General features: G+C 55.6%; 99 protein-coding genes and 1 pseudogene (1 of these 100 running past the window's edge). 39 read left to right on the forward strand and 61 right to left on the reverse strand.

All coding sequences use genetic code 11. The features are described 5' to 3' along the window. Window positions 1–192: 192 nt before the first annotated feature. The 4 genes from RSK20926_RS11690 to RSK20926_RS11705 form a co-directional block, all read right to left on the reverse strand. A complete protein-coding gene (locus RSK20926_RS11690) occupies window positions 193–1,101 on the reverse strand; it encodes a DMT family transporter (protein ID WP_198136576.1) in 909 nt (302 codons plus the stop codon). Beyond that, window positions 1,094–1,747 (reverse strand): SDR family oxidoreductase, encoded by a 654-nt coding sequence (locus RSK20926_RS11695; RefSeq protein ID WP_232281885.1) that lies wholly within the window; start codon window positions 1,745–1,747, stop codon window positions 1,094–1,096. Before RSK20926_RS11695 ends, RSK20926_RS11690 begins: the two co-directional genes overlap by 8 nt. Window positions 1,748–1,766: 19 nt before the next feature. After that, a complete protein-coding gene (locus RSK20926_RS11700; protein WP_008206939.1) occupies window positions 1,767–2,156 on the reverse strand; it encodes a glyoxalase in 390 nt (129 codons plus the stop codon). 139 nt (window positions 2,157–2,295) lie between these two features. Beyond that, complete coding sequence (locus tag RSK20926_RS11705) at window positions 2,296–2,670, reverse strand: cupin domain-containing protein (protein WP_008206940.1); 375 nt, start codon at window positions 2,668–2,670, stop codon at window positions 2,296–2,298. A 138-nt stretch (window positions 2,671–2,808) separates the two neighbouring features. Between RSK20926_RS11705 and RSK20926_RS11710 the strand changes: the two genes are divergently transcribed. The 4 genes from RSK20926_RS11710 to RSK20926_RS11725 all read left to right on the forward strand — a co-directional run bounded on the left by RSK20926_RS11710 (window position 2,809) and on the right by RSK20926_RS11725 (window position 6,875). Further along, window positions 2,809–3,891 carry a TRAP transporter substrate-binding protein gene (locus RSK20926_RS11710; RefSeq protein ID WP_008206942.1) on the forward strand — a complete coding sequence of 361 codons (1,083 nt, stop codon included), beginning with the start codon at window positions 2,809–2,811 and terminating at the stop codon, window positions 3,889–3,891. A 150-nt stretch (window positions 3,892–4,041) separates the two neighbouring features. Continuing rightward, window positions 4,042–4,563 (forward strand): TRAP transporter small permease subunit, encoded by a 522-nt coding sequence (locus tag RSK20926_RS11715; RefSeq protein ID WP_050773076.1) that lies wholly within the window; start codon window positions 4,042–4,044, stop codon window positions 4,561–4,563. Further along, the gene (locus tag RSK20926_RS11720; protein WP_008206946.1) at window positions 4,556–6,106 is read left to right on the forward strand and encodes a TRAP transporter large permease; all 1,551 of its coding nucleotides are present in this window, start codon (window positions 4,556–4,558) and stop codon (window positions 6,104–6,106) included. The genes RSK20926_RS11715 and RSK20926_RS11720 overlap by 8 nt, the downstream gene beginning before the upstream one ends. 70 nt (window positions 6,107–6,176) lie before the next feature. Then, on the forward strand, window positions 6,177–6,875 hold the full coding sequence (locus RSK20926_RS11725) for a TetR/AcrR family transcriptional regulator (protein ID WP_008206948.1): 699 nt from the start codon (window positions 6,177–6,179) through the stop codon (window positions 6,873–6,875). 477 nt (window positions 6,876–7,352) lie between these two features. On the opposite strand, the gene RSK20926_RS11730 is transcribed toward RSK20926_RS11725, so the two are convergent. The 3 genes and pseudogenes from RSK20926_RS11730 to RSK20926_RS11745 all read right to left on the reverse strand — a co-directional run bounded on the left by RSK20926_RS11730 (window position 7,353) and on the right by RSK20926_RS11745 (window position 10,462). Then, window positions 7,353–8,075 (reverse strand): GGDEF domain-containing protein, encoded by a 723-nt coding sequence (locus RSK20926_RS11730; RefSeq protein WP_008206953.1) that lies wholly within the window; start codon window positions 8,073–8,075, stop codon window positions 7,353–7,355. 490 nt (window positions 8,076–8,565) lie between these two features. Continuing rightward, a pseudogene (locus RSK20926_RS11735) lies at window positions 8,566–9,744 on the reverse strand (integrase core domain-containing protein). Between the two features lie 58 nt (window positions 9,745–9,802). Continuing rightward, a complete protein-coding gene (locus RSK20926_RS11745; protein ID WP_008206955.1) occupies window positions 9,803–10,462 on the reverse strand; it encodes a GntR family transcriptional regulator in 660 nt (219 codons plus the stop codon). A gap of 194 nt (window positions 10,463–10,656) precedes the next feature. Between RSK20926_RS11745 and RSK20926_RS11750 the strand changes: the two genes are divergently transcribed. From RSK20926_RS11750 to RSK20926_RS11770, 5 genes are read left to right on the forward strand one after another with little or no spacing between them, the layout of a single operon-like run. Beyond that, window positions 10,657–11,805: a Gfo/Idh/MocA family protein gene (locus RSK20926_RS11750; protein WP_232281886.1), complete on the forward strand. Its 1,149-nt coding sequence runs from the start codon at window positions 10,657–10,659 to the stop codon at window positions 11,803–11,805. Between the two features lie 35 nt (window positions 11,806–11,840). Continuing rightward, window positions 11,841–12,848 carry a TRAP transporter substrate-binding protein DctP gene (gene dctP, locus RSK20926_RS11755; RefSeq protein ID WP_008206958.1) on the forward strand — a complete coding sequence of 336 codons (1,008 nt, stop codon included), beginning with the start codon at window positions 11,841–11,843 and terminating at the stop codon, window positions 12,846–12,848. A 26-nt stretch (window positions 12,849–12,874) separates the two neighbouring features. Next, window positions 12,875–13,480, forward strand: coding sequence for a TRAP transporter small permease (locus RSK20926_RS11760; RefSeq protein ID WP_008206959.1), 606 nt, complete (start codon window positions 12,875–12,877; stop codon window positions 13,478–13,480). Next, window positions 13,477–14,772: a TRAP transporter large permease gene (locus RSK20926_RS11765; RefSeq protein ID WP_008206960.1), complete on the forward strand. Its 1,296-nt coding sequence runs from the start codon at window positions 13,477–13,479 to the stop codon at window positions 14,770–14,772. Before RSK20926_RS11760 ends, RSK20926_RS11765 begins: the two co-directional genes overlap by 4 nt. An 8-nt stretch (window positions 14,773–14,780) precedes the next feature. Continuing rightward, complete coding sequence (locus RSK20926_RS11770; protein WP_008206961.1) at window positions 14,781–16,664, forward strand: bifunctional sugar phosphate isomerase/epimerase/4-hydroxyphenylpyruvate dioxygenase family protein; 1,884 nt, start codon at window positions 14,781–14,783, stop codon at window positions 16,662–16,664. A 1,040-nt stretch (window positions 16,665–17,704) separates the two neighbouring features. On the opposite strand, the gene RSK20926_RS11780 is transcribed toward RSK20926_RS11770, so the two are convergent. Then, a protein-coding gene (locus tag RSK20926_RS11780; protein ID WP_085979699.1) for an IS3-like element ISRosp5 family transposase occupies window positions 17,705–18,831 on the reverse strand; the annotation gives its coding sequence in 2 pieces (ribosomal slippage) (window positions 17,705–18,567 and window positions 18,567–18,831; 1,128 coding nt in all). Window positions 18,832–18,870: 39 nt separating this feature from the next. Beyond that, the gene (locus RSK20926_RS11790) at window positions 18,871–19,506 is read right to left on the reverse strand and encodes a LysR family transcriptional regulator (protein WP_157133103.1); all 636 of its coding nucleotides are present in this window, start codon (window positions 19,504–19,506) and stop codon (window positions 18,871–18,873) included. A 711-nt stretch (window positions 19,507–20,217) separates the two neighbouring features. Here RSK20926_RS11790 and RSK20926_RS22860 point away from each other — a divergent pair. Beyond that, complete coding sequence (locus RSK20926_RS22860; RefSeq protein ID WP_157133104.1) at window positions 20,218–20,442, forward strand: hypothetical protein; 225 nt, start codon at window positions 20,218–20,220, stop codon at window positions 20,440–20,442. On the opposite strand, the gene RSK20926_RS11800 is transcribed toward RSK20926_RS22860, so the two are convergent. Further along, window positions 20,424–21,401: an NAD-dependent epimerase/dehydratase family protein gene (locus RSK20926_RS11800; RefSeq protein ID WP_157133105.1), complete on the reverse strand. Its 978-nt coding sequence runs from the start codon at window positions 21,399–21,401 to the stop codon at window positions 20,424–20,426. The two genes, RSK20926_RS22860 and RSK20926_RS11800, sit on opposite strands and share 19 nt — an antisense overlap. A gap of 142 nt (window positions 21,402–21,543) precedes the next feature. On the opposite strand from RSK20926_RS11800, the gene RSK20926_RS11805 reads away from it, so the two are divergent. From RSK20926_RS11805 to RSK20926_RS11820, 3 genes are all read left to right on the forward strand, one after another. Continuing rightward, a complete protein-coding gene (locus RSK20926_RS11805) occupies window positions 21,544–22,500 on the forward strand; it encodes a radical SAM/SPASM domain-containing protein (protein ID WP_008206966.1) in 957 nt (318 codons plus the stop codon). After that, window positions 22,497–23,495 (forward strand): phosphopantetheine-binding protein, encoded by a 999-nt coding sequence (locus RSK20926_RS22865; protein ID WP_008206967.1) that lies wholly within the window; start codon window positions 22,497–22,499, stop codon window positions 23,493–23,495. Before RSK20926_RS11805 ends, RSK20926_RS22865 begins: the two co-directional genes overlap by 4 nt. Window positions 23,496–23,701: 206 nt before the next feature. Then, window positions 23,702–24,828, forward strand: a protein-coding gene (locus RSK20926_RS11820) for an IS3-like element ISRosp5 family transposase (RefSeq protein ID WP_085979709.1) whose coding sequence is annotated in 2 segments (ribosomal slippage) — window positions 23,702–23,966 and window positions 23,966–24,828 — 1,128 coding nt in all. Because the reading frame shifts where the segments join, the coding sequence is not laid out codon by codon here. Between the two features lie 803 nt (window positions 24,829–25,631). On the opposite strand, the gene RSK20926_RS11825 is transcribed toward RSK20926_RS11820, so the two are convergent. The 3 genes from RSK20926_RS11825 to RSK20926_RS11835 all read right to left on the reverse strand — a co-directional run bounded on the left by RSK20926_RS11825 (window position 25,632) and on the right by RSK20926_RS11835 (window position 33,540). Next, entirely contained in the window at window positions 25,632–26,603 is a 972-nt protein-coding gene (locus RSK20926_RS11825; protein WP_008206972.1) for a calcium-binding protein, read from the reverse strand. 965 nt (window positions 26,604–27,568) lie between these two features. Beyond that, a complete protein-coding gene (locus tag RSK20926_RS11830; RefSeq protein WP_232281887.1) occupies window positions 27,569–30,103 on the reverse strand; it encodes a DUF3131 domain-containing protein in 2,535 nt (844 codons plus the stop codon). 14 nt (window positions 30,104–30,117) lie between these two features. Continuing rightward, window positions 30,118–33,540, reverse strand: a complete 3,423-nt coding sequence (locus RSK20926_RS11835) for a glycosyltransferase (protein ID WP_037254924.1) — start codon at window positions 33,538–33,540, stop codon at window positions 30,118–30,120. A 493-nt stretch (window positions 33,541–34,033) separates the two neighbouring features. Between RSK20926_RS11835 and RSK20926_RS22500 the strand changes: the two genes are divergently transcribed. From RSK20926_RS22500 to RSK20926_RS11870, 6 genes are all read left to right on the forward strand, one after another. Further along, a complete protein-coding gene (locus tag RSK20926_RS22500) occupies window positions 34,034–34,519 on the forward strand; it encodes a DUF995 domain-containing protein (protein ID WP_198136578.1) in 486 nt (161 codons plus the stop codon). Window positions 34,520–34,668: 149 nt separating this feature from the next. Beyond that, window positions 34,669–35,795, forward strand: a protein-coding gene (locus RSK20926_RS11845; RefSeq protein WP_085979705.1) for an IS3-like element ISRosp5 family transposase whose coding sequence is annotated in 2 segments (ribosomal slippage) — window positions 34,669–34,933 and window positions 34,933–35,795 — 1,128 coding nt in all. Because the reading frame shifts where the segments join, the coding sequence is not laid out codon by codon here. A gap of 925 nt (window positions 35,796–36,720) precedes the next feature. Next, a complete protein-coding gene (locus RSK20926_RS11855; protein WP_008206976.1) occupies window positions 36,721–37,866 on the forward strand; it encodes an acyl-CoA dehydrogenase family protein in 1,146 nt (381 codons plus the stop codon). 41 nt (window positions 37,867–37,907) lie between these two features. Next, a complete protein-coding gene (locus RSK20926_RS11860; RefSeq protein ID WP_008206977.1) occupies window positions 37,908–38,948 on the forward strand; it encodes an enoyl-CoA hydratase/isomerase family protein in 1,041 nt (346 codons plus the stop codon). A 3-nt stretch (window positions 38,949–38,951) separates the two neighbouring features. After that, a complete protein-coding gene (gene mmsB / locus RSK20926_RS11865) occupies window positions 38,952–39,824 on the forward strand; it encodes a 3-hydroxyisobutyrate dehydrogenase (RefSeq protein WP_008206978.1) in 873 nt (290 codons plus the stop codon). 240 nt (window positions 39,825–40,064) lie between these two features. Then, the gene (locus RSK20926_RS11870; RefSeq protein ID WP_008206979.1) at window positions 40,065–41,648 is read left to right on the forward strand and encodes a choice-of-anchor L domain-containing protein; all 1,584 of its coding nucleotides are present in this window, start codon (window positions 40,065–40,067) and stop codon (window positions 41,646–41,648) included. 15 nt (window positions 41,649–41,663) lie between these two features. Here the strand turns inward: RSK20926_RS11870 and RSK20926_RS11875 are convergent, their stop codons facing one another. Next, window positions 41,664–42,446, reverse strand: a complete 783-nt coding sequence (locus RSK20926_RS11875) for an MmyB family transcriptional regulator (protein WP_008206981.1) — start codon at window positions 42,444–42,446, stop codon at window positions 41,664–41,666. Window positions 42,447–42,572: 126 nt separating this feature from the next. Here RSK20926_RS11875 and RSK20926_RS11880 point away from each other — a divergent pair, with 126 nt between their 5' ends. Continuing rightward, window positions 42,573–43,010, forward strand: a complete 438-nt coding sequence (locus tag RSK20926_RS11880) for a hypothetical protein (RefSeq protein ID WP_008206983.1) — start codon at window positions 42,573–42,575, stop codon at window positions 43,008–43,010. Window positions 43,011–43,042: 32 nt separating this feature from the next. Here RSK20926_RS11880 and uvrA read toward each other — a convergent pair whose 3' ends face one another. The 7 genes from uvrA to RSK20926_RS11915 form a co-directional block, all read right to left on the reverse strand. Next, window positions 43,043–45,901: an excinuclease ABC subunit UvrA gene (uvrA, locus tag RSK20926_RS11885; RefSeq protein WP_008206985.1), complete on the reverse strand. Its 2,859-nt coding sequence runs from the start codon at window positions 45,899–45,901 to the stop codon at window positions 43,043–43,045. A gap of 183 nt (window positions 45,902–46,084) precedes the next feature. Then, window positions 46,085–47,206 carry an MFS transporter gene (locus RSK20926_RS11890; RefSeq protein ID WP_332306547.1) on the reverse strand — a complete coding sequence of 374 codons (1,122 nt, stop codon included), beginning with the start codon at window positions 47,204–47,206 and terminating at the stop codon, window positions 46,085–46,087. A gap of 584 nt (window positions 47,207–47,790) precedes the next feature. Further along, the gene (gene lpdA / locus RSK20926_RS11895; RefSeq protein ID WP_008206988.1) at window positions 47,791–49,185 is read right to left on the reverse strand and encodes a dihydrolipoyl dehydrogenase; all 1,395 of its coding nucleotides are present in this window, start codon (window positions 49,183–49,185) and stop codon (window positions 47,791–47,793) included. A 378-nt stretch (window positions 49,186–49,563) separates the two neighbouring features. After that, the gene (locus tag RSK20926_RS11900; protein ID WP_008206990.1) at window positions 49,564–50,142 is read right to left on the reverse strand and encodes a DUF924 family protein; all 579 of its coding nucleotides are present in this window, start codon (window positions 50,140–50,142) and stop codon (window positions 49,564–49,566) included. Between the two features lie 142 nt (window positions 50,143–50,284). Next, window positions 50,285–51,556, reverse strand: coding sequence for an MFS transporter (locus RSK20926_RS11905; protein WP_037254929.1), 1,272 nt, complete (start codon window positions 51,554–51,556; stop codon window positions 50,285–50,287). Window positions 51,557–51,750: 194 nt separating this feature from the next. After that, window positions 51,751–52,821 (reverse strand): tRNA preQ1(34) S-adenosylmethionine ribosyltransferase-isomerase QueA, encoded by a 1,071-nt coding sequence (gene queA, locus RSK20926_RS11910; protein ID WP_008206994.1) that lies wholly within the window; start codon window positions 52,819–52,821, stop codon window positions 51,751–51,753. A 60-nt stretch (window positions 52,822–52,881) separates the two neighbouring features. After that, window positions 52,882–56,217 carry a YhdP family protein gene (locus tag RSK20926_RS11915; RefSeq protein ID WP_232281888.1) on the reverse strand — a complete coding sequence of 1,112 codons (3,336 nt, stop codon included), beginning with the start codon at window positions 56,215–56,217 and terminating at the stop codon, window positions 52,882–52,884. A gap of 136 nt (window positions 56,218–56,353) precedes the next feature. Here RSK20926_RS11915 and RSK20926_RS11920 point away from each other — a divergent pair, with 136 nt between their 5' ends. From RSK20926_RS11920 to RSK20926_RS11940, 5 genes are all read left to right on the forward strand, one after another. Beyond that, window positions 56,354–56,815: a peroxiredoxin gene (locus RSK20926_RS11920; protein WP_008206996.1), complete on the forward strand. Its 462-nt coding sequence runs from the start codon at window positions 56,354–56,356 to the stop codon at window positions 56,813–56,815. Window positions 56,816–56,969: 154 nt separating this feature from the next. Then, on the forward strand, window positions 56,970–57,818 hold the full coding sequence (locus RSK20926_RS11925; RefSeq protein ID WP_008206997.1) for a ferritin-like domain-containing protein: 849 nt from the start codon (window positions 56,970–56,972) through the stop codon (window positions 57,816–57,818). A 186-nt stretch (window positions 57,819–58,004) separates the two neighbouring features. Next, complete coding sequence (locus RSK20926_RS11930) at window positions 58,005–59,336, forward strand: M23 family metallopeptidase (protein ID WP_037255010.1); 1,332 nt, start codon at window positions 58,005–58,007, stop codon at window positions 59,334–59,336. Further along, window positions 59,326–59,877: a bactofilin family protein gene (locus RSK20926_RS11935; RefSeq protein WP_008206999.1), complete on the forward strand. Its 552-nt coding sequence runs from the start codon at window positions 59,326–59,328 to the stop codon at window positions 59,875–59,877. Before RSK20926_RS11930 ends, RSK20926_RS11935 begins: the two co-directional genes overlap by 11 nt. A 281-nt stretch (window positions 59,878–60,158) precedes the next feature. Further along, complete coding sequence (locus RSK20926_RS11940; RefSeq protein ID WP_037254932.1) at window positions 60,159–60,689, forward strand: hypothetical protein; 531 nt, start codon at window positions 60,159–60,161, stop codon at window positions 60,687–60,689. A gap of 51 nt (window positions 60,690–60,740) precedes the next feature. Here the strand turns inward: RSK20926_RS11940 and RSK20926_RS11945 are convergent, their stop codons facing one another. Next, window positions 60,741–61,286 carry a peptidylprolyl isomerase gene (locus tag RSK20926_RS11945; RefSeq protein WP_008207002.1) on the reverse strand — a complete coding sequence of 182 codons (546 nt, stop codon included), beginning with the start codon at window positions 61,284–61,286 and terminating at the stop codon, window positions 60,741–60,743. Then, window positions 61,279–61,785: a peptidylprolyl isomerase gene (locus tag RSK20926_RS11950; protein WP_037254934.1), complete on the reverse strand. Its 507-nt coding sequence runs from the start codon at window positions 61,783–61,785 to the stop codon at window positions 61,279–61,281. The genes RSK20926_RS11945 and RSK20926_RS11950 overlap by 8 nt, the downstream gene beginning before the upstream one ends. Window positions 61,786–61,922: 137 nt before the next feature. Here RSK20926_RS11950 and RSK20926_RS11955 point away from each other — a divergent pair, with 137 nt between their 5' ends. From RSK20926_RS11955 to RSK20926_RS11975, 5 genes are all read left to right on the forward strand, one after another. Continuing rightward, entirely contained in the window at window positions 61,923–63,116 is a 1,194-nt protein-coding gene (locus RSK20926_RS11955) for a phosphoglycerate kinase (protein ID WP_008207006.1), read from the forward strand. 303 nt (window positions 63,117–63,419) lie between these two features. Continuing rightward, window positions 63,420–63,719 carry an FtsB family cell division protein gene (locus tag RSK20926_RS11960; RefSeq protein WP_037254936.1) on the forward strand — a complete coding sequence of 100 codons (300 nt, stop codon included), beginning with the start codon at window positions 63,420–63,422 and terminating at the stop codon, window positions 63,717–63,719. A 219-nt stretch (window positions 63,720–63,938) separates the two neighbouring features. After that, window positions 63,939–64,928, forward strand: a complete 990-nt coding sequence (gene pdhA / locus RSK20926_RS11965) for a pyruvate dehydrogenase (acetyl-transferring) E1 component subunit alpha (RefSeq protein ID WP_008207010.1) — start codon at window positions 63,939–63,941, stop codon at window positions 64,926–64,928. A gap of 16 nt (window positions 64,929–64,944) precedes the next feature. After that, window positions 64,945–66,324, forward strand: coding sequence for a pyruvate dehydrogenase complex E1 component subunit beta (locus tag RSK20926_RS11970; protein ID WP_008207012.1), 1,380 nt, complete (start codon window positions 64,945–64,947; stop codon window positions 66,322–66,324). Window positions 66,325–66,336: 12 nt separating this feature from the next. Further along, window positions 66,337–67,653, forward strand: a complete 1,317-nt coding sequence (locus RSK20926_RS11975) for a pyruvate dehydrogenase complex dihydrolipoamide acetyltransferase (protein ID WP_037254938.1) — start codon at window positions 66,337–66,339, stop codon at window positions 67,651–67,653. A gap of 197 nt (window positions 67,654–67,850) precedes the next feature. Here the strand turns inward: RSK20926_RS11975 and RSK20926_RS11980 are convergent, their stop codons facing one another. From RSK20926_RS11980 to fabD, 27 genes are all read right to left on the reverse strand, one after another. Beyond that, window positions 67,851–68,222, reverse strand: coding sequence for a hypothetical protein (locus tag RSK20926_RS11980; protein WP_008207016.1), 372 nt, complete (start codon window positions 68,220–68,222; stop codon window positions 67,851–67,853). A gap of 452 nt (window positions 68,223–68,674) precedes the next feature. Next, entirely contained in the window at window positions 68,675–69,739 is a 1,065-nt protein-coding gene (gene cysK / locus RSK20926_RS11985; RefSeq protein WP_037254940.1) for a cysteine synthase A, read from the reverse strand. Window positions 69,740–70,038: 299 nt separating this feature from the next. Then, a complete protein-coding gene (gene cysE, locus RSK20926_RS11990) occupies window positions 70,039–70,857 on the reverse strand; it encodes a serine O-acetyltransferase (protein ID WP_008207020.1) in 819 nt (272 codons plus the stop codon). Window positions 70,858–71,272: 415 nt separating this feature from the next. After that, window positions 71,273–71,614 (reverse strand): DUF7742 family protein, encoded by a 342-nt coding sequence (locus RSK20926_RS22105; RefSeq protein WP_008207023.1) that lies wholly within the window; start codon window positions 71,612–71,614, stop codon window positions 71,273–71,275. A gap of 5 nt (window positions 71,615–71,619) precedes the next feature. Next, window positions 71,620–75,555: a baseplate multidomain protein megatron gene (locus RSK20926_RS12005; RefSeq protein ID WP_008207025.1), complete on the reverse strand. Its 3,936-nt coding sequence runs from the start codon at window positions 75,553–75,555 to the stop codon at window positions 71,620–71,622. Next, window positions 75,555–76,019, reverse strand: a complete 465-nt coding sequence (locus RSK20926_RS12010; protein WP_008207027.1) for an NlpC/P60 family protein — start codon at window positions 76,017–76,019, stop codon at window positions 75,555–75,557. Before RSK20926_RS12010 ends, RSK20926_RS12005 begins: the two co-directional genes overlap by 1 nt. Continuing rightward, complete coding sequence (locus RSK20926_RS12015) at window positions 76,016–76,903, reverse strand: DUF2163 domain-containing protein (protein WP_008207028.1); 888 nt, start codon at window positions 76,901–76,903, stop codon at window positions 76,016–76,018. The genes RSK20926_RS12010 and RSK20926_RS12015 overlap by 4 nt, the downstream gene beginning before the upstream one ends. Then, a complete protein-coding gene (locus RSK20926_RS12020) occupies window positions 76,903–77,535 on the reverse strand; it encodes a DUF2460 domain-containing protein (protein ID WP_008207029.1) in 633 nt (210 codons plus the stop codon). Before RSK20926_RS12020 ends, RSK20926_RS12015 begins: the two co-directional genes overlap by 1 nt. A gap of 26 nt (window positions 77,536–77,561) precedes the next feature. Continuing rightward, window positions 77,562–78,224 carry a phage tail tape measure protein gene (locus tag RSK20926_RS12025; protein WP_008207030.1) on the reverse strand — a complete coding sequence of 221 codons (663 nt, stop codon included), beginning with the start codon at window positions 78,222–78,224 and terminating at the stop codon, window positions 77,562–77,564. Next, window positions 78,214–78,474 (reverse strand): rcc01693 family protein, encoded by a 261-nt coding sequence (locus RSK20926_RS12030; protein WP_008207031.1) that lies wholly within the window; start codon window positions 78,472–78,474, stop codon window positions 78,214–78,216. Before RSK20926_RS12030 ends, RSK20926_RS12025 begins: the two co-directional genes overlap by 11 nt. Beyond that, window positions 78,471–78,839 (reverse strand): gene transfer agent family protein, encoded by a 369-nt coding sequence (locus tag RSK20926_RS12035; RefSeq protein WP_008207032.1) that lies wholly within the window; start codon window positions 78,837–78,839, stop codon window positions 78,471–78,473. Before RSK20926_RS12035 ends, RSK20926_RS12030 begins: the two co-directional genes overlap by 4 nt. 3 nt (window positions 78,840–78,842) lie before the next feature. Next, a complete protein-coding gene (locus tag RSK20926_RS12040) occupies window positions 78,843–79,256 on the reverse strand; it encodes a phage major tail protein, TP901-1 family (protein WP_008207033.1) in 414 nt (137 codons plus the stop codon). Between the two features lie 36 nt (window positions 79,257–79,292). Next, a complete protein-coding gene (locus tag RSK20926_RS12045) occupies window positions 79,293–79,700 on the reverse strand; it encodes a DUF3168 domain-containing protein (protein WP_008207035.1) in 408 nt (135 codons plus the stop codon). Further along, on the reverse strand, window positions 79,697–80,041 hold the full coding sequence (locus RSK20926_RS12050) for a head-tail adaptor protein (RefSeq protein ID WP_008207036.1): 345 nt from the start codon (window positions 80,039–80,041) through the stop codon (window positions 79,697–79,699). The genes RSK20926_RS12045 and RSK20926_RS12050 overlap by 4 nt, the downstream gene beginning before the upstream one ends. Continuing rightward, window positions 80,038–80,637, reverse strand: a complete 600-nt coding sequence (locus RSK20926_RS12055; protein WP_037255018.1) for a head-tail connector protein — start codon at window positions 80,635–80,637, stop codon at window positions 80,038–80,040. The genes RSK20926_RS12050 and RSK20926_RS12055 overlap by 4 nt, the downstream gene beginning before the upstream one ends. Window positions 80,638–80,797: 160 nt before the next feature. Beyond that, entirely contained in the window at window positions 80,798–81,979 is a 1,182-nt protein-coding gene (locus RSK20926_RS12060; protein WP_008207041.1) for a phage major capsid protein, read from the reverse strand. Then, window positions 81,969–82,571: an HK97 family phage prohead protease gene (locus tag RSK20926_RS12065; protein ID WP_008207043.1), complete on the reverse strand. Its 603-nt coding sequence runs from the start codon at window positions 82,569–82,571 to the stop codon at window positions 81,969–81,971. Before RSK20926_RS12065 ends, RSK20926_RS12060 begins: the two co-directional genes overlap by 11 nt. Window positions 82,572–82,601: 30 nt before the next feature. Continuing rightward, window positions 82,602–82,820 carry a GTA head formation protein, RCAP_rcc01685 family gene (locus RSK20926_RS12070; protein WP_008207044.1) on the reverse strand — a complete coding sequence of 73 codons (219 nt, stop codon included), beginning with the start codon at window positions 82,818–82,820 and terminating at the stop codon, window positions 82,602–82,604. Continuing rightward, the gene (locus RSK20926_RS12075; RefSeq protein ID WP_008207046.1) at window positions 82,813–84,003 is read right to left on the reverse strand and encodes a phage portal protein; all 1,191 of its coding nucleotides are present in this window, start codon (window positions 84,001–84,003) and stop codon (window positions 82,813–82,815) included. The genes RSK20926_RS12070 and RSK20926_RS12075 overlap by 8 nt, the downstream gene beginning before the upstream one ends. A gap of 141 nt (window positions 84,004–84,144) precedes the next feature. Continuing rightward, window positions 84,145–85,446 (reverse strand): DNA-packaging protein, encoded by a 1,302-nt coding sequence (locus tag RSK20926_RS12080; protein WP_008207048.1) that lies wholly within the window; start codon window positions 85,444–85,446, stop codon window positions 84,145–84,147. Continuing rightward, a complete protein-coding gene (locus tag RSK20926_RS12085; RefSeq protein WP_008207049.1) occupies window positions 85,424–85,759 on the reverse strand; it encodes a hypothetical protein in 336 nt (111 codons plus the stop codon). Before RSK20926_RS12085 ends, RSK20926_RS12080 begins: the two co-directional genes overlap by 23 nt. 268 nt (window positions 85,760–86,027) lie before the next feature. Then, complete coding sequence (gene mltG, locus RSK20926_RS12090; protein ID WP_008207050.1) at window positions 86,028–87,182, reverse strand: endolytic transglycosylase MltG; 1,155 nt, start codon at window positions 87,180–87,182, stop codon at window positions 86,028–86,030. After that, window positions 87,183–88,448 carry a beta-ketoacyl-ACP synthase II gene (fabF, locus tag RSK20926_RS12095; protein ID WP_008207051.1) on the reverse strand — a complete coding sequence of 422 codons (1,266 nt, stop codon included), beginning with the start codon at window positions 88,446–88,448 and terminating at the stop codon, window positions 87,183–87,185. A 254-nt stretch (window positions 88,449–88,702) separates the two neighbouring features. Next, window positions 88,703–89,446 (reverse strand): HisA/HisF-related TIM barrel protein, encoded by a 744-nt coding sequence (locus tag RSK20926_RS12100; protein ID WP_037254943.1) that lies wholly within the window; start codon window positions 89,444–89,446, stop codon window positions 88,703–88,705. A 157-nt stretch (window positions 89,447–89,603) separates the two neighbouring features. After that, window positions 89,604–89,837: an acyl carrier protein gene (locus RSK20926_RS12105; protein ID WP_008207053.1), complete on the reverse strand. Its 234-nt coding sequence runs from the start codon at window positions 89,835–89,837 to the stop codon at window positions 89,604–89,606. A gap of 418 nt (window positions 89,838–90,255) precedes the next feature. Next, complete coding sequence (gene fabG / locus RSK20926_RS12110; RefSeq protein ID WP_008207055.1) at window positions 90,256–90,993, reverse strand: 3-oxoacyl-ACP reductase FabG; 738 nt, start codon at window positions 90,991–90,993, stop codon at window positions 90,256–90,258. Between the two features lie 16 nt (window positions 90,994–91,009). Further along, complete coding sequence (gene fabD / locus RSK20926_RS12115; RefSeq protein WP_037255022.1) at window positions 91,010–91,945, reverse strand: ACP S-malonyltransferase; 936 nt, start codon at window positions 91,943–91,945, stop codon at window positions 91,010–91,012. A 236-nt stretch (window positions 91,946–92,181) separates the two neighbouring features. On the opposite strand from fabD, the gene RSK20926_RS12120 reads away from it, so the two are divergent. Further along, on the forward strand, window positions 92,182–93,489 hold the full coding sequence (locus RSK20926_RS12120) for a cytochrome b/b6 domain-containing protein (RefSeq protein ID WP_037254945.1): 1,308 nt from the start codon (window positions 92,182–92,184) through the stop codon (window positions 93,487–93,489). A 561-nt stretch (window positions 93,490–94,050) separates the two neighbouring features. Here RSK20926_RS12120 and RSK20926_RS12125 read toward each other — a convergent pair. Together RSK20926_RS12125 and RSK20926_RS12130 are read right to left on the reverse strand one after the other, a co-directional pair. After that, complete coding sequence (locus RSK20926_RS12125; RefSeq protein ID WP_008207060.1) at window positions 94,051–94,626, reverse strand: YceI family protein; 576 nt, start codon at window positions 94,624–94,626, stop codon at window positions 94,051–94,053. A 243-nt stretch (window positions 94,627–94,869) separates the two neighbouring features. Continuing rightward, complete coding sequence (locus RSK20926_RS12130) at window positions 94,870–95,400, reverse strand: hypothetical protein (RefSeq protein ID WP_008207065.1); 531 nt, start codon at window positions 95,398–95,400, stop codon at window positions 94,870–94,872. A 291-nt stretch (window positions 95,401–95,691) separates the two neighbouring features. On the opposite strand from RSK20926_RS12130, the gene rpsF reads away from it, so the two are divergent. The 6 genes from rpsF to RSK20926_RS12160 all read left to right on the forward strand — a co-directional run bounded on the left by rpsF (window position 95,692) and on the right by RSK20926_RS12160 (window position 100,118). Then, window positions 95,692–96,045 (forward strand): 30S ribosomal protein S6, encoded by a 354-nt coding sequence (gene rpsF, locus RSK20926_RS12135; RefSeq protein ID WP_008207067.1) that lies wholly within the window; start codon window positions 95,692–95,694, stop codon window positions 96,043–96,045. A 28-nt stretch (window positions 96,046–96,073) separates the two neighbouring features. Further along, a complete protein-coding gene (gene rpsR, locus RSK20926_RS12140; protein ID WP_005982441.1) occupies window positions 96,074–96,301 on the forward strand; it encodes a 30S ribosomal protein S18 in 228 nt (75 codons plus the stop codon). A gap of 12 nt (window positions 96,302–96,313) precedes the next feature. After that, window positions 96,314–96,931 carry a 50S ribosomal protein L9 gene (gene rplI, locus RSK20926_RS12145; protein WP_008207082.1) on the forward strand — a complete coding sequence of 206 codons (618 nt, stop codon included), beginning with the start codon at window positions 96,314–96,316 and terminating at the stop codon, window positions 96,929–96,931. Window positions 96,932–97,054: 123 nt separating this feature from the next. Continuing rightward, the gene (locus RSK20926_RS12150; RefSeq protein WP_008207085.1) at window positions 97,055–97,423 is read left to right on the forward strand and encodes a hypothetical protein; all 369 of its coding nucleotides are present in this window, start codon (window positions 97,055–97,057) and stop codon (window positions 97,421–97,423) included. A gap of 172 nt (window positions 97,424–97,595) precedes the next feature. Further along, window positions 97,596–98,069, forward strand: a complete 474-nt coding sequence (locus RSK20926_RS12155; protein WP_008207087.1) for a lytic transglycosylase domain-containing protein — start codon at window positions 97,596–97,598, stop codon at window positions 98,067–98,069. A gap of 90 nt (window positions 98,070–98,159) precedes the next feature. Next, a complete protein-coding gene (locus RSK20926_RS12160; RefSeq protein WP_037254948.1) occupies window positions 98,160–100,118 on the forward strand; it encodes a bifunctional 2',3'-cyclic-nucleotide 2'-phosphodiesterase/3'-nucleotidase in 1,959 nt (652 codons plus the stop codon). Between the two features lie 93 nt (window positions 100,119–100,211). Here the strand turns inward: RSK20926_RS12160 and RSK20926_RS12165 are convergent, their stop codons facing one another. The 5 genes from RSK20926_RS12165 to RSK20926_RS12185 all read right to left on the reverse strand — a co-directional run bounded on the left by RSK20926_RS12165 (window position 100,212) and on the right by RSK20926_RS12185 (window position 109,396). After that, a complete protein-coding gene (locus tag RSK20926_RS12165; protein ID WP_232281889.1) occupies window positions 100,212–102,617 on the reverse strand; it encodes a CHASE3 domain-containing protein in 2,406 nt (801 codons plus the stop codon). Window positions 102,618–102,836: 219 nt separating this feature from the next. Next, the gene (gene tig, locus RSK20926_RS12170; RefSeq protein WP_008207092.1) at window positions 102,837–104,168 is read right to left on the reverse strand and encodes a trigger factor; all 1,332 of its coding nucleotides are present in this window, start codon (window positions 104,166–104,168) and stop codon (window positions 102,837–102,839) included. A 275-nt stretch (window positions 104,169–104,443) separates the two neighbouring features. Then, window positions 104,444–105,562, reverse strand: a complete 1,119-nt coding sequence (locus tag RSK20926_RS12175) for a porin (RefSeq protein WP_008207094.1) — start codon at window positions 105,560–105,562, stop codon at window positions 104,444–104,446. A 682-nt stretch (window positions 105,563–106,244) separates the two neighbouring features. Beyond that, a complete protein-coding gene (locus RSK20926_RS12180) occupies window positions 106,245–108,725 on the reverse strand; it encodes a hybrid sensor histidine kinase/response regulator (RefSeq protein ID WP_232281890.1) in 2,481 nt (826 codons plus the stop codon). A gap of 131 nt (window positions 108,726–108,856) precedes the next feature. Beyond that, a complete protein-coding gene (locus RSK20926_RS12185) occupies window positions 108,857–109,396 on the reverse strand; it encodes a molybdopterin-dependent oxidoreductase (RefSeq protein WP_008207097.1) in 540 nt (179 codons plus the stop codon). Between the two features lie 378 nt (window positions 109,397–109,774). Here RSK20926_RS12185 and RSK20926_RS12190 point away from each other — a divergent pair, with 378 nt between their 5' ends. Continuing rightward, window positions 109,775–110,386 (forward strand): response regulator, encoded by a 612-nt coding sequence (locus RSK20926_RS12190; RefSeq protein WP_008207098.1) that lies wholly within the window; start codon window positions 109,775–109,777, stop codon window positions 110,384–110,386. A gap of 33 nt (window positions 110,387–110,419) precedes the next feature. On the opposite strand, the gene RSK20926_RS12195 is transcribed toward RSK20926_RS12190, so the two are convergent. Both RSK20926_RS12195 and RSK20926_RS12200 read right to left on the reverse strand, forming a co-directional pair. Further along, window positions 110,420–111,934 (reverse strand): glycosyltransferase, encoded by a 1,515-nt coding sequence (locus tag RSK20926_RS12195; protein ID WP_008207099.1) that lies wholly within the window; start codon window positions 111,932–111,934, stop codon window positions 110,420–110,422. A 284-nt stretch (window positions 111,935–112,218) separates the two neighbouring features. Continuing rightward, a complete protein-coding gene (locus RSK20926_RS12200) occupies window positions 112,219–113,469 on the reverse strand; it encodes a cytochrome P450 (RefSeq protein ID WP_008207101.1) in 1,251 nt (416 codons plus the stop codon). 129 nt (window positions 113,470–113,598) lie between these two features. On the opposite strand from RSK20926_RS12200, the gene RSK20926_RS12205 reads away from it, so the two are divergent. Then, window positions 113,599–113,937, forward strand: a complete 339-nt coding sequence (locus RSK20926_RS12205) for a TfoX/Sxy family protein (protein ID WP_037255030.1) — start codon at window positions 113,599–113,601, stop codon at window positions 113,935–113,937. A 108-nt stretch (window positions 113,938–114,045) separates the two neighbouring features. Here the strand turns inward: RSK20926_RS12205 and ndk are convergent, their stop codons facing one another. Beyond that, window positions 114,046–114,468, reverse strand: a complete 423-nt coding sequence (ndk, locus tag RSK20926_RS12210) for a nucleoside-diphosphate kinase (RefSeq protein ID WP_008207105.1) — start codon at window positions 114,466–114,468, stop codon at window positions 114,046–114,048. Window positions 114,469–114,678: 210 nt separating this feature from the next. Then, window positions 114,679–115,343: the 3' portion of a multidrug effflux MFS transporter gene (locus tag RSK20926_RS12215; RefSeq protein ID WP_037254950.1), read on the reverse strand. 538 nt of this gene lie beyond the right edge of the window; only the last 665 of its 1,203 coding nucleotides appear in the window; the start codon falls outside the window, past its right edge; the stop codon is at window positions 114,679–114,681.

Raw genomic sequence — 115,343 nt, forward strand, 5'->3', positions numbered from 1 at the left:
GACCCGGCAACGCTATTTGGTGGAACAGAAGCGGGCTATTCCGATTACCCGGCCACGGACCCTGCCTCGGAAACCGCGTAGCTACAGGACCTGCAAATGGGGTGGCGGCTGGCTGGCGGCCAACCCAGGCCTGGACAGAGCCTGATCTCCGGCTCTGTCCTTTGGTTGCCCGAATGAGGATCCTGGATTGGGCTATTTGCCTGACACCGCCCCCCAGACAAGCGCCAAGAGCATTGTTGCTGCACCCGACACGAGCATGAGGCTAAGGGGTTCCCCCAGGAAGACGGCGGAACTCAGGAATCCAATTACGGGCGACAGGGTGCTGATCAATGCGATTTGCGCAACCGGGAGCAACCGGCCCACGACCACCATCAGGCCAAAACCAATCCCGGTCGCCACCGGGCCAACAAAGACAAGAAGCGCCAACCCCTTTGCTGAGAAAGAGCCAAGCTCCAACCCTCCCTCCGCAACAAAAGCGATCGGGAGAGAAACCAGCCCGGCGATCAAAAACTGCCAAAACAACGCATCCAGGACCCCTCCCGACCAAACATGCGATGCAATAAGCCGCATCGAGCAGGACCAGCACAGGGCAGCCGCCAGTATCAACAATAGCGGCGCCGCAACACCAATGTGACCCGCGCCCAACAGGACCAGAAGACAGCCCGTTGCGGACAGCAGCGTTGGCCACAATCGGCTGGCGGAAATTTGTTGTCCGAAGATGACCCAATCAAGCAGAACCAGCCAGACCGGTGTGGTGTAGATCAGGATGCTTGCGGTGCCCGCCGCAACCCATTGCAGCGCAAATGTCACCAAGCCCATCTGGATCACAAATTGCAGGAAGGCCACGCCCAGAATGACGCGCAAGTCCCGCCGTTCGAACCGGGGCAGCCGATGTCTCAGAACCAGAATGAGGGCAGCGACAACCGGCACGCTGAAACAATAACGCAGGGCCACCATCCAAAAGGGCGCCACATGCTGCAATGCCAGTTTCATCACCGGCCAGTTGAGCCCAAGAATGATAACCGAAAGCCACAATAGCAAATAGGGCCCGCGCAAAAGCGCCCAAGCGCCTGCGCGCGGGGTTCGATCTGACCTAGGCAACCAATGCTCCGCCATCGATATCAATCACCGTTCCTGTGACAGATGGCGTATCAATGGCAAAGAGATACCCAGCGGCCAGGTCCTGGGCCTGCGCAACCCGGCCTGCGGGCAGATTCTCCGCTGCACCCTGGTACATCTGCGCCCGTGCCTCGGGCGTCATTCCCGTATAGGCTTCGGTCTTGGTCAAACCGGGACTGACCGCATTGACCCGCAGCGGCGCGAGTTCGCGGGCGAGGATTTTGACCGTGGCTTCAAGTGCCGCATTCATTGCCGTTTTCACAAAAGTTCCCGGCACAGTCCGGCGGGCCAGAAAACCCGTCGTCAGCGTTATCGTCCCGCCGGGGCGGATATGGGGCACCGCCGCCTGTACCGTCGTCACCGACCCCCAGAACTTTGTCTCGAATGCCGCTTTGGCTGCTGTCAGATCCAGTTCCGATAGCTCGCCTCCCGGAGCCTGCGACCCGGCGGTTATGACAAGATGATCAAAGCTCCCCTGTTGCTCAAAAAACGCCTTGGCCTGTGCCGGATCCGAGATGTCGAATCCGGTCGCCCGGCTCGCAGCGACAATTTCGCCTGGCCGTGCCTGCAGTGCCTCCACGACGGCATGGCCAATGCCGGAAGTACCGCCCACCACAAAGGTTCTCACTCTATCGTCAAATCCCATTTCACATTTCTTCCTTGTTGTGTGTTTCTCGAAAAACCGCCTCGATCAGCGGGCCGCCCGGAGTTCGGAAAAACAGTCTGCGCTCATCCAGTTCCGGAATGTCCATCGGCGCATAGGGGATCTGGAGCCGCTCGAGCCTGTCGCGAAAACCGGCATAATCATCCAGCCTGAAGCCGATGTGATCCCAGGCCTCACCCCCCTGGTCGAGTCGCCCGCCAAAGGAGCTGATCAGATGCACAATCGGTTCCTCTCCGGCATAGAGCCAATGACCTGGGACCCTTTCGATCGCTTTGGGACGCGGGCGCTCTTTTAGATCTGGAAAGACCTCCAGAAAGAAGGCCCGTGCTTTGGGCAAGTTGGATGTGCGGATGGTGATGTGATCAAGCTGCATGTCAGCTCCCTGTCTTTCCGGCCTGCAAGATGCAGCCAAATGAGACAAAGAAGTAGGGCACCAAAGCGGAAATGAGAGTTTGACCAGGTTAAACAATCACGCGCCTTGGCACCCGCACCAAGGACCCTGAGGCCAGGTTTTAACGTTTGAATTCGACGGTCACAAACACCAGCGTCGTACTGCCGATATTCTCCAGATCATGGACAAAGAAATCACCCTCGCGAATATCATAATGCCGCGTATCACCGGGCTGATAATTCGTGTCCCGAATGGCCCCATCATGATAGTGTGAGCGCGACTTCCCCTCCCCGATCACGGTCCAGAAATAGCTTTCTTGGTGGCGATGAAAGGGCGCGCGTTCCCCCGGTTGAAGCTCCAGATGCCAGATCCGCAGGTTATCCGTTTCTGACACAACACGTGACCCAACCTGACGGTTGCTCCAGTTCTCAACGATCTCCTGCCTCCTCTCGGTCGACCAGTCAGAAAAGTTCTCCAGACAGGGTTCGTTGGGCATGATTTCCTCCTTTAATGTTCGATTGATTATTTTGGAAAGAGCATTTTTTCCAGCAAACCGTCAAGAAAGTTTTTATTGACGAGTCTGAATTGTATTTTTATTGATCAATTGATTATTTGATCCATGGGAGGAATCGCTATGAGTACAAATCTGACCCGCCGCAAGTTCTTTAAAGCCGCATCTTTGGCCGCCGGCACCACCGCGCTTGCCGCCCCTGCCCTTGCTCAGGGTGGGACAGAACTCAAGATGCTGACCTGCTGGCCCAAGAATTTCCCAGGGCTTGGCACCAGCGCAGAACGGTTTGCGCAGCGCGTTGCCGCCGCCAGCGAAGGCAAGCTTCGCATCAAGGTCTTTGGCGCCGGTGAGGTAGTGGCCCCATTTGAGGTCCTGGATGCCGTCGCCGCCGGCGCTGGCGATCTGACCCATGACACCCCCTACTACTGGTTCGGCAAGGATCCGGCCTTTGTCTATTTTGCGGTGGTGCCATTCGGGTTGACGGCAGACGAGCATTTCACCTGGCTGAAATTTGGTGGTGGGCAGGCGTTGTGGGATAAGCTGGGCGCTGCTCATGGCGTAAAGCCTCTCGCCAATCTGAACACCGGTGCGCAGATGGGAGGCTGGTTCAAGGACCCGATCAATAGTGCTGCGGATCTTCAGGGCCTACGGGTCCGCTATCCAGGGCTCGGCGGACAGATGCTGGCCCGTCTTGGCGCGACACCGGTGAACATTCCGGGCGGTGAATTGTTCACCGCCCTGCAATCCGGCACCATTGATGGGCTGGAGTGGATCGCGCCGTGGAACGATCTCGCATTTGGCTTTCACCGGGCCGCAAAACACTACTACTACCCCGGGTTCCACGAGATGGGGCACACGCTCTCCTCCCATGTAAACGCAGATGTCTGGGCCGGCCTCAGCGACAGCGAGCAGGCCATCATGCAGAGCGCCGCAGATGCGGAATATGTGACCTCGCTTGCCGAATACAATGCGCGCAATCTGGATGCCTTGAACACGCTGGTGAACAAGCATCAGGTGCAGCTGCACGAATGGCCCGCAGAAATTGTCGAGGAGATGCAACGCATCGCCCCCGAGGTGCTGGCGGAAAGCGCTGCCAGAAGCGAAATGGCGACAAAGGTTCACCAAAGCTGGAGCGCCTTTCGCGACAACCAGCGTCAATGGGGCGAGATTGGGGACTATGCCAACGCCCGCCTGAAACAGGGCTGACACAGCTTCGCCATAGCTGGCCCCTGTCCACCCTTGTGGCCGGCTGATCCGATCCGGGAACTTAACCTCTTTCACCCGGATCGGATCACCTTTTCGCCCGACACCCCGGCCACGGATCACCAGCACTGCGCCGAAGACCAGGAAAAGCACATGGAACAAAGAGAAACACATATGTCCCACTCCGGAGCCTTGGGACAGCTTGTCGCCTGGACCGGCATCCTCAGCAGATGGCTGGCGATTGCCATGGTCCTGCTCCAGTTTTCAGTGGTTGTCGCACGATACCTTTTTGATGCGGGGTCTGTGATGGCCCAAGAAGCCATTCTCTATCTCTTTGGTGCCATGTTCATGCTTGCAATGGCTGACGCCCTGGCCTCGGACCGGCATGTGCGCGTCGACATGCTGTACCACAGCTATTGCGAGCGGCGACGGCGTCTTGTCGATGCCATTGGCATAGTGGTTTTCCTCTTGCCACTCTGCGGCTTTATGCTTTGGACATCAAAGGACTATGTTCTCAACAGCTGGGCCGCGCTAGAAGGCTCACGAGAGGCCGCAGGCCTGCCTGGCGTCTTTCTGTTCAAGACGGTCATTCCCGTCGCACTGCTGCTGCTCATCCTGCAGGCCCTGTCGATTCTGAAGCGCTGCGTTGTGGCGAAGGGGGCCGACAATGGGTGATATTCATACCATCTATCTGGTTGCCCTCTTTGCGGGTCTGCTATTCTGTCTGATGTCCGGCTTCCCGGTGGCCTTCGTTCTGGGCGGTGTGTCGCTGCTCCTGGCTGGCGTTGGAATTCTCTTCCAGCACTTTGACGCCTCATTTCTGGCCGCAATGCCGCAGCGCATTTACGCCGCCATGACCAACGATGTTCTGTTGGCGGTGCCGCTTTTTGTCTTCATGGGGGCAATGCTCGAGCGCAGCGGCATCGCATCCGAACTCTTGGATGGGATTGGCCGGTTGTTTGGCAAGCGGCGCGGCGGGCTTGGCTTTGCCATCACGCTGGTTGGTGCCTTGCTTGCGGCCTCGACTGGGATTGTCGGCGCCACCGTAACAACCATGGCGCTCTTGTCCCTGCCGGTGATGTTGAAATGGGGCTATTCCCCGCGCCTGGCGGCCGGATCAATCTGCGCGGCTGGAACTCTGGGGCAGATCATCCCGCCCTCGCTGGTGCTGGTGCTCCTGGCCGACACGATTTCCTCAGCCTACCAAAAAGCGCAATTGGCCCAGGGAAATTTCTCTCCCGACACCGTGTCAATCTCGGATCTCTTTGCTGGCGCAATCGTTCCCGGGATACTGATGGTGATCGTGTTCCTGGTCTACCAGGTCATGCTAACCTTTCTCAGGCCAGAGAGCTGCCCGCCGCCGCCGACAGAAGAGGCCGCAGAAATGACCATCCCATTGCCGGTCCTTTTGACCAGGCTGGTTCCCCCATTGGCGTTGATCCTTGGTGTTCTCGGCTCAATACTTGGCGGGGTCGCAACTCCGACGGAATCCGCGTCAATCGGAGCCGCTGGCGCCATTTTGCTTGCCGGGTTTGGCTCAGAGCAGCGAAAGTACGCCAACATTGCGCTGTCGTTCCTAGCCCTGGCCGTCTTCACCAAGCAGTTCATCTTTGGCACCATTGACCTTCCAATCCTGGCAGAGCGCGCTATCCTTTCCATCCCGGTTCTGGTCTTCTTTGGGTATTTTGCCATCGCTCTGCTGCGCTGTTTCAAGATCAGGGCAGTATCCAGCACCACCACCGAAACCGTGCGATTGAGTGCAATGGTCTTCATGATCCTCATCGGTGCGGCCACGCTGTCGCTGGTCTTTCGCGGTTTTGGCGGCGATGAGGCTGTACAGAAGCTGATCTCAAGCGTCCCCGGCGGCCCCTATGCAGCGCTGGCGGCAGTTCTTGCGGTCATGTTTCTTCTGGGCTTCATTCTCGACTTTATCGAAATCATCTTTGTCATCGTGCCGACAATTGCCCCGGTTTTGCTGATGTCCGGAATTGATCCGATCTGGCTTGCTATCCTGATCTCTCTCAATCTGCAGACCTCCTTTCTCACCCCACCTTTTGGGTTTGCGCTGTTCTATTTCCGCTCCGCTGCGCCGCCCGAGATTTCTACACGATCGATCTATCTTGGGGTCATGCCCTTTATCGGGCTGCAGCTCCTGGTCCTGGTCCTTGTGGCCTTGATACCGGGCATTTCCATATGGCTCCCCTATGCACTAAGGTAAGCAAAGCGCCCGGCCCCAGATCCCGGCGGGGCGCTTTGGTACAATGGCAGAACGAGCGGATAGAAAACTCATGCAAGAGCCAGAAACGCAAACGCCAGCCAAGAAAAAGCGGGTGCGCCTATCTCCGCAGGACAGGGAACATCTGATACTGACAGGGGCAATCGAATTTGTGGCGGATCGCGGCTTTGCCTTCTCCACCCGCGAGCTGGCCCGGCATCTCAATGTCAGTCAAAGCCTGCTGTATCGGTATTTTGCCACCAAAGAAGAAATCATCGAGAAGATCTATGACAGGGTCTATGTCGGGCGCTGGAACCCGGAATGGGATGAAATCTTGCGAGACCGCAAGCTGAGCGTTCAGCAGCGACTGGAACGCTACCTTTTGGACTATGCCAAGGTGGTGCTGCAGAAGGACTGGGTGCGCATTTTCCTGCTCTCCGCCTTTGAAGACCCGCTGATTTCTCAGCGGTATGTTTCAATGCTGCGGCGGCGAATTTTTGAACCCCTTCTGGAAGAGCAGCTCGCCAGTATGGGGCTCGAAGCGCTTTCAAACCCTGAAGACTGCGAATTGGCGCTGGAGCTGATCTGGGGATTTCACTCCAGCATCTTTTACCTCGGCGTGCGCCAGTGGATCTACAGAACGCCAACCAAGGTGAATATAGAAACGCTTATCCGCAGCCGCACGCGTAGCTTCCTGGTAGGGTTTGAGGCATTTTTGAGTGACCTCCCCTCCCCTGAAACCGAGGATGCGTCACACGCGTCAAAACAGTGAGCAAAGATTTTAAGTGATTTCGAGTTTTTAGGGGCTGGCTTCAACTAGCAAAGGTGACTGCCGCCCGGTTTGCTCGGAGAAGCCAGAGTTCTAATGAACAACGGCACCAAAATGGACATGGCCATGGTGGTGATCATGATCATCCCCTCTCCTTTCCTAGCGCAAACAAGAGGCAGACATTCTCCCAGAGAGTGTCTGCCTTCGCTCCCTCCCCCATCAAGAAGAGTATTACCGACATTGCAAAGTAGGAGGTTAAACATATTGCGAGCGAATATCAGGGTATCGATAAAGACACCTTTCAGGCTCTAGATCAGATATTTTGGTCTAAATCGCCCAGATTGGGAGCTCTCTTCATTGCCAAGAGTTCCTCCTCCTATCCAACTTTGCATCCTACTACTGCTCTCCCCTAACATCAGCATCGCCTGACTGAGCCTTATTGTCCGTGGTCAGAGGTTTTGGTCCAGTTGGCGACCTGAGCTAAGAGAGGGTCTGGCGCTTCGCCTTGGAAGAATAAAGACGCCGGTCGCTCAAACTCAGCAGACTGTCAACACTCTCGACCTCGTCGAAGCGAGCAAATCCACTGGATATAGTCACCCTAGGCAAATCTTCTCTCATACGACCTTCTAGCTTGGCTCCCGATACGAGTTTATCGGAAAACCCCCGATAGGTGTCCAGGTCGAAGCGGTCTAGAATTGCGAGGAACTCGTCTCCTCCCCAGCGACCGACCAGTCCTCCTGCGGGCAGAGTACTTTGAACAAACTCCGCAACCTGCCTCAGGCAGAGATCCCCGGCAGCGTGTCCATACCGATCGTTTATGGATTTGAACTTGTCTATGTCCATCAGAATAATAGCTCCGGAACTACCGGAGAATTTTCGGTCGATATGCTCCTGGAGGGCCCTTCTGTTCCAAAGGCCGGTCAACACATCTTGCCTAGCAAGTTTGAAATTCTCTTCTGTGAAGAACCGCAACTTGCGCAGTGAATAGAGACCAAGAAGCACCGTAGGGGAACCGATGAACAAGATTGTTCGAAGCGGTTGTACAATTCCATACTCCAGCGAACCGTCAAACATGAACTTTTGAAACAAGTACAACATGATGATCGCAGCCATCCAGGCCAAGTAGTACTTCCAAATTCTATCTGATGGCTGGGGGGTGATGTATTCAAAAATCCTGTCACCGGTAGAGCTTTTACCCTTCAAAGCCTCCGGTCTTAGGTCATCGCTAACCTTTCGCAAAACATGCGTCCTCGTCTAATTTACTGGTCGAGGGCATCGCATCAGGTATTCTTCTTGGTATTCCGAAAAGCGACACAACCGAATTTGAAGGCGACTTAGCAGACAGGATAACGCCACGGCAGGATGCCGCAAAGGAAAGCTGCTTTCCAAACGGGCAATTCTCGCCGGAAGGTTTCTCAAACAGAATGACCAAGCTGGCTATAAAAGAAGTGAACCAAGTCCAACACAAAACGTCCTAGCCCAGCGTCGTCTTAGCCCAGCGTGGTTAGCTCGTGCGCGCAATAATAACCTGTCCCTTTGGATGCCTGGTCCAAGTTGGATATCAATGCGGCAGCAGTCGGACTGACGCTCTCTTTCTTTGGTAGTAACCCTGGCCCGGAACCGCACACAGCAAAGGGTCTACAATGTCTTCTCCAAATCCGCCCCTTCCAAAACCAACCGCCTAAGTCGAACCCTACTTCAACATCCTGAGCCTGGATGATACTCTGAGATTTCTCGAAGCTTTCGGTGGCACCGATGGCATGCCCCCATCGGGTGGTCCGGTTCGATTGTTAGTCATCGTCGGCCTCTGGTCCATCGGAACGATGCTTTCTGGCGCGGGCGGACGATATCCCAAAGCACTGTGTGGCCTGACCGTGTTGGAGTGAACTCGCCACTGCTCGATGATGATCTGGGCCTCACGCAGGCTATAGAACAGCTCACCGTTTAACAATTCATCACGGAAGCGGGCGTTGAAGCTTTCACAGTAACCGTTCTCCCATGCACTGCCCGGCAGGGCATCGCATGGCGATGTCCCGAGAGGGGTGACCCTGGTTCGATATAAGCGGTTTTTGCGCCGACGGCGGCGATCCAGTCCCGCTCCTTCTGGGCAATGAACTCCGGGCCATTGAAGGCGCCATTGGTTCGAGCCCAATGGCGAGCGGGCCATTGTCTGATCTGATATATTGCGGCGGCCCACGCAGGATGAACAGGTCGGTCAGCGTGTCCAGCACATCGGTTGAGTTAAGTTTAAGATCGACGCGGATCATCCGTTGCCCGGCAGGCGATTTGGCCAAGCCAAATCTGCCGAGAGGGGGCCAGCCTGCGTTGTTCAGCAGGCCAGTGACCATGCGGTAGCCATAGCGCCCGTATTGGTCGGCCAGTTCTATGATGTCGTCGGTCAGACGCTCTTCATCGGCCCGGCCTTGGGACACCTTGCGCTGCGTCGATCGATGCTGACCCAGAGTGCGGCAGGCCCGGCGCTCAGACACACCCAGCTCCTTCCGCACATGGTCGATGCATTTACGACGACGCGAAGGGCTCAGGGGCTCCGCCCGTTCAGGCCTGAATTGATCCGCAGGATCAATTCCTAGACGGCTATCACTCCCTTTGCCGCTTCCGTCAGAATGAGCTGGTCCAGCGTCAGGTCAGATACCGCGCGCCGAAGCCGCAAGTTCTCTTTCTCAAGCTCCTTCAGCCGTGCGAGCTGAGATCGCTGCATCCCACCGTAGAGCTTGCGCCATCGGCAAAAGGTCTGCTGCGTCACGCCGATCTAGCGCACCGCCTCGGCAATCGTCGCACCTTGTCCCTGCAGAACTTCAACCTGACGAAGCTTCGATACAATCTCTTCGGGTTTCTCTCGTTTCCCAGCCATCGCTGATCCTCCAATTTGTGGGACAATCTATCCCAGTTGGTGGACCACTTTCAGGGGGCTACTCCAACATCGCCTCCAACGTGTGATGTAGGCCGTTGTTGATATGGTCTTCGAGGAACTTGATCGCGGTATCGGGGTCGCGCGCCAGGGCTGCATCCAGCATGCCGCGGTGTTCAACTGCAGCGGCTTCGCCCCGGAAAGTTAGCACCAGCATCTGATAGCGCAGGTATTTGTCGTAGATTGTCGAATGTAGCGACAGCAGGTTCTGCGAGTTGCAGGCGCGGATCAGCGCCTGATGGAACTCCCAGTCATAACGCTTCCAGGTCTCCTTTTCGGTTTCATCGCCCGCCTGCATCCGCACTTCCATGCGGTGCAGTTTGTGGTGGGCGGCGACCAGGTCGCCCTCCCATTCGGTGTCTCCATTGGCGATGGATTGACGCAAGGCGTGGCTTTCAAGCAGGATCCGAAGGCTCGCAATTTCGCGCAGATCCTCTTGCGATACAGGCGTCACAAAGAAGCCGCGCTGTTCTTCGGCGGCGACGAAACCATCGCTGGCGAGCCGGTTGAGCGTTTCGCGCAAGGTTGAGACGCTGGCGGAATAGCGCTCTTTCAAACCATCCAGTTTCAGCTTCGATCCCGGCGCCAGCGTGCCAAAAATGATGTCACGCTTGATCCGTTCAAAGGTTGAAGAGCCAACGGTGGGTGGCTGCTTGGCCATGGTGAAAACCCGTTCTGATTGGGGATTTCACATGAGATAGCACCTCTTTGACGGTCATACAATTCGATATAATACCCCGTCAAAGCAAAAATATATGATATTATTGATTTCATCGATTATCGTCGCTAGGCTCTCTCGAACGCGGAACTGATTCCGCGACTGACACCAATGATCCGACCCTGGGGGAGAGGCGTTTGACGCCGACAGAACATAGTGCAAGTGCAGCTGGCGCATGGCCAGCTCTGAGGTTGGCCATCGCCGGCATCGGCCTTGTTGGGCAGCGTCACGCGGATGCGATCAGCCAGGTGCCGGGCCTGACGCTGTGTGCGATCGTGGACCCAAGCGATGCAGGCAAGGAGGAGGCGCAGGCGCGCAATGTTGCGTGTTATGGCGACCTGCAGCAGATGATCGAAGCAGAGGCACCTGATGGGATCATTCTGTCCACGCCGACAAAACTGCATGTGGCGCAAGGGAGGCAGTGCCTGGATGCAGGTATTCCGGTCCTGATAGAAAAGCCGCTGGCGGATGACCTGGCGGCGGCGGCCAGCTTGGTTGAGCGGTCCGAGCAGGTGGATGTCGCGCTATTGGTCGGGCATCATCGGCGTCACAACCCGCTGATCCGCAAGGCGCATGAATACATCACCCAAGGCAGGATCGGCGACGTGCGGGCGATGCAGGCGACCTGCTGGTTCTACAAACCCGACGCCTATTTCGATGTGGCGCCCTGGCGCAAGCAGGGCGGGGCCGGGCCCATCTCGGTCAACCTGGTCCATGACATAGATCTGATGCGGCATCTGTGTGGTGAGATCACCAGCGTTCAGGCGCAGGCCGCGCCCTCGGCGCGCGGCCATGAGAACGAAGATGTGGCGGCGGCCTTGCTGACCTTTGACAATGGCGCGATTGGCACGATCACCGTGTCAGACAGCATCGTTGCCCCCTGGAGCTGGGAAATGACCGCACATGAATACCCGGTCTACCCGACCACATCGCAAAGCGCCTACCAGATCGGCGGAAGCCACGGGGCGCTGTCGGTTCCGGATCTGACCCTGTGGACCCATGAAGAGGTGCGGGATTGGTGGACGCCGATTTCGGCGACCTCGGTCCTGCGGGACACGTCGGATCCCCTGATCAATCAGATGGTGCATTTCGCCGCCGTGATCCGCGGGGATGAAACACCCCTGGTCTCGGGGCGCGAAGGGCTGCGCAGTCTGGCCGTCGTGGACGCAATCCAGCGGTCCGCGAAGTCCAACGAACTGATCCGCCTGGAGGAGGGCGGAGCCAACGTTGCGTTAGCTTCGATGAGGGAAAAGAAAGAAACGAAAATGACAAACCAGGCGCACTAACTGCGCCCTATAATCGTCTTGGGAGGAAACAAGAAATGATCACCAGAATTACACGACGGGCCGCGCTCGCGTCTTTTGCCGCCCTGGGGCTGGCCGCCGGTGTTGCAACCACAGCCGCCGCGCAGGACATGACCTTCACTATGGCCACCTCTGGTTCGGAAACCGACCAGCGGTCGGTCGCCCTGGCCGAAGTGTTCGCGCCGATGGTTGCGGGTTTTGCCGAATATAAACCCGGTTACAATGGCACGATGTTCGCCCAAGGGGCCGAGCTGGAGGCCATCGCGCGCGGCAACCTGACCATGTCGATCACCTCGGCGCAAGAGCTGGCGCAGTTCTTCCCGGAATTCTCGATCTTTGCGACCGGATATGTGCATCAGGATGCGGCCCATCAGGTGCGCGTCTTCAACGATCCGCTGATGGACCCGTTCAAGGCCAAGGTTGAAGACGAGCTAGGCGTCAAACTGCTTTCGGTGATGTATCTGGGCAAACGCCATGTGAACCTGCGCTTCCCGCGTTCGGAAAAGGACGTGCAGACCCCTGCCGATCTGGCGGGCGTGAACCTGCGTATGCCGGGCACCGACGCCTGGCAATTCCTAGGCAAGGCACTCGGTGCCTCTCCGACACCGCTGGCCTTTACCGAGGTTTACACCGCGCTTTCCACCGGCGCGGTCGATGGGCAGGACAACCCGCTGCCCACCGTGGTCGACAAGAAGTTTTATGAGGTGACCAAACAGATCGCACTGACCTCTCACCTCGTCGATCTTAACTATATCGCCTTCTCGAAAGAGACCTGGGATGGCCTGTCGCCGGATCAGAAGCTGGCCGTGCAGCGGGCCGCTGACGCCGCCGCATCTTATGGACGTTTGAAACAGCTGGATCAGGAAAACAGCCTGGCCGAGTTCGTCCGCAGCCAGGGTGTTGAAATCTACACGCCGGATCTGGCGGCGTTCCGCAACCACGTGCAGGCCCAGTATGTCGGGTCCGAAGCGGCCGAAAGCTGGCCCGAAGGCGTTCTTGACCGCATCAACGCACTTGGCAACTGAGCAAGCTTTGCGGGAGGGTCAGAGGTATGAAGGTATTTCTTAACAAACTCTCCCGCGTTGCCGACTTCATCGCCGCCATGACCTTGGCGGCGGTGTTTGTGACCTTTCTGATCCAGATCTTTTCGCGCTATGCGGCCAAGATCGCCTGGCTCATGCCGATCCCACCCATTTCGAACTGGATGGTGTCATTGGAGCCGATCGGCTGGACCGTGAACCTGATTTCGCTGCTCTGGGTCTGGATCGTGTTCTTTGGTTGCGCCTTCATCGTGAAGGAGCGCGACCACGTTACCTTTGATGTGCTGTACCTCGCCACGCCACGCCGGACGCAACGCATTTTGGCGCTTGTCTCAGCCTTGGGGCTGATCGCGGCAATGCTGTATTCCTTTCCCGCCACATGGGACGCGATATTCGGCAACCGGCTGATGGAGCTGAAGAAAATCCAGACGCTGAGGATGCCGATCACCGGTGACAAGATTGCCATCAAATGGCTGTTCGCTGCCTACATCCTGCTCATGGTCACAACCATCCTCCGTTATCTGTGGAGGCTCTATTCCGTTGCCCGCCATGGCCTCCCCGAAACCGAGCTAGAGGAACTGCTGTCAGACAAATCGGACAGGGAGGACGCATCATGAGCATCGAGCTTTTGCTGGGCCTCATCGCCCTGTTTGGCATGGCGGCGATTGGCACGCCGGTGGCTTTCTCAATCCTTGTCGGGGTCATCGTCTATCTGGGTGTAGCCGGACAGGATCTGGCCATCGCCGGGCAGACCATGGTGCAACGCCTGTTTGACGGCTTTCTTCTGCTGGCGGTGCCGCTATTCATCGTGTCGGCCAACATCATGAACGCCGGGTCGATAACGGACCGGTTGCTGAACTTCTGCATCGCCGTCGTGGGGCGGTTCCGGGGCGGCATGGGACACGTCAACGTGGTTGCTTCCCTGATCTTTTCCGGCATGTCCGGCTCGGCGGTCGCAGATGCGGCGGGGATCGGCAAGATCATCATCGAGATGATGATCAAAAGCGGCAAATACACCCGTGGCTATGCAGCCGCGATCACCGCCGCCACGGCCACCATTGGCCCGATCATCCCACCGTCGATCCCGATGGTAATCTATGCGCTGGTGTCGGGCGCGTCGATCAAGGACCTGTTTCTCGGCGGTATCATTCCCGGCCTGTTCATGGGGATGGTGCTGATGGCGCTGAATGTCTTCATGTCCCACCGCCGCGGGTTCGGACGCGAAGAGCCAGTGCCCCTGCGTGACCTGCCGCGGCTGACCATGCAGGCGACGCCGGCCCTGCTGATGCCGATCATTCTGCTGTTCTGCCTCTACAGCGGCATTACCACCCCGACCGAGGCAGCGGCCATCGCCGCGCTTTATGCGCTCGCCATCGCGGCGGGACTTTACCAGGCTATCAAGCTGAAAACGCTGTATCAGGTCTTTGTCGACAGCGCCCGCGCCGCTGCGTCCGTTGGTCTGGTAATCGGGGCGTCGATGATCCTGACCTACATCGTGGTGCAGGAAAATGTGCCCCAGGCGCTTTCTGCGTTGTTGGACGGGGCGAACATCCATCCGCTTGTCTTCCTGATCCTGATCAACGTACTGGTGCTGTTGCTGGGCTGCATCCTGGATGCGACGGTGATCATCCTGGTGATCGTGCCGCTGTTCATTCCGACCTGTCAGGCGCTTGGCATTGATCTGGTGCATTTCGGGGTTCTGATCGTGGTCAATTCGATGATCGGCTTGATCACGCCGCCCTATGGCATCTTGCTGTTTGTCATCAACGCGGTCACCGGCATCCCACTGAAAGAAATCATTGGAGAGATCTGGGCCTTTCTCGCGGTGCTACTGCTCGCCCTTTGCGCAATGATCCTGGTCCCCGATATCGTGCTCTGGCTGCCGCGCCTGTTTGGCTATCAGGGGTGAGTGCGCCAATGAAGACCTCCATCGCTACAGTCTCGATTTCCGGCAACCTGAGGGAAAAGCTTACCGCCATTGCGGCTTCCGGGTTTGACGGGATCGAGATATTCGAGGCCGATTTCATCGCAGATCACGGAAGCCCCCGCGATGTTGGAAACATGATCCGCGACCATGGGCTGGACATCATGCTGTTCCAACCGTTCCGCGATTTCGAAACCCTGCCGGAACCGGCCCGTTCCAAAGCCTTTGACCGGGCCGAACGCAAGTTTGACGTGATGCAGGAACTGGGCGCGGATCTGGTGCTTGTCTGCTCCTCCGTGCATCCGGCGTCGCTGGGCGGCATCGAACGGGCGGCCGGGGATTTTCACGAACTGGGCGAACGCGCCGCCAAACGCGGGCTGCGCGTGGGCTATGAGGCGCTGGCCTGGGGCCGTCACATCAATGATCACCGCGATGCGTGGGAGGTCGTGCGCCGCGCCGATCACCCCAATGTCGGGCTGATTGTCGACAGCTTTCACACCCTGGGGCGCAAGCTGGACCCCGATAGCATTCGGTCGGTTCCGGGGGACAAGATCTTTTTCGTTCAACTGGCCGATGCACCGCTGATCGAAATGAATCTGCTCTATTGGTCGCGCCACTTCCGGAACATGCCCGGCGAAGGCGATCTGGACGTGACCCGGTTCATGCAGGCCGTCATGGCGACCGGCTATGACGGGCCCATCAGCCTTGAGATCTTCAATGACCAGTTTCGCGGCGGCAACCCGCGAACATTGGCCAAGGACGGTTACAGTTCACTGATCGCCTTGATGGATGACGTCCGGCGGGCCGAGCCGGGGCTGGAACACGCGTTACCCGATATCCCACCACGCCAGCAGGCCAGGGGTGTCGCCTTTGTCGAATTCGCGACGCGCGGGGAAGAGGCGGTTTCTTTGCAAGCCGACCTGTCCGCTCTGGGCTTTGAACAGGTCGGGCAGCATCGCAGCAAATCCGCCGCGCTCTGGCAGCAGGGCGACATCCGCATCGTCGTGAACGAGGAAACCAGTGGACACGCCGCAAGCAGCTGGAACGCCCGGGGGACCTGCGTGTGCGATCTCGGACTCGAAGTCGCCAATGCAAGATCTGCAGCAGCCCGCGCGACCGCACTGGGCGCCGAAGTGTTCTCCCAGCCTATTGGTGCAGGTGAACTGGCGATCCCGGCCGTCAGGGGACTGTCCGGCTCCGTCCTGCATTTCCTCGACGAAGGATCAGAGTTGTCGCAGGTCTGGCAGCAGGAGTTTGCAGCCGGTCCGGCACCCGCTGGCGTGGGCCTGACCCATATCGACCACATCGCCCAGACCATGAGCTATGACGAGATGCTCAGCTGGTCGCTGTTTTACACCACGCTGTTCGACATGACCAAAGCTCCCATGGTGGATGTGATCGACCCCGATGGGCTTGTGCGCAGCCTGGCGGTCGAGACGGGCGACGGCGCCCTACGGGTGACGCTGAATGGCGCGGACAGTCACAGGACGCTGGCGGGCGCGTTTCTGTCGGACAGTTTCGGCGCCTCCGTCCAGCACATCGCCTTTGCCACGCCAGATATTTTCACAACGCTGGAAAAGCTGACAGCCAAGGGATTCAATACGCTGCCGATCTCGCCGAACTACTACGATGACCTCGCAGCGCGCTTTGATCTGACGGAAGATCTGTTGCAAAGGATGCAAACCCAGGGCGTCATGTATGACGAGCAAGACGGAGCCGGCTTTTTCCAATCCTATTCACAATCATTCAGCGGAAACCTGTTCGTCGAGTTTGTCCAAAGAGGGCAAGGGTATGCAGGCTACGGAGCCCCCAACGCCCCGTTTCGCATCGCTGCTCAAAAGCGTCAGTCCCGTGCAAAGGGCATGCCCAAGTCTTAATTGCTTGTCAGATGACACTCAGATCCCAATTTGACGCAGGATCAAGAATGGTTCTTTGCATTGGTCAAGTTTCCGAGCAAATTTCTGTATGGTTCGCTGAGGACGGGAGATTATGGCGGTTTCTTCGAGGGAAGGTATCCGGTGCACTTCGATTTGTCGGGACGTCTAAGAAGAAGTGGATGAAGCGAAATTCTGACGGTTGAGTGCTGAGTACGTTGATGATGGCGAAAACAATCAACTCAACCTAACTGACAGCCACCCCTGAAACTGCCATTGGCAAAGCCACAGCGAATGGCCGGGTCGGTGGAGCTGCATCGCGGCGTGCGGGGTGCTGACGAATGGCTGCAATGGTCCGTCCTCAACGCCTAGCCGGAACCTAATCGGCTGGGTGCTGCGCTGCCTCCGATGACTGTGAAGAGCCCCATAATGTCGAATGCTGCACATGGTGCGAACGGTTCGGAAGCGCAGAGTGCGTATTTCGGGTCAGGACGAGGCTATTCCAATGAAAGCCTTTACCAGCCGTAGTTTTGCTCGGTCTTTTGGAGCCACAATTGCGGTTTCATGCTGCTGGGTCAGTTCAGCAATCGGAACTTCGGCCAAACCTCTTGAAATCAACCCGCTCGCGCCAAGGAAGATCGCTGTTCCGGCCCCTTGCAGCACCGCTTCGCACATCAAGGGGAACGCGCTTATCGTTATTGTTCGCTGAAAGCGAACTCCGCTTTTAAGTTGTGCTTCGCTGTTAGGAGACACTTCATATTGCAGTAACCGGAAGAGCCCGGATGACCCCGGAAGAAGCCGGATAGGGGCCTATAAATAAGGGCTTTAAACGCTCTTCGAACCCGGTTGGGTCTCAGGGACGTTTTGTCTTTCAAACTCGGAGATTTTGCCCAATACACGCTTCGTATCGTGCTTGAGACACTTCCCGTTGCAAACTCTGATCGTGTCAACGTACAGTTGCTCTACGTTTGTTTTGCTCTAGGAAATTCAATGTCGTTAGGGCAGCTACTGATCAGCCCCATCGAAGTGGTCCAGTGTGAGTGTTAGTGCATGATCGGCCTGGTTTCCACCGGAACGATGGCTTCCGGAGCCGGTGGGCGATAGCCCAGAGCACTATGCGGCCGTTTTGTGTTGTAGTGATTTCTCCATTGTTCAATCAGGATCTGGGCTTCACGCAGGCTGTAAAATACCTCTCCATTCAGCAGCTCGTCTCTGAAGCGCGCGTTGAAGCTTTCACAGTATCCGTTCTCCCAAGGTGATCCTGGTTCAATGTAGGCCGTTTGGGCACCGACCGCTGCGATCCAATCTCGAACGGCCTGAGCAATGAACTCTGGGCCATTATCTGATCTGATGAAAGCAGGAACGCCACGCAGGATGAAAAGATCTGTCAGCGCGTCAATAACTTCTGCCGAGTTCAAGCGCCTCTTCACCCGGATCGCCAGGCATTCCCGGCTGTGTTCATCCAGAATGTTCAGTGTCCGGAACGCTTTCCCGTCATCCGTTCGATGGTGCACGAAGTCATAGGACCAGACATGGTCACGATATTCGGGCCGGAGTCGAACACACGACCCGTCGTTCAGCCAGAGCCGTCCTTTCTTCGGTTGTTTCATTGGAACTTTCAGCCCCTCACGCCGCCATAGGCGCTCAACACGTTTGTCGTTGATTTGCCAGCCGGCGTCTCTCAGAAGAGCCGCTATCCGACGGTAACCGTATCGACCATATTGGCGTGTCAGTTCGATCATGTCAGACACCAACCGGTCTTCGTCAGCACGTCCAACAGGCACCCGCCTCTGTGTGGAACGGTGCTGTCCCAGAACACGGCAGGCGCGACGCTCTGAGACGTGGAACTGGCGTCGCACATGATCAATGCAGTTACGGCGGCGCGAGGGGCTCAGAAGTTTCCCCGTGCAGCTTCCGACAGAATGAGCTTGTCCAATGTCAGATCAGAAACTGCCCGACGCAGCCGGTCATTCTCCTTCTGAAGTCGCTTTAGTTCCTTCAGTTGGTCGGTTCCCATACCGCCATATTGCTTGCGCCAGCGATAGAAGGTTTGTTCTGTAATCTGCACCTGTCGAATGGCGTCTACGCGCGGCATCCCTTGGCCGCAAAGCACCTCAACCTGCCGTAACTTCGTGACAATCTCTTCGGGCTTGTGTCGCTTGATTCCCATATCTGATCCTCCGTTTCCTAACTATACGGGCGGATCACTTCAGTGGGGGAAGATCAACTCATTGACTTCTTCCCGGAACTCGCAATGCAAACGGTCGATATAGTTCTGTTCTGTTACGTCATTGAGAGGTACGTAGTCTCTTTCAGAAAACGCGTGATTTGATGGAAACGCGATGACCATAGCTTCTTCAAAAAGGTTGGCGTACTGCAACTGCGGGTGAGGTGGTCCATGGCGCGCGCAGAACGCCCCATCTAGTGCTCCGGACAGCAACAGATCAGCAATCGACGATGGTTTCACATCGTGCAGAACGATCGAGATCATCGGATGCTCCATTCGAAATGCATCCAGCATTCTGCTCAAAACACCCGGACCGATCGTGCACATAAGACCGATGTTGAGCTCCGCGACTTCACCGGACGTTATGGCCTTGGCAGTAGATCGTACCAGGTGCCTTGTCTGGTCGATTTGCTGGAAATGCCCTCGCAACGATTTTCCAAGTTCGGTGAGTTCCGTGTAGCGACCGTCGCGGACAACCAAGTCACCATCCAGTTCGGCTTCCAGGCGCTTGATAGCCTGCGTCAGGGCGGGTTGGGAGACATAACATTGTTCAGCAGCACGGGTAAAGTTTAAGGTCTCGGCGAGCGCTAGGAAGTAGCGTATCTGATTAAAATCCATGGGCGTCCCATCTGTATTGAGTTTCGCCAATATACTGTTGGAAAAGATATTGGCACTAGTCTCAGCCTCTTGAGGCGCCAAGATTTCCAAACGCGAAACACGAATGATCGACGAGAACCGCAGAAATCGACCATTGGTGAATTTGCAGCGAAATGGTGTTTTGTCCGCGTCTGTACCGTTCGACCCTGGTTTAAGGCTGTGCTTGCGGCGAAAGGCGGCTTTTCCCTGTGCGCATGCGGCACAGATCCTTCGTCATGCCACCAGATCCGGCGACTTTGCAAATGGTGCTTTCTGCGCATAGTCGACGTTGCGGGCCGTCTGCGAGGGTAGCCCTCATCCCTTCAGGCTACGGACAACTGCTCTCAGCCCGAAGCGGCCATAGACTTTGCGACGGGCGTTAATGATGCTGTCAGTGCAAAAATCCATGGCCATTTTCCCGGAAGCGGACTCTCGGCAGGGCCGAGTTGTCTCATGTGCTGCTGCGGGTCGCATCAGGGGCAGCGGAGCGCAGAAAGCGGAATCTGCAAAGCCATGGGATTCGGCGACATGGCAGAAGGCCCATGCCGCAGGCGCACGGGAAAAAGCCGCCCTTCGGCGCGTGCGCAGCCTCAAATCTGGGACGAATGGAAGGAGCGCGGACAGACCTGCCGTTGGCATCTTTCTGATCGATGTCCGCTTTCGCTCTGCAGCTTTAAGGACTAGTTACAGGGTATGAGTGTATTTGACGATATTGACACGTTGCCATGGTCTCAGCTTCACTATGCATACGGCCCAGCTACAGATGTGCCTTCCCTTCTAAAAGCACTGATGTTTCCCGAACAAGTGAGTGACGATTTGGCAGGGCAAGCCGAGAAGGCTGGCCGTACCGTCTTTGAGCACGTCACGTGGACACTTTGGGGCAACGTCTTTCTGCGCACTCATTTTCTGGCCTTATAGTGGTGGTCTAGTGGATTGCAGACCGTCTCTGATTTGAGACCGCCTCGGTCTATGCTGACGACCGCATCCTTTCTTCTGTATTGAGAAATCAGCTCCATTAATCCTAGTTCCAGAGAGAATCCGGGACACCAATCAGTTAGTGTTTCCGCAAGTTTGGGATCGCCAACAAATTGCTTGACGTCGAAGTCACGTGATGTGGCGGTGACGATTTCACTATCGCTTTGAGATAAGCGAACAACGGAATGGGCCAAATCCATTAAAGAGGTCCCTTGCCCCGTCGTTAGATGCATCGGGTCTAGTGATTTCCCAGCTGAAAGACTGCGGACCACATTCATGATGTTGTCCGCAACATCTGAGACATGTGTGATATCCAAGATGTTTGCCGCGCCCTCGACTCTGAGAGGGTGATTACTGAGCGCGGCCCGACAAAATGCGGGAATGACGCGATCCCTGTGATCCGAGGCCGAACCATATACAGTCGAAAACCGAAGCACCGCCGTGCGAAACCCGTCTTCCCCCACACGCTGGACTGCCTTTTCCGCGGCAACTTTGGAACGCGCGTAGTCATTCATCGGTCGCAGCGGAGTATTCTCCGTGACAGGTAGCAGGTTGCTTTGACCATATACCTCTCGACTGCTTCCAAAGATCAACCAAGGTTGCAGAGCGCTTGCGCGAAGCTGATCAATGACATTCTGAGTTCCGATGACATTGGTCAGATAGCAACCTTCAGGGTCTTCTTGCCCCCATATCACCCGCGAGACTGCTGCCAGGTGAACCACCCCTGTGCAATCGACCATTGCAGAAGCCAGATTTGCGGGGGATAGAACATCGCCGAAGCCTCCGTTCGTGTCAGTGATGTCGAACCTGCGCACTTCGTGGCCGAGTGATTCGAAAGTCGAGCACAGAGCGGTACCAATCAGCCCGCTTGAACCGGTCACCAAAATTTTTTGAAACTTCAAGACATTGTCCTCGCAGTGAAATTGTAAACAATGCGGGGCAGTCAAGCGCATTGATGAGCGCTTTGAGCATAGTCGAAGGCGGATCCTGGCCAACTTGACTTTCGTCAAATCGACCCTCTCTTCGCTGACCTAGTGTTTGGTCATGGAACATTCAAATCACGCTGCTGAGCTGGAGCGCATCGAATCAGGATTGAAAAATCCGGCGTTTCCCAAAATTTTCGCAGTCGAATTATGCGCTGACTGCGATCTAAACTGTTCGATGTGCCATCACGATCAAATGATACGTCCAAAGGGCAACCTGCCAATGCCACTTTGGCAGAAATGCGCGGATGAAATCGCAGAAGTGGCGCCAGCAACAAACGTCTGGTTCTCTTTCTGTGGCGAACCGCTGCTGATGCCGGACCGGTTGATCGAGATGCTGAAGTACGGTGCGCAAGTCGGCCTTCGCTCTCTCAATCTCAACACCAATGGGATGCGGCTCACAAATGAGGTTGCAAGAAAGCTCCTCGACACCAGTCTCTCGACAATCGTGATCGGGATCGACGGCTTTGAGAAAGATACATACGAGAAATACCGTTTTCTTGGCAATCGCGACACTGTCTATAGCAACGTGCAATTCTTGCTGGAGGAGCGGAAGCGGCGCGGCACTGGTCCTGAAATCATGGTCCAGTTTATCGAGATGGACGACAACGTCAAAGAGTTTGAAGACTATGCCAAGCACTGGCTCGGGCTTGGTGCGACCGTAAAGCTGCGCCGACAGCTCAGCTGGGGTGGAAAATTCGAAACCGCCATCGAAATCGCGGAGGAAAAGCGTATCGCGTGCCCTTGGGCAATTACCATGATGCATCTGTTCTGGGATGGCCGGGTGCCGCGTTGCCCCGGAGATACCGAGGGGGACGAAGCCGCTGGCAATGCCTGGGACGACAGTCTGGTCGATCTGTGGGCCAATCTGCACAACTACCGCCAGCTTCATCTGGACCATAATTTCGATGATCTGCCCGAACGATGTACCGCCTGTACCGATTGGAAGACCGGCGCATCGGTGAAACTGCGCCCGGACAGAGCAGATCACCTCAAACGCCTGCAATCGTACAGATGACCACTCTTTTCCTCTGTGCAGCGGGGAACCCTGAGGGAGTTCGACTTGCTATCGAAGTAAACGAAGCGGACCAGCGTTGGGATCACATCGTGCTATTGGACGATGATCCCGCCAAACAGGGGCTCGAGATTCTGGGGGTTCCGGTTGTCGGCGGCTTCGGTTCTCTGGCAGGCCATCAACCCGGAGACGAGGCTGTCAATCTGGTGGCCCGGTCGACAAAGGGACGCAACGGCGCACGCGCCAAGATTGAGAGTTTCGGTATCCCGCTAGTTAGCCTGATACATCCCTCGACCGATGTACGATGGGCGACAATCGGGCAGTCTGTGACCATCTACGCGGGCTGCACGATTTCCGCCCAGTCCACGGTCGGCAACCACGCTGTGGTCTTTACACAGGCCGTGCTAGGGCATGGAGCATCGCTTGGCGATGGCGCCGTGCTTGCACCAGGAGCAGTGGTCAATGCCCGGGTTCAAATAGGCAATAGCGCCTATATCGGATCCAATGCCTCAGTGCTCCCGGACCTCGCAGTCGGCGTAGAGGCCACTGTAAGCGCATGCTCGGCAGCGATTTGTGACATCCCCGCCGACTGCACTGCGCTTGGAGTGCCTGCTGAAATCATGGGCGGCCTGGTTTCAACAGCACCTTTATCGGTCGGAGATAAGGCCCCCCACGAGCGTGAGCAAAGCGTCGGCACGTCAGCCTCCTTGAAAGAACTGCAAGCGGCCTTTGCTCAGGTCCTAAACATGCCGTCCATCAACCGTGAGGCTAACTTCTTCGACGCAGGCGGCACTTCGAAAATGGCCTTGGAACTACAGGTCTCTCTTAGAGAGAAGTTCGGCCTTCCCGTGACAATAGTCGATGTATTTCGTTTCCCGACCCCCGGCCGTCTCGCAGCTCATCTTTTTGGCGGAAAAACCGGGCAAACATCACCTTCCTCGAAGGAGATCATAAACCGTCGCCGCCGCCTTCGGCTCGACCGAAGTACAAGAACCTGAGCCCTTTGAAACATTTTGCGAAATTCTGAAAATAGGCTTGTCTGCAATGACCGATTGGGAACCTTCAAAATACTCGAAACGAAGGTCTATTTTTTCGTCACCCATGCAGATCTGCGTTGTTGCTGCCTGAGGCCCTTGACTTCAAACAGGTGATCCTCCCCCACTGAAGTGATCCGCCCGTATAGTTAGGAAACGGAGGATCAGATATGGGAATCAAGCGACACAAGCCCGAAGAGATTGTCACGAAGTTACGGCAGGTTGAGGTGCTTTGCGGCCAAGGGATGCCGCGCGTAGACGCCATTCGACAGGTGCAGATTACAGAACAAACCTTCTATCGCTGGCGCAAGCAATATGGCGGTATGGGAACCGACCAACTGAAGGAACTAAAGCGACTTCAGAAGGAGAATGACCGGCTGCGTCGGGCAGTTTCTGATCTGACATTGGACAAGCTCATTCTGTCGGAAGCTGCACGGGGAAACTTCTGAGCCCCTCGCGCCGCCGTAACTGCATTGATCATGTGCGACGCCAGTTCCACGTCTCAGAGCGTCGCGCCTGCCGTGTTCTGGGACAGCACCGTTCCACACAGAGGCGGGTGCCTGTTGGACGTGCTGACGAAGACCGGTTGGTGTCTGACATGATCGAACTGACACGCCAATATGGTCGATACGGTTACCGTCGGATAGCGGCTCTTCTGAGAGACGCCGGCTGGCAAATCAACGACAAACGTGTTGAGCGCCTATGGCGGCGTGAGGGGCTGAAAGTTCCAATGAAACAACCGAAGAAAGGACGGCTCTGGCTGAACGACGGGTCGTGTGTTCGACTCCGGCCCGAATATCGTGACCATGTCTGGTCCTATGACTTCGTGCACCATCGAACGGATGACGGGAAAGCGTTCCGGACACTGAACATTCTGGATGAACACAGCCGGGAATGCCTGGCGATCCGGGTGAAGAGGCGCTTGAACTCGGCAGAAGTTATTGACGCGCTGACAGATCTTTTCATCCTGCGTGGCGTTCCTGCTTTCATCAGATCAGATAATGGCCCAGAGTTCATTGCTCAGGCCGCTCGAGATTGGATCGCAGCGGTCGGTGCCCAAACGGCCTACATTGAACCAGGATCACCTTGGGAGAACGGATACTGTGAAAGCTTCAACGCGCGCTTCAGAGACGAGCTGCTGAATGGAGAGGTATTTTACAGCCTGCGTGAAGCCCAGATCCTGATTGAACAATGGAGAAATCACTACAACACAAAACGGCCGCATAGTGCTCTGGGCTATCGCCCACCGGCTCCGGAAGCCATCGTTCCGGTGGAAACCAGGCCGATCATGCACTAACACTCACACTGGACCACTTCGATGGGGCTGATCAATTTCCTCTATAGTAACAATGTCATAGAGGAAATCCATGTGCAAAAAAGGCTCTTTGAACTAGGAACAGATTTTCGCACTCAGGCGAGTTCCGGCTTTAGCTGCTCAGCTATTGACCTCCTCCCCTTGGGAGAAGCGATACTAGTGTGAGCCGGGTTGAGAGTAGTCCGCAAGTCGCAGTACTTCTTCCCTCCATAGATCACCTCTGGACCTAGGATCTCTGTCGGAAATTGCAGGCGGCTCGAGATGGACGCAAAACTACTCCTAGTGAATGTCACCGCAGAACTAGCGCCCCTTAGAGACTAGGTACCGATCGGCGGCAAAGAAAAGTGCTTCTAGCGATTTCCGGTTCGCGGCCTCAAAGCGGGCCATTTCCCACGTTTTTGATGAACTGAGAGAGAAAACATAAGCTAAGGGATCGCTTGGGTGTCAGCCATTTGGTTTTTCCATCTTCCACTTTGCCAGCAATTTCGGCAAAGCTTCGTTCCAGTCTGGGACACCGACGGTTTGAGCCCAAGACTGGCATTGGCAGATCAGATCATTCTCAAAGGCGGAGTTGGTGCCTGCAGGCATCCATTCCTGCCACAACAATGCCGGTATTTCCCAACGCTGCTGCGCCTGCCCCTTCCGCCGCAAAAAATATGGCCAACGATGGACACAACTGCAGCCATCTAGATTGCACACAAATTTGACCGCGCCACTTCAACTACAGCCTTCACCCTATCCTTGCAAACGGGTCTTCATTCTCAACTAAATAGTGCGTTACATACTTACGAAGTCGTAGGAGACGCCATTGGAGTTGCGATCATTCCCAGGTGAGTGGCAATGTCAAAATCATCTGCAACGTTTTCCAAATTTAATACTGGCAAACCGTTGGCAAGGATCTCAACGTTGGTAGTACCGTCGGGATTGGCTGTCATATTCATAGAGATTTCTGGTTCAGATCCAGTCTCGTCATAACGATACAAAATCATGTCCTCACTAGTATCGAAGTCAGTTACAGTCGCAACATATCCACTGGTAGACCAGTCACCCACTACAAACTCATCTGCATCGGTACCGCCGGTAAGAACGTCAAATGCGGCTCCAACCAAAGTATCCTCACCAGCTCCACCGTCCAAAGTATCGGCGATGAAATCATCGACAATTGCGTCATCGGTCCCACCAATACCAGTCGTGGAGCCGGAAGGTTCGAAGGTTTCAAGCCATTCATCCAGTAGCCGATCTTCAACGTCAATTGATGCCCCGTTCAGAAGGTCATCTCCCTCGCCGCCATTTAGCTGATCAGCTCCGTTCCCGCCATGCAGCCCATCATCTCCGCTTCCACCATCAAGAGTATCATCCTGGGATTCCCCTTGAAGAAAGTCATTTCCGGATCCACCGTTGAGGATATCATCTCCATAGCCGCCCTGAAGAACGTCCAGTCCCTCACCTCCGTCAAGACTGTCCTCGCCGTCTTCACCATCAAGGCCGTCGTTGCCCTCCCCCCCTGTCAGGATGTCATTGCCAGCACCCCCATAAAGAGTGTCATCACCAGCTGCACCAGCCACGTTGTCGTTTTCGAATCCACCGTAGAACTCGTCGTCCTCACTGTTCGTGTCGCTGCCTCCGACGTCGCCCCCTCCTCCGCTATCAGCCCCTCCTCCGCTGTCGGTCTCTTGAAAAACATCATCGTCATCATCAGAAATTGAGATCAATGCACCAGCGGCGAATGTGAACCCAAGCACTGCAAGAATCATCATCGGCGTAGCTCTCCCAACAGGTAAAATTTGTCTTTATTTTGCCAAAGAGAGATCGTTTGAGGAATTGTTTTTTTGGGGGAATTTGGAGGACTATTGAGGAATCACGTGAACACTAAACAATATCCACCGACATTGTATCGAAATTTACGCAATTACACAAATTCACCCCTCCCCTTGCCCATTGAGACAAAAGCAGAACCAGAAATGTAGACAACTTGAATAAAAATTAAAGAACTTCCCTTTAAGCTAATTTCCTAAACAGTAAGATCTAGAACTCAATACTGACCTCGGATGGGAAACAAACACCCTGGAGTCAGTTTCATGATCTACACCACTAAAAGCCGCTTAATCCTAACAACTGCTGCAATATCACTGTCTGCTTGCGGTTCTAGCCTGGAAACTCCTTCTCAAACCGAAAACTCGGTCAGCAAGCGTGTAATTTCGGGCATTGAAGCACCGCAATACACAGACAGCGGTGTCTCTTCCGCAAGTGGAGAGCGATCCATGACAGTTTTTCTAACGGGATACAGCTATTGGGACAACACCCCTAGAGGTTCTGCACGGATCGCCCGTCCAGTGGTCCATCAGTCGGCCGGGGGCACAGGGACATACGAGGACCCAATCACCTTAGCCGTTGGGCATGTCAAAAGAGGCGGTCAAAGCACGATGGATTATCCAGCAGGAACGAGATTCTACGTCCAAAATCTACGTAAATATGCAATAGTGGAAGATCTCTGTGGCGACGGGGACAACCCGCAAGACGGTCCCTGCCACAGTGGGTACCAAGGATACGAATGGCTTGATATCTATGTAGGAGGCCGTTCAGTCGGTGAAAACCTCTCGAACGCATGTATGAATAGAATTACCGGCATACAGACGGTGATCCTAAACCCACAAAGAGGCTATTCGGTTTTGCCTGGCGAGATATCAACCAGCACCTGCCTAAACACCTGACGACAAGCCCCCTAGCCTGCCACACCGAGCTGGTGGGCTAGGGCCTGCAGAATTACTCCATTGGTGTTCAGATCAGAATATAACTCCGTTGTTCTTCCGGTTTTGACGAAAGTCGAAGACGAGAACCCATTTTCGGTCTTCGAGGTTTCTCGTACAAATCTCAGAAGCCTATCCGAGTATTCATGCTGCTGATAAGCACCCCACAAAAAAGCCGATTTCGTGCTAACAACTAAATAGTTTTCTCTGAAATCTGGGGTCCTATACTCTGGCTCCTTACCAACGGTATCTGTAGCCCAAGTTCGCGTCTCTGCATCAAGCTGAAGACCTTGATAGGTAAACCAAGGGCTGAGGTCTATCGGCCCCTCAGAAACGCAAATCAAGCGCCCTGTATCGTCAAACTCCTCAACCTGGGTCGAAAAAAGAACATCCGCAAGATAGGCACTTTCGCGAGACATTCCCATTTCCATTGCTTCAAGCAAGAGCGGTTCAGCTCCGATTGGTCCAATTTTCGCTACGGCTTCAAGCAGGGCAGTTTGATCATCAACTTCAGAAATTTCTTTGTAGACCTCATATGGAGAGCGGACATCCAACCCCCACCTACGGAACGCCAACGCCGAATAATGAGCGCTGTGGGAGACATAGGAAGAAGCCAGTCCTCCATTTATGACCGAATGGATCTTTCCTTCCAGGATGATATCCTGAAGACTCCACGATGCCACCATTTCCTCCAGCTGATCTTCAAATCCGCCAAAACGGCGCAGATTGTCCAATGATGATAAAAGGCGCCCCGCATCACTGCCGTCAAAGTTCTTGTTTCCCCATTTGTGGCGATCAGTTCGGATCCAGCCTTGCGGCAGGCGCCGATTTTGGGAGGTCCGCCCAACAATGTTTGGCAGGATTTTCCGGACAGAAATCTCAAAGCTCTTTTGATCAATCAGGCCGATCTGCGTTGCTGCGACAAGACCATTGATGTGGCTGCCGACGTCCCACATGGTCACTGTTTCGTGCAAGCGCCCGCCTGGCGCTGCATTCACCGTGGCAGGACACAGCCCTGTTTTCTTGTTGGTAAAACGGGTAAAGTATCGCCAGGCTACTCGCGCATCCTCGAGTAACCTATCTTTTTCTAAACTCTTCAAGGGCCGTCTAGGCAGCCTTAGTCCCGGTTGCGCTGCAGCGACCTTGCGTCTTCGAGACGAAATTGGGTCCTTCGGGATCCGAAACCGCACGAATTGATCAATAGGCAGAGAATAAGTGATCCCATCGTTCATCAACTGTGAAACCAGCCCAAGAAACGTATTGCGTACTGGTTGTGAGTGTAAAAAGGACGGAAGAATGGATATGATCAGGTCATCCATTCCCCCGACTGCCCGACGAAGCTGCACCATCGAATTTTCGGAGTGGATTTCCAGCTCGATTGCATTCAGTAGACCGTTGCGGTCAAAGCCAGTTTGCCGATCACTGACTGAGCGAAAAACGATCCCAACCCCAGGACCAAGTGGGCGTGTATTGCGGATAGCCTGATCCCGATCTGGCAAACCCTTAGGGATCTCGATGGGAATCACTTGGGGCCAGGTCAGACCCTGAGCTGCTTGAATTTGCGCCTTGTCGGAGGGGACCCAAATTCCCCGAAGCCTATCAAAAGGACCTCGGCCTGGATCATTCACTTCGGTGAATGCAACGCCCATCTTGGTAAGCGAAGCCCTGAGTTCGTTAAAGGATGCCCAAAGCGGGGCATCTTTATCCGGAGGCTGAACCAGAAGACAGCAAAAGTGTCGCCTAAACTCGTAATTGTTACGCAACTGCAAATCAGAGGCAGGCTCAAGGGATAAGATCCCCTCTAGCTCTGCCTCTGATAGTTCGGAACAAAACCTTTTTGCTGCAATTTCTATTTCATTGATGGGATACTTAGAGAACTCTTGTGCGGAAAGATAAAACACTCGTTGACTGCTCTTCGCATTCATAACTTTTGGCAAATGCGGAAAGGAACCAAGCGAGACCTTTTGTCCCCCGAGAAGCCGTACAGTCCCCGTGTGCCAAGTTTGTGATTGGACCAAGCTGTTTTCGTTCGGTTTCACCAGGATGTTTAGAATCCCAGAAGAACGCGCGCCAGTGGGAGCCGTCGGATTTTCGACCTCATCACAAATTACGGTCCGAACTGAATTGATGAGGTTTGATCCAATCAATCGTTGCAATGCTTGAGTAGCTTCAAAAGTAGCTCTCGCTTGGAAGTGTGGAGATAGCCTTGCCAGGTCGGGAAGATAGGGTGCAAGCTCTACATTGCTGCCCCCTATCAGATACCCTTTCATGAGCTGACTCAGTTTACTTCCGGAGCCAAGTTCTTTCTCTGCCTCGTCAAAAAGTCTGATGGCGCAGACAACTGGAATGTTCTGCTCTGTAAATGCATCCAAAGCCGCTATCAATTGGGGGAAAGAAGTTTCTTCACTGATATCTGACAAAACAATGATGCTTTGTTGAACCGACGAAATCGCCATAGATGGCCTTGCTCCCAAAGGAAGCAAGGCCAGGCTTGCCACTGCAGATTTCAACAGAGCTCTTCGATTCATAGGTTGTGTGTCGCCAATTGGTAGTCGCGTCCCTGCCGTTTGAGCGAGTTCCAAGTTGCCAAACGTCCAGTCAGAGCTCTCAAGATCGCTCTCATAACAGAGAAATACAGCAACGGACGGTAAAACACACGCTGCAATGGGAACAAAAGAAGAGACCAGTTACTTTCTTCACGGTCGGTTGAAATGGCGTAGAAGGCAATTAGGAACTCAAGTGCAGGGAGGGTAAGGTATGCCCATAACAACTTTGTTTGGTTTGGATCGAGAGATGAGCCAACATCCCCGGTCCAGCCACCGGAAAAATAAGAATAGATCACTATAGCAATGAATAGATCCGCAATGGGTGCGAGCAATGGGAAGAGGTAACCAAAGACCAGCATATCAGGAATAGAGACCAGCCCGATAGAGCGACCTTCTCGTATTGCCTCCTTGTGCTTCCATGCGCTCTGAAACATGCCCAGAGACCAACGAAGTCTTTGCTTCAAAAGCTGCCCGACCCGTTCAGGAGCCTCGGTGTAGCCGCGGGCAAGTTTCTCATAGACAACCTTGTATCCTGCCCGGTTGACCTGAATTGTTAGGTCAGTGTCTTCAGTCAAAGTTTCAGAACAATACAGACCGGCCTCTTCAAGTGCCTCGACACGCCAGGCGCCAATAGCACCAGGAACCACGAGAATGCCGTTGATCAAATCAAAGGCCTTACGATCGATGTTCTGCGACGTAGCATACTCATAAGCCTGCAAACGGGTCAGCAGATTGACTCGGTTTCCAACCATGATTTTACCAGCGACGGCTCCGACTTTTGGATCATCAAAGTGCTTAACCAGATGATCAATGGCGTCCTGCCTGATCTGCGTATCGGCATCGATACAAACAACATATTCTGCCTCTACCATCATGATAGCACGATTGAGTGCGCTCCACTTCCCCTGGTTCGGCTGTGATATGAGATGCACTTCGTTGCGCTCTTTGAATTTCAGAACTTCTGCAACGGTATTGTCCGTCGACCCATCGTCTACAACGAAAATCTCCAAATTTCCGTAGGTGCTGGCACGCACACTTTCGATACACTTAGCGATGACGTCCTGTTCATTATATGCGGGAATGATCACCGCAACTTTGGGGTCATTGTCAGTCTCGATCCTTTTGTATTTACGGTTGATCACGGCCATCAAAATGATTGCTATCGATCTGACTACGCCGATACTCAGAACGACCCAAAAAACAACAACAATCGCACTCTTGGCAGTTGCCGCGGCGGAGAAAGTAATCCTATCAAAAATTGGATAGGCACCTTCTCGTGTCGGCATCAGTGCATTTGGTGTAGTGCCCAAAAGATCAGCCAAAGTCGTGAACTCAAATCCTTTTGACTGCAACTCCTTGATGATCACCGGGAGAGCCTCAACTGAAGCACTTCGATCCTCACCACCATCATGCAAAAGGATTACATTCCCTGTCCCCTTCTCCGCTTGTTCAATGACATAGGACGCAATTTTCTCACTGCTCCAGCCTGCCCAATCCTTGGGAACAATATCCATACCCGAAATGATGTAACCGCGCTTCTGTGCTTCCATCAAAGAAGCGACGCGCGCTGCGCTGATGGGCCCACCGCTACGCAAGAAAGGTTCTCGGTACAGCAGAGAGCCCCGCCCTGAGACACCTGCAACGATTTTATCAAGGAGAGAAAACTCGAGTTCTAGCCGAGTGTCCGAAATCTGGTCCATTCTGGGGTGCGAGAAGCTATGTGCACCAATTTCGTGCCCCTCATCAACGATACGATTCAAAAGATCGGGAGCATTCATTACGCTCTGACCGAGTACAAAAAAGGAACCGGGCGTTTTGGTATCCCGCAAAATATCCAGAATCTGCTTAGTGTATTCTGGATGCGGCCCGTCATCAAAGGTTAAGACCAGTTTGGTCGCCTCTGGCTTACCATAGCGCTCAACAGTATAAGGCGAGGGTATGGTGCTATAAGATTGATCAATGAGTCGACCGCTCACAAGATCAAAGCTTGTTTGGCGAAACCCGACATCAGGTTCAGCTTCGACACGTAAGAACGCGCCTTCACCAGTATAGCTTACATAGTTCTGCAAATCGACCATCGACAGCCGTGCACTCAACGAGTCCTTATTTTCTAACTGACCAGCAAGCACCTTCCACAGTCCCGGGTCTTCTTGCCCTAGAGACCAGACTGCAACATTCTCTATTCCCAGCTTACGAAGCATAGCTAGCTGATTGTGCGCTGACGCGGCATCAAGCATCCAAATTTTGTGTAAAACCCCTTCAGAGTCAGTAAATCTGCTGAAACTGTTAGACGTATTTGGGCTGAAATGTACCTCTGCCTTGGCAAAGCTAATACGTTGCATTGCTTCTGAATAAGGCAGCTTCTTTGGCATCGCCGTCCCAGAAGTCCAGTCCACCGCGAAATTGCCAATAGCCACCACAAGTCTTTCAGTCCCGATCTCCTGTATCGATTGCCTCACTGTGTCTTCGAACCATTGATCAGACGCCAGAGGCATAGGAGCAGACCCAATCCAAGGGGTCTGGAACATTTTCACAACGACTTGGTCAAAGTTTTCGAGTAGTGCTGGTTGTTGAAACGCTTGTTCATGATTCAAAACGATACAAGAGAGCAGGCCACTTGTTCGAAACTGCCCCGTGATTTCACTCCAGAACGGGGCAATACGCTCCATATCGTTGAGCTTGAGGGTGTTGAAATCAAGGCAAGCACCCTGAGCTTTTATAGAAGCTAGCATTTCAATCAGTGAAGCAACCGTTGCCGCTTTACTGTTCTTTTCAACCAACAGCTCTAAAAACTGCTCCGAAGATCCTGAAGCATTCAACCTGACAGAAGGAAGCAGGCTGGTAGCTCTTTTTGTCTTGCTGGTATACTCGGTGATCGCACGGCGCGTATCATCACTCGCCAAGTTTACAGACAATTTACCTGTTTCGTACTCGAACGTGATCCACTCAGGAACTAGCACGCTCGGACGAGCACATTCATCCTCAAGCGAGAGATGTGCCCATTCATAAGAAATAGGAAGGTGAGCGAATAAGCTGGGGACAGATAGAGATTTGGCCATAGCCGAGAAAACCGGCTGCTCAAATGACTTGCAGTAAGCGGGAGTCTCACCAGCTGGTGCCTGGATTTGAACCAATTGGCTTGGAGAGGTCAGGTGCTTCTGTTCGAGCAGCGCCACACTTTTAACTTGATGTGCTGCATCCTGAGTGGAATCCATGGGGGAGAACGAAGACCAGATACCAAGCCCCTTTACAAAGAACCAAAGCCAAGTCGAAAGCCCAATCAAACAAAGTAGGAAGACACGACGAACTTGCTTTGAACGTCGCTGAACCTGGTCTTCAAAGACCTTAGGTGCAGACACCCTAGACGGCAGCAATTCACTATGAAACGTGTATCGTTTCATAGTGAGCTCTTTGCGAAGAGCGGAACCAGCTTGTTTCTGTTTACTTCAAGTGCAGAACAGGCACTTGAATTTCCAGTCGCTCGCGACACGAGCTCTCCTCACCCCGAGTGCATAAGGATCGTGTCTCATAAGAGACAAACCGTCCGAGCCTCCCCCACAGAAGTTCAAACGCAGATCAAGATGCTGCTACAATCAGCTCATTTTGACATTGCGCCAATTTCAGTCAAATTACTTGCGCAATTTAGTCTGATTTTAGGGTTTTTCTGAATTTGGAAGCCCCGACAGCGGGACAATCTCTACAAAAAGCTAACATTGTTTGCAAAAATCTAGCTGGCAGCTACCACGTCCGTTGCGACTCACCGAACTTCAGCAGCCATTGGAACATTCCAATTCGACGCTCTTTCTGGAAACAGTCTGTCTCTCTGAAACTACTTGACCCCGTTTCGGCCCCCTTTAAATATTCAAAGAGTTTAGTTCAATTTGGAGAAGTTTTATGCGGTCGCTCGGCACAGCACTAGTATTGGCAGGTTTTTCAGTGTTTGCTTCGACCGCTACAATGGCAGACCCACTTCCCAAAGGAGCCAAACCAGCCAGTATCTCGAAAATTTCAAAGGCATATACTGGGAAAACAGACCTTTGGAACAGCGGCTGCAATGGCGGAATTTATTTCTCTCCCGACGGTCAGGCGAGAGCTTGGTGCAAGGATAGTAGCAATAGTTTTGGAGCAGGAACTTGGAGCATCGATGTTCAAGGAAACTTGTGTCAAAATCTAAGCTGGTACTGGCCAAACGACGATCAGATAGGCAAAAGCCCCAGCGACAGCAACTGTATTGCCCACATCCAAGATCGCTGGGGGCAACTGTGGCGGAGTTGGCCTGGAAGTGATGATTGGTGGCCTGTTGATCAGTATTCTGGCCTTGTAAGAGGATACAAGTTCAAGGCAGAAGTGATGGCCACTCGCTCTCAACTTGGTTTTTGAGCCAATCAAGACGGCACCAGAAAAAACTCATTTTTGCACACTCCGACCTTTGGATCAGAAGTTAATCCTAGCACAAATGCTGAGTTTCCTGGCTGATCCTCCCCCACTGAAGTGATCCGCCCGTATAGTTAGGAAACGGAGGATCAGATATGGGAATCAAGCGACACAAGCCCGAAGAGATTGTCACGAAGTTACGGCAGGTTGAGGTGCTTTGCGGCCAAGGGATGCCGCGCGTAGACGCCATTCGACAGGTGCAGATTACAGAACAAACCTTCTATCGCTGGCGCAAGCAATATGGCGGTATGGGAACCGACCAACTGAAGGAACTAAAGCGACTTCAGAAGGAGAATGACCGGCTGCGTCGGGCAGTTTCTGATCTGACATTGGACAAGCTCATTCTGTCGGAAGCTGCACGGGGAAACTTCTGAGCCCCTCGCGCCGCCGTAACTGCATTGATCATGTGCGACGCCAGTTCCACGTCTCAGAGCGTCGCGCCTGCCGTGTTCTGGGACAGCACCGTTCCACACAGAGGCGGGTGCCTGTTGGACGTGCTGACGAAGACCGGTTGGTGTCTGACATGATCGAACTGACACGCCAATATGGTCGATACGGTTACCGTCGGATAGCGGCTCTTCTGAGAGACGCCGGCTGGCAAATCAACGACAAACGTGTTGAGCGCCTATGGCGGCGTGAGGGGCTGAAAGTTCCAATGAAACAACCGAAGAAAGGACGGCTCTGGCTGAACGACGGGTCGTGTGTTCGACTCCGGCCCGAATATCGTGACCATGTCTGGTCCTATGACTTCGTGCACCATCGAACGGATGACGGGAAAGCGTTCCGGACACTGAACATTCTGGATGAACACAGCCGGGAATGCCTGGCGATCCGGGTGAAGAGGCGCTTGAACTCGGCAGAAGTTATTGACGCGCTGACAGATCTTTTCATCCTGCGTGGCGTTCCTGCTTTCATCAGATCAGATAATGGCCCAGAGTTCATTGCTCAGGCCGTTCGAGATTGGATCGCAGCGGTCGGTGCCCAAACGGCCTACATTGAACCAGGATCACCTTGGGAGAACGGATGCTGTGAAAGCTTCAACGCGCGCTTCAGAGACGAGCTGCTGAATGGAGAGGTATTTTACAGCCTGCGTGAAGCCCAGATCCTGATTGAACAATGGAGAAATCACTACAACACAAAACGGCCGCATAGTGCTCTGGGCTATCGCCCACCGGCTCCGGAAGCCATCGTTCCGGTGGAAACCAGGCCGATCATGCACTAACACTCACACTGGACCACTTCGATGGGGCTGATCAGATACGGCGACCCAGACATCAATCTGTTAATGGAAAACCAAGCATTCAGCGCGACACCGGGTTCCGTTAATCCTCACTATTTTTTGACTTCCACTGAGATGCCGGGCGATCTTCGGAGCTCGTTACGCAAGAACCGAAACTTGAAAACTTTGACATACGACAAAGTCGATGATGATCACTCCGGCCTCAAGACTGCGATCCAGAATCTGCTTGATCAAGTGGAAGACGCCAGGGCCGACTTAAGGGAAAACGGAAATTGGTAGGCAATCCAGAACATTTGTTGACTCCTTTGGGCTGTCCCGGAAGTTTTGCAAAGGGCGCTTTCTGCGCAAAGAGGACATTTGGTGATTACCTAGGCGCTCCTTCAGCGAAATGACACTAATTTCGTCGTACAGTCAGACAGCCACAACCGCACAAGGATCCGCAGCTGTACTTTTCCCCACTTTGCGCAACCGCGAACCCTAAAACTGCGTTTAAGCGCCTTTTAAAGATCTCGCTACGCTGTGGTTTTAAACACTTGGGGTCGTCAAAGTTGGAGTTTGCCAAAGCACGGCCTCGAAAGTAGAGGTGGATGGGACGAGTGAATTGTGCCTTTCACCCGTCCCATCTGCGCGAAAAACGGTAAGAACGACCGTCAGCATTATCCTTACAGTTGGGAAAATGGAGATTGAGTGAAAATCTGCAGCAACCTGAAGAGACTCGCAAACAGCAAAAACGAGTTGCTGCAACGGGAAGTGTCCCACACTGAAACGCGAAGTGTCCCGCTACACCCGCTACAGCTACATACATTCTTGCAGCATAGATTTGCAGTGGCGCATGTTGCTCTTGCGTCTGGCATTGCGTATTAAATAAACAACTGTTCAATTCACACCGCTCCAGGGAGGACACGACGTGGATTTCGCTTTGACCGAGGAACAAACCGCGATTTTTGATATGGCGCATGCCTTTGGCCAGGAAAACATCGCCCCCTTTGCCCGCCAGTGGGAAGCCGACGGCACCATTCCCAAAGAGCTCTGGCCCCGCATTGGTGAACTCGGATTTGGTGGTCTTTATGTCAGCGAAGAGACCGGCGGCTCCGCGCTTTCGCGTCTGGATGCCACGCTGGTATTTGAAGCGCTTTCCATGTCCTGCCCTTCGGTCGCCGCGTTTTTGTCGATCCACAATATGTGCGCCAAGATGCTGGACACCTTTGCCAGCGACGAGATGAAATCGCGCATCATGCCGGAGGTTCTCTCTCTTAATACAGTGCTCAGCTATTGCTTGACCGAACCTGGTTCCGGTTCCGATGCGGCGGCCCTGAAAACCCGCGCTGAAAAAACCAACGAGGGCTATACCCTGAACGGCAATAAGGCCTTTATTTCTGGTGGCGGTTATTCCGATGCCTATGTTTGCATGGTGCGTACAGGTGAGGATGGCCCCAAGGGGATCTCAACGGTCTATGTCGAGGATGGCACCCCTGGCCTGTCCTTTGGCGGGCAAGAGATCAAAATGGGCTGGAAAAGCCAGCCAACTTCGCAGGTGCAATTTGATGATTGCAAAATCCCAGCAAATAACCTGGTTGGCGAAGAGGGCAAGGGTTTTAGATACGCCATGATGGGACTTGATGGCGGGCGCCTCAATATCGCGTCCTGCTCTCTGGGGGCAGCGCAAGCTGGCCTTGATATGACCCTGCAATATATGTCCGAGCGCAAAGCTTTTGGCAAAAGCATCGATCAATTCCAGGGGTTGCAGTTCCGCCTGGCAGACATGGAGATCGAATTGCAGGCTGCCCGTGTCTTCCTGCGCCAAGCGGCTTGGAAGTTGGACAAGGGCGCGCCGGACGCCAGCAAGCACTGTGCGATGGCCAAGAAATTCGTCACCGAAGCGGGCTCCAAGATTGTTGACCAATGTCTGCAGCTGCATGGTGGTTATGGCTATCTGGCCGACTACGGGATTGAAAAACTGGTCCGCGACCTGCGTGTGCACCAGATACTGGAAGGCACCAATGAGATCATGCGGGTCATCGTGGCCCGTCATCTCTTGGCGGAGAACCACTGATCCCGTTAAACACCGTCAAGACCTTCCACAAAGAGGCCAAGATGAGCGATATTGATATTCGCATAGCCGGGCACGCCGGACGCATAACCTTTACCCGCGAAAAGGCATTGAACGCGCTGTCTTATGACATGTGCATGGCGATCGATGCAGCTATAAAAGCCTGGGCCGATGACGACCGGGTCAAACTGGTGGTTATCGATGCTGCCGGCGAGCGCGCCTTTTGCGCAGGCGGTGATATTGCCGAGCTCTATGAGACAGGTACCAAGGGCGATTACTCCTATGGACAGCGCTTCTGGCGGGATGAGTACCGGCTGAACGCCCGGATATTTGAATACCCAAAGCCGGTTGTCAGCTTTATGCAAGGCTTCACCATGGGTGGCGGCGTTGGCATCGGCTGTCACGGCACCCATCGCGTTGTTGGGGCAAGCAGCCAAATCGCCATGCCTGAGACCGGTATTGGCCTGGTGCCTGACGTGGGTGGCAGCCTCATGCTAGCCTTGGCGCCGGGTCGCCTAGGGGAATACCTGGGCTGTACCGCGGGCAGAATGAAAGCAGCTGACGCCATCTATGCGGGGTTTGCGGATTTCTTCATTCCAGAAGAAAACTGGCCTGCATTGATTGCAACGCTCGAGGAGAGTGGAAGTCCGGAAATCCTGAAGGAAGCCGCCTCCCCGGCCGATGGTGGCACGCTGGAGGCCATGCAGTCCGACATTGATCGCTGCTTTTCTGGTGAAGCTTTGGGTGATATCCTGACGGTCCTCAAAGGGGACGGAAGCGATTTTGCGAAACAAGCGCTGAAACCGCTAGCGCGCAATTCCGCTCTGGCCATGGGATGCTTTATTGAGATGCTCCACCGGCTTCGCGTTGAAACGCTGAGCATCCGCAAAGCTTTGGATCATGAGTATCGCTTCACCTTCCGGGCAATGGAACATGGCGATTTTCTCGAAGGGATCCGGGCCCAGATCATTGACAAAGACCGCCAACCCAAGTGGCTCTTTCCGGATGGCAACGTGCCGACATCTGCGGTCAGCAAAATGCTGATGCCATTGGGCGCGGATGCGCTGACTTTTGAGGAGGACTAAAGCATGAAGATCGGATTTATTGGCCTTGGCAACATGGGCGGACCCATGGCGGCCAACCTGGCAAAAGCCGGCCATGAGGTAACTGGCTTTGACATGGCGGATGTCTCAATTGAAGGCGTTTCAATGGCCACTTCAGGCGCGCACGCAGCCACAGGCGCGGACGTCGTGATCACCATGCTGCCCAATGGAGCTATCCTGCGCGCCGTTGCCAAGGAAGTCCTCCCGGCGATGAGCGCTGGCGCGGCTCTGGTTGATTGCTCCACCGTGGATGTGGATTCTGCCCGTGCGGTCGCCGCTGAAGCTGCGGAGGCCAGCCTCTTGTTTGTTGACGCCCCCGTCTCTGGCGGAATTGGCGGCGCGGCTGGCGGCACCCTGACCTTTATGGCCGGTGGCACAGAGGATGCCTTTGCCAAGGCCCTTCCTCTCTTTGACATCATGGGACAAAAGGCCGTGCATTGCGGCGCAGCTGGGGCCGGTCAAGCCGCGAAGATCTGCAACAACATGATCCTTGGTGTCACCATGATCGGAACCTGCGAAGCCTTTGCCCTCGCCGACAAACTGGGCCTTGATCGCCAAAAGATGTTCGATGTGGTTTCAACCTCCTCTGGCTATTCCTGGACCATGAACGCATATTGCCCCGCCCCTGGCGTGGGCCCCTCTTCGCCAGCCGACAATGACTATAAGCCTGGGTTCGCGGCTGAACTGATGCTGAAAGACCTGCGCCTGAGCCAGCAAGCGGCAGAAAGTGCTGATGCGGATACCCCTATGGGTGAGCTTGCCCAAGCGCTTTACGCACGTTTTGTCGAAGAGGAAGATGGTTTGGGCATGGATTTCTCTGCCATGTTGCCTCGCTTTGAGAAACGCTCGCGCGACTAACCTCTCTCGAAGTTATCAGGTCCCTACCCCGCCAAGGAAAATGTTCCCTTTGGCGGGGTTTTCTGTTCCTGCCCCCATGCGTGAACAGTAGAACGGCTCTTGCCGAATTAAGAATTTGTTCAATTTGATTAAAATTCAGCAAATCGGCACTGCTTCTCCACATTTCCGACCAAATCCACCCGCATTCCAGAATTTACGGTCGTTTCACCTTACGGCCAGTAGGAAAGCGCAGGATAGCAAATGGCCACCGCAACAGAGTTGGATATCAACACCTCCGCCACCGCCCTGGACATGGCGAATGAGATTTTTGGCGATGGCACCACGGTTGTTGGCGCGAGCTATAGTGGTGACGCCCGAAGCTCGGGCGTTTATAGCGGAGCGGATACCACAACCCCCGGCGTTGCACCCTCTGATAGCGGAGTCATTCTCTCAACCGGCCAGGTCAGTGATTTCACCAATAGTTCCGGAACCACTGATACCAATACCTCGGCCAGCACGACCACAAACACCACCGGTGTGGATGGCGACAGCGATTTCAACACGCTTGCTGGTGCCAGCACATTTGACGCGGCCTTCCTTGAGATTGACTTTGTCCCGGACGGCGATGTCCTGACCCTGGACTTTGTTCTCTCCTCAGAGGAATACCCTGAGTTTTCCAGCTCTCAGTTCAATGACGTTGTGGGGGTCTGGGTGAATGGCGTAGAAGCCCAGGTTACGATTGGCGATGGCTCGGCTTCGATCGGGAACATCAATCAGTCTGACACGCAAAACATCTATGTCGACAACACCGCCGACCAGTTCAATACAGAAATGGACGGCTTTACCATTACCCTGACCTTCACCGCGCCAGTGAACGCTGGGGTTACCAACTCAATCAAGATTGGTGTCGCTGATGTTGCTGACGCTAGCTATGATACCAATCTTCTGGTTGCAGGTGGTTCGGTTCAAACTGCGTTTGTGGCGCAGGATGACAGCTTTGACATCGGCTTCAACGGCACCAAAACGGTGGATGTTCTGGCCAATGATAGCAGCACTGCCCCGGGTGATCTAACAATAACCCATATCAATGATGTCGCTGTCTCGGCCGGAGATACCGTAACATTGGCAACAGGCCAGAGTATCCTGCTCAACCCCGATGGCACGCTAAGCGTGACCTCGGATAGCGATACAGAAACGGTCTATTTCAACTACACCACACAAGACAGCAATGGGGACAGCGACACAGCACTGGTTGAGGTGAACCAAGCTCAGCCCTGCTTCCTGCGCGGCACAGTGGTGGAGACAGAGCACGGCCCCCTGCCCATCGAAGAGCTGAGCCCTGGAATGCGGATCAAGACCTATGACAATGGGTTGCAAACCCTGCGCTGGATCGGCCGAAGCATAGCCCCGTCTCTGCGCAACCACGCCCCCATTCGCATCAGTGCTGGCCACCTGGGCAGCACCCGGGATCTCTGGGTTTCGCCAAACCACCGCCTGTTGATCACCGGCGCGTTTGCAGAGCTGCTTTTTGGCGAAGAGGAAATCCTGGTCAAGGCAAAGGACCTGATCAACGATCAAAGCATCCGCCAAGATACCTCGGTCAAACGAGCAGAATACTACCATCTGCTGTTTGACCAGCATCAGATCCTCTGGACCCATGGCGTCCTGAGCGAGAGCTATTATCCCGGTCCAGAAACCTCGCAAAGCTTTGATGCAGAGACACAGGCAGAGCTGTTCGCTCTGTTTCCTGAGCTATGTGTAATCAAGGGTCAGGGCTATGGCGCAGAGGCGAGACGCTCGCTGCGTGGGTTTGAAGCTTCTCTTCTGAACAGCTCTCTCCTTTAGGCTCGGCCAACAAACTCACTTTGAAGGCAGTTGACCAAAGAGAGCTTCCACCACTTCTTTTGTCTGTTGATCCGACGGAAAGAGCATCTCGATCTTCAGTTCTGACATCGCAACGCTGCCGCTGGTGGCAAATTGCGACATCGTCGAAAAGAAGGAAAGCACTTGCCCCCCCAATTTGTAGCGTGCAGGAATGATCGCAGGCAGGGGATCAGGCAGCGACACATTGTGGTTTTTGACACGTGCTTCCAATGCCTTAACAGAGCTTTCTAAAACAGGATCCCGGCCAAAATGAGCCAATTCCGTGCGCAGACGCATTAGGCTCAACGCTTCGACTTCCTCAAGATTTACCAACTGGCCGCGCAATGTCTCATTCTCCACCAGAGCATCGATCAGACTATCACCCAATGAGATCCCGGTCTGGGACAGCATAAAGGCGGCCGGAGCATTGAGTGAAACTAGCTTCCAATGGCGATCAATGGCCATCGCTGGATAGGGCGCATGCCGTTCCAGCATGCGCTCCATCGCCTCCCTGAGCGGCGCCAACTCATCCTCAGCCAGGCTATCAACCGGATAGGCCGGTGCTAGCCCCGCTGCATCCAAAAGATGGTTGCGCGCCCCAAGCGGCACCTGAAGCTCCTCACTCAGCCGCAGAACCATTTCACGGCTGGGTCGAGACCGCCCCGTCTCCAGAAAAGAAATATGGCGCGCCGAAACCTGAGCAGAAAGCGCAAGATCCAACTGACTGAGACGTCGCAGCTTTCGCCACTCTTTCAAGGTGTTGCCAAAGGTATCTAACATGAAATCCCATCCGTATTCCTGCCCATTCTAGCGCAAGAAATGAGGAAATTCACTTACCTCCGAGGTAATTGTTTTTCTGCAAGCGCTCCGTCAGATCTGTTCCCATCTCGACATAGGAGAACTGAGATGACCCTGGATACCTCTACCCGCCTTTTGAAACTCGCCGCTCTTTCTTCAGTCCTGTTTGGGCTAGCAATGGTAGCGGCGCTTGTTTCCCCGCTCAAAACCGTTTTTGATGTCTTTCTAGACTTGGTTCACTACCCTCTGGACAGAGATCAGTCCCTCACCGGTGACAGCGCCAGAGTATTGGCCGCGATCACAGGGGGATTGATGTGCGGGCTTGGTGCCTTGGTCTGGCGACTTGCCACGGATATCTATGCCACCGATCCTGCACGCGGCGGCAATATCATCCTGATCGGTGTGGTTGCCTGGTATCTGCCTGACAGTTTCGGCAGCTACATGGTAGGCGCCTGGTTTAATGTCGTTCTAAACACAGGGTTCCTGGCCATGTTTGCGCTGCCGGTCATTCTGCATCGCGATACCAGTCAGGCGGTAAAGGCATAGCCCTCACCGCCCGGAGAGGACTTGCAGCAGGATTACTCCGCAGCTACTTGTTTTGAAACAAGAATATCCTTCAGATATCGCCCTGTATGGCTGCGGGGTTCCTTAGCTACAGCTTCTGGCGTACCGGTAGCAACGATCTCACCGCCGCCATCACCACCCTCTGGCCCGATGTCGATAATCCAGTCCGCGGTCTTGATGACATCGAGATTGTGCTCGATCACCACAACAGAATTGCCCTGTTCCACCAACTCGTGCAGAACCTCCAGCAGCTTTTTCACATCCTCGAAATGCAGGCCTGTCGTAGGTTCATCCAGGATATAGAGCGTCCGGCCCGTTGATCGTTTGGACAGCTCCTTTGACAGTTTCACCCGCTGCGCCTCACCGCCAGAGAGCGTAGTCGCTTGCTGGCCCACCTTGATATAGCCTAGGCCCACCCGCATCAGCGCATCCATCTTGTCCCGGATCGAGGGCACCGCCTGAAAGAAGCTTTGTGCCTCCTCCACAGTCATATCAAGCACATCGGCGATACTTTTGCCTTTGAATTTGATCTCCAGTGTTTCCCGGTTGTAGCGCGCGCCCTTGCAGGTCTCGCATTCCACATAGACATCCGGCAGGAAGTGCATCTCGATCTTGATGACGCCGTCACCCTGGCAGGCCTCGCAGCGCCCACCCTTGACGTTGAAGGAGAACCGCCCCGGCTTGTAGCCGCGGGTCTTGGCCTCCGGCAGCCCGGCGAACCAGTCGCGGATCGGGGTGAAGGCCCCGGTGTAAGTGGCTGGATTCGAACGTGGAGTACGCCCGATAGGGCGCTGATCGATGTCGATCACCTTGTCTAAATGCTCCAGCCCTTTGATGCTCTCGCAAGGGGCTGGTGTCTGGCGCGCGCCATTAAGGCGCATCGAAGCGGTTTTGAACAGGGTTTCAATCGTCAGGGTGGATTTGCCACCGCCAGAGACCCCGGTCACGCAAAGGAATTTGCCCAGCGGGAACTCCGCAGTCACATTCTTCAGGTTGTTGCCCGTGGCCTTGACCACCTTCAGCTTTTTCTTGTTGCCCTTGCGCCGCTTTGCAGGAACGGCAATCTCGCGGGTGCCGGACAGATACTGCCCGGTGATAGATGCGCTGTCATCAGCAACGACCTGCGGAGTGCCATGGCTGACCACCTGCCCGCCGTGCACACCTGCGCCTGGCCCAATGTCAAAGACATAATCCGCCTGGCGGATCATATCCTCATCATGCTCCACTACGATCACTGTGTTGCCCTGATCGCGCAGGTTCTTCAGCGTGGTTATCAGGCGGTCATTGTCGCGCTGGTGCAAACCGATAGAGGGCTCGTCCAGCACATAGAGAACACCGGTAAGGCCTGAACCAATCTGGCTGGCCAGACGGATACGCTGGCTCTCTCCGCCAGACAAAGTACCGGAGTTGCGTGACAGTGTCAGATACTCAAGCCCCACGTTATTCAGGAACCCCAGCCGCTCGCGGATCTCCTTAACGATGGCGCGGGCGATCTCTTGTTTCTGTTTGGTCAGATGGTTGGGCACATCCTCAATCCAGGCCAGCGCCTCGCGGATGGATTTCTGCACAACCTCACCCACATGGATACCCGCAATCTTGACCGCCAGCGCTTCCTCGCGCAGCCGGTACCCCCCACAGGACCCGCAGGAGCGGTTGTTCTGATAGCGTTCGAATTCTTCGCGGATCCAGTTGCTGTCGGTCTCGCGGTAGCGCCGTTCCATGTTCGGAATGACGCCCTCAAAGACTCGGGTCACCTCATAGACCCGCCCGCCTTCGTCATAACGGAAGGGGATTTCCTCATCGCCGGAGCCATAGAGGAACACCTGTTTCACATGGGCTGGCAGGTCCTTCCACTGGGTGTTCTTATCGAACTCATAATGCTTGGCGATGGCTTCAATCGTCTGCAGGAAATAAGGTGATTTACCCTTGCGCCAGGGCGCCAGAGCCCCGTCATAAATCTTGAGGCTCTGGTCAGGAACCACCAGCCGTTCGTCAAAGAACAGCTCAACCCCCAGGCCATCGCATTCGGTACAAGCCCCGAAGGGCGCGTTAAAGGAAAACAGGCGCGGTTCAATCTCAGGGATGGTGAAGCCACTAACCGGGCAGGCAAAATTCTCACTGAAAGTGATGCGTTCCGGATCCCCTTCACGCGGGGCGGTTTCCAGGATGGCAATGCCATCGGCCAGGTCCAATGCTGTGCGCAGGGAATCCGCCAGACGGGTTTCCAGCCCTTCACGCACCACAATCCGGTCGACGACCACATCGATGTCATGGCGGAATTTCTTGTCCAAGGTGGGCGGTTCATCCAACTCATAGAACTCGCCGTCGATCTTAACACGCTGGAAGCCCTGTTTGCGCAGTTCCAGCATTTCCTTTTTGTATTCGCCCTTGCGGTCGCGAACGATGGGCGCCAGCAGATAGCCGCGGGTCCCCTCCTCCAGCGACATTACCCGGTCCACCATGTCCTGCACCTGCTGTGCCTCAATCGGCTTGCCAGTAGCGGGACTGTAGGGCGTGCCGGCACGGGCAAAGAGTAGACGCAGATAGTCGTAGATCTCGGTCACCGTTCCAACGGTCGAGCGCGGGTTTTTCGAGGTCGTCTTCTGTTCGATCGAAATGGCAGGGCTGAGGCCGGAGATATGATCCACATCCGGCTTTTCCATCATATCGAGGAATTGGCGCGCATAGGCAGAGAGGCTCTCGACATAGCGGCGCTGCCCCTCGGCATATATCGTGTCAAAGGCCAGCGAGGATTTGCCCGAGCCCGAAAGCCCAGTGATGACCACCAGCTCATCGCGTGGAATATCAACATCGATGCTCTTGAGATTGTGCTCGCGCGCTCCGCGCACCTCAATGGATTTCAGCTCTGCCATTCTGCCCTCACGCCCAGAGATCCACCGCCCAAGCCCTGCCCGGACGGTCACCGCCTAGAGATAGGCAAACTTGGCAAAGACTCCAAGGGAAAAATGAGAACATAGATGGAACATTTTGTTATTCCCTATCGAAGCCCCCATAACATCTTGGAGAATTCGCTAGATATAGAAGGCGGCAACCGGTCAGGCTGGCCGCGCTCTTAGCCAGCCAAGCAAGAGATGGCTTAGGAACCCGGCCAGGAACAACGCGATAAGGAGAGCCATCAACCCCGAATATCCTGAAAAACTCAGCATCAGAACCATCATTGGCGTGCCAATGGTATTGCCCAGATTACCTGCTTGCGCCATGACACCACTTGCCTGTGCCCGAGCAGCATCAATGGCATTGAGTTGCGGAACCGCGGCAAAGGACCCGCCCTGAACCAGTCCCATCGCTGCTGCAAGGGCAATGCAACCCAGAGGATCACCGGGGGTATACCAAAGCCAGATCACGGCCAGGGCGCAAAGCAAAAATCCCAGCTCCACGACCCTGATAGCGGTTTGAAAGCGCATGAGGAAAACGCCCAGGGTCATGGAACTGAGAATACTGGCCAGAGGCATGGCGCCCAGCACGAACGCGCGCAGCTCCGGCTCAATATAGGGTGGTATGACGGTCAGAACCGCCACAAAGCAACAGGTATAGAACAGCCAGCCAGCCGCCGGCGCCGCCTTCCAAGGGGAGCGATAGATTGGCCAATGTAGGGCCGGTAAGCTCCGCAACGGAGGCAAAGGTTTTCGATCAGGCACCTTCATGTCCCGCAGGGCATACCCCAAGAAGAGTGCAAGGCCAGCCATGATCAGCGCGTGGGCCCAGAACAGCGCCAATACGCCCCAGGTCTGCACCAAAGGCAGTCCGAACCACGCCAGGAGCGCAAAGGCGACTCCAAAAAACGTACTCCAGAGGCTCATAGCAATCCCTTGATGGCGCGGCGCGCTCAGCCCTGCGATCAGAGTGGGCGCCGCAACCACAACGCCAAGATGCGATATCCCTTCAACAAGACGTGTGCCCAGGAACCAGACATAGGGCAGATGCAAGGCCTGCAACCCAGACAAGAGGGCGCCCAGCCATAGGCAGGCGACAATGGTTCTTCGATAGCCAAGCGAGGCAACAAAAATCCCAGCAACCAGCCCCAATGCGATCCCCACCGCACCGACAAGCGAGACACTAAAACTCAGATTGGCACCCGCTGATGGATAGAGCTCTGGCAACTTGTCATAGACAACACTGATCTTGCCGTATTGCGCCGCAACTCCAAGTCCAGCCATCCAAATGGCAAGCACCGGAAGCCATCGCGTTGTCTGAACCACCATCGCCAACCTCACTCTGCTTTATCGGCAGAGCGCTGTTGCGGTGCTGCCTATCTATTGCCAGCCGGTTGTAGAGCGAGACACATCGGAGTGCCAGTTCCGCAAGATCTCCATCTTATCTTTTCCCATGGCTTTTGTGTGCGGCCGTCGGTCTGGCAGACACCAGCGTAAAATTCTCTGAAGCATGTGGTTTCTCGCCCTAAACAAAAACTCGGGCGCCTCTTTACTGTTTGGTGAGTGGTTTAGGCTCCTGCCCTTCTGGGTGGGAGACCTCTCTAGGAGGCGCCTGGATTGGGGCAGGAATAGGGCAGACTTGCCTCAATCCCAGAAAACGCCGCCACATTCGTTGGCCCGGCGGCGGGAATATCGCTACAATTTGTGCCAGATTTCAATGATCTTGCACTCACCTTGGCCTTTGACTCGCGCTAAAAACACCGCAATCCATTGAAGTTAAAAGGGTTTCAAAAGCCCCGCAAGAAAGGCGCACCCTCATAAGGGGAGCGCGCCTTCCACTTCACAGTAAAAAATAGAGCAGATGCCATCTACATGTGGATCACACGGTCAAAGGCATCCAGCACGCTCTCATGCATCATTTCGCTGAGGGTCGGATGCGGGAAGACCGTGTTCATCAGATCTTCTTCTGTTGTTTCCAGCTGACGGCCAACGACATAGCCCTGGATCATCTCTGTCACTTCTGCCCCGACCATATGGGCGCCCAGCAGCTCGCCGGTTTTGGCATCAAAAACCGTCTTGATCATGCCTTCAGCCTCACCCAAGGCGATGGCCTTACCATTGCCAATAAACGGGAAACGGCCGACTTTGATGTCATAGCCCAGCTCTTTGGCCTTGGCTTCGGTATAGCCTACACTTGCCACTTGCGGATGACAGTAGGTACAACCCGCGATGCTTTCTGGTTTTACGGGATGCGCGTGTTTCCCCGCGATCAGCTCTGCCACCATGACACCTTCGTGGCTTGCCTTATGCGCCAACCAGGGCGCACCTGCGATATCGCCAATCGCATAGAGCCCCTCTATACCGGTACGACAGAAGGCATCGGTGACCACATGGGTGCGATCCACTTTGACACCCAAGGCTTCAAGCCCCAGGCCTTCGACATTGCCGACGATACCCACCGCGGAAATCACCGTGTCAAATTCCTGTTTTTCGATCTTGCCGCCAACCTCAATATGGGCGGTCACTTTACCCTTACCCCGATCGAGCTGCTTGACCATGGCTTTCTCCATGATCTTCATGCCCTGTTTCACAAAGGCCTTTTTGGCAAAGGCCGAAATTTCGGCATCTTCAACCGGCAGCACCCGATCCATAACTTCAACAACGGTCGTATCGGCGCCAAGCGTGTTATAAAAGCTGGCAAATTCAATCCCGATTGCGCCGGAACCAATCACCAGGAGCTTCTTTGGCATCCGCACCGGCTGAAGCGCGTGTTTATAGGTCCAGACCAGATCCCCATCCGCCTCAAGTCCGGGCAACTCGCGGGCACGGGCACCTGTCGCTAGAACAATGTTCTTTGCGGTGAGGTCTTCTACACCCTTGTCGGTCTTGACAGCGACCTTCCCCTTGGCGGGGATTGACGCTTCCCCCATCACCACGGTGATCTTGTTTTTCTTCATCAAATGGCCAATGCCCGATGAAAGCTGTTTTGCGACCCCACGAGAGCGCTTCACAACCGCATCCAGATCGTAACCGATCTTTTCTGCTTTCAGACCAAACTCTGCCGCGCGCTCCATCAGATGGAAAACCTCGGATGAGCGCAGCAAGGCCTTTGTTGGAATACAGCCCCAGTTCAAGCAGATGCCGCCCAGATGCTCTCGTTCAACAATTGCGGTTTTCAGTCCCAGCTGGGCCGCGCGGATGGCTGCGACATAGCCTCCGGGGCCTGCTCCAATTACGATCACATCATAAGATTGCGCAGCCATTATGTTCCCTCACAAAACAGGATCCGTAAAACTAGTTTACCGTTAAACTAGTTTCTTTCAAACTGCAATTCCTCATATCACCCTATGAGGGACAGCGGTGATTTGTCTCAATCGACCAATTCAAATACAACTAGGAAACTCAGACAAGCCCAACATAGCTTGCCCTTTCAAAATGAACAGACCCAGGTGGAGTGGAACGAATGCCCCCCTCCGGTAGCGCCCCCATCCGAACAGGCAGGGCGCTGACCTCTGCGTATCCCTGGTGCAAATTAAACCAAAAGAAACGAAAAAGCGCCCCAGTTACAGGAGCGCTTTGAGGGTGACTTTTGCCCTATTGATCGAGGCCAGATCTACTGCTCAGTCGCCAAGGGTAGTCGGTCAGCTGGCAGCTTCTAGGGTACGTACGGTTTCACCGTAGCCACCTGCCATTACATAGTCCAATTCAGGACGTGTGCTGGCCCGGTGCAATGCCTCGTTCCGGTAAGGGAAACGCCCAAATTTGCGGATCACCTCTCGATGCGCACGCGCATGAAGCAAATTGCTTGCGCCTGTCTTTGGCATCCTCTCAAGCATCAAGCGGATGCAACGCTCTTGATCACATAGATTTTCAGAGTGCATCAACGGCAGATAAAAGAACTGGCGCGCCGGCTCGTCGATTTTGAGATCCCATTTCTTGTTGATTGCAACCTTGGCCGCTGCCAATGCCGCCCGATCACTGCCAAAGGCCTCTCCAGCGCCACGGAACATATTCCGGGGGAACTGATCTGTCAGGATAATGTAAGCCAATGTTCCAGATGGATAGGTCAACCACATGGAAAACTTACCTTCGTGCGCGCCCTCCCAAGTGCTTAAAAACCGATCGCGGATCTCTTGATCCAGCGTTTCATTACTATTGTACCAGCCGTTTTCGCCGACTTTATCAAGCCAGAATTCGAGGATCGCCTCAGGGCCCTGCATCGGTCCAATCTCCAAGTGTCTCACTAAGAACCACTTCAGACGAATTTAGACAGATTTGACAAGTGACCCCGGGTCACAAATTGCAACATATGGGGTCATTTGCTGAAATATTCCTCACAAGGACATGGGGTTAGCGCAATCACTAGGCGTCACCGGCGGCTTCTTGCTCTTCCATATCTGTTTCAATGGCATATTCCTGGGCAAATTCTACCACAACCGGCGAACCTGTTGGCGCCATCGGCGCCATGATTCCCGTATCTTCGACCGGGATCGCAGCCCGTTGGGTCGTCCGATAGAGAGCATAGACCGCAAGCATCAACAGCAGGACGGCCATGAAGAGGAAGAAGCCTGAGGGGCCAAAGACGGCATCATCCATCATCCAGCCGGTTATCAGAGGACCAGCAATTGCGCCCAAACCATTGATGAAGACCAAGCCGCCAGAGGCCGCTGCCATATCATCGTGATCCAGATAGTCATTGGTATGGGCAATCAGCAGCGAGTAGAGCGGGTTCGACATCCCGCCAATCAGAAAGGCTGCGGCAAGAAGGAAAGTGAACTCCCCTCCTAGCCTCATACCAATCAGCGCAGCCGCGCCACCAAGCGCAGAAACCACCAGAACCAAAACCCGCCGATCCATCCAGTCAGAGGCCCAACCCAAGGGATATTGCAGAACAATGGCTCCGATATAGAAGGTTGCGATAAAGATCGAGATCTGGCCAAGGGTCAGCCCGGCAGAAGCGGCGTAAACCGCGCTCATTCCGAATTGCGCCGAGAACACTCCGCCCAGCAAGAACATGCCAACACAGCCCAATGGGGAAGCATGCATCAACTGGCGCAGCGTCATCGGTTTGGTGGTGTCAAAAGCAGGTGTTGGCGAAATCGACAAAAGGATCGGCGCGAAGGACACCGAAACCACGATGGAGGCGATTACAAAGGTCTCATAGCCCGAAGGATCGCCCACCAGCATCAATGCCTGTGCCGCGACGATCCCGAAGGTCTGAACGATCATATAGAGAGACAGAGCCTTGCCGCGATTGGCATTGTCAGCCGCATTGTTCAGCCAGCTCTCCGCGGTCACATAAACGCCCGAAAAGCAGAAGCCGATCAAGATCCGTCCTAGAGCCCAGGCAATCGGGTTTGCAATTGCCGGATACAGGATCATCACCGCCGAGATCAGCGAGGCCAGAGCCGCAAAGACGCGCACATGGCCAACCCGACGGATCATTTCCGGCGCCAAACGTGAGCCCCCAAGGAAACCTACAAAATAGGCCGACATCACCAGGGACATCTCAAAGGTAGAGAAACCTTCCAGCGAACCACGCACGCCCAGAATGGTGCCTTGAAGACCGTTGCCGATCATCAGCATCCCCATCCCCAAGAGCAGCGCCCATGCGCTTGACAAGACCTGCAGCATCTCAGTGGCTCCTTTGCCAGCACGCATATGCCACCCGGACCAGATCCAGACAGCAAATGCCCCAATAGAATTATGCGCCGGGGCGCCCCACGCTTAAACAAGGGGTATCGGCTTGATTTGTTTCGTTTTCGTGACTCAACTCTTCGTTCTTTATCAGAACGGGTCGTGCAGGCGCTTGTCTAGAGTTATTCGCGTCACTTCTGCGGCGTATTCGTCCCATCGGGCAATAAAAGCGACGCATCCCCGTAAGAGAAGAAACGATATTCGCCCTCTACCGCATGGGCATAAATCTCGCGCACGCGCTCTTGGCCCATCAATGCTGAAATCAACATAAGAAGCGTCGATTTGGGCAGATGGAAATTGGTCATCAGGGCGTCAGTGGCCTGAAAGGAAAACCCCGGATAGATAAAGATATCCGTCTCCCCCTCCCAGGGTTCAACACGCCCATCCCGAGCAGCGCTTTCTATCAATCGCAGCGCAGTCGTTCCAACCGGAATGACCCGTCCGCCCGCAGCCTTGGTTTCAGCAATCTCAGAAGCGGCCTGCTCAGAGACTTTCCCCCATTCCGCGTGCATCTTATGGGTGGTCACATCGTCAACCTTGACCGGCAAAAAGGTCCCTGCCCCCACATGCAGGGTCACATGAGTGAACTTGACACCCTTTTCCTGCAGAGCTTCCAAAAGCGCGGTGTCAAAATGCAAAGAGGCTGTTGGCGCGGCAACAGCGCCTGAGTTTTTGGCCCAAACGGTCTGGTAGTCTGTTTTGTCCTGTGCATCCGCCGCACGCTTGGCGGCGATGTAGGGCGGCAATGGCATCGCCCCTGCCTGCGCAAGTGCGGCGTCAAAATCTTCACCCTGCAGGTTGAAAGACAAAAGCCCCTGCCCGTCCTCTACGCCCACCAATTCAGCCGAGAGCGCATCAGAAAATACGATCCTCTCACCAAGCTTGATCTTTTTCAGAGGTTTCAACAGCCCCGCCCAGCTCCCATCCGAGCGTGGCTCCAGCAGTGTCACTTCAATGCGCGCGGCAGTTTTTCCCTGGGCACTTTCACGGTGGCGCAGGCCGGACAGCCGCGCGGGAATGACCTTCGTGTCATTCAAAACCAACCGGTCGCCTGGCTTTAGCCAATCGATCAGATCAGTCACTGTTTGATCATGGATTTCTTGCGGCGTCGCGACAAGCATCCTAGCCGAGCTGCGCGGCGATGCGGGCCGCGTAGCGATCAAGGTCTCGGGCAGGTCAAAGTCAAAATCACTCAGTTTCATGCGGGTCCCTTAGGACTTTTGGTGGGGTTTGGCTATGACTTTTCCTACTCTCGGGTGCCCCTATCGTTCCCCACCAACCTGGGGCGCAACTGGTTTGGATCGCGGTTCCGGTGGTGCCTCTCCCGGAACTCGAGGGGCGCGGCCTCGAAATAGCTCTCTGAACACACCAGGAGCCAGGCCAGACAGGGGATTCACCCCGACCTTTGGATTGTCAGCCGTCCCGCGCAGCCTATAGGAAAAGCCAAACAAGCCTTCTCCTTTGCGTGTCATCACCCGACCAATCGCATTGACCAGGTAAATCGGTGAAACGACACCGCGCATATCCAGCGCGCCATTGCGCAAATCATAGTTGCCATCCATCGACAACCCGATCGCAGGCCCAACGGCGCTACTCTCATGCACAATCAAATGAGTGGAGCCCAGTTTGAACTTTGCCTCCACCTGGCTAAAGAAAATACCCTGCCCGCCAAGTTCAGTGAGCAGCCCGACTACGCTAATGGCATTCAACAATGCGGCCATGGAAGGCGCATCTTTAATGCGCGTGTTGCGGATTTTGATCTGTCCGTCATATTCCCCGGCTTTGGCCGAGGGCAAAAGTGTCATGTCGAAACTGCCGCCGCGCCCATGACGTAAGATCCCGGCGGCACGGAACACACCACCAGCATCCTCAGACTGAATGCGCGTGGCGGCCCCCCCTGGCTTGGGCACGACTACCCCGTTCAAGGGGGTGATCCCGTTCAAACTGCCACTGTATTTCCCGTTAAACCCTTTGAGCGTTGAAAACCGTCCCCTAAATTGGGTCAGGGCAATGCTGTCGGTGACCTGCAAGCGATCAAGCGCCAGAATGATCGGGGCGGATCCGGACCCGCCTCTGGAACTGCTACTCCCACTTTCACTGTCAAAGGGCGCGTGCCGCAGATCCAAAACACCGCCAGAAACGCGCACCTCTGGATCGGCTCCACCACGACCTATCAGCGTCACGGGAGCGCGCAGCCAGTTTCCAACCGAAACATGGCTGAACCGTGCCTGCCCCAACCGGCCATTTTCGCGGGTGGAGATCTGCCCCCTGACGGTCAGACCGGGAGCCACAACAGAGAATTGATCAACCAAAACCGGAGTGGCCAAAGTGGCTTCGAGCTTCAGCTCTCCGTTGCTGGCGGCCGATTTATACCAGCTGATCGGAGAGACCCGTAAAATGAGCCCTTCTAGATTGGATTGCAGGCTCAGCCTGGGAGGTTTTTCAGGATGTAGCGAGACCCTGTATTCAGCGCTGCCTGAGCCACCTACACTTCTTCTTGGAAGCCCAAGGCGCAGCGCCTCCACAGTGTCTTCAGAAAGCTCAACGATCCCATGAACTGCGCTCTCCGGATTGGCACCCTTGCCAACCTGTTGACGCCAAGTCGCGGTGATCGGGATGCCTGACAGTTGCCCTTTCCCTGCGAGTTCGACAAAACTCTCATTTCCAACCAGGTCCAAATGATCTGCCTGAACCACATGGCCGGGGACCAGAACATCGCTGCGAACACGCAGGACTTCCCCTTGATAGTGGTAGATGATTTCTGATGGATCTATCCCAGCGCGCAGCGGCAAGGCCAGTGTCCCGCGTAGTTGAAGCTTCCCACCCGCAAGATCCACAGGCAGTTTCGCCTTCTCCATGATTTTCAATGGGGGCCGGTCCAGCAAAGACAAAGCCGAGGTGACAGTCCCCTGCGCAACCACCCGGACAATGCCCGGAGTACCGTCCTTAGCGCTCATATCCGGAATGATAAAAGATGTCCCAGCGACGGCGACAGATCCCCCCTCATCCGCGGTTACCACGCCATCGGTGGCAGAAATGACCAGGCGATTTCCATAGATGCTGAATTGCCCTGCCCCACCGCGCAAGTTCGGGAGGTGCTTTTGGAAACGGACATCCGCTCCTGCAAAATCCGCATCCAGAGAGATAAAAGGGCGAGCGTTGCCTGATCCGCGTAGCGCAAAATTCACATTTTCAGCTCTCGCCGCAAAGACGTTTTCACGCACCCAATTGCGTGGTTTTTCAGAGGCGCCCTGCGGCCACAGCGCATTGACCTGTGCGAGGTCAACCCGGTCCGCCTGCGCGTCCAGAGCATATTTCCACCCCTCAGGGCCCGTGGTGATCTCACCGCTCAGAAGGATATTGCTCTCTTCATGCTGGATCAGCATCTCTCCTAGCTGAAAACGGAACGGGGTCGGCCGCAGCCGGAAATCTGCCGTTACCCCTGGAAAAATCTGCGGTGCCTCGTAGAGGTTACCAGGATTCAAGGAGAGATCCGTGAAACGCAACTGCCCGACCAGATCGGTGAGTTGCCCATCTTCGATCCCTGCGAGATCCGCGCGACCTTCGATGGTGCCAGAACCCCAACCGCTCTGCAGGCTGAGCGCATCAAACTGCAGCGACTGTGCTTTGGGGAAATAAGTGAAATAGCTACTTGCCCCCTGGATCGGAACCGGCGGTGCCTCGGAAGCGGGCTGAATGGCTCCTTCACCAATCTGCAAACTGGCAGAAAGAGGCAAAAGCGAACCCGTCTCATCGATTGCACCACGTAAGGACCCGGAAATCGGCGCACGCAAAACGCCCAACCAGCCCAAAGCGGGCGCTTGTACCGCAATGTCTTCGCTGGCAATATCACTAAAGAGGAAGCCAAACTCGGCTGAGGCCTGACCGATGTCAGAGCTATAGCTGGCCTCAACATTGCCGACATCCTGGCGCCCGCTCAGCAGTGAAAACCCCGCTGAGGCAGATAGGAGGTTCCCCTTCCGCCGTAATTTGATGTGCCCGCCATCCATGGTCCAGACCCGGCCAAGGCGACGATCCTCATAGCGCAGCGTCAGGTTTTCTGTGGTCACCTCGACCAAAGCGGCCAGGACCGGCAGCTCAAACTGTTGATCCCATTCTTCAATGAGTTGCGGCAGATTGGCGGCCTGCCGTAGGGGCGAGCCTCCTTCGGCAAAGCTCAGCGCGATACCTTCGCTTTCGCGCACAAGGTTGGCATATAGGCCACTTAGTGTGACGGATTTTGGTTGCACCTGAGCGCGCAACAATGGGCGCATCGCCAGGGAGATCTCGGCATCCGCCAAATGGGCAAGTGTTGTGCCATCTGGATGCATCAGGGACACGTCTCGCAAACCAACGCGGGGTCTCCAGCCGCGGTTTACGACAACCTCGATCTCGCCAAATTCGATCTCTAACCCGTTGAGTTCTTGCTCGATGCGGTTTTCGACTTGCAGCCGCAGCCATTCCGGCGCCTCTAAACGGGTCCCAATCCCCAAATAGATCGCCGCCGCTAGCAAAAACGCGGTAACTGAAACAGACCAGACCACCGCCCTGAGCAATAGCCAAAGCAGACGCCCCTTCCCAAAGGAAGATCCAATCACAGCCTCTTGCCCGGCTTCCTGCCCGGTTTCGCCATGATCGGCTTTATGCCCATCCGGTTCGATCTGTGTTTATCCTTTGCCCATGATGGCCTAACAGTAGCAGGCAAAATTTGCCAAACTCTTCCGGAGACCAAAAATGCTCGAAGTTTCTAATCCAGCCCCTCGCTTCACCTTGCCGCGGGACGGAGGGTCCGAAGTCTCATTGGACGATCTCAAAGGCAAGGCGGTAGTCCTGTTCTTTTATCCCCGCGATGATACTCCGGGCTGCACCAAAGAATCCATCGGCTTTTCGCAGCATCTGCAAGCCTTTGCCGATGCGACCACGCTGGTGTTCGGGATCTCCAAGGACCCCATTCCCAAACATGAGAAATTCATCGCCAAACATGACCTAACGACCCCCCTCCTTTCTGATGCAGAGAGCAATACCTGCGAGGCCTATGACGTCTGGAAAGAAAAGAATATGTACGGCAAAAAACACTGGGGCATTGAGCGCTCGACCTTCTTGATTGATGCCGAGGGAAATATCGCAAGAATCTGGCGCAAGGTGAAAGTGGACGGGCATGTAGAAGAGGTGCTTGAGGCAGCAAAGTCTCTCTGAAACGCGCTTCTGAAAACCTTCACATCGCTCCATTTATTGGATAGCCCCCTACCTTGGGGCTTTCCAGCCTAGTTTATTCTCAACAGATCGAGCGCCATCTCCGTCTAACAAACACGGAATTGGCCCAAGACTGCGAAACGCTTGGACAACTGCCATGACCACTCCCACCCTGAGCCTCGCCGAAATGGCAGCCGAAGTCCTGAACACCGCAGATGGGCGTGAAAAGACCGCGCTTTCGCGCCGTCACGCCACTGCCTGGTTTGAGGCCCGTCAGCAGGAACCCTGCGCAATCGAAATCGGGACCGCTTCACCCCCACTGCATCCGGCAAGACCAGAAAAGCCCGAACTCCTGAACCCTAGGGATGTTCCAAAACGCAAACCCGGATCCGATGCTGGGCGCATCGCCTTGCTTCATGCGGTTGCGCATATTGAGCTGAATGCGGTGGATCTGCATTGGGACATTATCGCACGCTTCTCCCATGTCCCGCTGCCGGTTGGGTTCTTTGACGATTGGGTCAAGGCAGCGGATGAAGAATCCAAGCATTTCAACCTGATGTGCGACTGTCTCGAAGCACTGGATAGCCATTATGGGGCCCTGCCCGCACACGCAGGCATGTGGCGCGCTGCTGAAGACACTGCGGATGATCTGATGGGGCGGCTGGCCGTTGTTCCCATGGTGTTGGAAGCGCGCGGTCTCGATGTGACACCCGGCATGATCGAGATCTTCAAAAAGGCCAAAAACACCCAGGCGGTAGAGGCCCTTGAGCTGATCTATTCCGAAGAAGTTGGCCATGTCGCTTATGGATCAAAGTGGTTCTACTTTCTCTGCGGTCGCGACAACCTGGACCCCAAGGATGTCTTCCACCAACTGGTGCGTAAATATTTCAAGGGTGCATTAAAGCCCCCCTTTAACGAAGAAAAGCGCGCGGATGCGGGCCTCCCACCTGATTTCTATTGGCCGCTTGCCGAAGCAAACCGCCCCATTCCGGGTGTTGGAGACTAGATCGCAGCCCCTTCACAATACAAACAGAGGCGAATTTCCGCCTATCACGCGGCGAATCCCTCTGCTCCTGCTCGCTTCTGGTCATCAGCCTTGCCCTAAACAGCTGTGGTGTCTAAAGATCTCCCTCAGGGTGCTGGCAGGGGATGGTCGCCATCCTACTGACAGGGACGGAACAAGGATCAGATGGTGCGCACACGTCTGGCAATAAGAATTCACTCATTTCTTGAACGGAAGTTTCCGGAGCGTCGGGTCTTCCTGAAATCTGACACCGATACGCGCTTTGTTCGGCTCAGGCCTGAAACACAGTTGATCGCCTTTAGCGGTGCTGTTGTTTTTGTCGCCTGGTCCATTGTCGCAACTGCGATTGTTCTGATGGACAGTATCGGTGGGGGCAATTTCCGCGAACAGGCCAAGCGGGACCAGATAACCTATCGCGAGCGCCTGAACGCGCTGTCGCAGGAACGTGACGCCCGTGCCGAGGAAGCGCTGGCGGCTCAGGGCCGGTTCAACGCTGCTCTTGCGCAGATTTCATCCATGCAGTCAGAGCTTTTGACCTCGGAAACGCGGCGCCAAGAGTTGGAAACCGGAATCGAAGTTGTGCAAACAACCCTGCGCAAAACCATGACCCAGCGCGATGAAAATCGAAAAGCACTGGAAGCCCTGCAGGCCGACACCCAGGAAGAAAGTAGCGCGCGCCTGCGCGCCGCAACCGCTCCTATTCAAATGGAGTTCATGACAAACGCCCTGGCTGAGACGGCTGAGGAGCGCGATCAGATTGAAGCCGACGCGCAGGCCGCACTTGACCAGCGTCGCGAGCTAGAGCTCGAGCTTGAGCTGTTGAATGAGCGCAATGATCAGATTTTCCGCCAGCTGGAAGAAGCCGTTGCCGTATCGGTCAGCCCTTTGGACAAGATGTTCCGCAGCGCCGGAATGCCACCCGACCGGATCCTGGAGCAGGTGCGGCGCGGTTATAGCGGTCAGGGCGGTCCGCTCAGCCCTTTAGCCCTGTCCACCCGCGGTGAAGAACCCACTGCGGATGAGCTGCGTGCCAATAGCATTCTCGGACAATTGGATCAGCTGAACCTCTATCGAATGGCCGCACAGCAGGCGCCATTTTCATCTCCGGTCAATCTGGGCCTGGTGCGACAGACCTCTGGCTTTGGCTATCGCCGTGACCCAAAGACGGGCGGTCGCCGCCTGCACAAAGGGTCTGATTTTGCAGGGAAAACCGGAACAGATATCTATGCCACAGCCGATGGCGTTGTCACCCATGCGGGTTGGCAATCCGGCTATGGAAAACTTGTCACCATTCAGCATGCCTTTGGCATTGAGACAAAATACGCTCATAACTCCAATCTGCGCGTAAAGGTCGGTCAAAGGGTCTCGCGCGGGGATCATATTGCTGATATGGGTAACACCGGACGGTCCACCGGGACCCACCTCCACTATGAGGTTCGGGTCAATGGGAAACCAATAAACCCTATGATCTACATCAAGGCTGCAAGAAATGTTTTCTAAGAGCAAAATCAACGAACCAGGGCCCAAGCAGAGCGAAGCTCCCTCTTCTGCGGCACCTGCGCCTTCTGCCCCTGTCGCTCCGACAAGCGATTTCAAGCCCTCCTCGACCCCAAAAGCAAAGCCAGCGGCTTCGCTTCTGAGCTCGGATCTGCATATCACCGGGAACCTGAGGACAACCGGCGACATTCAGGTCGAAGGCACTGTTGAGGGCGACATCCGCGCGCATCTTTTGACAGTTGGCGAAAGCGCCACCATCAAGGGCGAAATCACCGCCGACGACGTTGTGGTCAACGGACGTGTTGTAGGCCGTGTACGTGGCTTGAAAGTGCGCCTGACCTCCACCGCGCGGGTCGAGGGTGACATCATCCACAAGACCATCGCAATCGAGAGCGGCGCCCATTTCGAAGGCTCTGTGCAGCGCCAGGATGATCCTCTGACTCCCGGTGGCAAGAAGGCTGCTCCTGCTGCCGCTCCTGCTCCGGCGCCAGCGCCCTCTGCAGCCGTTAAGGCCGCAACCGCTGCGGCCAAAGCCGAGGCTTAACGCCTAGAGATCGACGTTTCGGGTTGAACGGTTTTTCCGGCCAAACCTGATCAACAATTTGGAAAGCCGCGGAGGTCCGCGGCTTTTCTATTTTGGCCCAGCTGCTCTGTTTTGACCCACTTGCTGTGTATTTTCCTTCCGGCTCTCCTTTCGCCTGGGATTGTTGCCAGAGACACAAAAGAGTTTTTCAAATTTCGCCTCCTATTTCGAATGTAAGGCGGATGACGCATTCAATCAAAGCGTGTAGTTAATAAAGGATTCAGTTTCACGGAGACTTTTTAATGCCATTTCTTTTAGGAGCCCTCGGCTTGATCGCAGCCGCCTATTTCTGGGCCATGCGCGCCCGCAACGCTGCCGAGATGACCCATGAACTTTTGGATGTTGCCAATGATGTGCGCCTCGCCGCCCGTCGTTTTGGTTTTCGCCGTCGTCACAATTTGCACCCTGTGGATACTATCGACGATGCAGCGATTGCGATTGCTGCAATTGGCAGCTGCTTGCTGGAACTGGATGACTACCCCACTGCGGAACAAAAAGAAGCGCTCATTCGGGGGTTGCGGGATGCCCAGGGGATCTCTCACGAAGCTGCCGAAGAGTTGGTGATCCTGGGCCGTTGGATCACCAATGAGAGTGGCGGCCCGGCGCAGGCCGTTTCTCGCCTAGCCAAACGCCTCTATAAGTTGAACGGTGCGGAAGATTTGGAGACCATAGCCAAGATTGCGACGAGCATCGCAAAATTTGGCAATGGCGCGCTTAGTGAAAAGCAAAAAACCGCGCTGGAGGATCTCCAACGCGGTCTCAAGGTCTCTTAGTCGCCGAAAGTAAGGTCGCGGGCTGGGTGCACCGGCCTGCGACCTCCAGTCTTACTCGGTGACGACCACTTTGCTCATCACATCGGGTTTGCCCAGCACAGAGCCATTGTTACCAGCGCCACGCTTGATCGCGTCAACAACATCCATGCCTTCGGTAACCTGACCAACAACCGTGTAGTCGCCGTTCAGGAAATGCCCAGGTTTGAACATGATGAAGAACTGCGAGTTGGCACTATTGGGGTTCTGAGACCGCGCCATACCAACAACACCACGATCAAACGGCAGTTTGGAAAACTCAGCGGGCAAATCAGCTCGCTCGGATCCGCCCATGCCTGCGCGGCTCATATCGCCACCGATACGGCCAAACTGAACATCACCGGTCTGCGCCATAAAGTCTTCGATCACGCGGTGAAACACCACGCCGTCGTATTTACCTTCTGCTGCCAGGGCCGCAATCTGCTCAACGTGCTTGGGGGCCACGTCTTCGAACAGATCGATCTTGACGGTGCCATTGGCCTCGCCTTCGATCTGGATTTCCAGACCGGTGGCAAGGGCTGAGGTCGCCAGGAGCGAGAAAGCTGCTGCGAGTTTAAACATCAGCTGCCACTTTCACCGAAATCATGCGATCAGGATTCGCAGGCGGCTCACCACGGGTGATCGCATCTACATGCTCCATGCCTTCGATCACGCGACCGTAGACGGTATATTGGCCGTTCAGGAAGTGATTGTCGCCGAAGTTGATAAAGAACTGCGAATTTGCCGAATCCGGGTTCGCGGAACGGGCCGCGCCCAAAGTGCCGCGGTCATGTGGCAGTTTGGAGAATTCTGCTGGCAGATTTGGCAGAGAAGAACCACCGGTTCCCGCCATACGCAGGTTGAAACCATCTTCCATATCGCCATTGGCAACATCGCCAGTTTGCGCCATGAAACCATCGATAACACGATGAAAACAAACGTTATCATACTCACCAGCGCGGGCGAGTTCTTTCATCCGCTCAGCGTGTTTGGGGGCCACATCTGGCAACAGTTCAATCACCACATTGCCGTCTTTTAGTTCAACGATGATGGTGTTTTCCGGATCTTTAATCTCAGCCATTTTGGCTCTCCTGTCGTAAAAATTTGCAACGATAGTTAAGGCCAAGGCCTGCAATTGCCAAGGGAGCATTGACCTAAGCGCAAAAACCGCTGAAAGAACGCGCAAACAACCGGCATTTGACAGCGAAGGAGCCTCCGATGGGCTGGAAAACACTTGATGATATGGATCTGAACGGCAAACGCGTGCTGGTGCGCGTGGATATCAACGTGCCGCTGGTCGATGGCGTTGTCACAGACTCCACCCGGATCCGTCGGATCGCGCCAACTGTTCGCGATATTATCGCTGCAGGTGGTTTCCCGATCCTATTGGCCCATTTCGGCCGTCCCGGCGGGGAGCGACGCGAGAACCTCTCGCTGAACCAGCTGGTTCCTACCCTGGAGCGCGCTTTTGAAACCAAGGTACACTTTGCAGCAGACTGCGTTGGTGCAGGTGCTAAGGAAGCGGCAGAAACACTGCAGCCTGGTGAGGTTCTGCTGTTGGAAAACACCCGTTTTCATGCGGCCGAGACAAAGAACGACCCAGAACTTGCTGCAGGTATGGCAGCCCTGGGTGATGTCTACTGCAATGATGCTTTCTCTGCAGCCCATCGCGCCCATAGCTCAACCGAGGCCCTGGCGCGCCTCCTGCCCGCCTGTGCCGGTCGTCTGATGCAGGCAGAGCTGGAAGCCCTGGAAGCTGCCCTGGGCGCACCAGAGCGCCCGGTTACTGCTGTTGTTGGCGGTGCAAAGGTTTCCACCAAGCTGGAGCTTCTGGGCAATCTGATCGAGAAAGTGGATTACTTGGTCATCGGTGGCGGAATGGCCAACACCTTCCTGGTCGCCCAGGGCAAGAATGTCGGCGTCTCTCTTGCTGAACGGATCATGAAAGACACTGCTGCAGAGATCCTGGCCAAGGCTGACAGCACCGGCTGCAAGATCATCCTGCCCAGCGACATTGTCGTCGCCAAGAAATTTGAGGCCCATACAGAGCATGAAGTTCTTTCCACAGAGAATTGCCCCGAAGATGGCATGATCCTCGATGCTGGTCCTGCCAGCGTGGAACAGATCATCTCTATCTTTGAAGAGAGCAAAACCCTGATCTGGAATGGCCCGCTGGGGGCGTTTGAACTGGAACCTTTTGATGCGGCCACAAATGCCGCAGCCCTGAAGGCTGCTGCCCTGACGCGCGCCGGGCTTTTGACCTCTGTTGCAGGTGGTGGGGATACGGTTGCCGCTCTGAATGCCTCCGGGGCTGCCGGGGATTTCACCTATATCTCCACCGCAGGCGGGGCGTTCCTGGAATGGATGGAAGGCAAAACGCTGCCTGGCGTTGCAGCACTCGAACAGGCCTAAGACCCGCGATCTGCGGCGTTTTTTTCGGGACCTTACAGCGATGGATAAGCTGAAGTTTCCGATCGCCCCTCCGGGATGAATGTCTCTCGCTTTTGATTGCACCGCCTCTTTTGCCAGAGGCGGTGCTTTTTTATTGTGACCATGAAGTCTCTGTAATTCCTTAACAAATCCTTAACGGTAAAAAAGTTGAACCTGTGGACAAAAAGGGATTCACAAAGCGATTCGCTTATGCGATAACATTGTCAGACGCTGGAACAACCGGCGCTACAATACAAAAAAGCAGTAACATACAGGCAACCCCACGTGACCCGGAGCAACAGGTCTTCTCTAGGTGTTTTCACCTTTTTCGCTGTCGCTTTTGCGCTTAGCGCATATTTCACCTTTGCCGCTGTGCAGGGGGATTTCGGGTTGTTCAAAAGGGTCGAGATCCAGGCAGAATCCGAAGAGCTTCGCCTGGATCTCGCTCGACTGCAGGGGGAGATTTCCCAGATGGAAAACCTGACCCAACGCCTCTCTGATGACTACCTCGACCTGGATCTCCTGGATGAGCAAGCACGCTCTGTCCTTGGCCTGCTTCGCTCCGACGAAATCGTCATCCACTAAGCCCTCTTCAGCACAATCCTTCTAGTTTGAATGGGCTGGTTGCGCCCATCCCGCCGCCGTGTCAGCATGCCTTACAGAATACTGTGGGTTGCAGGAATTTTGCATCAACCCTGCGGTGATTTGCCACCGGATGAGAAAATCACTCGCCAGGTGACAGGAAATCACTTATGAAGTGGTTTAATACTAAACTATCTAGCCTTCTAGGGGGAGCCCGCATCAATGGCTGCTAGAAAAAGTACCAAGAAAACAAATGTCTCCGCAGATGAGCTGCTTCAGTTTTATCGCGACATGCTTTTGATCCGTCGATTCGAAGAAAAGGCCGGTCAGCTTTATGGCATGGGTCTGATCGGAGGGTTCTGTCACCTTTATATCGGACAGGAAGCGGTTGTTGTTGGCCTGGAGGCCGCCGCCGAAGAAGGCGACAAGCGGATCACATCCTATCGGGACCACGGCCATATGCTGGCCTGCGGCATGGATGCCGGGGGCGTCATGGCCGAGTTGACCGGGCGCGAGGGCGGCCTCTCCAAAGGCAAGGGCGGCTCAATGCATATGTTCTCGAAAGAGAAGCATTTCTACGGCGGCCACGGCATTGTCGGTGCTCAGGTGCCACTGGGCGCAGGCCTCGCCTTTGCGGACAAATACCTCGACAATGGGCGCGTGACCTTCACCTATTTCGGCGATGGCGCTGCAAACCAGGGCCAGGTCTACGAGACCTTCAACATGGCCGCGATCTGGGATCTGCCGGTGGTCTTTGTGATCGAGAACAACCAATATGCCATGGGCACCGCTCAGGCGCGCTCCACTTCGACCCCTGACATCTACACCCGCGGCGAGGCATTCGGCATCCCTGGTGAGGCTGTGGACGGCATGAACGTCCTCAGCGTCAAGGAAGCCAGTGAACGCGCGGTGGCACACTGCCGCGCAGGCAAAGGGCCCTACATTCTGGAAGTGAAGACCTACCGCTACCGTGGCCACTCCATGTCGGACCCGGCAAAATACCGTACCCGCGAAGAGGTGCAGAAGATGCGTAGCGAGCGTGACCCAATCGAACAGGTCCGCGATATGCTGCTCACCGGAAAGCACGCCAGCGAGGACGATCTGAAAGCGATCGATAAGGAAATCAAGGACGTCGTGAACGAGGCCGCGGATTTTGCCCGCACCAGCCCGGAACCGGGGCTCGAAGAGCTCTGGACCGATATTTACGCCTGAGGGGAAGAAATTAGATATGGCAACTGAAATTCTGATGCCCGCCCTGTCGCCGACCATGGAGGAAGGCACCCTGGCCAAATGGCTGGTGAAAGAGGGCGATAGTGTGAACTCCGGCGATATTCTGGCGGAGATCGAGACCGACAAGGCCACCATGGAATTCGAAGCCGTGGACGAGGGCGTGATTGGCGCCATCCTGATCGGCGAAGGCTCCGAAGGGGTGAAAGTGAACACCCCAATCGCGGTTCTTGTCGAAGAGGGCGAAAGCTATGATGCCACAGCGGCATCAGCACCTGCGGCGAGCGAGAGTGCGGCTGCGGTCGAGGCGCCTGCGGCGCCCACTCCCACCCCCGCTGCTGCCGCAGCGCCTGCCGCACCTGAAACCGATGAAAGCCCGGATTGGCCCGAAGGCACCGAAGTGGTCCAGACCACTGTGCGTGAAGCACTGCGCGACGCCATGGCCGAAGAGATGCGCGCAAATGAGCGTGTTTTCCTCATGGGCGAAGAAGTCGCTGAATATCAGGGCGCCTATAAGATCTCGCAAGGGCTCTTGGATGAATTCGGCTCCAAGCGTGTCATCGACACCCCGATCACAGAGCATGGTTTTGCCGGCATCGCGACCGGAGCCGCCTTTGCAGGGCTGAACCCGATTGTCGAGTTCATGACCTTCAACTTTGCCATGCAGGCCATCGACCACATCATCAACTCAGCCGCCAAGACGCTCTATATGTCTGGCGGTCAGATGGGGGCGCCGATGGTCTTCCGTGGTCCTAATGGCGCTGCGGCACGTGTAGCCGCTCAGCACAGTCAGGACTATGCCGCCTGGTATATGCAGATCCCCGGCCTGAAGGTTGTGATGCCCTATTCGGCCTCTGACGCCAAAGGCCTGCTGAAAACAGCGATCCGCGATCAGAACCCGGTGATCTTCCTGGAGAATGAAATCCTCTATGGTCGCAGCTTTGATGTGCCGAAACTGGATGATTTCACCGTGCCATTCGGCAAGGCCCGGATCTGGCGCAAGGGCAATGACGTCACCATCGTCTCCTTCGGGATCGGCATGCAATACGCTCTGGAAGCGGCTGACAAGCTGGCCGAAGAAGGCATCGATGCCGAAGTGATCGACCTGCGCACCCTGCGTCCGATGGACCTGCCCACGGTGATCAAATCGGTTATGAAAACCAACCGGTTGGTCACCGTCGAGGAGGGCTGGCCCCAAGGTTCCGTTGGCAGCTACATCGCCTCTGAGGTGATGCAGCAGGCCTTTGACTATCTGGATGCGCCTGTTGTGACCTGCACCGGCAAGGACGTGCCCATGCCCTATGCTGCCAACCTGGAACGCCACGCGCTGATCACCACTGATGAGGTGGTCGCAGCTGTGAAACAAGTGACCTACCGGTAAGGAGCCAGAGACATGCCGACTGAAATTCTCATGCCTGCCCTGTCTCCCACTATGGAGGAAGGCACCCTGGCCAAATGGCTGGTCAAGGAAGGCGATATCATCTCTTCCGGCGATCTGATCGCCGAGATTGAAACCGACAAGGCCACCATGGAATTCGAAGCCGTGGACGAAGGCGTCGTCGGCAAAATCCTGATCGCTGAGGGCTCCGAAGGGGTGAAGGTCAACACCGCCATCGCGGTTCTGCTCGAAGAGGGTGAAAGCGCCGATGACATCGCCGCCAGCGCGCCCGCGGCCCCTGCCGCAGCGGCTGCCGAGGGGGCTCCTGTAGCCGCCGAGAAAGCCGCCGCCCCTGACCCCGCGGCTGCTCCTGCCCCGGCAGCTCCCACCGGCGCCGATGGCACCCGTATCTTCGCCTCGCCGCTTGCCCGCCGTATCGCTGCGGACAAAGGCCTAGACCTGGCCGCACTGACAGGTTCCGGCCCGCGCGGACGGATCGTCAAGGCGGATGTGGAAAACGCAACCGCTGCGCCGCAGCCCGCCGCTGCACCAGTTGCAGCAGCCACACCTGCCTCCGCGCCAGCAGTAGCGGCCCCTTCCGGCCCCTCTGCCGATATGGTCGCCAAGATGTACGAAGGCCGGGAGTTCGAAGAGGTCAGCCTGGATGGCATGCGCAAGACTATTGCCGCGCGCCTGTCGGAAGCCAAACAAACCATCCCGCATTTCTACCTGCGCCGCGACATCCAGCTGGATGCGCTACTGAAGTTCCGCAGCCAGCTGAACAAGCAGCTGGAAGGGCGCGGTGTAAAGCTTTCGGTCAATGATTTCATCATCAAGGCCGTGGCCAATGCGCTGCAGCAGGTGCCTGAGGCCAATGCGGTCTGGGCCGGCGACCGGGTGCTGCAGATGAAAGCCTCTGACGTGGCTGTTGCCGTGGCGATCGAAGGTGGGCTCTTCACTCCGGTCCTACAGGACGCCGACATGAAGTCGCTCTCTGCGCTTTCGGCCCAGATGAAGGACCTAGCCTCCCGCGCACGAGACCGCAAACTGGCCCCGCATGAATACCAGGGCGGCAGCTTTGCCATCTCAAACCTCGGCATGTTCGGTATCGACAATTTCGACGCCATCGTGAACCCACCCCATGCCGGTATCCTGGCAGTAGGTGCTGGCACCAAGAAGCCTGTCGTGGGCGAAGATGGTGAACTGAAAGTGGCAACGGTGATGTCTGTCACCATGTCCGTCGATCACCGCGTCATCGATGGTGCCGTGGGGGCCAATCTGCTGAAAGCCATCGTCGACAACCTGGAAAACCCGGTTGCCATGCTGGCCTAAGACGCGCCCGATAGAACAAAGAAGGCCCCGCTCAGCGCGACCGGGGCTTTTTTGACGCTAGTGCCTCGGCTTATTAGTGCCCACCCTGCTCCCCACCACACACCGCTTCCACGCATAACAGAGTTAAATTGCGCAAAGCGTCGGTATTCCCCCTAAGAGTGGGCTAGCCTGCTTTTAGGTCTCCGGTTCTGATTGTTTTAATTCCGGTCGTCCCGCTCTGGGATCAGCTGAAAGAAGGGGCTCTGCCGCCTCGGCTTGCTCGGATCATGCATATGTCTTGCCATATCCGTGAGCATGGTATGCTCATAGCTGCCAGCATCCGTTGCTTCGGCAAGCTCTTCCAGCACCCTACAGGTCAGCTCCTTGTCGGTCACCCCATGATCCACGAGGGCCCGCAATACGACATATTGCAGGTCTTTTTGGGTCTTAACCAAGTTCTCAAGCTTGCTGATCCGCGCCCCGATCGTATCAAGAACACGCTGTAGTTCATCTTGAAGCTGCTTGGGATCGATCTGCGGGCGCTGCACTGAAACATAAATGCGTTCGGGCTGCTTTTCGTTCCCTGCCATCTAAGCCTCCTAACAATTGGACTTACCTTTTACTCATACGCGCTGCCACATCACCAATTCTTGCAAACGGAACCCTATTGCTTTGCAAGATGCTGCTATGGGACGCGAAACCGAAACCAGGTGTGCACATAGACAGCAGAACGATGTTACGGCCAAAGAAGACTAGCCGAATTTTCCTACCGAAAACTTGCGATCAGAGGGACCGTAGCGCCCTTCTCCGGGTCAGAGGCACAAGAAAATAGGTGCAATTTTACGGTGTTCTACCACCTGATAGGAACAATTGGGCTCGCAGCCCGACAGAAACTACCCCCGCCGCGAGGCTCTGCGGCAGGGGAAAGACCAGGGGCGAAGCCAGATAGGGGATCACCTATTTTTGCCCAACATTGCCTCCTCAATTGACCCTGCCTGCAGCTTCACTGCCTGTTGCAAGGAAAACCCATTGAAGCAAGTCCCTAGTAGCGATAACCGGGCGTCGACTGAGACAATGTCATTTCCTCATCATCCATTTCGGCATTTATCCCCTCAAACAAGGGAGTTGAGAGGTAACGCTCCCCTGTATCCGGCAGGATCGTCAGGATTACGGAGCCTTCGGGAGCCTGCTCGGCAACCTTCAGGGCGGCCGCAACAGAGGCACCACCTGAAATCCCTGCCAAAATACCTTCTTCGGCTGCCAGGCGGCGCGACATGGCGATGCTCTCCGGTCCGGTCACTGGCTGCAAGCCATCAAAATAGCCTTTATCCAAGGCCTCTTGCAGGACCAGCGGAATAAAATCTGGTGTCCACCCCTGCACCGGGTGTGGCGCAAAGCTGGGGTGGCTTTCAGCTGGCTCACCTTCTGCATTGCGTGCCTGAGTGGTGCCGGAGCTGACCAGGGCCGCATTCTCGGGCTCACTCAACGTGATCTTCAAATCCGGACGCGCATCTTTCAGCACCCGGCCAAGCCCCGTTGCGGTTCCGCCGGTTCCATAGCCCAGTACCACATGGTCCAGACGCTCGCCGTCAAAGTCACCCAGTATTTCCTGCGCCGTGGTGCTTTCGTGAATATCGGCATTGTCCTTGGTTTCGAACTGATGCGCCAAGAACCAGCCATTGGCTTCAGCGAGCTCGCGGGCCTTGTCGACCATACCAACCGCCTTGTCTTCCTTACGGGTCAGCACCACTTTCGCACCCAGCATCCGCATCAGCTGACGCCGTTCCACCGAAAAACCGTCATGCATAGTGATCACCAGAGGATAACCTTTGGCCGCGCAGACCATGGCCAGGCCGATACCGGTGTTGCCACTGGTGGCTTCGACCACGGTTTGACCGGGCTGCAGACGTCCCTCACGCTCAGCCGCTTCGATGATGTTCAGGGCCAGGCGGTCCTTGACCGAGCCCGCCGGGTTGAAAGCTTCGAACTTCGCATAGATTTCAACGCCTTTGGGGGCAATCCGTTTCAGGCGGACAACTGGGGTATCGCCAATGGTTTCAAGAATTGAGTCAAATCGGCGACCCCGACCTTTGGTTGAATAGATCATCGGTTTTCCTATCTCAAACAGTCGTTTCTCTTCACGTTTCCGTTTGAATATGCGCCCGAAGGAAAAGGCTTTCAAGAGCGGCTAAATAGTTGCAAAAAAACAAAAAGAAGGGGGTTCATCCCATCTGCAAGCATCTAGATTGCTTACCTTCAAGGTTGCCAGATTTGGAACAAATCACCAGCAATCCAAAACCCTTTGGGAGAATTTTCTTTTGCGAATTGCTTGAGATCTTATCGCAGCCACAAAGAAAAAGAGGCACCTCTCAGCGCCCCTCTACGTTGATCGGGAAAGAAAAAGGATCAGCTCGTCTCTGAGCCGGCAGGCACCACCTGATCCATATTGACAGAGGGTTGATCGCATCCCGCCTCTCCGACAATCTTGGCCGGGACCCCGGCCACGGTGGTGCAAGGGGGAACTTCCTGCAAAACAACCGAGCCCGCTGCAATGCGGCTGCAATGGCCGACCTTGATATTGCCCAGAACCTTGGCTCCCGCCCCGATCAGCACACCATCGCCAATTTTGGGGTGACGATCCTCTTCCTCTTTGCCGGTCCCACCCAGGGTCACGGAGTGCAGCATAGACACATTGTCGCCAACAACAGCCGTCTCCCCGATCACGATAGAATGGGCGTGATCGATCATGATACCTTTGCCAATGCGGGCGCCGGGGTGAATATCGATCCCAAAGATCTCAGAGGTGCGCATCTGGAAGAAATAGGCCAGGTCTTTCTGCCCCTGATCCCAGAGATAATGGCTCACCCGATATGCCTGCACGGCCTGAAACCCCTTGAAGTACAAGATCGGCTGCAGCAGGCGATGGCTGGCCGGATCACGCTCATTGATCGCACGAAGGTCCGAGCGGGCGCATTCCACCAGTTCAGAGCAATCCCGATAGGCCTCATCCACGATCTCACGCAGGATGGTCATCGACATTTCATTGGAGGAAAGCTTGGCAGAAATCCGATAGGAGAGCGCCTTATCCAGGGATTTGTGGTGCAAAATACAGGCGTGAATCAACCCACCCATAAGCGGTTGCTGCGCGACCGCTTCCTGCGCTTCTCGCGTGATCCGATCCCAAACGGGATCCAAGGAGGTCACGGCTGCATCTGGCTTGATCATGGCATTTCATCCTCTTCTCGCCCTGACTCTTGCATTTAGGATAGAAAAACCCAAGCGCAAACCCTTGATGGAAAAGATTTCAAAATCTTATGAATGCGGCTCACCGGGCCGAAGGATTCACCTGATGGATTTACGCGTCAGCCTATTGCCCGCAATTCGGCACCTGAAACAGATGTCAGAAGTGATTGAGTTTGATGAGTAGTTGTGCGTGACCGAAAGGAACTGATAAGCTGGAAATTCAGCCCCAACCGCGAAGGTGCTACCTATTCTGCGCGATCTGGTGACACTGTGATGCCGAACGGTACTGTTTCCGGATCGCGATAGATCAAGGTGAACGGAGCCATATTGTCGCGTAAGAAACCTATAATGGCCCCGCTTTTTCGGCTTGTTCCCCAGAAGGTCGCGCTCATCCCTATCACATCTTGGTTGCGGGGCTCTCACGCAAAAGTGTCGCCTTTAGATGATGAAGAACCAGCAATAGGCACGTCAGATACTCCTCATCATCCCACAGGGGCTCTACCGGCAAAGTCTCACCCATCTCGAGCAAAGACCGGGTTGCGGCCTCTAGGCTCCCATTTCCCCAACGCGGGTGCACCGTCCCCGTTTCGCTGCAATACCTATGAGCCCGCTCAGCCGCCTTTAGAACATCGTGGCAAAGGGTATCTCGCTCATGCTCTGGCCGGATGAGCAACAGACGGGCCAGAACCGTGCAATCCTGTGGGAGGATTGGGGGTAGACCGCGTTTCACTGCGCCCATCTGACCTAGGCCAACAGGATTTTCGCCCCTGGCCCAGCGCCAAACCGTGCCGAGACTTGCGAAACCTCAATTTCATCACCCGGCTGTGTGTCGTCCTCCGACTGCTCTTGTTGCGCATAGGTCCAATCCGGGGTCGAAACCTGTATCTCTCGCAGAATTGTTGCGCCGCGCATGATCCGCACACGATAGGCTTCCAGATCTTCACCCAGCGGGATTTCAGGGAGGTCCCAGCTATCCGCTTCCAGCCGTGCGCGACGGATCCAGGTCAACGCTATATCCGCACCTAGTTTCCCATCTGCTTTCAAATGCACCGGAGAATAGGGCCGCAAGCCATTGCCCTCAAAGGCCTCTGATCTGTGGACATAGCTGGGATCGTCATAGCCGCGCCGGGCTGGGCCAATGCGATAGTCCCGCGCCCGTCGGCGTTGATCCAATGGCAGCTCCAGCTGTAGCGTACTTGCGTCAAGCAAGACCACATATGAGCCAATCGGCCATGTGACGGGCATCAGCGCATCGGTTCCCTTTTGCCCACGAAGCCGTCCCCTCAACATATAGGTATCCGAGGCAACCAGTTCTGCCTCGCGAAACTGGAAAATCTCCCAGTTGCCATTGCTGCCATCGCCAATCGCAACAGCATTCGCACCATTGAGCACCCGGGTTACCGATCGGCTCTCAAATTCACCGGAGATCAGCTTCACCTGCAGGTCAGGCCCTTCGTCCCAGCGCCCTGACGGTGCCTGGTGCAACTCTGTCTCGGTGACCCCAATCGTAGCCCGTGCAGCGATGATCTGTTCCAGCACATAGTCCTGGTCCTGATCCGCCCCATAGAGCGCAACAGATCCCGGCCATGGATCAGAGGAAACCGCAAAATGAGGCGCATGTGGCACCTCTTCCCCGGTGAGGAGAGGTAGATCCATAAAGAGCGGCAGCACTGGTAGCGGGGGAATAAACTCATTCACACCCGGCAGATCATCTGCACTCTCGGCCGGGATATAGACCTCCGGTTCAATTCTAACGGCTTCAATGATCTGACCTTCGGCGCTTTCCACCTGATCTACCCGATACCGGCAAGATGTTTCACCCGAGGTGCTGGTGACCTCATCGCTGGCAAGATCAATGGTGTCACCTGCACCAACCTCCAAAGCAGAAGGAGGCAGCATGAACCTAGCGCTATCTCTGGAGACCCGCGCTTCGGCCAGCCATCGCTGTGTCGTCTGGCGCGCCTCTGCGCGTGTCAACACCAATGGGAATTCGCTTTCACTGACTGAATGGGTGGCCTCATCCGGCAGGATTGCCTCTTCGGACCCAACATCATAGGAGCGCCCCCATTCAACAAAGCGCAACCGCATACGACCGGCCAATTCGGCCTCTGGCTCTCTGGTCAATTCCAGCGCCCCGTCGATATCTTCCGCGATTGCCAGCTGTTCCGCAGAGAGTGGTTTTGCCCTTCGGCCATGGCGAAGACGAAACAGGAGTTTTCCGTCCCTTTCAATCGCATCAAAGCCGTAGTTCAGGCTTAGGGGCTGCAAGGCTGCGCGGGCTTCACTCACATCCGGCACAAGATAACCATGAACGATACCATGGAGCTCTGAGACATCGATCTCCTCTTGACCTGAGCTGCGGCAAATTTCCTCTACCACAGAGGCCAGGCTGCGTTGCCCTACCCGACCGTTAAGCCAATGTCCCCGCAGGTAGTTCCCCCCATCACTCCATTGGTTCGCGAGATTTGGAAACGCAGGAAAGGGACGCAGATCCCAGGCCCAGACATAGGCATTGCTCAGATCCAGCATTGGGGCATCGTATTCGCTGGAGGTCGGGTTGTTCTCTTCCCGGCCCCAATAGGCCAGGACCGCACGAAGATATTGCATTTGGATCAGATCATCTCGGTGCCCGCTTGAATAGCGGGGTAAGGTGGATTCTGAACTCTTGGGATCAAGAAACTTGTTTGGCTGGTTGGTGCCTTTGTCAATGGCAGCGCAGCCCAGCTCTGTGAACCAAATCGGTTTCATCTGAGGCAACCAGGCCGTAGCGCCCTCCTGGCGCAGACCATCGATCCGATCATGATGGCTATTTAGCCACCAATTCTTCAGGTCCTTGTAGCGCCAGATCCAGGCTTCGTCATGGGCTGCATCCGTGATCGGCGTACGCAGCTGCGCTTCGCGGGCTTCCTCGGAATGATAATACCACTCATAGCCCTCACCGCCTTCGATATTGCTTTCGAGATAAGGGAGATCATAGATCTGGCGCGTACCCTCTACACTATCGAGGTGCTCATCGCCATCGCGCCAATCCGACAGCGGCATGTAATTGTCGATGCCAATGAAATCGATATTCGCATCCGCCCAAAGCGGGTCGAGGTGAAAATACCGGTTCCCATCCGCAGCGTGATAGCCCCAATACTCCGACCAATCAGCCGCATAGCTGATTTTGGCCTCTGGCAGCAACAGGCGAACCTCTGCGGCCAGATCAATAAGAGCAGCTACCGCAGGAAAACCCAGATCGTCACGGATTTGGGTCAGGCCACGCATCTCGGAAGAAATGCAAAAAGCATCCACGCCCCCGGCAGCGGCACAAAGCGCCGCGCAATGAAGGATAAACCGGCGCAATCCCCATTCCGTGGGTCCGCTATAGCTGACCTCCCCATTGTGGATAGCAAAATCACCTGCACTGGCCAGCCCCATGAAGGTTTGAACCTCATTCCGGGCCGCAGGTGTTTGGTCTGGGCTACCGGTCAGTCCAGGGGCCTGTGACAGGGTAATCCGCCCCCGCCAGGGAAGATGCGGTTGACCCTCTGCGCCGGTCCAGGGGTCTGGCAGAGTGTTGCCCTCTTCCTGATCCATCAGGATAAAGGGGTAGAACAACACCCGTTTCCCTGAATTGCGGAGCTCTGTGATGGCTTCAACGACAGCCGCATCGGCTGGCGTAGCGCCGTAAACGGGCCGCCCCTCCCCATCCTGCAAGACCTGCTCTGCTGAACTGCGATCCAGCCCAGCAACGCGCCAGGGCATCTGTGCAGCCTCAGAGATTTTTTGCTCAACTTTCGGCTTGATTTCGCAATGGCCACAGCGCAGGTCATTGCCAAACCAGGACACAATCAGGGAAGTCGCCTCACAGGCAGGGAGCTCCCCCTCCAAAGCCGCGAGTGAGGTCCGCAAATCGCTCTGGCCAGAGGCCGTGTGAACATTGGCACTTTTCGACACCCCCGGCGAGATCTCATAGTGGATAGGGGTCGCAGCCAGGCTGTATTCCCCTGTTCCCGGCATCAGGGCGACACCTTTGATCAATTGCCCCAGATCGCTTTCATAATTCGGACTGTCCGGCTGCTCCGCCCGCACCACTTCAAAAGAGAATTGTGGCACACGATTGCCAAACCCCTCCAGCTGAAGGTCCTCCATCACCACATAGGCGGTCCCACGATAGGCTGGGACGGTTCCGGCGCCTTCGACAGCTTCCATTAGGGGGTCCGGCAGTTGGCTCATGCTCCCCTTGTAAACCGTCATGTTGAGGTCAATCGGCGAGACCTCCTCCCCATCGGCCCAGATGCGGGGAACCGATTGGATTTCCCCAGCGCAAAGCGCAATGGCAAGCGAAACCGAATAGCTGTAACGAGTCGTCTTGGGCTGGCTGGGCGCCCCCTTCCCGCCCCCGGAAACAGTGGCGCTTTCGGCAAAATCAGAGGACCAGATCACCTGTCCTGCAACCCTGGTCCGTCCAAAGACCTGTTGCACCGGTGTTCCCTCACTTGCATGGGTGAGGCGAAAACGATCCACCCGGCCAACCTCAACCGCCTGGGATCCATGCCCTAGAAGGCGATCATCAATCAATCGCCCCGCTGTTGCCCCGATTGCGCGCCCAATCGCAACCGAGGATAGACCCGCCAGGGTTCCCCCCATGGTGCCGCCAATGGCAGCGCCTGCTGCCGAGAGTACTATGGTCGCCATCAGTTCACCTCTTGAGGAAATGCAAATCGCGCAACGATGCGGCGGCGCCAGGGGCAGCTAAGCCGTGTTTCGACAACACCATGCCCCTGATAGGCATGCACAAAGGCATCCGGGTCCTGTTCGCTCTGCAGGCCAAGATGCTTTGCGACAGCTCCTGCGCGCATACGAAATAGCAAGACATCACCCGGAGCCACATCATGCAGGTCTTTTTGTTTCAGATGCCGAAGCGCCGCGCACCAGAGCCGCTCCTCTCCCTGGGGTTCTGACCAGTCCCTGGAATAGGCCGGGAGGGTTTCGGGCTCTGTACCGTATAGCTCTCGCCAGATGCCCCGGATCAAGCCGAGGCAATCGCAACCCGCCCCCCGGGTAGAAGCCTGGTGCCGATAGGGGGTAGCGATCCATTGCCGTGCAATTTCAACCGCTCTTGGACCCTCTGCGGAGCTATCGGGGCCAAGGTGCATCATCTCCGGCTACCGCCACTGTTGCGCCCCGTGCTCTTGGGAACGGCCATCATCCAGTCTTCTCCGGGGATGTCAGGGAACCCCTGAAAGTTGATGAAATTATTGAACTTTAATCGGCAACTTTGCGGGCGCTTGTCGCAGCCCGCATCCAGACGAAGCAGATCACCCGGCTGCAGTGGCACCTTCAGGGGCTCCCACAGCGTGATGTGGCGTCCGGTGCTATCTGTTCGATCCCGTTTGATCGCCCCCCAAAGGCCCTTTGCTTCACCACTCAGGACGCTTAACCGCCCGCCAGAGAACCATTCCGCCTCAAACCCCTCGAGCGCGTTCCAGGTGAACTGCCCTTCGTCGCTGTAGGTTTCTACCTGCCCCTCAAAGAAATATCCCAGCCGCTGCAGATCAAACCCGCAAGAGGCATCCCCCAGAACAGCTGTGCAGGACTTTTGGTAGATCCGACCCAAGGGACGATTGAGCGGTTCGGTCTGCCCGCGCAGCTCCGCTTCAAAAGCACCGCCCGCACGCCGTAGCTCACCGATACTGCCGCTGAACTGCAGCCACCGTTCCACAGGGTTCTGCCAGTTCACCAACCAACACTGTAGCGAAGCCCCATCAAACCGGCCCGCCACGATGTCACTTTCCGTGAGGCTTAGATCAGAAAGCGCGCCCTGTGCTTCACTATTGTCAACAGATAGCCCCGTCGCCTGCGCAAGGGCGCGTGCTGTCAGGCCGGTTCCAGCTTTGAAGCTCCAGCCCGCAAAGGCAAGGGTGCAATCGTGATCCGTAAATCCATAGCGCATGCCGTCCACACGGGTCAGCCCCCAGCACCTGCACACACTGGTGGTTCCACTCTGAAGATGCTTCAGGAAAGCGCCACTCGGCCCCGCCATCAGACCCGAACCTCCACAACCGGTACATTTGGCGCCTCGCCCGCCTGGAAAGAGGACACGCTGGTCTGCAGCCGGTCGGTATCAAAGCGCACGGGTACGTCGAATTCATAGCCGGCCACTATGGTGATGCCCCGTTCCGGAGGATGACTGAGGGTCACGACACCAGTTGTAAGATCAAGAGTGAAATCGATCCCCTCTTTCAATGCCTCTTGTCCGAGGCCAAGCCGCAGGCTGCCCGCAACCGGTTTGGTTATCGGGCGCTGGTATTGAACAGGACCAGACCGGTAGGTTTTGGAAATCTGAAACCGGGTTTTCACACCATTTCCTTGGCCAATGACCTGGTCGCGAAAATCCACCTCTGCCGAGGCTCGGGCGGATTTGTAATCGGACCAATCCTTCCAGCGAAAACCAAAGAGCTGCCCCTGCCGCGCTTCGAAAAATGCGATGAGCTGTTCCATGTCTTCGAGGGAGCGCAAACCCAATCCGGCGTCATAGCGACGTCTGGAATGGGCCCAAGGTGTATTTCGCTCCTCAAAGCCATTGGCCAAGGTCACGACATCTGTGCGCCGTTCTGGCCCCCCGACTGAACCAAAGCTCAACGAGGCGGGAAAACGAATTTCATGAAAGCTCATTCCGGGCCCTCCGGTTTTGGATGGTTTCAGCGGTTGCGATTTGCGCGGCTCATCGCCCGGGCAGCCTGCGCTGCAATCTGGGTTCTGCTGCGTTCAAAGGCGCGCAGGTCCGGGGTCGAGATATTCATCACCACATTGGTTGCGCCGCCACCGCCGAGGCTCTGCACCCCGAGTTTACCGTCGCGGCCACGGCTCAAGGGTAGAATTGCTTCGGGCCCAGCTTCGCCCATCAGTCCCAACCCTCCCCGCATGGGAAACTGCACCGGAGAGGTGACCACCCCCCCCTTGGCAAAAGGCATGACCCGCCCCTGCGAGAAGGCAGCCCCATCCGCAAAAGGTAGCAAGCCGCTAACCAGATCCCCGATCCCGCCAGAGATCATCCCGCCAATATGATTGGTCACCGGTCGAAGAGCCGCATTGTAGGTTGTGTTGATCAAGGAGCGCGCCAGCCCGTCCAGGGCGCCAGACAGGCTTTCCCCATCAAAAACAACCTGATCGAATGCCCTTTTCAATCCCCTGGACAGCCCGCGTTCCAGAGTCGCGGTATCTTTGCTTGTTGCCGCAAAGGCCTGTCTCACACGGGTCAATTCGCTTTCGAAACTAGCCGCCATGCTACCCGCATCGCCCAGACTTTGCGCCAAGGCATCGCTCTGCATTTCGAGTGCCGCAAAATCACTGCTATCCGCCATGGGGTTCTCCGCTTTCCATAAATGGATTTGCACCTGGGCGATCCAATTGGTTTTCTTCCGATGGATCTTTCAGATCCGGAAAACTCTCCATCAACCGCTTCAGGGTATCGCGTTGCATCGGACCCATGGATTGATTGGGTCCCAGCATCAGAAAGAATTCAGCGGGGGTGAGTTTCCAGAAGGCCTCTGGCCGCAAGCCCAGCCTCCCAACTCCCAAGTGCAACATCCCCTGCCAATCCAAGCCCGTCATTCTACCAGACCTGAGGTCACGGTCTCAGGCAGGGCAAAACTGCGCGCCAGAAGGGTCGCCCCCGCCCGGGCCGCCGCCAAGGGTCCCCCTGCAATGTCCGCACGGGCCAGGTCTTCGGTGGCATAGTCATAACCGCCACCCTCGAGACCCGCGGTTAGCAAAGCGAGAATGTCACGCGCGGAAAAGCGTCTTTCTTCAAACCGACGCACCAGATCCAGCAGGTTCTCTTCGCCAAGATGCGTCTCAAGACGGGCCAAGGCCCCCAGGGTCAGCCGCAACCGGTGCGGCACGTCATTGATCACCAGAGAGACTTCGCCCTGCCAGGGGTTCTCAAATCCACCCGCGGTTTTTGCACCCTCTTGCATTGATCAAACCGCCGTAAAGGTGAGAGCGCCCGCGCTTGCCAAGGCAAGCTCATAAGTGGCTTCGCCGTTATGTGTTCCGGAGTATTCCAGGCCAGTCACCTGAAAAGCCCCTTCGATGATGCCGAAATCCGGGATGATCACCTGAAAGGCCGGAGCGAGCCCATCAAAGAACAACTGTCGCGCTCTTTCATCCGTGGTTTCATCCCTGAAGATCCCGGAACCGGTGATTGCAGCAGAGCGTACGCCCGCGCCAGAGAGTAACTCTCGCCAGCCGCCCTGACTTTCCAATGTGGTGACATCCACCGTTTCCGCATTGAAACTGATCCGTGAGGCCCGCAGCCCTGCCAGGGTCTCAAACTGGCCCCCACCCGTCATATCCACCTTGATTAAAAGGTCCTTGCCATTTTGCGCAGCCATGATGCCACTCCATTCAGAATTAAGGGATTTTTGATCTCAGCTCTCTTCGACACGGGCTGAAAAGCGCAGGGCGACACTTCTTAGCCCATCCGCAGTTCGCTGGGCGGAGGCCCGTTTGAACCGCAGGTTGGTCAAAGACCCCTGGCTCAGTGTTAGCGATACGTCTTGCAGGCTTTCACAGATGCTTCCGGCCGCCGCCTTGACCGCTTCAAAGCCCGGCTGGCTGGTGAACAATGTTATGTCGAGCCTGTGCCGACTGGCACGAGATGTAGCATCGGAAACATCTTCTACATCTTCGACCCCAAGTAGCGCATAGGTCTCCGGCAGCGGCCCAGGAGGCAAAGCGTCATAGATCGCGCCCCCCAGTGCACTCGTCACATTTGGATCCGTACTCAGATGCTGAAACACAGCGGCCTGGAGGGGGGCGGCAAAGGCATAGGTCATGGCGACACCTCCTCTCTACATTCGCAGGTCAGGTAACGGGCCAGCACATCAGCTTCTCTCACGGCTTCGATCAGAAAGAGCCGATTGCCTTCCCGAAACCTCTGGCCCGCGATGGGTCTGGATGGATCCTCAGGCGGGGCGGCCCGCACGGTTATACGAAAACTCTGGGAAGAGACCGTTGTCCCGCCGCTGCCTTCGGTTCGCCCCTGCCGTGGCGCAAAGGCTGCCCAGCAGTCGCCCAATGCAACCCAGCTTTGCTGAAAGCCGCCCGAGCCATCATCCAGACGCTGCGGGGTCTCCAGCGTCAGTTTTCGATTGAGATGAAACCGCTCCACGCTCATCCCTCCGACCGCAGGGGGGACAGCCGGATGGGGCGATACCTCTCAATGAGGCTGGTGACCCCAAAGGGCATACAGCCACCGTGCAACGCAGTATCACTGCGATATTCATAGTAATGTGCCGCCAACAGCAGCACCGCCTGGGCCAAATCCGGAGGGAGCTCAGCCCAACTCGCAGCGAAGCCAGCCGTAAACTCCAGCTCCAACGCTTCGCCCCTGCCCAACCGGGTCAAGCTCTCAGTCAGAGGGCGCAGAATAGGTGCATGTGTATCCTGTGACAGAAGGAAAGAGGCAACATCCAGCGATTGCGCTCCGGCGCTTGTCGTCTTTTCGATATGGGTCAGCGTAGAAACCGGCGCGATAGGGAGCTGAAGCCCCCCGTGACCCGGCCACTTCTCAACCCGCAAGAGAAACGCGCGCTGCAGCAAGGCTTTGCTGGTTCGTCTTTCGATGGCGGCAAAGGCTGCACGAAGAAACCCACCAAGCAGATCGTCCTGAAACGCACTGCCGGAAAACCCTGTTCCCAACCGCAGGTGATCCTTAAAGGCTGCTAGCGGCAGCGCCATATCGCTGACTGGCGTCACTTCTTTCAATATCATCTTCATCTCCGCAAGCTCGGATCCCCGGGGTTATTCTCAACTGGTTTGACGGGCACGCCTTCCTCGACCACCCAGACGGAGGGGAGCAGCGAGATGGCAAAGATTGAATGAGCGTACCCGTCGGGGATCCGGGCTGCCGGACCCCCATTCAGCCAGAGACTTAGCTCAGACCAAATTTCAGCAGTTTGATCGCAGCGAAATCGCTGATGTCACCGCCAATGCGCTTGGTTGCATAGAACAGCACATGAGGTTTGGCACTGAAGGGGTCGCGCAGAACCCGCAAGTCGGGCCGCTCTGCGATTGTGTAGCCTGCGTTGAAATCTCCAAAGGCGATCGAGAAACTATCCGCCGCAGCATCAGGCATATCTTCCGCAACCAGAACAGGGTACCCCAGCAGGCGCGCGGGTTCGCCAGCCGCCAATCCATCTGACCAGAGGAAACGGCCATCAGAATCTTTCAGCTTGCGGATCAGACCGGCGGTTTTTGAGTTCATCACAAAACTCGCATTGGCGCGATATTGCGCCCCAAGCGCATAGACCAAGTCAATGATGGCATCACCATCTCCGACCCCACCCGCATCACCGGTTGCGATGTAGCCCAGATTGCCCCAGGTCCAGACGTCGTTGTCCACTGCCGGATGACTGAGGATCCCCATTGGCTTGTCAATGCCGTCCCCATTCACAAAGGCAGCGGCCTCTGCGCGCGAAAACTTGTCCGCAATCCGATTTGCCAGCCAGTTTTCGATGTCAAAAGCGCTGTCGTCCAGCAACCGCTGGGAGGCCTTGGGCAAGGCGCTAAGCTCATGCAATGGGATCGTGATCCGATCAATCACAGGGGTTGCGCTCTCGGAGGTAGGATCCGTTTCGTTTGCCCAGCCTGCCCCGGCCTCACTGTGATCGACCAAGACATCAAAGGACGTCGCTTCTACACTGACAATCGAAGCAACTGCGCGAATGGAAGCAGTGGATTGCAATACCGATTTCACCGTATCAGCAGTCTGCGGATCCACCAGATAACCGCCGTCACCATTCACCGTGGTCGAGAGAGCCTTGCTCTCGGGCAACAGCCCTCGCAGAGCGGCCTCATCGCCAGTGCGAACATAGCCAGCAAAGGCTTTTTGATGCGGCGCTTCTACTTCTGCTGCCGCTGAGAGAAGCGGGCGCGCCGCGCGATAATTTTTTCGGTCCAGCATGGTCATACGTTCTTCCGTTTGTTTCAGCTTTGCCTTCACATTGCCCTGAAATCCCTTGAATTCTCTCAGAAACTCGGAAAATGCCTGAGAGAAATCCTGTGTCAGAGCCAGGGGTGCCTCTGAGCTTTCAGGGAGATTTTCACTGCTCATTTTTTGATCCTATTGCCTGAATTGAAGAGTTGAAGCTCGCGACTTGCCGGGCTGTGCGACGGAGCTGACCGGCCAAAGCCTTCATCGCAGTCAACTCATTGGCTTTGCCGGGAAGTTCCGGTGTCGTAACCCGCGCCGAAGGCAGCATTGGAAAGGTGACCAGGGATACCTCCCACAGTTCGACATCCTGTAGGAGACGGCCACCAGCGGCATTCTTCTGTGCCCGTTTGGTACGATAGCCGATAGAGAGCCCCTCCATCGCGCCCGCCGCAATCAGACTGACCGCTTCGGCGCCGCGCTGAATATCCGTTAAGATGCTCCCCCTGACCCAAAGTCCCTTTTGGTCTTCACGGATTTCATCCCAGACCCCAATGGGTTGCGCAGGGTCGTGCTGCCATAGCATCTTGATCCGCATCCCACGGTCCCGCAGATCTGTCAGGGATCTCCGGTAGGCACCTGCTGCTACCACATCGCCACCTTGATCGGTCTCACCAAAGAGGCTGGCGTAGCCTTGGATGACATTCCCATCCTTCAGGTTCAGCGCCTCTCCGAAATGGGCGAATTTGTGCTCGAAATCTGATTTAACACTCATTGGGAACTCCTGCTAACTCCCTGAAAAGGCTCATTGCGAAGCGATGATCGATTGAAAGGCCTGAGCTAGGATGACGGCTGCAACACCGTAGACCGTCAGCCAGATACGGCGCTCCAGTCGCTCCAGCATCTGTTCCAGCCGGTCCAATCTGCGACCCAGGGTATCCAGCTGGATCTGGTGCACCTTTTCATGCGCCGTCAGCCGGTGCCCGGGCGCGCATTCGAAGGGGGGCAGAGGCATATCAGACATCCGTCTCCCCCTCCTCCCCCAGAGGAAGGGGGGGTAGTCCCAGCAGTTGCCTCTTTTCCGAAGCGCTCAGAAATTCGGCCCCTGAAACCTGTCGCCACTGTGCCTCTCGTTCACTTGCAAGAGCTGGGATTTGGTCGAGGTCCGGTTTCAATTCAACAACTTCCCCACCAAAGCCGGAGATCCACTCAGACAGGCTTGCGGCAACCCGTGTTGCCAGTGGCAGCACTGTCAGGCGGTAAAAGGCGCGGTTGGCCTCTTGGTAGTTGGAATAGGTCGCATCCCCGGGCAATCCCAACAGCATAGGAGGTACCCCAATCGCCAATGCAATTTCACGTGCGGCGGCTTCCTTGGTTTTTTGAAACTCCATATCAGCCGGGGAGAACCCCATGGGCTTCCAATCCAGCCCCCCCTCCAGGACCATAGGCCGCCCGGCATTTCGCGCCCCCTGAAAATTCACCTCGATCTCTTCGCTCAGCCGCCGGAACTGATCATCCGAGAGCCCCCCCTGCCCGTCACTTCCGCTCCAGACCAGGGCACCAGAGGGGCGGGCAGCATTGTCCAGCAGCGCTTTGGACCAATGAGAGGCCGCGTTATGCACCTCCAGTGCGGATCCCGCCGCCTGTAGCGGAGCCAGCCCATAGTGATCATCCTGCGGGTGATAGTTCTTGAGATGCAGAATTGGGTTGCGCATATCTGCGCAGTTAAAGCGATGTTTTCGCCCGCCGACCCGATATTCATAGGCCTGAGGCCAGCCATCGGGGCCTGGCACAACGCTCATCCGCTCTGGACGCAGAACATGCAATTCCGCTGGCCAACCTTGGGTCTCACTCACCGCTTCGACATAGGCGTTGCCGGACAGCAGCAAAGAGGCAAAGAGAGCTTCGAGAAAATCCTGTCGTGCCTGCGCGGCATTTGGATGTGCAACAAGAGACAAAACAGGATGGGTTTCAAAACGCGCCTGTGTATCCTGCAGAACCAGTGGCAAGGCCGCCGCGGCCTCAGCCACCATGCGAACCGCGCGAAATCCAACCGGATTGCTGCTGTAGCCCAGATTGGTCAGGGAGACGGTATCTCTGGGGCCCCAAACCGCAGTTGATCCTGCTTGCAGAGCAATGACACGAGATGCGGCACTGGCTTTCTTTTCCACGGGCTGTCGCCGCTGCCAGGGTAGATTGAACCGCATGAGCCACTCCTTAGGTTTGAGGCGGGGCATTTGCCCCTGTGCTGAAGAAGATCATTGCCGACGGAATTGAAGAAATCTAAGTCACGCCGTTCAGAGCATTGGCAACACCAGCTCAACCACTTGTAAAATAACAATTTCCCCCTAAAGCACTCTTGCCCTGGGTAGCCGGTAGCTGCTTGTCGGCCGCAAGATCAGTTCATGGATTGCCCAAACCAGGGCATCCAGCCGATCCGGTGACCCCTGCCCCAGGAAGCCCTGGGGGGTCATCTGGCACATCTGATCTTCTAGGGCGCCCAGCCCCCGCAGATGAAACACGCGCCCCTGCTCATAAAGCGCGGCAACAGGCTCTGCCCTCGCGGTCTTTCCTTTGCTTGCGTGATGCGCCGTAAAGGGAACATTAGGATCAACTTGCCTGAGCAGGTTTTCGACCAAGGCGCCCCCTTGATTGACCTCTGCAATCACGCGACAGGCGCCGAACTCTTCTTTGGCGGCGATGACCGCCTTGGCCCAACTTAAAGGTCCTTCACCCTGCACGGTGCGATCCGCCAGCACATAGGTTTCCCACTCACTGGGAGTACCAGCGTGACGCGCCCCCGCAACCAGAATGCCGCAGGCATCAGAGGCTTTGCCCGCACTCACCGCTGGATCAACAGCAACCACGATCCGGTCAAGTTCCGGCGCTTCTTTGCACTGCTGCCCTGCAAGCTCAGCAGAACTCCATAGCGCCCCCTCAACATCGCTGAGCAAACAACCCTCCAGTTCTTGTCGCCCTAGACGGGTCCCAGCATATCGCTGCTTCATCTCTTCCAGAAAGGACGGCGCAAGATTTGCGCGGTTCGCATCGGTCGGCGCATGGGTCTGCACGGTAGAGCTTTGAGCCAGAACGTCGCGCAAAATCTGGCTGTTGCGCGGTGTTGTGGTGATACAGGCCCTTGGATCCTTGCCCAAACGCAGGGCAAACTGCAGCATATCCCAGGCTTCACGTCCGCGTTTCCACTTGGCCAGTTCATCCAGCCAGGCCAGATCAAATTGCGGTCCCCGCAAGGCTTCTGGATCATGGGCTGAGAAGGCCTGTGCCTGGGCTCCATTGGCCCAGAGAAGTTTGCGCTCACCCGCTTTCCACTGCGGCCTGCGATCCTTTGGGGAACAGGCCAGAATGCCACTATCTCCCTGGATCATGACGTCGCGCACCTGATCATAGGTTTCACCAACCAGGGCAAGCCGCCGGGACGGGCCAGTGGAGAGCGGCGTTGCTCCCTCTATCTGGCAGCGAACCCATTCTGCCCCTGCGCGGGTCTTTCCTGCTCCGCGACCACCCAAAATGACCCAGTTTCGCCAAGCCCCCTTTGGAGCGATCTGATGAGGCAAAGCCCAGCATTCAAAGAGATAGGGCAGAGCAGCAAGAGCGTTGCCTTGCAGACTACTCAGAAACCTTTCCTGCATCTCTGGCGGCGCGCAGGCGAGCCAATCGATCGCGGATCTCATGCTTTGCGGCGTCGAGATCAAGTTCTGTTGTCTCTGCAAGGGTGAGGGCATTTCGCTCTGCAAGGAATTTCTCCACTTTCTGGCAATCTCGAATAAGCCCCTCCAGCTTGTTCAACGCAGGCGTTGGTCCGCTGATCGCGTCCGTCTCTTCTTGGGATAATCTGTCGTGGAAGCTCTCGGCCTCCTGTCGAAGCCTAAGGATGGAGCGCTGCAGGGATTGACATAGATCCCGCAGGTTCAGGACATCCCTGTCCGTTTCTGGTATTGTCATGAGTGATCAAACTCGGCTGGTTCCAAACCGCCATAAGCCGCTGGGAATGAGGATGATTTGCCCCGATGCTTCCCAGTTGTCGCTGCTTTGAACAGTTTGCCGCATTGGGACGGGTCGGTCAAATCCAGTTTGGCCGGTACAGCCCGGCCCTGCTGAAGAACCTTAACCTTCGTCGACCTGCCTCGATCATACTGCCCCAAAAGAGAAAACCACCCGACACGGCATCGCGTGTGGGTGGTTCTGAAACTTCTGGCCCGTCAAAGAGCCATTAGTTGTTGTTGCGCTCTGCCTCGATGCGTCGCCATTTGGCAACGTTCTGATTGTGCTCTTGCAGGGTCTTTGCAAAGGCATGGCCACCGGTGCCATCCGCCACAAAAAACAGGAACTCCGTATCAGCCGGGTTCACCGCAGCTTCCAGGCTGGCACGACCAGGGTTTGCAATCGGAGTAGGTGGAAGACCTTCGATCACATAGGTGTTCCAGGGCGTGACTTTGCGAAGTTCGCTGCGTCTCAACCCTCTTCCCAGGATGCCCTGCCCCTTAGTCACGCCATAGATCACGGTCGGGTCCGTTTGCAGACGCATTCCACGGTTGAGACGATTGGTAAAGACGCTCGCAACCTGCCAGCGTTCCTCTGCTACACCTGTCTCTTTCTCGATGATAGAGGCCAGGATCAGCATCTCTTCCGGTGAGTTGACCGCTGCATTTGGTCCACGATTTTCCCAAGCGGCAGCGATTAGTAGCGCCTGACGGTCCTGCATGTCTTCCAGAACACGCTCACGGCTGGTACCAGCCACCAGCTCATAACTGTCTGGCGCCAGAGTACCCTCCGCCGGCAGATCAGCAACCTCACCGGAAAGCACTTCAATCGATTTCAGAGCTTCAACAACCTGCCAGCTGGTCACACCTTCGGCCAAGGAGACCCTGAAACGTGTATCGGGCTCAGCCTGGCGTTTGACAAAAAGTTCCGGAATTTCATCGGTACCGGGCTCAAATTTGGCGCGTTCGACAAAATTCCCGGTTGCCGGATCCAGTTCACGCAACTCAGCCCGCAGACGCGTCACGCCGATGCGATAAACAATCTCTGTGCCGCAAGTACTTGCTCCACCGATGGTAACCTGCCCCAGGATCTGCTCCATCGAGGCACCTGGCTCGACCAGAAAACTACCGGCTTTGAGCTGCGCGGTCTTTTCACTGTATTTCGCCGCAAGCCGGAATATCACACCCGACGAAACAGCCCCCTGCTCCTCCAAAGAGCGGCTGACCTTGGTCATGTTTGAACCAGGTCGGACCTGCAGGCAGATGGCCTCTGCCAATGGCCCATCAGAAGTATATTGCGACTTTCCCCAGAGGATGAGGCCGCCCAAAAGGAACAGCCCCACAACCAGGATAGTCAACATGTTAGAAGCGAGGCTTCGCCACATTTATTCAGGCTTTCCGAAGATAACCGAGGCATTGGTCCCGCCAAACCCAAAGGAGTTGGACAGGGCCACATTGATTTCCCGCTCCCGCTTCTGATTGGGCGCGAGATCAAGTTCGGTTTCAACAGCGGGGTTATCCAGGTTGATTGTGGGCGGTGCCACCTGATCCCGGATCGCCAGAATGGAGAAGATCGCCTCAATCGCGCCGGCCGCCCCCAAAAGGTGCCCGGTGGCGGATTTGGTTGAAGTCATGGTGACGTTGCTGGCGTGATCGCCCAGCATACGTTCCACCGCGCCCAGCTCAATCGTATCCGCCATGGTCGAAGTACCATGCGCATTGATGTAATCGATGTCGTTTGGCTCCAGGCCCGCGTTTTTCAGAGCCGCACGCATGGAGCGCTCACCACCTTCACCGTCCTCGGAGGGCGCTGTGATGTGATAGGCATCACCGGAGAGGCCATAACCCAGCACCTCGGCGTAGATCTTAGCTCCGCGAGCCTTGGCGTGGTCGTAATCTTCCAGAACAACGATGCCAGCACCTTCACCCATGACAAAACCATCGCGGTCTGCGTCATAGGGGCGGCTGGCTGATTTTGGATCATCCGCGCGTTTGGTGCTGAGCGCCTTGCAGGCGTTGAAGCCCGCAATGCCGATTTCACAAATGGCCGCTTCTGCACCACCTGCAACCATAACATCCGCGTCCCCTGAGCGGATCAGCCGCGCCGCATCACCAATGGCATGGGCACCAGTGGAACAGGCCGTCACAACCGAATGGTTGGGGCCTTTGAATCCGAAACGGATCGAAACCTGGCCAGAGATCAGGTTGATCAGCGCACCGGGAATAAAGAAAGGAGAAACCCGACGGGGCCCCTTTTCCTTGATCATCACAGCGGTATCCGCGATGGAGCTAAGCCCACCAATGCCGGAGCCGATCATAACGCCAGTGCGCAGCAGGCTCTCCTCGTCCTCAGGCGTCCAGCCCGCATCGCGCACAGCCATATCGGCGGCAGCAATGCCATAGAGGATGAAATCATCGATCTTCTTCTGATCTTTCTTGATGACCCAATCATCCGGGCTAAACGTGCCCTCAGAGCCGTCACCGCGTGGCACTTCGCAGGCATATGTCGTAGTGACGCCGCTTGCCTCGGCATCAAACAGGGTGATGGGACCTGCACCAGACTCTCCGTCAAGCAGGCGTGTCCAGGATTCTTCCACTCCGCTGGCCAATGGGGTAACCAAGCCCAGTCCGGTGACAACTACTCGACGCATTCCTTGCTCTCCTTTGCCTCGGCAATCCGTGAAACCAAATAGCTTGGATTGCGCTTGGGGCGCAAGAGTTCAGAACGGCGTAAACCCGCCGGAAACCGGTCTATTTCTCATCTTATAGGGATAGAACGGCTTGCCCCGCCCCGTTCAGCAACTGCCAACAGCCCCTTTTGCGATCCCCACTCCGGAAAAGGCTTTTGCAAAGCGCGAGATGGATCGGGATGGCCTACTCTGGCGCAATCCCGATCCAAAGGCATCTAGAGGAATTCAGCAACCGGTTCAGGTTGTGGCTGCGCAACCTGCAGCGCATCTTCCAGAGTGAGCGTTTTGCGGAACAGGGCACGACCCACAAGGGCGCCTGAGATATTGTTGATGTACTTCAAACGTGCAATGTCGTCCGCCCCACGAACAACGCCACTGGCGATCACCGGGGATTTTGCTTCTGAAGCGAGTTTAGAGATCAATCCAAGCTGCGCTTCGACATCAGACATATCGCTGTCGATATCCGTTACGATAATGCCCGCAAAGGGGTCCGACCCAAAGGCTGCGATAAAGCTCGAAGGGTCAAAGGCCCCCGCCTGGCGCCAACCTTCTGTCATGACCTGGCCCTCCCAGACATCTACCGCTAAAACGATCTGGTCCGGGTGATGCTTTGCCAGATCCGAAATCAGCGCAGGATCCAGCGCAGCCAATGTTCCGACAACGATGCGACCAGCGCCTTTGTCGATCCAGGTCTCGATGGTTTCGCGACTGCGCATCCCGCCGCCAAGCTGCACGGGGATCCCAGCTGTGCGGATGATTTCTTCAATCAGTTCAACATTGTCAGAGTTTCCCTGAAGCGCGTTGAAGTCCGTGATGTGCATCCACTCCGCGCCAGCGGCGGCAAAGCTCTTGGCTGTTTCCACCGGATCGACATGCCAGACCATTGGTTCATCAAGCCGACCTTTGTCCAAGGTAACACAACGACCGTCCATCAGTTCCATTGTCGGGAATATCATCATGGCAGTAGCCCTCCTGGTTGCTATCAACTGCAAGTCTACCACAATAAGTGGCCTTGCCCAGCGAGGTTACGCCAGGACACCAGGGGAGAGACGACGCAAAACGGCGCTCCCTGTCCAGGAAGCGCCGTTGGAAAATTCACAAAACTGTGAACAGAGCTTAGGAAGCTTCAGTGATGAACTTCACTGCGTCGCCAAAGGTCTGGATGGTTTCCGCTGCATCGTCAGGGATTTCGATGCCGAATTCTTCTTCGAACGCCATGACCAGCTCAACGGTGTCCAGGCTGTCGGCGCCCAGATCGTCGATGAAGGACGCAGCTTCGGTTACTTTGTCTTCTTCAACACCCAGGTGCTCTACAACGATCTTTTTTACGCGGTCTGCGACGTCGCTCATGTCAATTCCTCATTCTTCAGGGCAGCTTGCCCGGTTGTGCCCGAACCCGCAGGGGCTGGCGTTAGATTGCCCTGCCGGGCGGTTCTGCCTCCTAAACGCGGAGACGGCCTGGTCGAACCCCAAGAGCAGGCCCCGCCAGATACAGATATGCGCCGCCTATAGCATAGTCGGCGACAGAGGCAAATGGTTTCCCGGTCTCAGCTCTGTTCTGAGCTCGGGTCTCTCACCTCTGCAGTGACAGCAGATGGAGGCTCTCTCAACTTCAAACAAGACTTACCCGAGGAAAAGCGTGGTAAGTTTCTGAAAAAAGACAGAAAGACCTGTCAGCTACCATTTGTTGGCGGGGCATTTTTCCGCCCCAGGCGCTGTTTTCGGGCTGGAATACCATCGCATTCCACCCCCAAAACACAGGCGAAAATCAGAGCATCGCCATGCCGCCATTCACATGCAACGTAGTGCCTGTGACATAGCCAGATTCCTCGCTCGCCAGATAAAGCACCGCCGATGCAATCTCTTTCGAATCTCCCATTCGACCTGCGGGGATTTGGGTCAGGATTGCGTCTTTTTGCTTGTCATTCAGCTTTTCGGTCATCGCGGTCGCAATGAAACCAGGAGCCACCGCGTTGACGGTAATGCCCCGGTTCGCGACCTCATAGGCCAGCGATTTCGACATCCCGATCATCCCCGCCTTGGAGGCCGCGTAGTTGCCCTGACCCGGGTTCCCGGTTGAGCCAACAACAGAGGAGATATTGATGATCCGCCCCCAACGCGCTTTCATCATGCCACGCAGAACGCCGCGGCACAGGCGCATGGTAGAGGTAAGGTTCACGTCCAGAACGCTCTGCCATTCCTCATCTTTCATGCGCATGAAGAGGTTGTCGCGGGTGATGCCTGCGTTGTTCACCAGAACATCAACCGAGCCCATGGCTTCGGCCGCCTGTTTGGGCAGTGCTTCCACCGCTTCTGCATCCGAAAGATTGCAGGTCAGAACATGGGCCCGTTCGCCTAGCTCTTCCGCCAGAGCGTTCAGCGGCTCTTCGCGTGTGCCCGAAAGCGCAACAGTTGCTCCTGCAGCATGCAGAGCGCGGGCAATGTCACCACCAATGCCACCTGAAGCGCCGGTTACCAGGGCATTCTTGCCGGTCAGATCAAACATTCTTTTTCCTCGTTCCTTATGCTTCCAACGCCGCTTTGACGTCTGCATCGGTTCCAACCTGACGTGACGCCAGGCTGCGATCTATTTTTCGAATCATGCCAGAGAGCGCTTTACCTGCGCCAATCTCCCAGAATTCAGTCACACCCTTGGCCGCCATGGCCTGCACACTTTCGCGCCAGCGCACGGATCCGGTCACCTGTTCGACCAACAATTCACGGATCAGGGCGGGATCAGTCACCTCATCAGCGCGCACATTGGCAATCAGGGGAACCTTTGGCGCTTGAATTTCCACAGCTGTCAGGGCCTCGGCCATGACATCCGCCGCCGGCTGCATCAGGGCACAATGGAACGGCGCAGAAACCGGAAGCATCACGGCACGCTTCGCTCCGCGGGATTTGGCGATCTCTGCAGCCCGCTCAACCGCCGCTTTGTGGCCAGAAACCACGACCTGAGTGGGGTCATTGTCATTTGCGGCCTGAACAACCTCGCCCTCCGCTGCGGCCTCTGCCGCAACCTCTTTGACGGTTGCAAAGTCGAGCCCCAGAAGAGCCGCCATAGCGCCAACACCAACGGGAACTGCGCTTTGCATGGCCTGCCCGCGGGTCCGCAACAGTCGAGCAGTATCAGCCAGAGAGATCGCGCCCGCCGCAGCTAGGGCTGAGTATTCCCCAAGGCTGTGACCTGCAACAAATCCCGCCTTCTCAATGGTGATCCCTTCCGCCTCAAGCGCCTTCATCGCAGCAATGGATGTGGCCATCAAAGCAGGCTGAGCATTCTGGGTCAGCGTCAGCGTCTCGATCTCACCCTCCCAGATCAGGTCACTGAGCTTTTCACCCAGCGCGTCATCCACTTCCTCGAAAACGGATTTTGCTGCCGGGAAAGCCTCTGCCAGAGCCTTTCCCATACCGATGGTCTGGGCACCCTGACCAGGGAACACAAATGCGATTGTCATAAGGACCTCATCCTTCACTGCCATTTGCTTCGGTTTAGACGCAGCTGACGCAACGTACAAGAGAACAGCGATGAGGTCGCGCGATATGGCGTCAGGACTACATGCTTCTGGCCAGTCTAAACTTGCGCACAAATTCTGTGCAAAGGTGAAGAAGGCCCTCGCTTTGCACAGCAGCTTTCAATGCCTAAGTTGAGGATGAATACCTAGCGCTCTCACGACAACAAGGATCCACTGCCGTGCCAATACAAAATTCAGCGCAGCGCTATGGCAGCATAGCAAAGTTTTTCCACTGGCTAACGGCCCTCTTGATGCTAACGGTGTTTCCGCTTGGGCTCGTTGCAAGCAACCTTTCACACTCCATACTCAGCGCAGAGTTTGATGGTTCGGCAGAGACGATTGCGCGCGCAGTTCTTCTGTTCTCTATCCACAAAACTCTTGGCGTGACGATCTTCTTTGTCGCGATTGCGCGCATCCTTTGGGCCCTGACACAGCCTAAGCCAGGGCTTTTGCACCCCGAGAACAAACCCGAAGCCTTTGCCGCGGAAACGGTTCACTGGCTTCTTTATGGGGCCATGCTGATCGCACCACTTTCCGGCTGGATCCATCATGCGGCCACCACCGGTTTTGCTCCAATCTGGTGGCCCTTTGGACAGGACCTCCCCTTTGTTCCCAAATCCGAAGGCCTAGCCGCGCTCTTTGGTACACTGCATTGGCTGGCGGTCTTCACCCTGCTTGGCGCCTTTGGGCTGCATGTTGCTGGGGCATTGAAACATGCCGTTATTGACCGCGACGCGACGCTTCAGCGGATGCTGCCAGGGAACTCTGATCTGCCTGCCCCACGCGCGCAAAAGCACGCCATCCTGCCAGCCTTTGCGGCACTGGCGATCTGGGTGGCCGTTCTGGGTGCTGGCAGTCAGCTTCTAGGTTCGAACCATGATCACGCCTCTGATCATAGCCAGGCGGATGCTGCCGTGGCAGTGCAACAAGAGGGTGCAACCGCTGAAACCGACAGCACCTGGGCCACAGAGCCTGCTCAAAACGACGCTGCGACGCTTGCCTCCAACTGGCGGGTTGAGAACGGGAGCATTTCTATCACCATTCAGCAGATGGGCAGCGCTGTCACTGGGCAATTCAACAGCTGGGATGCGCAAATCCAGTTCGAGGAGCCAACCGCTCCGGGCCCAGCAGGGCGAGTTGATGTTGAGATCGACATCACTTCGCTCAGCTTGGGTTCTGTGACCGACCAAGCAATGGGTGCGGACTATTTCGACAGTGCCAGTTTTCCAACCGCCCGCTTCCAGGCTGAACTGTCAAAAGGCACATCCGGTTACGAGGCTGTGGGAACTCTGACGCTGAGAGGGAAAAGCCTGCCCCTGTCCTTCCTCTTTGATCTGCAACTCAACGGGGACAAGGCCACGATGCAGGCCCAGGCTTCTGTAAACCGAATGGATTTTGACATCGGCCTTGGCACCAAAGACGAAGGATCACTGGGCTATGAAGTCGTGATTGTAGTAGCGCTTGATGCAGTCAATACCGGTGACTGACAGGTAACTCTCGAGTTCAGAAAACACTGAACGCTCTGTTGCTGCAGGGCGTTCTTTTTTGGCATCACACCAGTTGGGCCCTTTGCCAGCACAAATTTATACTGCATCCTTTGTCTATGCAGGCACTTATTTCTTTTGATCGGAATTTTGGCGAAGACTGGCACGGACCGCTTTGGATCCTTAGGACACCGGAGAATGAGGATTGGTTCAATCGGCAGGGAAAACTCCTTGCAGGCAGTGCTTTATTCCTCTGCATATCGGGCGAGCCCCCTGTTGAAACCTGCTTCGCGTGTTGTGGAACGTACAGGATCACCATCCAAGAAGTACCTCGGTCCAAGTGAGAGGGTTTCCCTTGGACCCTTCTGTCCTCGCAGCGCTTCGGAAGGAAGGTCTGGAACCTACAAGTGTTTGGGCCTCGGACAATCGTTTCTTTCTGGACATAGCGCCCCAGAATTGAACTGCAAAATTTCCCTTTCTTTGCCAATCAAACGAAACAAGAAATGCCGCGTTCCTTGGGGAAACGCGGCATCTCTGATCAGCATTGTTGAAAGCGTCGAAAGTTTATTCGGCCTTCATTGCCTCGATCGAAATCTGCAGCTGCACTTCGTCGCTGACGAAGGGGGCAAATTTTCCGAGGTTGAAATCAGAACGCACCAGCGAGGCTGTCGCGTCAAATCCGGCCCATGGCTTGCCCGCCATTGGGTGATCGCCGGTCTGGTTCAGCTTGGCATCCAGCACAACAGGCTTGGTCACGCCATTCAGGGTCAGATCACCGGTGATTTTGGCAGTGGAATCGCCCGTCACTTCAATCGCAGTGGATTTAAATGTGATCTGATCATCGCCATTTGCCGCAAAGAAATCTTTGGACATGAAATGATCAAAACGCGCTTCCCAGCCTGTCAGCATGGAAGACAGTGGCATCGAAACGGAAACGCTCGAGTTGGCAGGCGCTTCCTGATCGAACATCACCTCGCCTTCAAAGCCGGAAAACATCCCCCATGTGGTCGAATAGCCAAGGTGATTATAGTTGAACAGAACCTGGCTGTGGCTGGCATCGAGAACATATTTTTCCGGGGCGGCCTGAACTGCAGCTGCACTAAGCCCTGCAAATGCAGCAGCGAGAATGATCTTTTTCATGGGTCAGAGCTCCGTTGGATCTGAAGATTGTTTCTACACTTCAAATTCTGGGTTCAGTGCGATTGAAATGAAAGAGACATTTTCCAACACGTTCTGTTGTGAAATGAACAATTCATCTGCGACTTTTTGCACAGACAGGGGGTGGGGTGCAGAAAACCGCGCATGAGGGTGGCAGTCTTCACAGCCTCGTGATCTTCAAGAGCGACGGAATTTAGGACGGCGGATAATTAGGCTAATCGAATCTTAGCTGAACAGTTGAACCGCCCCGCTTAGCTGATCGCGCAGCTGGCTACGGGCAAAAGAGCTGTCCAGAGGGACTTCAACCAGGAAGCTGCCATCTCGTTCGTAGAAAATAGCGGATGTTTCCGTCAGCCGGGCGCCACCGATTGTATCATAGCGCCGACGCAGTACTGTGCGGGCCCTGCCCCGACGGTCACGTTTGAGCGCACGCAATTCCTGGCGCACCGGATCAAAACAGACCTCTGGCAGATCGCGATGATCACGCAGCGTGACCAGGATCAGCCCCAGAACAGCAAAAACCAGCGAGACCCCAACCTTGATGAGGTTCATTTCTGGGTCATTCGGACTACCGTGCACCAGCCAGACACCGGCGGCACTCAGAAGCATTGCAACGCCAAGCGCACGCATCAGATAGGCCCTGATCTGCCAATGGGCCTCAAACTTCAGAACCAAAGGCACCGCTGCCGCATGCTTGCGGGCTCTTATCACCGCCGATTGGGGGTTGAAGGAGGTGGAAATGGCTTGATGGGTCATCTGCTTTTGCCCTTTTTGCGTATCACAGGGTCAGATCCCTGCACTTTTAACTTTTCGTTAACCATGTTTGACTGCAGGAATGCGTCAGCATTTGGGCGGAAGTCGGGATTTATCGGAATTGACTTCCAATCGCAGCCTCTGGGCCATGTTTTGCCTTGCCCTTTTTGCAGCAGCGGATATATGGGGCCATCCTTCCGCGATTTTTTCGATCCGCGTAGACTCTCGTGACAGGGCAGCGGAAGGCAAACCGCCCCGTCTATGAAATGCGCCTAGACACAAACAGGAGTTCGCATGCCCCTTTATGAGCATGTAATGATTGCGCGTCAGGACCTGTCCAACTCGCAAGCTGAAGGCCTCATCGAACATTTTGGTGCCGTTCTGGCTGACAACGAAGGTAAACTCGTTGACAGTGAGTACTGGGGCGTCAAGACCATGGCCTACAAGATCAACAAAAACCGCAAAGGTCACTATTCCTTCCTGCGCACCGATGCATCTGCAGCGGCCGTTCAGGAAATGGAACGCCTGATGCGCCTGCATGATGACGTTATGCGCGTTCTGACCATCAAGGTCGACGAGCACGCCGAGGGCCCTTCGGTCCAGATGCAGAAACGTGACGAACGCGACAACCGTCGCGAGCGCCGCTGATCTAAGCTTGAGAAAAGGACGCTAAACAATGGCCGCAAAACCATTTTTCCGCCGCCGCAAAGTGTGCCCCTTCTCGGGCGACAACGCGCCGAAGATCGATTACAAAGACACCCGTCTGCTGCAGCGCTACATCTCTGAGCGTGGCAAAATCGTTCCTTCCCGCATCACCGCCGTTTCGGCAAAGAAGCAGCGTGAACTGGCCCGTGCTATCAAGCGCGCCCGCTTCCTCGCCCTGCTGCCCTACGCCGTGAAGTAAGGAGATAAGCAGATGCAAGTTATCCTTCTTGAGCGTGTGGCCAAACTGGGTCAGATGGGCGACGTCGTAGACGTAAAGTCCGGTTATGCTCGCAACTTCCTGCTGCCTCAGGGCAAAGCCAAGACAGCATCGGAAGCCAACCTGGCTGCTTTTGAAGAGCAAAAAGCGCAGCTGGAAGCCCGTAACCTGGAAACCAAAAAAGAAGCAGAAGCACTGTCTGAAAAGCTGGATGGCCAGCAGTTCATCGTGATTCGCTCCGCTTCCGACGCTGGTGCCCTTTACGGTTCGGTTACCCCACGCGACGCCGCCGACGCAGCGACTGCCGATGGGTTCACCGTCGACAAGAAACAGATTGCTCTGATCGCACCGATCAAAGAACTGGGTCTGCACACAGTTCTGGTGAATCTGCACCCTGAAGTCGAAGCTGAAATCAAGCTGAACGTTGCACGTTCCGCTGAAGAAGCTGAGCTGCAGGCCTCTGGCAAGTCGATCCAAGAGCTGGCTGCGGAAGAAGAAGCTGCTGCTGAATTCGAAATCGCCGAACTCTTCGACGATATCGGTTCTGCCGCTTCTGATGACGACGAGGGCGACGCTCCGGCAGCTGCCGAAAGCGAAGAAACCTCAGCTTGATCCAAGATCAGCCCTGAAATTCTGGAAAGGCCATCCGATTTGGGTGGCCTTTTTCTTTCGGACTAGCCCAGAGCAAGCATTCGCTCTACCCTTTCGCTATCAGTCTTTTGAAGGGTATTTGTTATGTTGAAAAAAGCTATTCCCACCCTTGGCAGCTGCTGCCTTGCTCTGTTGCTTACGGCCTGCAACACCGTCCCGCTTGACGCACCTTTGCAGGTCTCAGGTCCCCTGGGCACCAATTTCAATGCGGATGAGGCCCAATGCCGCTCCGAGGCACGCCGAGTTGGCCAAGGCCACATAGGTCAGACTGCTGCGATTGGCGGCGTTGGCGGTGCCTTGGTCGGTTCTATCGAAAGCAGCGATGATGCCTTGGCAGGTGCCGTGATCGGCGCTGCAATTGGTGCTGCGGCTGCGGATGCAGAAGTGAAACAGGCCCGCCGCCAGTATCTGGTGCGCTGCATGCAACAAAGGGGCCACCCCGTAACCGGTTAAACCCGCCACGCTAACTGGCCTCAACTTGCTCTTAGTCTACGCCAGACCATTCCCTGGTGTAGGCAAGGCACTGCGCAGCGCTTCGGAGAAGAACCGCCGAAGCGCTGCGCATTGATTTCTCTTTGCCTCTCTCCTTGCTAGGGTTCCAGTATTGCTTACTTAGGAGTTCGCCATGCATCGGCGCCTTTTTCTTGGTCTTGTTCTTTTGCCTCTTTTTGCAGCAGCCTGTAGTGACAGCCATGCGGAGGAAGGCTCAGCCCGCTTTGATCCGCCTCTCTACCCAAATGAGACGCCAGAACTGCGCCACAGCATAAACCGCTGGGCCGACCATTATGAGGTGCCACGCGCCCTGGTGCACCGCCTAGCCATTCGGGAAAGCACCCACCGCCCCTGGGCCGTAAATCGTCCGTATTATGGTCTGTTGCAGATCTTGCCTGCCACCGCGCGATCCATGGGATTTCAGGGCAAACCGACGGATCTGCTGAATGCAGATACCAATCTGGAGTTCGCGGTCAAATACCTGCGCGGCGCCTGGCTCATTTCCGATGGCAGTTTCGACATGGCGGTCAAACATTACTCACGCGGGTATTGGCACGAAGCCAAACGCCGCGGCATGCTGAAGGAAACTGGTTTAGTAAGCGAGTAATCTTCTCTCCCAAAGATTGATCTTTTCAGCTGTTACTTTCCTGTTATCGTTACCGGATAAGAAACAAAAAGACATATTTGGGAGTTTGAAATGCCGATCACCCTAGACCGCCGGAGTTTTCTAGCTGGAAGCGCAGGCTTACTCGCTTTGCATCCTTTTTCATTGCAGGCAGCCAGCAACCAGGCCCATCTTCGCCTGATGGAGACAACGGACCTACACGTCCATGTCTTTCCCTATGATTATTATGCAGACAAGCCCCGCGATACAGTGGGCCTTGCCCGGACTGCCTCACTTGTGCGTGGAATTCGGGCCGAAGCGACAAACTCGCTACTATTGGACAATGGCGATTTTCTGCAGGGCAACCCGATGGGTGATTACATCGCATATGAGCGGGGCATGAAGGAAGGTGACATGCACCCGGTGATTGCAGCGATGAACACGCTGGGGTTTGATGCCTCAACTCTCGGAAACCACGAGTTTAACTATGGTCTGCCCTTCCTGATGAAATCCCTTGCAGGGGCGTCATTCCCTGTTGTCTGCGCCAATATCGCTAAGGAGACAGGCGCCTCCCCCCGTTACGACAGCACCCTCCTGCCCCCCTATGTCATTATTGAACGTGAACTGGAGGATGGAGCCGGTCAGAAACATAGTATCAAGATTGGATTGATCGGATTTGTGCCACCCCAGGTGATGAACTGGGACCGTCGCCATCTGGAGGGTAATGTTCAAGCGCGAGACATTCTGGAAACGGCCCGTGCCTATGTGCCTGAAATGCGTGAACGTGGCGCGGATATCGTGATTGCCCTGTCTCATTCCGGAATTGGCAGCGCCCAGGAAAGCGATGGGATGGAGAATGCCTCGGTCCCGCTGGCTTTGGTCGAGGGCATTGACGCCATCATGACTGGGCACAGCCACCTGGTCTTCCCCTCCTCCAAGTATCAGGGATTTGCTGGTGTCGATGCAGAAGGCGGTACCATCCATGGCAAACCCGCAACCATGGGGGGCTATTGGGGCAGTCATATGGGCCTGATTGACCTCATGCTTGAGCGGGATGGATCTGGATGGCGGGTTGTCGGCCATTCCAGCGAAGCCCGGCCCATTTCCAAACGCAACGAAGACAGGTCCATTACAGCCCTGGTTGAAAGCGACCAGGAGGTTCTTTCCTCTGTAGCTCAGGAGCATGAGGAAACCCTGGCTTATGTGCGCCGCGCCGTCGGCAAGACAGACGCGCCGCTGCATAGCTATTTTGCCTTGGTGGCCGATGACCCTTCGGTCCAGATCGTTTCTATCGCGCAGACCTGGTATATCTCGCAAATGCTGGAAGGTACGGAATATGAGGGCCTGCCTATCCTCTCTGCTGCGGCACCCTTCAAGGCAGGTGGCCGTGGCGGACCAGAGTATTTCACCGATGTTCCCAAAGGCGATGTTGCGATCAAGAACGTCTCTGACCTTTACCTCTATCCCAATACCGCCCGCGCCGTTCTGGTCAGTGGCGCCGAGGTAAAAGACTGGCTGGAGCGCTCTGCAGGTATTTTCAATCAGGTTGAGACCGGCAAGGCGGATCAGCTGCTGCTGAATCCCTCCTTCCCCAGCTATAATTTTGATGTGATCGACGGGGTTTCATATGAGATTGACCTCAGCCAGCCCTCAAAATTCGACCCCAAGGGTGAACTCATCCATCCAGCTGCCAGCCGGATCGTGAACCTTACCTACCAAGGGGAACCAATTCAGCCGGATGCGCAGTTTGTCATCGCGACAAATAACTACCGTGCATCGGGTGGTGGCGCTTTCCCAGGCGCCAAGGGGGATACGATCATTTTCGAAGGACCGGACACCAACCGCGATGTGATTGTCCGCTATATCGTCGAGAAAGGCACTATCAGTCCCAGAGCAGACGAAAACTGGCGCTTTGCCCCGCTGCCAGGCACCAGCGTTCTCTTTGACACCGGACCAAAGGCTGAGGCCTATATTGACACGATCAAAGGATTAGAAATCGAAGCTGCAGGTGCAGGTGCCGAAGGCTTTGCACGCTTCAAAATCTCGCTTTGAGTGAGCCATGGCAAATTCGCCAGGCAAAGAAAGAGGCCCCTCAAAGGAGGGGCCGCTTTTGCAGGTCAATTGCACAGAAGTACTTGATCCTAGTTAAAAGTCCTGCCACCCACGATTTCCGTCGGTCCCGGTACCCAGCACTTCCTCTTCCACTGGCGCTTCTGCGGTATCCCATCCCGCTTCATCGCCGAAATCGCCATGGGCAGATGGGGCCGGGCTTTGCGAAGCCGGGGATTGAACGGCATCCTCCGCCTGAAAATGCCCCATCAACTCTGACAGCTTGCCAGCATCTGATTTCAGCATATGGCCCGCAGCTGTTGCCTGCTCTACCATGGCGGCGTTTTGCTGAGTGACCTTATCCAACTGGGTGACACCGATGTTGATTTCCCCAAGTCCGGTTGACTGGTCAACCGCCCCCTCAGCGATTTCAGAAACCTGACGCGAAATCTGGCTCACCTGGGTGACAATGCTCTGAAGAGCTTCGCCAGCCTTACCCACCAGATCAACACCACGCTCAACCTGCTTGGTACTGTCGCCAATCAGGGTCTTGATCTCCATCGCAGCGTCGGAAGAACGCTGTGCCAGGGCACGAACTTCCGAGGCAACAACCGCAAAGCCTCGCCCAGCTTCACCCGCACGGGCCGCTTCAACACCGGCATTCAACGCAAGGAGGTTTGTCTGGAAAGCAATGTCATCGATAACAGAGATGATCTGCGAAATGCTGGAGGAGCTTTGCTCAATCTCCGTCATTGCCGTAACAGCATTCTGCACCACCTGATCGCTGCTTTCGGCTTCCCGACGTGCGTCTTCCATGGTGTTTTCGACCCGGCGTGCGCCTTCGGCTGCGGATTTCACCGATGCAGTCAGCTCATCCAGAGCAGCTGCGGTCTGTTCCAATGTTGCGGCCTGGCTTTCGGTACGGTGAGAAAGATCGTCCGAAGCTTGGCTGATTTCCACCGCGCCGTTGCGAATGCTGCTCGAGGTCTCAATGACTTCACCCACGATCCTATTCAGAGTTGAAACCGTCTCGTTGAAGTCATGACGCAGCATCTCATAGTCTTCAGGGAAGGCCTCTTCGATCCGAACATTCAGACGGCCATGAGACAGCTCCGACAGGTGGCTGCTGAGTTCCTCGACAACACGTTTCAGCTCTGCATCGCGCCCCTCGGCTTTCTGCTTCTCCAGCTCTTGCATCTCAGCCAAAGCATCGCGGAACACCTCTAGCGCGCGCGCCATTTCACCCACTTCATCACCCCGTTCCTGACCCTGAATGTCGACAGCATTATTGCCATCCGCAAGGCCTTTCATCGAAACGGTGATCTTGTTGACTGCCCGCGCGATGCTTGTCCCAACGAGGAAAGCCACGATTGAACCCAAAAGAATAGCGGTCCCGATCGCAATGGGGATCATGTTTCGTGCTTGCTCAGAGATCGCGATATTGGCGGCCTGACGTTCTTGCATAAGGGTCTGCTCTTCGGCCTTGAAGGCTGTCATGAGACCACGGAACTCATCAAAATACTGTTTTCCACGTCCTTCGCGCACAAGATCAGCCATATCGTCCATTGTGCTGGCGTCACCGATCTCACGACGCATATCCAAAAGAGGTGTTACAGCGACATCACGCCACAGCTTGAATAGTTTTTGGATCTTTTGCAGGCGATTGACCTGGATCAATCGGTCGTTCACCGCTTCATTCAGTGACTTGTTCAAAACATCAAAGCGATCGTTGCCATCTTGAAGCCGCTTAAGGTAGGACTCATCGCCCGAAAGCAAATATCCGCGGACGCTGGAATCCATGCTGATCGCTGCGGTGAGCAGTTCCCTGGAATCCATGATGCTCTCATAGGCTTTTTCAACGGCAGCGAGCGAGCTGTTGATATAGTCGGGACCCGCAATCCCCGTCCGCACCAATGTGTTGAATACCTGGCGCCGGTCCGCGAGCAGGACCTCTTCCTCTTCGACAAACTTCAGGATCGCACCGTGAATGGTCTTGAAGAAGGTCTCACTCTTGGCTTCTTTGACCTCATCGGCCATGTCATTCATCGTCAAGGCGTCACCGATTTCACGGCGCAGCTCAATAGCACCCTCGGCAACATCAGTCTGCCAGCTCCGCAAGACGGTCTCGGCCTGCTGCAGTCTTTCTACCTGTGTTGGGTTGTCCGACACTGTTTGGCGCAGGTTCTCAAGCGCCTGGAAGGCGCGTTCGCTTCCTGCGGTATAAGGCTCTAGGTATTCCTCTTGTCCCGCCAGTAGATATCCACGCAAACCCGTTTCCATATCAACCGCAGAAGCGACGATGCCTTCTGAGGCTTGGAGAACCTTTTGAGTATGGTTCACCCAACCTGAAGTTTTCTCCATCTTCTGGAGGTCATAAATCGTCATCGTCCCAACACCGGCCACCAGCACCAGTGGGAATACTGCAGCCAAAATGACCTTGGTCTTTGTCTTCAAATTCGACAGCGAGAACCGCGGCCGTCTGGATTTCGTCTTCGTCGTCATATCTGCGCCCTGACATTTAAAGTCTCAGAGCGACATTCGGGAAGAAACCTTTCCAACTGATTATTTGTATTTGATGCACATCTTTAAAAATGGGGGAATTTGACGGATTTCCATCTCAAACCAGCGAATTCGCCGAAAAAAGTAGTTCAAATTAGAAATTTCCTAGAAACGAAAAAGGCCGCTCGTTTGAGCGGCCTTTCTCATACTATAGCGCTGAGCTCACTCTTCTTCGAGGGCTTCAACAGCTTTTTGCAGATCGTCTTTAGAGACTTCCTTTTCCTCAACCTTGGCTTGGTCGAAAAGGCTGTCGATCACTTTGTCTTCGAAGATCGGGGCACGCAGCTGCTGCTGCATCTGAGCGTTCTGCTGGATGAACTCAAAGAACTGACGCTCTTGACCAGGATACTGACGCGCCTGCGCCATGATCGCCTGGGTCATTTCTGCGTCGGTGACTTCGACTTCTGCTTTCTGGCCGATTTCGGCAAGCAGCAGGCCAAGGCGCACGCGACGCTCAGCCAGTTTGTTGTGCTCATCAGTGGTTTCGATTTCAGGGTGGTCATGGCCCTGCACGTCTGGGTTATCGTCATGCCACAGCTGGTGTGCAATCTGTTTAGCTTCTTCTTCAACCAGGGATGGTGGCAGGTCGAAGGAGACCAGATCATCCAGCTTGTCCAGCAATGCACGCTTCATAACCGCGCGAGATGCGCCGGCATATTCCGCTTCCAGACGCTCGGAAATCTGCCCTTTCAGGCCTTCCAGGTCTTCGGCACCAAACTTGGTCGCCAGCTCATCGTTGATCTCAGCCGCTTTCGGGGCTTTCACCTCTTTCACGGTGCAGGTGAAAACAGCTGCTTTACCGGCAAGATGCTCGGCCTGATACTCTTCCGGGAAGCTGACGTTCACGTCTTTTTCTTCACCGGCTTTGGTACCGACCAGCTGCTCTTCGAAACCGGGGATGAAGGAGTTGGACCCCAGGACCAGCGGGTAGTCATCGCCTGCGCCGCCTTCAAAGGCTTCGCCGTCAACTTTGCCCAGGAAGTCGATGACGACCTGGTCGCCATCTTCTGCTGCGGCACCTTCGTCACGCGCATCGAAATCCTTGGCGGTTTCCGCCAGGTTGTTCAGCGCCTCAGTGACGGCCTCGTCTTCGGCTTTCACAATAAGCTTTTCCAGTTCAACACCGGACAGATCGACCTCTGGAATTGTAGGCAGAGCCTCATAGGACATCTCGACGTTGACGTCGTCGCCCTCTTTCCAGTCTTCGTTGGTCATCTTAACATTTGGCTGCAGTGCAGGACGGTCGCCGCTGTCCTCAAAGTGCTTGTTCATAGCACCGTCGATGGCTTCCTGCATGGCTTCGCCCATCAAACGCTGGCCAAACTGCTTTTTCAGCAGAGCCATCGGCACCTTGCCCTTGCGGAAACCTTTCATTTCGACTTCCGGCTGTGCTTCTACCAGCTTTTCATTGACCTTGTCGTCCAGCTCTGCCGCAGTAACGGTAATGGCGTAGCCGCGTTTCAGACCTTCGTTCAGCGTCTCGGTGACCTGCATCCTATTCCCCATAGAGATTCGGGGCGCGCGCGCAGGCTCCGCCCCCAGACAATTTGAGGCCTTCTATTGCCGCTGGCTTCGCGGCGCAAGAGGCATTGCCATTTTCGCCCCGGCAAAGCTGCATTTCGCTGGGTTTTCCTTCCGATTTATCCGTTTCAGCCACACTCTTGGCTCTGCCCCCACCTCCGGCTTAGGACCAGAACTCCCAAACAAAGAAAAACACGCCCCTCTTTCGAAGGACGTGCTTCCCGTCATGAAAACCGAGGGAGGTGTTTTCAGAACTTCCAGCGCGCACCGGCCAAGATGACATTTGCATCCTGATATGTGGTTGCTGAGGTATCCGCGTAGGAATAGTCGCGATAGGCGAGATAGGTTTCCAGGTTGAGGCGGTCAATTTTCTGAACCGCCGCAATGCCCCAGGATTCCGAGGAGTCGCCAGTTGTGACCTGATCGGAGCCATCATAATAATCGACCGAGAAAGAGGTCGAACCTGCGGCGATCAGATCGGCTGTATAGCCAAGCTTGGCATAGGCATAGTTGCCCGCGATATCGCGGTCGCCTGCAGCCACGGCCAAGGAGATTCCGCTGTCCTTGTGCAGAACGGCAAAAGAGCCAGAGATGTCACGACGATCCTGCGTGCCGGTCTGCTCTGTCCAGGCTGCGCCAAGAGCAGCATCCACCGCAAAGGCACCCATTTCATCATTGGCGTAACGCACAGCGATGTCATAGGTTTCGCGATCGTTATTGGCGGCAAGAATATCGGTACCGTAAGAGGCCGAGAAGGTGAAACCTGCGTAGTTCTTGCTGTCATAGCGAATACGGCCCAGACGCGGACCATCGTATGTCGCAGAGACATCTCCCACGGTCACACCGGTCAGGGCGCCAGCGGAGTCGCGGAAGAAGAAACCACCGCCAATATCCGCGATCGAGGCATTCGCCCCCAGGCCTGTGCCGGAAAGATCCATACCAGTCACACCGTCAGACGCCATCGAACCTTGACCCGCGGAGAATGTGCCGAAGTTTGCGGTCTCGAACTGGAAGTCAACGTGGCGGATATTGGTCCGGCTCCAGCTGATCACATCGCCTTTGGTGTTCTGATTGGTGCCATCGGAAGAGCGGAAGCTGAAAGCGGTTTCAAAGTTGAACCGCAGGGTGTTTTGGCCAAAGGCTTGCTCCAACCAGAAGCCAACGCGCGAATTCGACGAGGAGTTGTCGACAACACGGTTGTAGTCTTCGACACCATCGTCGAAGGATTGGAAGGATGGGTTGAACTGGCCATACCAACGGAAGCTGCCACCGTTGTCATTGGTATAGGTCGGGCCTGCGAATGCAGGTGCAGCAACCAGGGCAACGGCCAGCGCCGCGCTGCTGCGCAGAGCGATTTTGGTGCTCATGGATCTGAGTCTCCTAATAGGTCTTTTACTGTCCAGCGTCCCTCCATCCCTGGAACCTGAACCTGTCATTTGGCTATCACTCAGAATTTTTGCTGCGCAGTCTTGAAATGCGTTCCAGGCAGACAGCCCGCAATGATTGGCCGAAAATGTGCCCCCGCTGCATCGAGAGGGAAGTTTTTCCTCATATTTTGCAGAGCCTTAAGTGAACCAGTTCACAGATCTCATGCGCTCAGGTCAAAGCAGCCCTGCATTTTTTGCATTCAAAAAAAGAATACTAGCTTTTTTGCGCGTCCACAGTCTGGGATTCGCACTCTGTCCAATCCGCATCCTCTACCGCAAGGCTACGCTGATCCTCCCCCACAGATGTGGACCGTCTCTTAAGTTTGGAAAAGGAGGTTAGAACCAATCCCCTTGTTCTGCCCTCCCGGTTGCTTTTCTTTTTTGGGGGGCGCAAGGGCGCATTTTGCCTCTCTGGGCCATTCTTCAGCGCAACCAGAGGGGTGTTACCGATGGCACTGAGTGGCGCTGCTTCGTTGTAGCTTCCCCACATTTACCGTTCTTTTGGTCGGACTTGGGGAGTGAAGCGGCAAAAACCGAACTTGGCACGCGCCGTTGCTGGGCCATCCGCCCCGCCTTTTCCAACCAGCCCCATGCGATAGAAAACCGAAACCCGACCATGGGCTCATGCGACATATTTCTGCAAAAGATCCCGCGCCGCGCCCCAAAACGCTCTGAGCCCGTCCAGCACAGGGACTGCGTCCCCTTCGGCCATCTCGATCTCAAGCAGGGCCTGCCGCAGATCGGTCAATCCCAAGACAGCAGCGGATCCAGCCAGCCTATGGGCTTCTTTGCGATGAGCCGTTTCCAATTGGTCGGTCCCTTCCAGATCATTCAACAGTAGGTCCAACTCGGCTTCAAAACCTTCGAGGTACCCCTTGGCACGCTCTGCTCCAAGGGCTTCAAAGAACTGGAGAATATCAGACCCGTCTTGATCTCCCTCGGGCGGGAGCACTGCTTTGGCAGTCTGATCTGCCTCTCCCCCTACACCTACCCTGGGTGTTTCCGGGTCATTTTCCAGTGTCGCTTTGACACCTGCAGTCGACCTTCGCGCAATAACGCTGGCCAGATCGTGGCGGCTGATCGGCTTTGTGGCAACCTCTGCAAAGCCCGCCCGGATGATCCGCGCATGATCCTCTGCGGCCGTATGAGCCGTCAGCGCAACAATCTCGGTTCCCTCAGCCAGTTTGCGTTTACGAATGCGGGTGATGGCTTCGATCCCATCGACTTCCGGCATGCTAATATCCATTAGGACCAGATCAAAGCTGTGTTCCGCGCAGGCTGCCACAGCCTCTGCTCCTCCCGGGGCCGTCGTTACCTCATGCCCTTGTTGCTCAAGCATTTGTTTCAGCAGTTCGCGATTGATGTCATTGTCTTCGACCACCAACACACGCGAAGCGCTGCTGACGGAGACATCGCCATTTTGGGCGGCCTCACCCAGCGTCGTCGCCGGTTGCAAAGGCAGCGTTATGATAAAAAGGCTCCCCTCCCCCAGTTCACTTTCACAGGTGATGCTCCCGCCCAGGGAATGCAGAATGCGCCGGGTGATCGCCAAACCGAGGCCTGTTCCTTCGCTTCCGCGACCATAGCTGGCATCAAGGGTTATGAAATCATCAAAAATCCGCTCCAGATCGTCGGGCGCAATGCCCTGCCCGGTATCAGAGACGTGGAATTCCACCATATCGGCACCATTGCCAGGCATTACATCCAGAATGATCGCGCCATCGCGGGTGAACTTAATTGCGTTGCCAATGAGATTGAGCAGCACCTGCTGCAAGGCACGCGGAGAGCCAGTGTAGCGCGTTGCCGCCTCATCCAGTGCATATTGCAGGATCAACTCATTCCCGTGAGAGCCTGCATTGGCGCTTTGACTATCAACAAGCCCCTCCAATAGGCCCTTGAGGTCAAAATCGGAAAGCTCCTGCGGCGCCATACCCGCTTCAAGGCTGGACAGCTGCAGAACATCATTCACATGGTGCAACAACAACTCGCCGGAGACGCGCATCGCATTCAGGTAGCGGCCCTGCTCTGTTGTTGGTCCAGTTCCCTCTAGCAGGTCGATAGCCCCAAGCACCCCAGTCAAAGGCGTTCGCATCTCATGGCTCATCACGGTCAACAGATCAGCCTTGGCACGCTCACCCGCCAAGGCGTCATCACGTGCCTTCAACAGCTCTTTCTCTGCTGCGATCCGGTCCGAAATATCACGAATGTAGCTGACAAAAACCGTACCAGAGCCGCTCTCACTCACCGAGAGGGCCATTTCGACGGGAAAAACCTCACCGGATTTGCGCATCGCTTCCAGCGGAATGCGCCCACGTCCAGCCACCCGGGTCTGACCGGTGCGCTTGAACCGGTTCATGCCCGCCCAATGCGCTTCACGCAGATGCGGCGGGATGATCAGCTCCTCCATCCGCTGCCCGATTGCCTCATCGCGCTCATAGCCAAAAATGGCCTCTGCGGCGCCATTGTAGGCCTGGATGCGCCCCTTTTTGTCAACAACCAGGATAGCATCCAAAGAAGAGGCAATCATCGCCCCCATACGAGAAGCCGCTTCCCTGCGTTCCTCTGCCAGTCTTCGCCCCCGCTTGTACATCCAGCCAAGCAGAAGTGCGGTAAACAGAAGCCCGCCAAACAGTGCGAGGACGACCTTGGCCAAACGTGACATGATCGAAAAAAGCTGCAGGCGCTTCTCTTCGGTGGCTTCGACCTGAAGAACCACACCGATCAGGGCCAGTTCCCTGGCGTCTTTGAGATTCTCATCCAGAACCTCTTTCAACCTATCCAGGTTGGCCAAGAGAGCGCTGTCGCCGACATCAATCAGGTCCACCATGACGTCGCGCCGGTTTTCCAGGCTGGCGAGCAGGTCACGGCTGCCGTTCCGCTCGCGCGCAACGGCAAACAGCGGACTTTCCAGAAAAGTAGCAATCCGGCTGTAGTAGATATCGAACTGGCGCCTGAGATGCGGAAGGTCCCTGGCGGATTCGACATTCATCACAGAGGCTTCAAGCTTCAGATGATCAACTTCAGCCTGGGACAGGGTCCACTGAATATTGTCGGTCGCCGCCGTCGAAAGAGCCTCCAACCGCTCCTTCAACTCATGCCCCATCCTCAAAGACTGGACAGTGAGAATGGGCAACAGGATCAAAGCCAGCAGTAACAAAAAGCCAGAAAGGCTGAACCAAGAGCGGCTCAGCCTCATTTTCCACTTTTGCTTGTCGGCCCCCAAAAATGGCCCCGTTAGTTGGCAGCGCCGACTATTCTAAGTCGGTCGAGCTGCCAAATGCTGCGGGAGTAAACTGTTTCGTTCTTGTAGCTCGCGGGATTTGAATCATAGGGATAAACCAGCCAAAGTGGCCCCTTATTTCGCAGAGACATCGCGCCACCGTTGCGGGTATAGGCGATGATTGGCCCCCCTGTCACAGCATCCGAGATGGGGATTTCGACCATGTAGTCGTTTACTGCCCGCGCTTCCAAGGTGCCCTCTTCAACACCAAACAAGGCCACAAGAGTTGCAAGTGGTACACCCGTAAAAACCTGGTTGCCTTCGGTCCAGATTGTCTCTGTCTCAAAGGTCTCCGCATCCAGCGCCCTGAGGTCGGCCAAGGTGAAACGACGGCTTTGATCTTCTGCGCCCGCAAGTTGAACTGTAAGAAGCACCTCTTCATTCACCGCCGCTGAGGCCGCACTGGCACTACCCGAGTCGCTGGAAACAGGGGAGGCAAGCAAAACAAAGCTCCCCAAGACAGCTGCAGATATCGATTTGATCCAGGTCTTCATTTATGTGCTCCTCAACTTACAGGTTAGGCCGACTGTAACCGCTTCCATCATTGCGCTAACTCCGGCTCATCCTGCCACAGGTTGGGCCATCACTCACCTGCGCCTCGGGATAGCGCCCTAACCTTTGGTATAGGAACGCTATGCCCACATTCAATTTAGGTCAGTTTCGCTAATTTCTAGTTACTAGTGCCATGCAGCAAAATTCCAGATACTAACCATTATTTTTCAGATGCTTAAGATCATTTCGATTGCTTTTAACTCTTCTTTTTCGGTGGAGGAGTATTAACTCAATTAGAGCGAAATCTTGATGGAATTTAAACACTTCCTGGCCTATTCTAGAATAATGTTGAGTTGAGTTAGAAAATAGCTTGGGGTTACATGCATATTCTATTGGCAGATGACCATGACATGGTCCGTGAAACGATCTCCGCCTATCTGGAAAGCGAAGGTGGTGCAGAAGTTGCCCTAGCAATTGACCTTGCCGGGGCATTGCAGTCCATTCGGCAAGATGGTCCCTTTGACCTAGTTCTCCTCGACTTTCAAATGCCTGGCATGAATGGGTTGACCGGGTTGATTCAGGCCATTTCCGCCAACAAAGGCGGGCGTGTGGCAATCCTCTCCGGCAGTGCGCCGGCCAAAACGGCACGCGAAGCTCTGGAAGCAGGCGCAATCGGTTTTATCCCCAAAACGATGGGCGCTCAGTCTCTTCTCAACGCTGTCCGTTTTATGAGTTCAGGTGAGGTCTATATGCCTGTTGAACTCATGCGCGAAGAGGAAGCTACTGATCACCCACTTGCCGAAAAGCTGAGCCCGCGGGAGCTGGAAGTATTGGAAAGCCTCTGCAAAGGGCTTTCAAACAAGGAAATCGCCCGCGAGCTGGATCTTCAGGAAGTGACGATCAAGCTTCACGTCCGTACTTTGTGCCGCAAATTGGATGCTAAGAACCGGACCCAAGCCGCATTGACCGCCAAAGAAGCCGGGTTGTTCTAATCAGACCAAACCCTACCAGCCTGACAAATTATCCTAGTCTTTTCTGTCTCTTGCACGTGATTGTGCAGGCAGGATTTTGACATCCGTGCTGTCAACAGCATCGGAATCCTGCAGCCACTCAGCTGCCCTGTGCCCCCAATCCAGCAGAGAAACACAGATATGGATAAGCGGCGTCAGCCAGAGCCCATGAAGCAGCAGCGACCGGCCTGATATGTCCCGCCCCAGCGTATAGAGACCCGTCAAAAACCGCGCCGTCACACCAACCGCAATCCAGGTCATCGCAAAGCCCCCTGACAGTCCTTCCCCGACCAAAAGCAACGCCGGAATCAGGAGCGTCATCAAAAAGGCCAGCCGCATATCCAGCACGCGCCACCAGATATACCCAGAAATCACCGCTGGCCCCAGGGAGAGAACCTGTATCGCTCTTTGCATGGTTTGTCCGGACCAGCGCCGAAGATGCAGGGCCAGCTCCAATAGGTTCAGTTGGCGCAGCAGGCTTATCGAATAGACGGTCACATCCGGCACAAACATCATCCTGCCTTTACTGCGCAGCAAATGGATCCAAGTAATTGAATCTGAAACCGAAAGCCGCAAGTGTTTGCTCGCGACCTTGGGAAACCGCAGGCTTTGCTCTTGCTGGCGAATAAACTCCTCATCCAAGACGCGCCGCGCCCGCAAAATGCGCAGCCGCCCGGACAGAGGCAGAAACCGGCCGGACAGAGATTGTGAGCACAGTTCCTGGTGCCGCCGCGCAAAGCGCAACCGCAACCAATCCCGCACCCATTTGGGGCCAAAACAAATGGCTTCCTGCCCAGTACCGACAAGTTGCAATTCCGGATCGAGCACAAAGAGCGGCAGGGTTTTGCGCAAGGCATCGGGACCGAGGATCGTATCATCATCCAGAAACAGGATCAGATCATCGGGCTCTGCCCCCCAGCGCCTTATTTCCCGCAGCACTTTCCCCATGGTGATGTAATGCCCACTCTGTTTGAGGCGGATGAAAACCAACTGCAGATCCAGCGCATCACCGTCAGCACGCGCGTCCTCAAAAAAGCCCGTCAGAATGGCCTCATCATAGGCGCTGGCGGTGCCATAGTAGACCGTGGTGGGTATTCCTTCTTCGCGGATTTGCTGGACCAGGGCAAAGATGGCACGGCGGGTAATCTCAGGCGCTTCGAAACAAGCCGTGATCTGAACATGGAGCCGCTGCGGGCGCCATCCTTGCTGCCACATAAGATCCGCACGGCGACGTACATCCGGCCAGACCACATTGCAAAACCGCCCTGCCCGATAGGCGCTCCAGATGCTCCAGCCATGCCGCCAGAGGAGGTAGCCCAACAGCACCAAGCCGACCCCATCAGCGGGTCCCCGCAACAAAGGCAAAATCCCCAAGACTAGCAGGCCCATCAGCAGGAAGGCGAAGAGCATTTGCCACATCTTCTGCGGCCACCGACTGCGGACAGAAGGGGCAGCTTCACGGGCCTGGATCGCCTTAATCTCTTTTTCCAGCTCCAGGCCATCCGCCGATTCAAAAAGCGGAAAACTCATAAACTAACCCCACCCTAACCAATGGCAGACCTCAGAGCCCTTCTACAACGCGGCGCCATCCCTGGCATAGAAACAGCGGTTCGGCGAAAGAGAGCGGGCTACAAAGGCGTCTTTACGCCAGATCATTATTATTACAAATCCACCAGCTCAGCCACAATAAGCCGCTTAAAACCAAGGCACCTTGTAGAAGCAACAACCTATAGGAGCGAAATCAGAGAAAGGCAGCCAGATCATACAATCAAGAGCTGCACGGGGCGCCGAGTAGCTGCGCCAAAAGGTATGAATCACCCTTGTCTAATCAATGCAGGTAAATGTGCATAGCCGCGAAAACGGACCCGACCGCCCCCCTTGCGACCGTCCAAAATCTGAAAACTTGGAAAGCGTTGCAGGAAGTGCTGCAGGGCAATCTGCCCTTCGAGACGGGCCAGACTGAGCCCAACACAGACATGCGGCCCACCGGCAAAAGCAAGGTGGCGATTAGGGATGCGCGTGATGTCGAACCGATCCGGTTCCGAAAACACCTCTGGATCGCGGTTGGCGGCGCCAATCATCAGATGCAGGTTCGTACCAGCCGCAATTGTCCTCCCACCGATTTCCACATCCGCTGTGACCTGTCTGTTCCCCAATTGATTGGGGGAGTGAAAGCGCAAAACCTCTTCGACAGCGGATTTGATCCTCTCCGGCCCGTCAAGCAAAGCCTGCTTCTGGTCCGGGTGGTCATGGAGCAGCGCCAGCCCGTTCCCGATCAAATTTGTCGTGGTCTCATGACCCGCGTTGAGAATGAAGATGCAGTTCTGGATCAACTCCAGTTCTGTCAGCCCCTCCTCACTCTGGCCTCCTTGCTCCTCTGCGATCAGACGCGTCAGAACATCAGTTTCCGGATCCCCAGGGTTGGCTCTGCGGCGATCGATCAGCCCCTTTAGATAAGCCGAGAATTCTCTCACAGCACGGTGCCCGCGTTCCAGCTCCGCCGCAGCCAAGCTTGGCTCCAGTGCGCCCAGAATAGCCAGGGACCAGTCCCGCAGCGGACCCCGTTCCTCCATCGGGACGTCCAACAGGTTTCCAATAATCTGGATCGGGATAATCGAGGCAAAATCAGCAATCAGATCGACCTCTTCGCGATCCTCCATGCGGTTCAGCAGATGGTCAACGGCCTGTACCAGACCCGGTTCCATCCGCGCAATGGCGCGTGGTGTCAGCGCCGAGGTCATGATCCGGCGCACACGGGTGTGCAGCGGCGGATCAGAAAATACCAGCGAGGTGGTATGATGGGTAAAGAGTGGAGATCCAGCGCCAAATTTCGGCGCAAAAACTTGCTTTTTGTCAGAGGAAAACAGCTGTGTATCCCGGTAGATCCGATCCAGATCCGCATGACGGCTGATCAAATAGGATCCATCCGGCTGCCGCAACACCGGAGCCTCACGCAGGAGCCGCTGATAAAAGGGAAAGGGATCCTCTGCAAACCCAGGCGGCAGATGGGCCAGATCGAGTTCGGCAATATCAAAAGTCGAAAATCCGGGGTTTGCACCCATCATGCCCTCTCCTCAACAACCCTATCTCACGCTCTGACAGTTCTGAAATCCAGTCAATTGTCGACAAAAGAAACCCTACGGAAATCGCAAATCCTGGATGACAACCCTGGTTTTGCCGCCTATGTTCCCCCTATGTCCACTGCTATCTCTACAATCCGTAACCTGGGTCCTGCCTACGAGGAGGCCTGCGCTCGTGCAGGTATTCACAGCGCTGAGGAGTTGCAGACACTTGGCGCGGATGCAGCTTATGCCCGCCTGCTGCAAAGCGGCAGCAAACCACACTTCATTGGCTACTATGTTCTGGTGATGGCCCTTCAGGGGCGGCCCTGGAACGACTGCAAGGGCAAAGAGAAAGAAGCCCTGCGCAAGAGGTTTGATGCCATCAAATCCCAGAGTTTTGACAAAGGTCTGTCGCAGCTAGAGAGTATTCTGGACCAGATCGGCGTTATCGAAAGATCCGTGCGCGGCTAGGGTCGGGAGCTATCGCAGCGCAGCCCCGCAAGAGATGTTTCCAGCTCCAACAAAAAGGGCCGCGCCTGATTGGCACGGCCCCATTTTTCATTTCCGCTGAAGGGTGGCTTAGCCAACCAGCTCCAGGCCGGAGAAGAAGTAAGCGATTTCTACAGCAGCAGTTTCAGGCGCGTCGGAACCGTGGACGGAGTTTTCACCAACGGATTCAGCGAACTCGGCGCGGATGGTGCCGGCAGCTGCGTCTGCTGGGTTGGTCGCGCCCATGATTTCGCGGTTTTTCGCGATGGCGTCTTCGCCTTCCAGAACCTGAGCAACGATTGGCTCGGAGGACATGAACTCACACAGTTCGTCGTAGAAGGGACGCTCAGCGTGTACTTCGTAGAACTTGCCCGCCTGAGCTTTGGTCAGGTGGATGCGCTTTTGCGCAACAACGCGCAGGCCGGCTTCTTCAAACTTGGCGTTGATTGCACCGGTCAGGTTGCGGCGGGTTGCGTCGGGCTTGATGATCGAGAAAGTGCGTTGCAGAGCCATCGGGCGTTCTCCATTGAATTGATTGGCCGGGACAGCCCCGCGCCGGAATGTATCGCGCGCCGGGTAGCATGCTTGCACGCGCTTGGGAAGGGCTGACTTGCCTAGGCGCACTATTCTCAGCACCATTTCGCCCCGTCATCCGACACTCTGCCCGGACCCCATTGTGGAGATGTGGCGAAGGTAGGCCTGTGGTCTCTTAGCACGGGTCTTTTAGATTGGCTCCTCCAGGGGTTCGACCCGATCTAACCAACGCACATAGAGGATAGCGGCAAAGGCACAAAGGCTAGAGCCCAGGATGATGGCGAGGACAATCAAAGGGGCAGATTCAGGCGTCACCAGGACACCGGTCAGGGTGGTCATCACCGCGCCAAGCGCCACGGTTAGTGCGCCCGACAATCCAGCCGCACTTCCCGCCAGATGCGGGCGCACCGACATCAGGCCGGCACTTGCATTGGCAACGGTCAAACCATTGCCAAAACCAACACAAATGGCTGCACCAAAGAAGATCAGCTCATGCCCTCGGTCTGCCACAAAAAAAGTAAGCCCAACAACTGGCCCCAGGATCGCGGATATCCGCCCCGCCAGGATCAGATTGTTCAGCGGCACCCGATGAGCCAGGCGGCCAGTCACAAAATTGCCCACCATAAAGCCACCGGTGATGATGCCTATGCCCAGCCCCAGCATGGCCGGGCTAAGATCGAACCAGGCCTCAGCCACTAGGGGCGCGCCGGTGATAAAGGCGTAAAAGCCGCCAATCGAAAAGGCCATGCAGAGGCTATAACCCCAGAACCTGCGCGAGGTGAAAAGCTCTGGGTAGCTTTGCATCTGTTTGCCAAAGGTCGATGCCCGTTGGAAATTGGTCTCCCCCCAATCAG

Origin of the sequence: Roseobacter sp. SK209-2-6, from assembly GCF_000169455.1 — a bacterium.
In the GTDB taxonomy this organism is placed as follows: Bacteria; Pseudomonadota; Alphaproteobacteria; order Rhodobacterales; family Rhodobacteraceae; genus Pseudophaeobacter.

Coding starts and splice junctions, on each gene's coding strand:
- RSK20926_RS11700 (WP_008206939.1), bottom strand. CDS start 2,156: ATGCAGCTTGATCACATCACCATCCGCACATCCAACTTGCCCAAAGCA.
- RSK20926_RS11705 (WP_008206940.1), bottom strand. CDS start 2,670: ATGCCCAACGAACCCTGTCTGGAGAACTTTTCTGACTGGTCGACCGAG.
- RSK20926_RS11710 (WP_008206942.1), top strand. CDS start 2,809: ATGAGTACAAATCTGACCCGCCGCAAGTTCTTTAAAGCCGCATCTTTG.
- RSK20926_RS11715 (WP_050773076.1), top strand. CDS start 4,042: ATGGAACAAAGAGAAACACATATGTCCCACTCCGGAGCCTTGGGACAG.
- RSK20926_RS11720 (WP_008206946.1), top strand. CDS start 4,556: ATGGGTGATATTCATACCATCTATCTGGTTGCCCTCTTTGCGGGTCTG.
- RSK20926_RS11725 (WP_008206948.1), top strand. CDS start 6,177: ATGCAAGAGCCAGAAACGCAAACGCCAGCCAAGAAAAAGCGGGTGCGC.
- RSK20926_RS11745 (WP_008206955.1), bottom strand. CDS start 10,462: ATGGCCAAGCAGCCACCCACCGTTGGCTCTTCAACCTTTGAACGGATC.
- dctP (WP_008206958.1), top strand. CDS start 11,841: ATGATCACCAGAATTACACGACGGGCCGCGCTCGCGTCTTTTGCCGCC.
- RSK20926_RS11760 (WP_008206959.1), top strand. CDS start 12,875: ATGAAGGTATTTCTTAACAAACTCTCCCGCGTTGCCGACTTCATCGCC.
- RSK20926_RS11765 (WP_008206960.1), top strand. CDS start 13,477: ATGAGCATCGAGCTTTTGCTGGGCCTCATCGCCCTGTTTGGCATGGCG.
- RSK20926_RS11770 (WP_008206961.1), top strand. CDS start 14,781: ATGAAGACCTCCATCGCTACAGTCTCGATTTCCGGCAACCTGAGGGAA.
- RSK20926_RS11790 (WP_157133103.1), bottom strand. CDS start 19,506: ATGGATTTTAATCAGATACGCTACTTCCTAGCGCTCGCCGAGACCTTA.
- RSK20926_RS22860 (WP_157133104.1), top strand. CDS start 20,218: ATGAGTGTATTTGACGATATTGACACGTTGCCATGGTCTCAGCTTCAC.
- RSK20926_RS11805 (WP_008206966.1), top strand. CDS start 21,544: ATGGAACATTCAAATCACGCTGCTGAGCTGGAGCGCATCGAATCAGGA.
- RSK20926_RS22865 (WP_008206967.1), top strand. CDS start 22,497: ATGACCACTCTTTTCCTCTGTGCAGCGGGGAACCCTGAGGGAGTTCGA.
- RSK20926_RS11825 (WP_008206972.1), bottom strand. CDS start 26,603: ATGATGATTCTTGCAGTGCTTGGGTTCACATTCGCCGCTGGTGCATTG.
- RSK20926_RS11835 (WP_037254924.1), bottom strand. CDS start 33,540: ATGAAACGATACACGTTTCATAGTGAATTGCTGCCGTCTAGGGTGTCT.
- RSK20926_RS22500 (WP_198136578.1), top strand. CDS start 34,034: ATGCGGTCGCTCGGCACAGCACTAGTATTGGCAGGTTTTTCAGTGTTT.
- RSK20926_RS11860 (WP_008206977.1), top strand. CDS start 37,908: ATGAGCGATATTGATATTCGCATAGCCGGGCACGCCGGACGCATAACC.
- mmsB (WP_008206978.1), top strand. CDS start 38,952: ATGAAGATCGGATTTATTGGCCTTGGCAACATGGGCGGACCCATGGCG.
- RSK20926_RS11870 (WP_008206979.1), top strand. CDS start 40,065: ATGGCCACCGCAACAGAGTTGGATATCAACACCTCCGCCACCGCCCTG.
- RSK20926_RS11875 (WP_008206981.1), bottom strand. CDS start 42,446: ATGTTAGATACCTTTGGCAACACCTTGAAAGAGTGGCGAAAGCTGCGA.
- RSK20926_RS11880 (WP_008206983.1), top strand. CDS start 42,573: ATGACCCTGGATACCTCTACCCGCCTTTTGAAACTCGCCGCTCTTTCT.
- uvrA (WP_008206985.1), bottom strand. CDS start 45,901: ATGGCAGAGCTGAAATCCATTGAGGTGCGCGGAGCGCGCGAGCACAAT.
- RSK20926_RS11890 (WP_332306547.1), bottom strand. CDS start 47,206: ATGGCTGGACTTGGAGTTGCGGCGCAATACGGCAAGATCAGTGTTGTC.
- lpdA (WP_008206988.1), bottom strand. CDS start 49,185: ATGGCTGCGCAATCTTATGATGTGATCGTAATTGGAGCAGGCCCCGGA.
- RSK20926_RS11900 (WP_008206990.1), bottom strand. CDS start 50,142: ATGCAGGGCCCTGAGGCGATCCTCGAATTCTGGCTTGATAAAGTCGGC.
- RSK20926_RS11905 (WP_037254929.1), bottom strand. CDS start 51,556: ATGCTGCAGGTCTTGTCAAGCGCATGGGCGCTGCTCTTGGGGATGGGG.
- queA (WP_008206994.1), bottom strand. CDS start 52,821: ATGAAACTGAGTGATTTTGACTTTGACCTGCCCGAGACCTTGATCGCT.
- RSK20926_RS11920 (WP_008206996.1), top strand. CDS start 56,354: ATGCTCGAAGTTTCTAATCCAGCCCCTCGCTTCACCTTGCCGCGGGAC.
- RSK20926_RS11925 (WP_008206997.1), top strand. CDS start 56,970: ATGACCACTCCCACCCTGAGCCTCGCCGAAATGGCAGCCGAAGTCCTG.
- RSK20926_RS11935 (WP_008206999.1), top strand. CDS start 59,326: ATGTTTTCTAAGAGCAAAATCAACGAACCAGGGCCCAAGCAGAGCGAA.
- RSK20926_RS11940 (WP_037254932.1), top strand. CDS start 60,159: ATGCCATTTCTTTTAGGAGCCCTCGGCTTGATCGCAGCCGCCTATTTC.
- RSK20926_RS11945 (WP_008207002.1), bottom strand. CDS start 61,286: ATGTTTAAACTCGCAGCAGCTTTCTCGCTCCTGGCGACCTCAGCCCTT.
- RSK20926_RS11950 (WP_037254934.1), bottom strand. CDS start 61,785: ATGGCTGAGATTAAAGATCCGGAAAACACCATCATCGTTGAACTAAAA.
- RSK20926_RS11955 (WP_008207006.1), top strand. CDS start 61,923: ATGGGCTGGAAAACACTTGATGATATGGATCTGAACGGCAAACGCGTG.
- pdhA (WP_008207010.1), top strand. CDS start 63,939: ATGGCTGCTAGAAAAAGTACCAAGAAAACAAATGTCTCCGCAGATGAG.
- RSK20926_RS11970 (WP_008207012.1), top strand. CDS start 64,945: ATGGCAACTGAAATTCTGATGCCCGCCCTGTCGCCGACCATGGAGGAA.
- RSK20926_RS11975 (WP_037254938.1), top strand. CDS start 66,337: ATGCCGACTGAAATTCTCATGCCTGCCCTGTCTCCCACTATGGAGGAA.
- RSK20926_RS11980 (WP_008207016.1), bottom strand. CDS start 68,222: ATGGCAGGGAACGAAAAGCAGCCCGAACGCATTTATGTTTCAGTGCAG.
- cysK (WP_037254940.1), bottom strand. CDS start 69,739: ATGATCTATTCAACCAAAGGTCGGGGTCGCCGATTTGACTCAATTCTT.
- cysE (WP_008207020.1), bottom strand. CDS start 70,857: ATGATCAAGCCAGATGCAGCCGTGACCTCCTTGGATCCCGTTTGGGAT.
- RSK20926_RS22105 (WP_008207023.1), bottom strand. CDS start 71,614: ATGGGCGCAGTGAAACGCGGTCTACCCCCAATCCTCCCACAGGATTGC.
- RSK20926_RS12005 (WP_008207025.1), bottom strand. CDS start 75,555: ATGGCGACCATAGTACTCTCGGCAGCAGGCGCTGCCATTGGCGGCACC.
- RSK20926_RS12010 (WP_008207027.1), bottom strand. CDS start 76,019: ATGATGCACCTTGGCCCCGATAGCTCCGCAGAGGGTCCAAGAGCGGTT.
- RSK20926_RS12015 (WP_008207028.1), bottom strand. CDS start 76,903: ATGGCGGGGCCGAGTGGCGCTTTCCTGAAGCATCTTCAGAGTGGAACC.
- RSK20926_RS12020 (WP_008207029.1), bottom strand. CDS start 77,535: ATGAGCTTTCATGAAATTCGTTTTCCCGCCTCGTTGAGCTTTGGTTCA.
- RSK20926_RS12025 (WP_008207030.1), bottom strand. CDS start 78,224: ATGGCGGATAGCAGTGATTTTGCGGCACTCGAAATGCAGAGCGATGCC.
- RSK20926_RS12030 (WP_008207031.1), bottom strand. CDS start 78,474: ATGACGGGCTTGGATTGGCAGGGGATGTTGCACTTGGGAGTTGGGAGG.
- RSK20926_RS12035 (WP_008207032.1), bottom strand. CDS start 78,839: ATGCAAGAGGGTGCAAAAACCGCGGGTGGATTTGAGAACCCCTGGCAG.
- RSK20926_RS12040 (WP_008207033.1), bottom strand. CDS start 79,256: ATGGCTGCGCAAAATGGCAAGGACCTTTTAATCAAGGTGGATATGACG.
- RSK20926_RS12045 (WP_008207035.1), bottom strand. CDS start 79,700: ATGACCTATGCCTTTGCCGCCCCCCTCCAGGCCGCTGTGTTTCAGCAT.
- RSK20926_RS12050 (WP_008207036.1), bottom strand. CDS start 80,041: ATGAGCGTGGAGCGGTTTCATCTCAATCGAAAACTGACGCTGGAGACC.
- RSK20926_RS12055 (WP_037255018.1), bottom strand. CDS start 80,637: ATGATATTGAAAGAAGTGACGCCAGTCAGCGATATGGCGCTGCCGCTA.
- RSK20926_RS12060 (WP_008207041.1), bottom strand. CDS start 81,979: ATGAGCAGTGAAAATCTCCCTGAAAGCTCAGAGGCACCCCTGGCTCTG.
- RSK20926_RS12065 (WP_008207043.1), bottom strand. CDS start 82,571: ATGAGTGTTAAATCAGATTTCGAGCACAAATTCGCCCATTTCGGAGAG.
- RSK20926_RS12070 (WP_008207044.1), bottom strand. CDS start 82,820: ATGTCTGATATGCCTCTGCCCCCCTTCGAATGCGCGCCCGGGCACCGG.
- RSK20926_RS12075 (WP_008207046.1), bottom strand. CDS start 84,003: ATGCGGTTCAATCTACCCTGGCAGCGGCGACAGCCCGTGGAAAAGAAA.
- RSK20926_RS12080 (WP_008207048.1), bottom strand. CDS start 85,446: ATGCAGGAAAGGTTTCTGAGTAGTCTGCAAGGCAACGCTCTTGCTGCT.
- RSK20926_RS12085 (WP_008207049.1), bottom strand. CDS start 85,759: ATGACAATACCAGAAACGGACAGGGATGTCCTGAACCTGCGGGATCTA.
- mltG (WP_008207050.1), bottom strand. CDS start 87,182: ATGTGGCGAAGCCTCGCTTCTAACATGTTGACTATCCTGGTTGTGGGG.
- fabF (WP_008207051.1), bottom strand. CDS start 88,448: ATGCGTCGAGTAGTTGTCACCGGACTGGGCTTGGTTACCCCATTGGCC.
- RSK20926_RS12100 (WP_037254943.1), bottom strand. CDS start 89,446: ATGATGATATTCCCGACAATGGAACTGATGGACGGTCGTTGTGTTACC.
- RSK20926_RS12105 (WP_008207053.1), bottom strand. CDS start 89,837: ATGAGCGACGTCGCAGACCGCGTAAAAAAGATCGTTGTAGAGCACCTG.
- fabG (WP_008207055.1), bottom strand. CDS start 90,993: ATGTTTGATCTGACCGGCAAGAATGCCCTGGTAACCGGCGCTTCAGGT.
- fabD (WP_037255022.1), bottom strand. CDS start 91,945: ATGACAATCGCATTTGTGTTCCCTGGTCAGGGTGCCCAGACCATCGGT.
- RSK20926_RS12125 (WP_008207060.1), bottom strand. CDS start 94,626: ATGAAAAAGATCATTCTCGCTGCTGCATTTGCAGGGCTTAGTGCAGCT.
- RSK20926_RS12130 (WP_008207065.1), bottom strand. CDS start 95,400: ATGACCCATCAAGCCATTTCCACCTCCTTCAACCCCCAATCGGCGGTG.
- rpsF (WP_008207067.1), top strand. CDS start 95,692: ATGCCCCTTTATGAGCATGTAATGATTGCGCGTCAGGACCTGTCCAAC.
- rpsR (WP_005982441.1), top strand. CDS start 96,074: ATGGCCGCAAAACCATTTTTCCGCCGCCGCAAAGTGTGCCCCTTCTCG.
- rplI (WP_008207082.1), top strand. CDS start 96,314: ATGCAAGTTATCCTTCTTGAGCGTGTGGCCAAACTGGGTCAGATGGGC.
- RSK20926_RS12150 (WP_008207085.1), top strand. CDS start 97,055: ATGTTGAAAAAAGCTATTCCCACCCTTGGCAGCTGCTGCCTTGCTCTG.
- RSK20926_RS12155 (WP_008207087.1), top strand. CDS start 97,596: ATGCATCGGCGCCTTTTTCTTGGTCTTGTTCTTTTGCCTCTTTTTGCA.
- RSK20926_RS12160 (WP_037254948.1), top strand. CDS start 98,160: ATGCCGATCACCCTAGACCGCCGGAGTTTTCTAGCTGGAAGCGCAGGC.
- RSK20926_RS12165 (WP_232281889.1), bottom strand. CDS start 102,617: ATGACGACGAAGACGAAATCCAGACGGCCGCGGTTCTCGCTGTCGAAT.
- tig (WP_008207092.1), bottom strand. CDS start 104,168: ATGCAGGTCACCGAGACGCTGAACGAAGGTCTGAAACGCGGCTACGCC.
- RSK20926_RS12175 (WP_008207094.1), bottom strand. CDS start 105,562: ATGAGCACCAAAATCGCTCTGCGCAGCAGCGCGGCGCTGGCCGTTGCC.
- RSK20926_RS12180 (WP_232281890.1), bottom strand. CDS start 108,725: ATGGGGCATGAGTTGAAGGAGCGGTTGGAGGCTCTTTCGACGGCGGCG.
- RSK20926_RS12185 (WP_008207097.1), bottom strand. CDS start 109,396: ATGAAGACCTGGATCAAATCGATATCTGCAGCTGTCTTGGGGAGCTTT.
- RSK20926_RS12190 (WP_008207098.1), top strand. CDS start 109,775: ATGCATATTCTATTGGCAGATGACCATGACATGGTCCGTGAAACGATC.
- RSK20926_RS12195 (WP_008207099.1), bottom strand. CDS start 111,934: ATGAGTTTTCCGCTTTTTGAATCGGCGGATGGCCTGGAGCTGGAAAAA.
- RSK20926_RS12200 (WP_008207101.1), bottom strand. CDS start 113,469: ATGATGGGTGCAAACCCCGGATTTTCGACTTTTGATATTGCCGAACTC.
- RSK20926_RS12205 (WP_037255030.1), top strand. CDS start 113,599: ATGTCCACTGCTATCTCTACAATCCGTAACCTGGGTCCTGCCTACGAG.
- ndk (WP_008207105.1), bottom strand. CDS start 114,468: ATGGCTCTGCAACGCACTTTCTCGATCATCAAGCCCGACGCAACCCGC.